This window comes from Mesorhizobium sp. M0715, from assembly GCF_040320355.1.
Taxonomy (GTDB): Bacteria; Pseudomonadota; Alphaproteobacteria; order Rhizobiales; family Rhizobiaceae; genus Mesorhizobium.
In genome coordinates this window covers 1-114,592 of record NZ_JAMYPL010000012.1, presented here as the reverse complement: position 1 = coordinate 114,592, position 114,592 = coordinate 1, and the positions used below count along the sequence as shown (strand labels likewise).

The window sequence follows — 114,592 nt, the reverse complement described above, 5'->3', positions numbered from 1 at the left end:
GCCAGCAGCGTGGAAGGCCTGCCGCTGCTCCTGCAGATGTTTCACACCAATCCGCTGGTGATGCTCAAGCCGCACTGGCACGCCCAGGTCGAGGTTAATTTCATCGTGCGCGGCAGCGTGCATTACCTCATGAACGACCACGAGATTTCGCTTTCGGCCGGCGAGATGTGCCTGTTCTGGGGTGGCCTGCCGCACCAGATGGACGATTTGTCCGACGACGCCATCTATGCCGGGGCGCATCTGCCACTGGTGCACTTCTTCCGGCTGCACCTGCCCACCGATATAAGGCACCGGCTGATGACCGGCGCGACACTGGTGACATCAGCCACCGACCAGTCCGACAACCATAATTTCGAGCGCTGGAACCGCTACGCCCGGTCCGGCGACCAGGCCAAGGCCGAACATGCCGTCAACGAATTGCTGCTGCGGCTGGAGCGGGTGCGGTTCGAGCCCTACCGGCTGGTATCCGCAACTCCGACCGACCAGGAAACAGGCAGCCCCTTCGACCAGCAATCGTCGCGCAATGTCGGACGCATGTGCGATTTCATCGCCGAAAACTTCCTCTACGACATCGATTGCGTGAACATCGCGGCGGCCGCCGACATCCATCCCAAATATGCCATGAGCCTGTTCAAGAAATCCACCGGCATGACGCTCAACGAGTATGTGAATCTGTTGCGGCTGAGCTATGCGCAGGCGCTTTTGATGCATCAGGACGCCAATGTGCTGCGCGTCGCCATGGATTCAGGCTTCGGCTCGCTCAGCGCCTTCAACAAGTCGTTCCGCAAGCTCGCCGGCATGTCGCCCTCCGATTTTCGCCGCGGCGTGACCGGCGTCAGATAGGCGGCGGCGACCAGTGGCGCGTCTGAGCCGCAAATGCATTGGTGCGCCTCGATCGCCGGCTAAAGGCAGTGCCACGGCATGTCAGCCGGCAATAGCGGCACGGACAGGGATGGCGAAGGCCGCATCGTGCCATGCCGTGCCCGATTCCGGCCTGCAAGCGGCATGGAAACCGGGGCACCGCACGGCATCGCTTTTCCTGCCCGAAATCGCCCACTAGGCGCTGGACAGGCCGAATTCCCGTGCTATAACCCACGCGCTTTCAAGGGGCGCCCACGGCGCCTCGATGAAATCCGGTCAACGCGTTTTCGTTTGCCGGAACAGGCCCAGATAGCTCAGTTGGTAGAGCAGCGGACTGAAAATCCGCGTGTCGGTGGTTCGAATCCGCCTCTGGGCACCATCCCCTCTTCTCCCGACACTCCGTTAAGCCGAACCTTCTACGCTGCAGCTTCTGCAAGCCACTGGGATTGTTGATCTTTTTCCGTCGCATTGCGCAATTAAGCGGGACAGAGAGCGCTTCGGGCGCATTTGGTCCAACGAGGCGGGGGGATGGTATTTCCGTTGGTATTCGACATCCTGATGGTATCGAAACAGCCAAGGGAGACCTGACGAATGGCGCTATCCGACGTGAAATGTCGAAACGCCCGCCCTGCTTCCAAACTCGTGAAATTGTCTGACGGGGGCGGGCTGCAGCTATGGGTACAGCCCACGGGCTCTCGCCTCTGGCGGCTCGCGTACCGCTTTGACGGCAAGCAGAAACTGCTCGCGCTGGGGAGCTATCCGCTTATCTCTCTCGCCGAGGCACGGGAGGCGCGCGATGATGCTAAAAGGCTCCTGCTAGCTGGCGTCGACCCTGGAAAGGAACGCAGCTTGCGGAAGGCCGATTCGGCAAAGGACTCCTTTCGCTCAATCGCGGACGAATATGTTGACAAGCTGAAGAAGGAGGGACGTGCCGTCCGGACGATCAGCAAGGTCAAATGGCTGCTCGACTTTGCCTATCCGATAATCGGCGATAAGTGCATTCGGAAGATCGATCCGGCTATCATCCTTACCGCCCTCCGTCGAGTCGAGGTTCGCGGTCGATACGAGTCGGCCAGGCGACTGCGCTCCACCATCGGCAGCGTGTTTCGATACGCAATCGCGACCGCACGCGCCGAGACAGATCCGACCTTCGCCCTCAGAGGCGCACTCATCAGTCCGAAGGTAACGTCTCGCGCCGCGATTACCGATCCGAAGGCCTTGGGCGGTTTGCTGAGGGGGATCGATGCATTTGATGGACAGCCTACAACCCGAGCCGGTCTAAAGCTGATAGCGCTGCTGTTTCCCCGCCCCGGCGAGCTTCGCGCCGCTGAATGGGAAGAGTTCGATTTTGAAAGCTCGGTGTGGACGATCCCTGAAGCACGCATGAAAATGCGACGGCCGCACCGCGTACCCCTATCAAAGCAAGCGATCAGCGTCCTGACTTCACTGAGAGAAATCTCTGGTGATGGATCGCTGCTGTTTCCTAGTGTTCGGTCGGCTTCGCGTCCGATTTCCGACAATACGCTTAACGCCTCACTGCGTCGTATGGGTTACAGCAAGGATGAAGCTACCGCGCATGGTTTTCGAGCAACGGCATCAACTCTGCTGAACGAATGCGGCAAGTGGCATCCGGACGCCATAGAGCGGCAGCTGGCCCACATTGAGAACAACGACGTTCGGCGCGCCTACGCCCGGGCAGAGCACTGGGAGGAGCGCGTCAAGATGATGCAGTGGTGGGCCGATTATCTGGATGAACTCAAGAGCAAAAACCTGCGGGTGATCTCAATCGAGGGACGCCGCAAGCGTGCTGTCCACACACCAACGCGACCATCCACTTTGAACCCAACAGCGGCCGTTCATCAAACGCCGAAACAGATCTCCAACCGCCGGAAATCATACTGACCGTCAAAAAAGCCACAACTCGACGCCAAATCGTAGGCCCGCATTGTCAGATTTCCTGGAGAGAAAGTTGATCACATTCGCCGGGAAGCTGCCGTTCTGCAACCGACCCCATTCCCGTCATTCAAGATGCCGATGGCCGGTTCCGAAACCGGGCACCTACCCGGCCCGGGCCTATCAGAGCGAGAATGCCATGGGCAGTGTGCGGTCCGTCCGTTTCGCCGACATTAGTCCGTGGATCCGCTATCCCCGCCCGACTTTCACCTCCACAACCTACACGGGCTCCGCGGCGGCTTCCTCTCCATAGATCCGGGACAAGCCCTTGATGCGCGTCGTGATCGCGTCGACGAGGCGACCAACGATCTCATGGATGATCCCCTCCTGGCGAAGCTCTTGCGCGCATTCCGATGACATGTCCGGTATCACCGCGAGCTGATGGCGGATCGTCCGCATTGTGTACTCGCCGCCAACCTTTGCTGAGGACGCACAGCGACGCCAGTGGCGCGGCATGATCTCCTCGATCGGGTAGACTCTGTCGATCTTCATCGCCAGTTTAAGGTCGCGCATCTCAGCCTGGATCTCTCCCTCGCCGAGGTGCGGCAGAATGGAGGAGATGTCGTAGAGCGGAGCTAGGCGGGCCTCGCCCTGGGCACCCAGCAGCATCGAATAGTTCTTTGCATGCGCGTCCGTGCCGGCGATGATCCAGTTGAAGACGTTCGCGGCCATGAAGGTCTGACGGTCTTGGACGGGTTCCATGGAGGCCGCCAGCACCTTTTTGGAGATCGCCGTGATACCTGGCCCACCCTGGTTCTCGTACTTTAGCGTCGGCATCACCGATAGGGCCTGGCACATGTCCTCCTGATGGATGCGGATGGTCTTGCCGTCGATGTTGCGGCGGTCGTAGCGCTCGAGAACGATCGCCTTTTCGCCTGCGAAGTCGAGAACCTGGCTGTGTGCAGCGTCCATGCCGAGCTTGCATGCAAGCTGCAGGCAGAAATGTTCGTTCTCGGTATGCCCGTGCAAGTGCGGCAAAGGCGGCTTGAAGATGTGTGTCGTGGGCGTGTCGCCTAGAGGGATCCCCCAGCGATTGCTGCCCTTGTCGAAATGGAACGCCGTCTTTGCCTGCGCACCAGCGAGACTGAACTGACCAGGATCGCCGATTCGCCGGGTCGCCGCACCATCCTTGCGGAGGTCGCGCAGGCGGTCGCCAATCTGCGCCTCCGTGAGCAACTCCACGTTCTCGCCGCGGGAAACCTGGTGGCCACGCGGAAGGAACTGGACGGCGCCGGCGCAGTCGCGGCCGACATTCTTGAGCAGGGCAAACGGGTTTCGGGCGGAGACCTGGAACCTCTGCGCCCATCTGGCGAGGGTCTGCTCATTATCCGGCAGCAGACCCCAGAGGAATGCCTCGACGACCTTGCCCTCGTAGGTCCTGGTGATCGTCGGCATGGACAGGGAAAGCGGGATCGCCACCCGGCCCTCCATCCATGCCTCTTGATAGGAGAACGAAAGCTTGCCGCCCTGCAGGTGGTGGAGCCACCCAACCGGTCTGCCAGCGATATGGACGTCGAGGGTGTCGATCGGGTTCACCATGATCATCGTCCCTAGAGCTTGTAGGGAATCTCGTCGTCGTCATCGTCGACATGCCGTTCATCGGCATTATGATGATGATCAGCAGCTGACGTCGGCGCCGGCGGGATTTGAAAGTCCAGCTCCACACCAAGCGTAGTCAGCGCCAGCAGCACGTTACCGATCTCGGCGCTGGGCTTGCCGTTCTCGATCCACGACACCCACGTCTGCGTGGTGTTGATTATCTTGGCCAAGGCAGCCTGGGACAGGCCGCGACGGGTGCGGGCCTCCTTGATCAGGATACCAATGTCCCGAGCTGTTCTGATCTTCATGGCGTATACGATCTCTGTATGAGCTAGCCTGATATAGGCTCCTATATGACGGGCTGTCAATATATGACCCTATATCAAACCTTACCTCATATAGGTTCCTATATCGGTGATCCTCATATATTAACCTATATTGAGATAGGCAAACTCCAGCCGCTTTCGCGCCCGTCGTACAAATCTCTAGCGTGACCGTTTCGAGTTTTGCGACTGCCAAATAGGAAGATCGGGTGTGAGCGGATTACCATGATCGCCCGGAGCATAGGCTCCCGTGAGAGGAAGGATAGATTGGCGCGGACCGTACTCGACCACCCGTTTCGAATTCCCTTGCACCGCGCGGCCGGTCCATAGACTGCGTGCATGATCACGGTCAACTTGACGCAGGCCTTGCAGTGGAATGAGCGTTCGGCGATCCCTGGCCCCAGCTTTTGACCTTGTCGGAGCCGTTGAAGCGCGTCATCAGGCCCAACGCCGTCTCGCAGAGCGCCCGCCGCACGTCCTCGTCGCCGGCCTTCGAGATGCCCCCCTGAACGTCGATGGAGGAGCCGGATTGGCAGCGCCGCGACGTCTGCCCGAAGTAGACCGCGCGACATCACGCGAACGGTGGAAGCGCGACGGATCGTCGATCACGGTCATGCAGGAGAGCCCTGTCACCGACTCCGGGGACACCTTCGACTGAGCGGGTTATTTCAGGTCGAGCTTCTTTTTGAGGTAGTCGCGCAGTTCGCCGACAGACGAGAAAATAGCGTCTGGTTTCGAGGCTTCCAAACCTGCCACGTCGAGGCAGCCCCATGCCGAGCCCAACGCGGCGACGTTGGCTCCACGCGAAGCCTCGGTATCCTGAGGCTGATCGCCGACATGATAAGTATTGTGAGGTTTTCCTCCCGCTTTTGACATCGCAAGCAAAAGACCCTCCGGGTGCGGCTTTCGGTTTTTCACGTGATGATAGCCGACCACAATATCTATCGGCCAGGCATGTGCCTTTATGAAGGCCTTCGGCACCATGTCGGGGCTTTTTGTCACGATAGCCAATGTGTGACCAGCCGCATGTAGCTCGATGAGCAACTCGGTAATTCCGCCGTAGACGGCCAGCTTCGGGGCTTGGGCCATAACCGCCTTCCAGTCCCGAGCGGCGCGAAGGTGCTCAACTGTGGAGGTGTCCACGAGAGTTTGATCGAAGTCGAAAATAATCATCTCAGAAACCCAACCGAGTTTGAGGATCGATGTCCAATGCGCGCTCCGGTCTTTTTGCTGGAGAGCGTTCGACCTGCTGGACGTGCAGCAAGAACTGCGTCAAGGCGACCCCATCGGATATGGCGCGGGCCCAGTGCTGAGCAATCATCATCTGATTGCCCTTCGTCTTGTCCTCGTGCTTCCACTTATCGGGATGATCAATGCACGCCAGCGAACGCTTCTGCTCTCGGCAGAACCGCACCGTGTGCATGGTCCCACCCTTCACATCCGTCTCCACCACTAGCACTGCGTCGGAGAGACCACTTTGGATGCGATCTCGCTCGGCAAAAGCTGTCCGCATAGGAGTGACACCAAGAGGATATTCGCTGACCAAACAGCCGCCGTTTTCAATTAAGCGAGTTGCCAGTCCCCGATTGGCGGCGGGATAAACTTTGTCCAAGCCGTGGGCCATCACTGCGACCCCCACACCGTGGGCATCCAAGCAGCCTTCGTGACCAAGAGTATCGCAGCCATGTGCTAAGCCACTGACGATAGTGAAGCCCTCGCTTGCTGCCGCCGCTGCCGACTTCCTAGCAACAGCTTCACCATAAGGAGTTGGCTCACGCGTCCCCACGACGGCAAGGCACTTCGTTGCGTGGAGTCCTGCCACGGCTCCCCTTACATACAAGACGGCAGGAGGATCTGGGATATTACGAAGGCGCTGAGGGTACCCTTCGTCATGAAATGAGAAAAACTTCGTAGCGCTATTTAGCGTTTTCTCCAACTCGTCCTGAGCTCGATCCCATGCCTCTAACAGTGCGCTTTCCGATACCTTCGCCCGCGCCGCCCTGTCCACCACAACGTCTTTCGCATCACGGTCAGGCACAGGCCCATTAACGATGCGCAAGGCCCCCCGCCGGCCGAGACCTTTGAGCTTCATCAAAGCGACTAGCGCTACTGATGTCGATGACACGGGCGATGAAGCCATTGCTCTAATCCTTCTTGAACTTCGCGTCGTGCTCCCGTTCGCCCAGACCCCATAGCGTATCCCACCTAGCAGGAACATGATCGTTCTCGGGATTCGGGCAGTAAGCAACACTCTCCGCTTTCGCGAGCGCAATCCCATACACCTTGCATTTCGGATTGGCGGCAAGCACCGCTAGCGCGATGCGAGACAGCGTATCACCTCGCGTGATGAAGTCATCGAAAACGAAGACATGGTCCGCATCTATTTTTGCCGACTGATACTTAGCCTTATCCAGCTCAGCGGAGCGACCCTCAGCGGAATAAATCGTATGAATCTTCTGATGGACATTCTTGGATAGGATGCTGTCGGAATATTGCGCCCCCACAGTTTTTGCGCATTCCTTGGTAATCCACGGTATTGAGCGGCTTGGGTCGGCTTTCGTTTCCTTGGACGAAAGCGCGGGGATAAATGAGGCGCGTTTGGGATCAATACCTAAGTGCTTGATGAGAGTCGGAGCAGCATCGTATAGAACCGTCGCCGCACCCCACTCGGCTTTATTATTCTTGTCTTTGAATCGAATAAACCAGGCGGTCCACTTCTCGTCAGGCCTGTCTTTCAATTTATAGGCAATTGTAAACGAATACGTCAGCCCGAGAGACACACTCAGGTGAGGAAAACCCATCCATCCGGCAATTTTGTTGAAATAAACCACGCCACCCCCCTTACTTCGCAGTGCACGATGTAAGCAGCACGAGGCCGACTATCAACTCGCTTGCTGGCCTTTTATTCTGCCAAAATTCGAAATTTCACCGGAGACCGCAGTGCACTCTTGGGAAACGGCCTCCGCCTGACGCGATTCGGGCCTAGGTGCCACTCTGAAAGGTCAGCCGAGTTGGATGCTCTACGGAAAGCGCGACCTATGAGAGCGGCCTCAAGGTCCCGGCCCAGACGTAGGTCTATGAGACTCGCATCTGCGCGGGCCCGAAGCGCGGCACGGGTTAACGACCGCCGGTCAGCCACGACCAGAAACCTCTAGATTTGGTTTTCGCGACCTCGGCCTTCGGCGAAGCGAGCGGCTCGACATGGCCACCGAAGTGACCTTCGCGCGCCGCCTTGTCGCGCATCCTGCCCCACGCAATCTCGTCCTCCGACATGTCGCCTGCCCAGACCACTGTGTCCATACGGATGAAATAGTGGGACCGGCAGGCGAATGACCAGTTCCCGACTGACGGCGAGAGACTGACGCTCTCGCCGTCAAAGGTGAGTTGCCAGCCTACCGGGCTAATCGGTGTCACCACCTTGGTGCCACAACCGCAGAAGCAATCATGGACTGCGGTTGCATACGGGATCGAAACATAGAGGACACCGGCCTCGCGGACCCTCGGGACGAACTCCACGAACTCGTGTCGGATCTTGTAGGGTCTCTTCATTCGCTGTCCTCGTTGATCGTCTCGGCGCCCGCGAGCACGAAGATGCTGAAATGTTCGTGGGTGTCGTCATCGTAGAAACCGAAAAGCTTCTTGAACTTGATGACTGCAAAGGCAGCATTCAGAGCGTTGAGTTCCACCACCTGAATGTTTTTGTCGTACTCGTTGACCTCTTCTGTCGTCATGAACGCGATGCGTTTCCCGTTGTGGACGTGCTCGCGCTTGGTAGGCGTGCTGGTCGTTGTACGTATCTGGCCCCGCAGGCTCTCGTTGTGCACCGTCAGGCCCATGCCCACATCTACGAACGGGATGTTTATTGCCTCCAGTTTTTGGACGATCGGCCGCTTCCCGGTCCCCTCCATGCACAGGAACACGAAGTCAAGGCCTTCCAGCAGGTGAAGGTTCTCAGGGGTAAGCTTGACCTTGTGCGGGACGATGCCGCGGCGCATTTTGCTATAGGTACGCGCGTGAAACTCGACCTTGGAGAGCTCCTCCTCCAGTTCTTCGCCTGAAGGCGCGCCCGGCGCCCGAAAGGCGTTGTGCTGGTTGAACCCGTCGTTGTCGAAGAGGTGGATTTCGCGGACGTGGGTCTTGGCGAGATAATCCAGGACGTAGGAGCCCGTGCCGCCCAGGCCGACGATGCCAACCTTCAGCGGCTTGAGCTTTAGCGCGATTGCCACGATGTCGGCGCGACTACTGGCCGTGTCCTCGTAAAGAAAGACGCTGTCGTCCTCGTCGGGCGCGTAAGGCTTGAAGGATTGCGCCGTCACACCCGGCTCGATCACCTGTGCCGGGCCCGAGATTTTCGCCACGTAGTGCGCCATCTTTTGATGGAAATCGTCGTAGCGGTCGGCGGGCTTGGGCTTACAGGAAAAGTTCCAGCGCACCGGCATCCCGTCGATCTTCAGGCCGTCACCCAAGTCGCTGTCGCCAAGCCCCTGGATCTTGCTGCCGTCCTCGTTGCAAGGGTGATCGCCGGACCACTTGGTCTGGTGATCCTTGGGCGGCTTCGCAACGTCGTTGGTCACCTCCAATGGGGCGAACAACACGCCGCGCTTTACCTGCCGGTTGCTGTCAACATAGGGTACGTCACGGATCACGAGATATCCCGTGACCACGTCGACGCTGTAGCCCTCGTCGCGAAGCCGCTTCAGCGGCGGGCTACGATCGATCGGTCGCCGTGACATCGAACTTCATCCTGTTTTTGATCTTCACGGAGTGGCCAGCCGTGAGCGTGCCTTTGGGGTTCGACGGGGGGCCATCACGGTAGGTCACTGTGAATTCGATGCACGTTCCCGTCGGCAGGATGGGGAACGCGATCTTCACCAGTTCCTCGAACGAGAGACGAGTTTCAGTGGTTTCGAAGGGCTCGCCATTGATGCCAACTGTCACAGCCTTTTGGCTGTAGAAGTGATCGTCCTTCTTCAGGTCGATCACAGTGTCGTCGCGCGGTACGAGTTTGTCCTCGTGATCACCCGGCACCTCCCGGAACAACTCACGGTGGTTCGGGATCTCGGCCAGCGCGTAGAGCGCTTTGCCCGTTGTGGGGTCGGGCGACTCGAAAATCTCCCGGTCGACATGGATACGCACCAGGTGCGCAGCGACATTGACTGACATTTTTACTACTTTCTCCGCTTCGCGGTGCTTGCGTTTCGCTCTGCCGGATGGCATCTTGCTGTCCGGACAGACAACACTTAGGCTCTGAAAAACGCCCTGTTCGGCACGAGACCAACCCAGAGCGCGTTGTCTGTCTGGACAACAGAATGGGAGATATTGTGGCGAATGTCAAGGAGGGCGGATGCCGGAGTCTGCGTTAGGAATTTGGCTGAAGGGGCTTCGCGGCGATCTTAGCCTGCGAGAGTTGGCTCAGCGGAGCGAAGTCGATCACGCCTACATCTACCGCCTCGAGACGGGTGCGAAGGAAGCGCCGTCCGACGAGGTGGTGAACAAGCTGCTCGGCGGTCTGGCGCCGTCCGAGCGGGAAGTCAAGATCCTGCGGTTTCTATCAAGTCACCCCAATGTCGACCCCGATCTTGCCGAGTTCGCGAGGGCCGATGATCGAGTTTCATTCGAAGAGTTCCATATGCTTACCACCGTCGTGAACCGTGGCGCCCGCCCCGACTACGCGACCTCCCTTGCCCGCATCCGCCGGTTCATGAGCGAGGACGAAGATGGATGAACTCTCCGTCGCGATGAAGGCACGCGACTTCATCGCCAAGAGCGGTCCATTGGCGCTTCCGGTCTCAGTAAACGCCTACGCGGCGCAAGTCGGAGGTACCGTGAAGCAGGAAGTGCTTCAGGAACATGAGGACGCATGGTCGGTGCGGTTGTCGAACGGCAAGTACCGCATTTGCGTGAACTGCGCCCACAACAGCCGTCGGCAGCGCTTTAGCATCTGTCACGAAGTGGCTCACGAGGCCCTCGGCATAGCGGCGGATCATAGGTCGCCGAGCTGGAGTTTCACGCGTAGGCCGCCCGGCGAGATCGCCTGCGACGTGTTCGCGGCCGAGCTATTGCTTCCATTCAAGCTGTTCAAGCCGAGAGTCGATGCGGCTGACATGAATTTCGCCGCGGTCAGCGACCTGGCCGACGAATTCGACGCTTCCTTGATGTCGACGGGCTCACGTTTCGCCACCTTCTCGCGCGAACTGTGCGCCTTCGTGCTCTCCGAGGGCGGCAAGGTTCGCTACTGCTCGCGTTCCACATCCCTGCGAGGCGCCAAGGCTTGGGTGCGCCTCGGAATGGATTTGCCAAGCGACTCCTACAGCGCCCGGGTGCGGGCGGGGGCAGCGGCGGCAGGCCCCGAGGAAGCCGAGCCGGATCAGTGGTTCGAGGGCTGGGAGCGTGAAGGTTCTCTCTACGAAGACGTCCGCCACCTCGCCGCCTGGGATCAGACCCTGACGCTGCTCTGGTTCGATGATGAAGATCTCCCGCCCCCGGCGGCTGAACGGAAGCGATGGGAGGAGGAGACCTACGGCCTCCGCGAGCTTGACGGCGAGCTGCCTTGGCCTGGCAGGTCGAAACGTAGGAAATAGGAAATGAGCTGGGCCGGCCGGCGCGCGGCGCGAAACATCCTTCCGTAGAGCCGAGAAAAATCTGACCCCTGTTTGCAGAACCTTACACTGACCGCTGTGGGCCGGGAAAAGACTGACCATACCGGCGATTTCTCGGCGCATACCCGTGCGGGAGCTGGCCGCAGCCCGTGGTGCGGTGGAAGCGCTTCCCATCGAACGGAAGAGATCGACGTATCCTTAGCAAGACCCCACCATTGGAGGTGCTGGCGGCATTTGCGAACTAGTGCCAGAGCCAAGCCACCAGCGCTTTGAGCGCTTGCTTATGGAGGGACCGCGAGGGCGCCAAGCCAGGAAGTCGTCGATCGTTATTCGCTCGGCTGGCCCGGGAGTAATGCCGTGGCGAGCAAGCTCGACATAAAGGTCAAGCTCACTGGAAAAAACCAATTTCCAAAGTTCATTGACGTTTTGGGTTAAAACCAGAGTTGGAACTGCCAGCGTGACCTCCTGACGCAACTCTATCGCAAATTCTCCGCCAAGAATTGGTATTGAATCTCACGCTCAACCGAGACTAGCAGAGACTAGATTCGGGCGGCCGCTTCATTTGCAATCAGAGGACTAGGAGCGTGATGACGTCTGAAGAAGCCGGCAGTAATCTATTCGCACTTACTGTGGATATCTTTTCGGCCTATCCAGAGGAACGCGGTTCCGGTCTCTGGATTGCCCGATTTGATCGCTAGTGTAAATTCGGCATTGACTAAGATCGGACAGGGCGCCAACTGAAGAAACGGCTCCGAAGCCGTCATCCTAAAAGGTCCGTCCTCCCAGACTACATAATCAGTCTTGAAGATGGAGCAGAAATACAAGTCACTCAAGCGCCATCTGGCAACCCGGCACGGGATGACGCCCGATGAATACCGGGCAAGGCGGGGACTGGCGAAGGACTATCCCATGGTCGCCCCGAACTATTCGGCCGCCCGATCAGCGCTGGCAAAATCGTTAGGCTTGGGGGAGGGAAGGCTGCTCCGGCCAAGAGACCTATCTCAAAGCGTAAAGCGAACGCCTGATATCAAATTTTGCGAAGCGCTTGCTGGGATCGGTGGCAACGCGGTCAGCATCAAGAACCTAGCGGTGCGACACCAAGCGTTACGCGTTGTCCGGTGTGGAAGATGATTGCCTTCGCGGTTTCTCCGACACGCCAGCGCCCGGCAGACCTTCCTTTCTGGCCTTGGCAAACGCCCGGTCGCCTTCCAGGAACCCGACCAGCATAAAGGGGATCAGGTCAGCCACGGTTTCGGACTCACCATAGGTCTGACGGTAAAGCGCCGCGTAGTTATTCAGCGCTTGGTTCAGTTCGGCATTAACGCTTATGGTGATCTTCGAAGATGTCCGGTCCGGAAGTTTTCCGAGTTTCAGGTTAGCCATGAAATCCTCCTGTTCACCCCATGTATGGCCGCAACACGAGGTCCTTGTGCACGATGACGCGCAACGGCCAACCAGGGCGGACGGTGATCGTGGGTTGGACGTTCAGGTTCTTTTCAGTGATCCGTTGGCCGGCTTGACTGACGTTCTGCTGGGTGGATTCACGAATCGCCTTGACCAAGTCGCTTTCGTTTTCCCCAAAGGTCAACTCGGTACCAACCCCCAGCAATGTGGCCACGGCGACGCCCTTGATCAGCTGCCAAGTATGGAAATCCACCTTGTCCTCGAGCCCGGCATAGCCGGCCGCGTCGGTCACGGGCAGATTGTCGATTTCGGTAGATGAGCCATCCGGCATCACAATGCGTTGCCACACCAACAGAGCGCGCCTTTGGCCAAAGGCTACAACACTATCGTAGGTGCCGATCAGCCGTGAGCCCTGCGGGATGAGCAGGGTGCTGCCGGTGACGCTGTCGCGCACATTCTCGGTAACCTGCGCGACGACGAGGCCGGGCAGATCGGAATTGATGCCGGTGATCAGGCTTGCCGCAATCACGCTGCCGGCCATGATCTGATACGGCGAGGCCGGCGTCTGCAGTGCATGCGGATTGTAGATCCCGCTGGTGTTCCGTTGATCGATAAAATCGAGCTTGCGCTGTTGGTTGTTCTGGTCGCCCTCGGCCGGGGCGACGGAAGCTCGCGCGCCTTCGGTATCTGGCTGCGGAGGCGCCGTCTCGAAAGGTGAACGTCCGCCCTGCCCATTGCTAAAAGCTTCCGTTTGCTGGAGTCGGTTTTCGATGCGGAACAGGACTTGCGACTCGCGCGCTTCAATCGCTTGTTGTGCAAGCCGCTGCGCCTCGGCGGAAACGTCTTGCCCGGGCGCGATGCCAAGCTGGCGCTGGTGCTCGAGAATAGGACGGCCGAGATCCCCGGGCAGCGGCGGTCCAAGCACCGGAGCCTTTGGCTTAATCCCGAAATAGTCCTTGGGCAGCGCTTCGAGTCCCTCGGCGGTCGGCTTGCGGTCGGTGCTGTAAAGCTCTTCGGCCTGCTGCTTCAGGCGCAATGCGGGCCCCTGCAGCGCTATCATCGTGACGCCAAAAACAGCGCCGGAACCAACAGCAGCGATGGCGACAATTATGCCGCGCCTGAACCGCACCGCTCGGCGGGGTGAGGCTCGCAGCTGCAACTGTTCGGGATTGAGCTTCGGCGGAGCATTCGGGTGGGAAGTATCGGTCATGAGCCTCCCCTTACCTGCCAGAGCGCGAAAACAGCGAAACCCGCCGCGGCGGTTGCCGACCGTCGGTTCTCGTAATGCGCACCACCTGCTGCTGTTTGGTGCCCAGCCTTAGCTCGGCGGCAGCAAAGAGGCGATCGACGACGTAGTAGTTGCCGCGCATCCGGTAGTTCACGAGTTGGTTATCGCCGTCGGCTCCGACGATGAAGAGCGGCGGCGCCTCACCTTGGTCGATGCGGCGCGGGAACTCGATGTAGACCTTGCTGCCATCATCGAAGGCGCGCGTCGGTCTCCACGGCGGCGTGTCGCCGGTGATCGAATAGCGGAAGCGGATGTTTTCTAGTGCTACGTTCGAGGCCGCGGGCATTTCAGCCTCTGCCTGAGCGTTGCGCCGCCGAAGCGCCACGAGTTGGTCTTCGCTGTAAATCCAGGAGAGCGCCGCCATGGCAGTTTTCTCAGTGCTTTGAAGCTGCAGGTGATAGGATCGCCTGTCGGTCGTGATGACCAGATTGGTGGCAAGCCCCGGCGCGAATGGCTTCACCAGCACATGAGTGCGCTGGTCATCGCCTGAGCCACTAACGGTGTCACCGATTACCCAACGGACCGTATCGCCGGCTGAGACCGAGGTCAGCTTCTCGCCCCGCTGCAATGAGATATCGGTGACGCGCTCCGGCGCGGCGTAGAGCTGGTAGAGCGCGCCGTCGGCAAAGGGGTAAACCTGCACCGCATTGACATAGCCAAACTTGGTGGGTTGTTGCGTCGCCGCCTTGTTGGCATCGGCGACCTGTTCTTCCGGCGAGCGCTTATCTGGGGCGAGCTTGCCGGGTGCGGGCATCAACTGACCAGGCAACGGTAACGGTTTCGGCACTTCCACGACCTTGACCGGCTTCTCCGGCGCCTTCTCGATCGCGGCTGGTTTGAAGTCCTCGTGGTCATAGGAAATCTGAGGCGGCGGCACTGGCTTCGAGGCACAGGCCGAAAGAACCGCAGCAGACGCCGACAGGATCAAGGCAGCACGAAGCAATGGGGCTCTATTTGTCATTGGCGGGCTCCTGAGGGGAAACGGGGGTTGGCGCGGCGCTGTCGAGCTCGCGCGACCAGTCGATGGCGTTGATGAAGACGCCGAGCGGGTTCTTGCGCAGCTGCTCGGTTGTCCTAGGCGGGCGGATGAGGATGGTGAGGATCCCGATCCAGCGCGTCGTGCTGGCGAGGCTGCCGCGCTCGAACACCTGCTCGGTCCATTTGACCTGGAACGAGCTGTCGGAAGCCCTGACCACGCTGGTCACCTGCACTGACACGCTGCGCGTGCCGATTTGGCCGAAAGGGTCGTTCGCCTTGGCATATTCGTTGAGGAAGAGCGCCGCTCGGTCGGTGGCAAAGTCGTAGGCCGACAGCCAATTCTGCCGCACCAGAACCGCATCGGTGGAAACCGAACGAACATTCTGGATGAAGCGGCTGAGATGCCAGGCGATCTGGGCATCGTCGGGCTGGTAGTTTTGGTCTGCCGGCGCGACTGCGTGCGCCTCGCCAAAGCGGTCGACCTCGACGACATAAGGCACGACGCGGCCCTGCATCGACTGCCACAGAAGCCCACCGGAAAGCCCCGTCGTCAGAGCCAGGCAGCCAAAGGCCATGAACCGCCAGTTCTTGGCCTGGACGCGCGCCGTGCCGATGCGCTCATCCCAGAGTTGGCTGGCCTTCTGGTAGGGTGTTACGGGTTCGGGCGTCTTTCCATAACGCTGAACGGGTCGCTTGAAGAGCATCTAGTCTTCCTTGTCATTGAGGGAGGGATTGGCGCCGCTTCCGCCCCGATCTCCATCGCGCACCGCCTGCGTGGCAGCATTGCGATGGGCGCGTGCGGTCTGTTCGGAACGCAGACGCCTTGCCCAGGCAGGCGCGGCCGCGGGAGCTACAACTGGAGAGCTTCCGCTCATCGAGCTGGTCGGCATGCCGCCGGTCATCCAGCCGGCATCGCGACCGGCGTCGGCACTACGGCGGAATGGTTCTGCTGCGGATCGCATTCCCCGCATCGCGGCGCCGCTGGCGGCACTCGCAACCCCCTGCAGCCCAGCAGCTACCCCGGACAGCCCGGACTCGGGCGTTGTCGCGCGCCCCGTTTGCCAAGCGACGGTGGCAGCGGACCCCATGGCGGCGCCGGCACGGACTGCGGCGAGGCCGCCGCCTGTTGCCATGCGCGCGCCGGCAAACGCAGCGCCTCCGGCAACGAGCGTTGATCCAGCTGCGGCCGCCGTTGTTCCAAGTGCCGCGCCGGCGCCAAGCTGCGGCGCGCCGGAAACAAGACCCGAGGCAATCCCGGGGCCGAAAATGCCGAGCCCAAGCAGCGCCAGCGCACCCAGTACCTGAGACATGGCCGCCGCCAGGTCCGGCTCCTGGCCCTGCAGGGCGGAAGCGAACTCGCCAAAGAGCGTGGAGCCGATGCCGACGATGACGGCAAGCACCATCACCTTGATGCCCGACGAAATCACATTGCCGAGCACGCGCTCGGCCAGAAACGCCGAGCGGTTCCAGAGCGCGAAGGGCACCAGGACGAAGCCGGCCAGCGTGGTGAGCTTGAACTCGAGGATGGTGATGAAGAGCTGGATGGAAAGAATGAAGAATGCGATGAGGACCAGGAACCAGGCCAGAAGCAGCACGAAGATGGTGAGCGCGTTACCGAAGATCTCGGGGAAGCCTACTAGCTGGCTCGCTTGATTGAGGAGCGGCCAGGCGCCCTCGAAGCCGGCCGCGGCAATGCGGCCTGGCCGCAGGAGACTGTCGGCGGACAGGTTGCCGGCCGATGCGTTGATGCCGAGACCGGCAAAGGAGCGGTAAATTATGTCGGCGAGGTTCTTGAATTTGTTCAGGACGAAGGCGAAGGCGCCGACATAGAGCACTTTGCGAACAAGCCGGCCAAGTATGTTGGGCTCGCCGCCGAACGCCCAGACCAAGCCCGCGAGCGTGATGTCAATGCCGATCAGAATGGTGGTGAGAAAGGCGACGTCGCCCGAAAGCAGACCGAACCCACTGTCAATGTAGCGGGTAAAGGTCTCCATGAAGCGATCGATGACTCCGAGGTCGTTCATGTCGCCGCCTTCCTCGTTGTCTTGAAGAACTGCCGCTCAGTTGCCGGGATAAGCCGTGCCGGTGCCCAGGAAACGCTTCGTCGTCTCGCGAGCGGCTTCCTCAGACTGCGCCTTGCGCGCCGCATCCTCGGCCTCGGCCCGGAACTGGGTCGCAAGCAGCGTCTGGATCTGCATCTGCTGCTTGGTCGAAAGCGCGATCAGCTGATTCGTAGCCTGGCTTGCCTCGAGGGCACCTGCCGCGCCCTGACTGCGATTGACGAGATCGGTAAGCAGGTCGCCATCGGCCTGCACGTTCTCGACGATCTGCGACTGCGCGCTCATGGTCTGGCGGAACGCCTGCATGGCGCTCTGCCAGCGCTCGCGCGCGGCGCTCGCCACATCGCTGACCTTGATGGTGGCGTCGTAGCTTTCCGGATATTGCTGGCGCCACTGGTCCTGCAGCTTGTCGAGATCGAAGCTCAGGCCGCTCGCCTGGGTCATCAGACCGTCAATCTGTTGGAGCGAGCCGGTAAGCTGGCCCACGGAAGAGAAATCCAGGCGCTGAAGGTTGCGCGCCATGTTCTGCAGCATGGTCGCCTGGTTCTGAAGCGACTGGATTTGGTTGTTGATCTGCTCCAATGCGCGTGCTGCCGACAGCACATTCTGCGTATAGTTGGACGGGTCAAACACGATGAGCGCATAGGCCGGCTGGACGTAGTCAGCCATCGGTTTGGCGATCAGGGAAACGGTGACCAGGCTAGTAAAAAGGCGGCGTCCGATCATGACGATTGCTCCTTGTTAGGTTGAGGAAATTGCTGGAGAAGCTCGGCAGCCCAATCCAGGCCGCGCGCACTGAAGAAACGGGCGGCAAAGCTGCCCTGCCCTTCTTCGGAAAGAATATTGTCGATCAGGGTCTGCGCGGCCGGGTCGGAGGCGCCGCAAAGCGCAAGAGCGATCGGGCCTAGCCCGAGCTCGAAGAGGCGATTGCCGCGGCGCGACTGCAGATAGTAGTGGCGCTTCGGCGTGGCGCGGGCGACCAATTCGATCTGTCGCTCATTAAGACCGAAGCGCTCATAGGCTGCCCGTGCCTGCGGCTCCACCGCACGATCATTGGGGAGAAAAATGCGCTGCGGGCAACTCTCGATGATTGCCGGTGCGATAGAAGAGCCGACGATGTCGGCAAGCGACTGCGTCGCGAAGATGACGGAGACGTTTTTCTTACGCAGTACCTTAAGCCATTCGCGGATGCGGGCGGCAAAGAGCGGGTTGTCGAGATAGACCCAGGCCTCGTCGAGCATGAGCAGCGTCGGCCGCCGGTCAAACCGGTCCTCAAGACGATGGAACAGATAGGTGAGCACAGGCAGCACAGCGCCTTGGCTGTGCATCAGCTCCTGGGTCTCGAAACACTGCACATCCGAGATGGCCAGCCGGTCGTCATCGGCATCGAGCAGCCGGCCGAATGGACCGTCGAGCGTGTAGGGCATCAACGCCGATTTGAGCGCATTGGACTGAAGCAGGACCGACAGGCCAGTCAGCGTGCGTTCCTGCGCCGGCGCGGTGGCGAGGCTGGTGAGCGCCGACCAGATTGCCTCCTTCACCTCCGGGGTGACGGTGACATTCTCGTGGGCAATGAGGCCGGCGATCCATTCGGCCGCCCAGCTCTGTGTGGCCGGGTCGTCGATGTGGCGCAGCGGCTGGAAAGCAAGCGCACCATTCGCACCCAACGCATGGTGGTCGCCGCCCATGGCAAGCGCGGCGGCGCGGGCCGAATTGCCTTTGTCGAAGACATAGATTTGCGCGCCAGCGTAGCGCCGGAACTGCAAAGCGATCAGGGCAAGCAGAACCGACTTGCCGGCACCGGTCGGCCCGACAATCAGCATGTGGCCGACATCGCCGATATGGGTCGAAAGCCGAAACGGCGTCGAGCCGCTGGTTTCGGCGAAAAGAAGCGGCGGAGCGTAATCGCCGGTGACCTCGGCAAGATGCTCGTTCTCCGCTGGACCTGCCCACACGGACGACAGCGGCATGAGATGGGCAAGGTTAAGCGTGTGAACGAGCGGCTGGCGAACGTTGGCGTAGACATGACCCGGCAATGAACCAAGCCACGCTTCGACGGTATTGATGCTTTCGCGAATGGTGGTGAAGCCGAGCCCGTTGACGATCCGCTCGACGGCGCGAAGCTTTTCCGCGGCGGCTTTACGGTTCTGATCCCACACCGTCACCGTTGTGGTGAGATAGCCGAAGCCGACATGATCGCCGCCCAATGCCTGCAGTGCTGCATCGGCATCGAGCGCCTTGTTGTCGGCGTCGCTGTCGACGAGAGGCACCGGTTCGTTGGTCACCACCTCGCGCAGAATAGCCGCGATCGATTTGCGCTTGGCAAACCACTGCCGGCGGAGCCGAGTCAGCGTCTTCGTGGCTTCCGCCTTATCGAGTGGAATGAAGCGCGTCACCCAGCGATAGGCGAAATCCTGGTTATTGAGCGCATCAAGGATTCCTGGCCGGGTGACGTTCGGAAAGCCGAGAACTGTCAGCGTGCGCAGATGCTGTTCGCCCAGCATCGGCTCTAGGCCGCCGGTCAGCGGCGCGTCAACCAGGACGCCGTCGAGATACATTGGCGTTTCAGGCACGGCAACGGGATGACGGCGGGTCGAGATCGTGCCGTGCAGGTACGTCAGGGTCTCGGCATCGTCGAGCGCGCGCACCTCGGGCACGAAGTCCGAAAGAAGATCGAGAACGCGGTCAGTCTCGTCTCGGAACCGGGCAAGCTCCTGGCGCCAGTCTCTTTCCCCTCCCAAGTGATGCGAGTCGACGAGAGCACTTTCCGCGCGCGCTTGGCCATCGGGCCCAGGCATGAAGACCAAGGTCAGATGATAGATGCTCTCGAAATGCGCGACCTTGCCCTCGAAGGCCGCGCGCCGTTCCTCATCGATCAGCCATGAGGCAGCATCGGGAAGGGCCGAGCTCGGATAGCCCAGCGCTTCGATGCGCTCGGCCTCGAAGAACAGCGCCCAGCCAGAGCCGAGCCTTCTCAGCGCATTGTTTGCCCGCGCGCATATGCCGATAAGTTCGGCATCCGTCGCGCTTTCAAGGTCGGGGCCACGAAACCGCAATGTCCGTTGGAAGCTGCCATCCTTGTTGAGCACGATGCCGGGCGCGACGAGTGCTGCCCAGGGAAGATGGTCGGCAAGCCGGTCGGCTTTGCCGCGGTATTCGGAAAGCTTCAGCATGCAAGCCAGCCCTTCTGACGAAGATGACGGACAAGTACGCTGGCAAAGTCCGGGTCGCGCCGTGCGGCAAAGACCGCGAGCGTGTGGCCGGCGATCCAGATCACCAGACCGCCAATCCACTGCTGCAGGCCAAGGCCGATTGCGGCGGCCGCGGTGCCGTTAAGGATCGCCACCGCCCGCGGCGCGCCACCGAGCAGGATCGGCTCAGTCAGCGCCCGATGAACGGGAACCTCGAAACCGTCGATATGCTGCTCTCCGGTTATCATCCGACCAGCGCTCCGCCGCCGAAGGAGAAGAAGGAAAGAAAGAAGCTCGAGGCCGCGAAGGCGATCGACAGGCCAAAGACGATCTGGATCAGCCGGCGGAAACCGCCGGCCGTGTCGCCGAACGCAAGGGTAAGGCCAGTGGTTATAATGATGATCACGGCAACGATCTTGGCCACCGGCCCCTGCACCGATTCCAGAATCTGCTGAAGCGGCTGTTCCCAGGGCATGCCGGAGCCGGCAGCGTGAGCCTGGGCCGTGAGAAGAAGCGCGACGGCGGCGGACGAAAGAAAGCAAATTTTCTTGCGCATGAGATGACCTTTCAAAGCTGCTGGAGTTGCGGAAGAGTGAGCTGGCCAACGGCGTAGTCGCCACTGCCGTCGAGGCCTGTGACCTCGGCAATCGCGTCTATGCGGCGCGACGATCCGCGTCCGGCGATGAAGACAATCAGGTGGACAGCATCGGCGATCAGCCGGCGGGGAACTGTGACGACCGCTTCCTGGGCGAGCTGCTCGATCCGGTAGAGGGCCGAGCGCGCCGAACTGGCGTGGACCGTGGTGATGCCGCCGGGGTGACCGGTGTTCCACGCCTTCAGCATGTCGAGCGCTTCCGCGCCTCTGACTTCGCCGACGATGATGCGGTCGGGCCTCAGCCGTAGGGTCGAGCGTACGAGATCGGCAAGTGTGACGGAGCCCCGCCTCGTCCTCAGCGCAACACAGTCCTTGGCCGCGCATTGCAGCTCGCGGGTGTCCTCAATGAGGATCACCCGCTCATCGCATTCGGCGACTTCTGCCAGAAGAGCATTGGCAAGGGTCGTTTTGCCCGATGATGTGCCGCCGGCGACCAGGATGTTGCGCCGCTCGCGTACCGCCTTCCTCAGGGCATCAGCCTGCAGCGGGAGCATGATGCGATCGGCGACATAGTTGGCCAGCGTGTAGAGTTTTGCTGCCGGCTTGCGGATGGCAAAGCATGGCGCCAAGACGATTGGCGGCAACAGGCCCTCGAAACGCTCGCCTGAGGGTAGTTCGGCACTGACGATTGGGTTGTCCGCATGCGCCTCGGCGCGCACGTGAGAGGCAACGAGGCGGACGATGCGTTCGGCCTCGGAAGGATGCATATACACGCCGGTATCGACCCGGCCTTCTCCCAACCGGTCGAGCCGCAGCGCGCCGTCGGGGTTGACCATCACCTCGATGACGGTCGGATCGGCAAGGGCCTCGGTGATCGCGTGGCCCATGGCTGTGCGCAGCATGGCGCGGCGGCGGTGGTCGGCTGCGGGATGAGAGCTCATCCTTCGCCTCCATTGCCATTGCCGTTGCCAAGCGAGCGCTTCCCGGAGGCGATCTGGCGACCGACCTGCTCGACGAATTTGTCAAAGCGCTCTTGGGCAATCGCCTGTGTCGCCCGATCCGGGACCGGCGTGTGGGAATGAAGCGTAATCGAAAAGCGTATGAAGAGTGCGAGGCTCTCCAGGATCACCTCGACATCGGTTCGGATATGGTCGAGGTCGCGGGAAAGACGGTCGAGACGCCTGCCATAACGATTGTCAAGTTCGTTCTCGCCACGCCGCTCGATGAAGGCCTCGACCGCTTTCGCAACGATCGCCGATTTTGTGGTCGACGGGTTGCGGCTGAGCGTTTCCAGCTTCTCGCTTAACGCGGGTTCGAGCAGAAACTGGTGGCGAATGCGATGGGGCTTCATGGGGCTCGTTCCGACTGGCCGGCGCTGAAGCGCCGGCGGCGGGAACGAACATCGCCGATATCTGAAAAATCGCTTATGGGCGTTATCTACGCTGAGATACGCCTGAGCTGCGAAAGCGCTTAGAAGCCGGGGATGATGTCCTTGTCGTCGCCCCTTCCCTCGTTGATACCGTAGGCGCTGGCTGCGGTGGAAACCCGGTCCATGACGCGCTTGTCTGCGAGTGCCTCGGCGTCATCGTCCGCCAGATTGAAGAGGTCGTCTTGATCAGGCTCCTGAGAGACGACGACGTGGTCTTCAGGCAGGCCGGGATGACGCTGCTGTTGCACGCCGCCGTCTTCTTCGATTGCCGCGCCGGCGTTTTCGTCATCTGCAGCGAGACGGCGGTCAACACTGCGGACTAGTCCGCTCCAATCGTCGGGGCGCGACGCAGGACAGTCCGCGTACAGACCGTCGCGCAACACCGGCGCCGGCAGCACCCGTTCGGTGAAATTCTGGTCCTCGTAGTAGCGGAGCTTGTTCGCACGGATCGGCGGCAATCCTGATATCAGCACCAGCTCGTCCGAAGGCGGCAATTGCATCACCTCGCCTGGTGTCAACAGCGGTCGCGCAGTTTCCTGGCGGCTCACCATGACGTGCGAAAGCCAGGGTGCCAGCCGATGGCCGGCATAGTTGCGCATGGATCTGAGTTCCGTCGCTGTACCGAGCGCGTCCGAGATGCGTTTGGCCGTGCGCTCGTCATTGGAAGAAAAGGAAATGCGCACATGGCAATTGTCGAGAATGGCGTTGTTCTCGCCATAGGCCTTGGAGATCTGGTTCAAGGATTGAGCGATCACATAGGCGCGGATGCCGTAGCCTGCCATGAAGGCAAGCGCGGTCTCGAAGAAATCGAGGCGTCCGAGCGCCGGGAATTCGTCGAGCATCATGAGGAGTTGATGCCTGCGGCTCTTCTTCGGGTCACCCTCCAGGCGCTCAGTCAGCCTGCGGCCGATTTGATTGAGCACCAGTCTCACCAGCGGCTTGGTGCGCGAGATGTCCGACGGCGGCACGACCAGATAGAGCGACATCGGCCGCTCGGCATCCATCAGGTCCGCAATGCGCCAGTCGCAGGTCGATGTTGCCGCGGCCACTGTCGGATCACGATAGAGCCCGAGAAACGACATCGCGGTCGAGAGCACGCCAGAACGCTCATTTTCCGACTTGTTCAGCACCTCGCGCGCTGCGGAGGCCACGACCGGATGGACCTGGGGCTTGTCCGCCGTGCCGAGGTGATTGGTCGTCATCATCCGCTGCAGCGTCGCGACAAAGGAGCGTTGCGGATCCGACAGGAAGGTGGCGACGCGGGCGAGCGTCTTTTCCTCTTCGGCATAGAGCACGTGCAAGATGGCGCCGACCAAGAGTGAGTGACTGGTCTTCTCCCAATGATTGCGCCGCTCGAGCGCACCTTCCGGATCCACCAAGACATCAGCGATGTTCTGGACATCGCGGACCTCGTTCACTTCTTTGCGCACCTCAAGTAGCGGATTATAGCGTGCTGACCTCGGATCGGTCGGATTGAACAAAAAACAGTACGAGAACTTCGACCGCCAGCCGGCGGTCAGCTGCCAGTTTTCGCCTTTGATGTCGTGAATGACGGCCGAGCCGGTCCAGGAAAGAAGCGTCGGAACAACCAGTCCAACACCCTTGCCCGAGCGCGTGGGAGCAAAGGCCATTACGTGCTCCGGCCCGTCATGGCGAAGATAGTGGTCCTTTAGCTTGCCAAGGAAAACACCGGCTGGCCGAAACAGCCCTGCCTTCTCGATCTCCCAAGACACGGCCCATCGCGACGAGCCATAAGTGGTGACTAGGCCGCGCTGCCGCGCACGCCAGAGGGAGCCAGCGATGGCGGCCGCGCAGCCCATGAAGCCTGTGGTGGCCGCAAGCATCCCGGCCGTGTCGAAGACCTCGGGCGCGTATGCGTCGAAATGGAACCACCACTCGAACAGTTGCCACGGCTTGTAGATCGGCCATCCGGCTGCGACAAACCATGGGGGTCCGAGTTGCGGCTGATAATCTAAAGTTTGGGCGCACCATTGAGTCGCTGTCCATACGCCGAGAATGACGATGGCGAACACAATGACTATCTGACCGACAAGGAGCTTCGTCGGTGTCATGGGCGCAGCCTCCGAGTTTTGTTAAACGGAAGCAGGATGGCGTGACGTTTCAGAATATTGAAGATACCCAATATACGCGCCCGTGCGATGCAGTGAACGTTGCAGGCTTGGAAGATTGGGGGCGCCAAGAAATGTCATCGCGAAGGCACGAGCGAATGACTTGTATGGGGCCGTCTGCCGACTGTCCGGTTCTGGCCGAGAAACTCAGAAAGCCGCCGTTCGGCACCCGACCCCAAGTCAGCCCTTCGGTTTGATCATGTCGTCGCCCGAAACTTGCCGTTCGTTCGATTCCAATAGTGGACTGAGTTAGGAGCACTTCGAGACCGATCTCGGCCGAGAATCGTATCGGCTGTTGGGAGTATATTTCGACTCTTGCAGCGGCCCAAAGCAATACCCATCCCCCAATTCAATGCAGAAGTATGGGGTCAATCAAGCAATCTCTAAGGCCAAGCGGAAACTGAGTTGAGGGTGTCAACTATCTCTGCAAAATGATCGGCCGAATCCCTAGCCTTCGCAAGATGAGCACCGCGAACGCCATCGCTAGAATTACAGTAGAAGATCGGCTTCTTGGCGTCCATAGAATATGGAACAAGGCTGTGAAGATTTGGGATCAAACCCAGTTTATAATCATCATCGTGCCAAACCTGTACTTGCTTCAGAGGAGTAAGCTTTTCGATAATGTTTGCGCGAATCGCAGGCTCGAGTTCGTTCCCGTAAATTTGCCAACCTTCCGTCATCCCAACAGCATTTGAACGTACGTTATGCTGTTGAACGACGTAGCCAAGGTAGCTCGGTCTCCCCTTGGGGATAGAGAGAGTGGGGTCCTTCCATGCGGTATTAGTTTGATCCCACTCTTTCCGCCATCCGACGAGCTTGTTGCCGAGGTTTTCCGTTCCTTGAATGGAAAACAGGTCGGGAGCCAGAGGCGTGATGAAGTAATCCGCCGAGGCTAGAACAGCTCGGTTCAGCGCGCCCAGGTTGGGACCGAGATCCAACAGCACCAAGTCTGCGCGGACTTTCTCGCTAGCCCATTGAATGTAGCGATGGATTGCAGATTGAGCTCGCACCGCAGGCTCGTTGCCACCTCGTGCAGCACTCCAGGTGTCGCCCAATGTGTCTTCAAAATCGCTGAGTCGAAGATCCCCCGGCACGAGATACAGCTTGCCCTGAGCGTGTGGAACCGGACTAGGCTGTCTCTGGCGAATGTCGCCGATGCCTCGTGCGACACGCTCAATGGCTCGGTAGATACTGTTTCCCTCCGTGCCCCACGATTGTCGAATAGCAGTGTCGCTCAAGCAATATGCACTCAGGTTACATTGACTGTCGCAATCGACCATCAGGACGGTGAGCCCGCGCGCCGCGAGAAGATGCCCAACATGATACATGTAGGTCGTTTTTCCGACACCGCCTTTGTTATTGAAAATCGCAATGCTCTTGGTCATTTGAAATTCCTTTTGTTCGTGATGACCATAAGCGGCCCACGGTCGGTTCGCCACAGATATGAAATTAATCTTCCTCGAATTGCGGTACAAATGTGGAATGTCCTCAGGCCTCCGCATAAGAGCAGTCAAGGTCGTGCATTTGGAATGCCAGCAATTCGTTGAATTTTACGGTTCTCCTCGATGTGCTTAAACGGCTGAAACGTCGCATGCCCAGCTCAAGAGCTGTCCGTCCGCTTCCCACCCCACAATTGTCGAAGCTACCCGGTATTCCACGTGTCGGCGCGAGTCCCTATCTCCGGTCGGGCGACCACATCGCGAATCCTGATCTTGACCAGGTCACAACCGCGAAGCTTGCTGTCGATTGCTAGATCGAATAGCGCACGGTCCCGAACGCGTCTCTTGCGATCGAGGAAAAAGCGAATTGCCCAGATCTGCTTCTGGTTGAGGGACGCTTGGTGACGACCTCTTTCCGGCATTCCAAGCTGCGCGCTCGCGACTGGCATCATCGAATTGAGAATGGCCCATGTGAGTTCTCCTCGGCCTTGATTGGCCGAGAGAGAACGTCGCACGACACTACCGCTCAGGGGCCGTAACCTGAATGGCAGCTTCGAGAGCAGATGCCGATAAAAGCTGCCATGGGACCTAAGATCGGAACAGGGCGGGCCCGATAGAGGGCCTTATCAGGACGAAGCGATCTCTTCGCCTAAAAACGCTGTGGACTTCTGTAGTCGTATCGCCGCCGAATGCTGCAACGTGATAGAAGAGCCAAATGTTCAATGTTTTTGCCAGACTAGTCTTCACAAGCACGGCCCTCGCCCCGGTCGGATTGACCTATGCTTGGGTTGCGTGGGTTGAATGTGCGCCCCAGACGGCAAAATTCATCCTGACAGGCTGCCTAATCCTTTGTGTCCTATGCGTCGGGATTCTCTGGAGCGCTAAACGCTCACTGCCCGCGTCTAAATTCAAAGCAGCGTCAATCGAGGCTGCGGACCATGAGAACACCGCGTTTCTCCTCCTCTATGTAATGCCGCTATTCACGTCGCAATTCAACACACTAGATTGGAAATTCTGGGTGCCAACTGTTGTAATCTTTGGCGTGATAACCGCCACTGGGTACAACTACCATTTCAACCCCTTGCTTGGCTTGCTTGGGTGGCACTTCTACAAAGTCCAATCTGCTGAAGGGGTGACTTTCGTGCTGATAACGAAGAAACATCTTCGCACTGCCGCCACGGAATTGCAGGTAGGCCAGCTCACAGAATACATTCTGCTCGATCTGGGGGGAAAATAAATGACTCAACTCTACGCCGTATGCCGTCCGGCCGAGATAGCCGAAGTCAGACACATTCAATTGGCCAATCCGCTGCAGGCCCAACTAAACGGGGTGTTCGAAAACCAAGAAGCTCAATTCATGGCCGGCATCGCCAACGAAATTGCATTCACGGGCGATTGGATTCCAGACAGCGAGGATGTGCTCTTCATCCAAAGCCTGCCAGAGGCACAAGCGCTGCTAGCTGCAGCGGACCAGAACGCGGTCGCACTTCCCGTACTCGATGTCGCCAATTTTCAAGATCAATCCGTCAAGGGCCTATTCGCCGTCCTCGGCAATGGCCCAAATCGGCGCCTCTTGATCCAGAACTTTGGCCCGCAACAGGTGCTATCTAATCGTTTCGCGTTTTTATATGAGGGCGATGTTTTTCGACGGCTCGTCGAACCGGCATTCTCACTGGATAACAAATTGGTAGCAACCGTCGACGCGATAGGACTGGTCCGGTTCAAGAGTTACTCCATGTTACGGCGCGTCCTCGATATGTCCCCTGTCTTCCGAGACGCAACCGATCCTGAGCTAGCTGCATTTTGCGGCCACGCTAGCCTCGCCATCGGGGATGCTGCGGCGTTCGTAGCCGGAGCTGATGAAGGTATCCGAAAGCACGTTCTTGCAATCACGAAGACCAACGTTCTTGGAAATCACTCGGTCGCAAATATTCGGGCGCAGGCAGTGGCTATAGGATTTCCAATCGCCGTAAATGCAGGCCGTATCGAGATACCAGCCGATCGAAAAGGCGCAAAGGCTCTATTCAGTTTCCTACTGAATAAGGTCTATCTCGGGCCTATCGACCAACAGCTCTTCATAACCAATTCAAACCGACCTCTGGCCTAGCCCAATGAGTTGGGAAACGAGGGCTGCGAATAACCTGCTCCCGCTCAGTTGGGACAAGGGCAGCCTTTCGCAAGCTCTTCGCGAGTGGCGCTACACTGGTGACTACCATGACCTCGAAGCGCCCTCCGCTAACTGTGAACTCTGTGATCATCCCGACATCCGCTACCAATTCGAAATCCGCAATTTGCATACGGCCGCAAGGCTGCTGATCGGATCTGAATGCATTCATCGCTTTGGTATAGCTGCGACCGACGAAGAAGGGCGCACCTTAGACGCGCTCGCCACTCGTAAGAAGGTCGGTCGAGATCGGCGACAACTTGTCGAGGACGCGCGCCGCAGGCGATTAGTAAGCGCGCTTGTGGCGCTGGCGAACGTTGAACCCAATTTCGATGTTCATTCCTTTATAGACTATTTGCAGACGCGGGGTGCATTCACCCCCAAACAACTGGCGACCGTTCTCTGGAGGTTAAGAAAGAAAGGCGTCGTGCACAGCCCTCAAGACTTCAAGCTCACGATCCGCCGAGGCCGGGAAAAAGCGCAACTTTTGTCCCTGAAGGACTGGGAAATGGCGCTTGTTAAGCCGTGCCTCACGACCGAACAGTCAGCCTACCTCGAGAAAGTTGCTCATCGAAGGAGTGGCCTCGACCATCTGCTTGACTAAGCCAAATTGCCGCTCCGGAAGCGTCTAGATTCGATCTCGCAAACACCGATCTCTGAGTTGTGCGCCTTCACTGGTATCGGTACGCGTCAAAGGAAAGCTAACATTACCGCAGTTCATGCGGCGTCTTGCGATTGGCTTGAATTCTGGCCACCACAATATGGTATTTTACCTTAGATCCATCCGGCACCTTTTGCTCCACACTGATCTGTTCGGAAATGTGCGGTTGATGGCCTTTCCGATCCGTGAGATCTAGCACCAGTAGGAAACCGAAACAGACACCGGTCGTCAGATAGCCCGTCGCCTGGCCGGCATACCGCTCCGCAAGTTCCGCATTGTTGAGCACGTTGTCGTCCCTCTTCACCTCCACGATCGACTTGACGCCACGATATTCGAGAGCGATGTCAGCGCGACCGCCACCGGAGTCACGGGCTTCGGCTCGGAACGACGGTGCGTCCGACATCGTGAGGAACTTCAGGAAATCTAGTTGAAGGTCGTGTTCGACCGGCAGATCGGCGCCGCGCCGAAACACGTACTCAGCAGACGGGTCGGTACTCCTGCCAACGTTGGCGCGAAAATCGAGAAAACGCACAATGAGCGTACACATGTGTTCCAGCAGCGCTCGGGGATGGTCGCGCTGGTAATCGGGATTGTCCGAGAGCTTCTCAATAACGGCGGCCCACAGCTCTGCCACTTGCCGATTGCGATCTATCCCCACGTCGAACTGCGCTGCGGTCATGGTGGCTGTAGCTGCGTCGAGGCCGGCTTTCTTGAGGATATCGACCAGCCAGCCTTCAGTCGATTCGTCAAAAGGGCTGCGATGGATAGCTCCGGCCAGTGAATGTTGCACCGTGTCGCGTAGTTGTCCGACATTCTGAGCGAGATCGCTATCAACGTTCTCGGCGAGCCATTGATTTAAGGTCTGCAGATAGTATCGCCGCTTCTGCAGCGATTGGACGAGTGCCTTTCGTCCGAGAATATCGGCGCCGTGGCCATCGGATCGAGAGAACACGCTCTCACTCGCAAAAAAGATCGATAGCAACTCGTCCTCGATCACAATGGCCGCTTGCAGCCAGGTGTCCTTTGTGAACGTGTGAGCAGCCATGGCTAACTTCGTGGCCATCGACAGCCAGTGAAAACGCTCGCGCGATGGCGCCCCGAGCCATGACTGGGCGGAGTGGCGATCGACGGCAAAGGCTGAGTACTCGATGGCTGCCCTGCGAAGTTTAGGCAAATCCAGCGCAAGATCGGAGTGCAGTCCTCTGTTCTGCACATCGATCAGAACAGACGTACAGATATCATACAGCGCAGCATCCGAACGTCCTTCGCTCGCCGCCAGGGAACGGCGAAACCAACCCTGCGCCGCCGTCAAGGCTGACATGAGCGCGTCCTGCGTTCTGGCCAGCAACCCGTCTTGCAAGCGATCAAGTCCGAGCTCAAGGGTAGCTTCGTCTGCTGCCTCGCCCACATGCGCCAGGTTGGAGAGAAGGTCTCGGAAGTCGTCATCGGGGTATCGACGCAGAATGGTGCCCGTGACCTTGGCGACGTGACGCAGATAGGCCCCGTCGTCGTCTGTCGTGACGTCCAGAAGATACGACTGCAGGCGCCTGACCAAACTGTGGTCGCCCTGCACTACGACAAGCGCGCCGCGCAACGCCTGCGATCGCATCCAGCTATGTTCAGACCGGGGCTCGAAACGGCGGCGGAAGATTTCCCACGCACTGCGCCCGAGAGCCTGCGGTATTGTGGGCAGTTCGTCGAGGCAGTCGACCATTTCCGCAACAGAGGTGGCGTCATCCTCTCGCTCGAGTATCCGCAGCAGCGCGCGCTGAACGGCGGCCGCGGTCACCCAGCGGGTCATCCAGCAGAACGCGTCTGCGCGCGCGGTTTCGGAAGGCAGGGCCTCAATCGCGGCCAGCAATTCGTTCTCTTGAGCCGTTCCCGGGTCTAGGATGGGCGTGCCTTCCGTCGTCAGGAGCTCGAATCTGTCTTCCATCGCCGACCACTCAGAAGAGGTACTTATCCCCCTTAGCGTGTAGCCGATGATCAATAGACACAACCGCCTCCACCGCGCTGCGAGCAATGGTGCCGAGAATGATCTGAACGCCTCCGATGTCCTTCGCAGCAGAGGCAACGCTGTCCAGCATCTGCTCGAAGTCCTCGTTCACGACCTCTTCCGACGCAGGCGAGTCGATAATCAGCAAGCCTGGATGCCGGCCATGCCCGCGACGCTTGGCCACCTCCACAGCCGCCAGCGAGGTCGCGATCTTAATGCGCAATTTCTCGCCCATCGTAAGGTTGCTGAAATAGATATCGGCGCCGCCTTGGTGGACCTTCAGCCTCCCACCGCCGTCGAGGTGCATGCTGGTGATGTGGGAAACACCGAACTTCTTCGTGAGGGACATCACCGAATCAGCGATCTCTGTCAGAACGTCCGACTGCATAGAGGTCATCAGCGTCTTACTGGCGTCAGTAGCGGCACGAAGGATCTTGAGTTCGCTCTGCGTCTCGGTGTCGTCGTTGGCAGGCGATTGCAGTGAGGCGACCAGTTCCCGAAGCTGCTCGGCCCGGGCCTCCAACTGCACAACGATGAGTTCGGGGTCGGTCGGCAACGTTGAGATGGCGTCCTGAAGGTTTCGCATCCTGTTCATTCCGGTGCGGAGGCGTTCGGTCGCCTCCCTTGCTGTCTTCTCGCTGGCTTTGAACTTGGCTTTGGCGATCTGGAGCGACGAAGCCAGTTCCTCAACCAGGGTCTGCGCGTACTGGATGCGATCGCTATCCAGATCGTTTTCGTGGACCGGCAAGTCGTTCTTGCACAAGGCGCAGGTGTTGTGGTCTGCGTGCTGAACCGCAGGCGCGGCCTCCTCGAACGCTGCCTCGCAGGCAGGGCAGCAAGTCGGGTTGAGCTGACGGAACGAGTATCCTGCCGACCGCTCGTCCTCGAGCTGCTTGAGCCTTCGCCGCGCGTCGTCGTAGCTGACTGTGACGGCCGCGACGGTCGCCGTGTCCGTCTCTAAGGCTATTCGAGCGGTCTCGACCACCTTCCTATCGGTCACGGTCTCCTCATCGAGGCGCGCCAGTTCCAGCCTTTTTGCGCCGCGGTCATCGGTGCCACGAGCCTCCTTCGCTTTGGCGAGTTGGCCCTCAACCTCGATAAGCCTGCTATCGAGCACTACGCTCACGCCAGAATGGTTCGGCCTATCGGCCAGTGCCTGCTCGAGCTGCTTCTGCGCGGTTAACGCAGCACTATAGGTAGAGACCCACGGCAACCCTATGAACAGTTGGAGCAGGCGAAGCGGGAGCCCGTCTATGGGCAGATCGCCGAACAGTGCCTTCGGCTCAGTAGAACTCGACAGGAAGAACGTCGAAGCTATCAGAGGCCAGCCATGGGGATGACCGCCGGTATTCTTGTTGTGGGCATAAATCACCGGGAAATCTAGTTCTTCCATCATCAGGTGCTCGGTCTGAGACTTCAGCCCGTCTCCAGCGTCACCTTCATAGAGCGTGATCCACTGACCGTCGCTGACACTCCGGCTCAGCGTGGCCTTGCCCTCCGCCGCCTTCTCCTCGCCGGCAGGCTTGCGCAGCTCCATGCGATGCAGGACTTCATCGACACAATACCGGACTTCGATGGTTTCCAGCCACTTCCAAACGTCGGGCTTCACCCGACCGGGAAAGTCGCCGCGGATAGCTGCGTTGAGTAGGTGCAGGATGGATGACTTTCCTCGCAGATTGCGCTCGGACATCACGGCCCAGATGCCGATCCCTAGGTCTGACCAGGACAGATGAAACGGTCCGTCGCGCTCGGATTCGGCTCGAACACCCGTCAACTTGATGCCGTCGAAGCGAAGGCTCTTGGCGCGCGGCGGAGTAGTCTGCGCGCGAATGCCATACTTGAGCAACGCGCTTCGAACATCCGACTCCGGACTGGTGCTATCCTCGGCTATGGCTCTTATCCAGCCGTACTCGGTCGACTCGATGATCCGTTCCTTGCTCATGGTTCCAATCCGGCGAATTTGGTCAGACGCTGTTCGACCTGCTCTTGGATAGTCGGTATCACGTCGCCCTGGATGGTGCTTCCATATTGCGGGTGCTCATACTGCCATTCCTTTAGGGCGGAGCCGCTCTTGCCGCTGGCGACTCGCATTACCAACGCTAATCGGTCGCGATACCACGCCAACTCCGGGTAATCCTGAACGCACTTTTCCAGAAACGAGATCGCCTTTGGTAATATAAGGTACTCGTACCGACGAATTCTGCCGTCGTCACCGGCGAGTTGCATCGGTCTCGCTAAGCCGTAGTAGCTCAGCATTGCAAGGGCGTCCTCGACGTTCTGATAGGCGCCGTGCCGCCAGCGGACCATCCGCACCAGTCTGATGGAAGGCTCGTCGTTGATGAAGATGCGCTGAACTGCCTCTAGCAGTTCGGGTTCGCGGGTCTCCTCATAGAGATCCAGCAGGGCGTCACCCAAATAGTCAGGATAACGGACGAGGAAGTCCATTGCCATCAAGCGCTTCTCAGCTCGAAAAACGCTCACGACCTCCTCTGTAGGCCTGTCGACATCTTCACTTCCCGCAACCAAGATGAAAAGCAGCCTGAGCGCGTCGCGATGTCTATAGCTCGGCTCAAGCGATATTCGGAAAGGCCTCCCAGCTTCACCCTCTGGCCCCTTTCCTTCGACGTAAACATCCATATCAGAAGTGCCCCCCAACGCAGGGACCACGATATCTCAAACGGTTTAATTCCGCTAATCTGGTCAGGCACTACTTCGGCGTATTCTGAAGTAGGTGAAGAAATGGTGGAAATAGCGAGGCTATCATGCCGGTTCGGCTACGGTTCTTTTAGACCTCTCGATTTGCGCTTCAATTTTCGCCCGGGTGGTTTTGGTGGCAAGGTACTCAACCAATTCTGCAGCGTGGTTTTCGCAGCCCTTTGCCTGCTTTCGAAGAAGCGAGACGTGGTCAGAAAGTTCTTCCGTTGTGCAGAGGCCTATTGGAACCAGAGACCGTTCGCCGTTCCGAAGCACAGGATACGATTTGACTAAGCGAGTATGGCCAGGAAGGACCATCTGAGGGGACGCAGGATCGTCGCTCATGCCCACGCGCTTCAACATACGTGTAACGACACCCACAAGTTCTTTCTTGGCAAATGCTCTGTAGAAGTCGGCATGCGGGCCTGTCAGAGGTTTACTTTTGAATATCTCCTCAACGATTTCGCTTGGCTGCGCGATCTGGCCAGCCTCCATCCGTTGCCCGATGAGTTTATGCAGCTCAGACAGAAGCGCAGAGTCTTTGGCCATGACTTCTATCCCATCAATTGTTGAATGGTGAAGCTGGTAAAGCCTAAACGGCCGTCAATCCGTTCGTAGGGCCACAGCATCCAAACTAGACGTGAATCACTGGTAAGTTGAGTGGGCATCATCCGCCGATTCTAAGATTTGTCAAAGTCGTTGTCCTGACTTTGTTCGAATTTGCAGGTGACACGACACAGGCGAACCTCAGGCGGCTGCCGGGACAATGCCGCAACTGATAGATCGCCAGCCACGAAGCTATCGAACTCTCAAACCTGCAGCGCTACGTGTTGGCAGGTCAGGCGGAGGTCGGCCTCTCTAAGGCGGCCCTTGCAACCAACGCCCTTCGGTCCACCGCCCTTGAAGTCGAGGCGACTATGAAGTGGGCAGAATATGTTGCGCGCCGGGGCGACTGGGTATTCGACCGAGTGGGTGTGGCGCTTGACACCGCCGCCGACCGTCTAGCTGTCCAAGGTGCTCTGCCCCGATGGATCGCGAACGCCTGGACTCAGGAGCAAGATCTAGGCATCTCGCGGCATGGTTTCGATGACGGCCAGGCTTGCCTTTGCTGCATGTACATGCCGACCGGGAAATCCAAGGACGAACACCAACTGGTCGCGGAGGAACTCGGAATGCCGGAAACACACGATGAGGTAAAAACGCTCCTGCAGACCAATACCGGAGTCCCCAATGAGTTCGTAGCTCGAGTGGCTACGGCGATGGCTGTGCCGTTTGGGCCGCTCGCCGCGTTTGTTGGCCAGCCCCTCCGTTCCTTTTATCAGCAGGCTATCTGCGGCGGTCTGGTGTTCCAGCTTAGCGATGGAAGTCGTCTCGTTCGAACCGTGGTTCCGATGGCCTTTCAATCAGCGCTTGCCGGGATCATGCTTGCCGCAGACCTGGTCAAGCATAGTGCGGGTTTTCCGATGAGTCCGACGACCAGCACTCGCGTGAATCTACTGCGCCCCCTTGGTTCTTACCTCCATGATCCGAAAGCCAAAGATTCCAGCGGCCGCTGCATCTGCAGCGATGAGGATTTCGTTGCCGCCTACAGGCTGAAATACGGCTGTGCCGTTGAACAGCTGAGCAACGGGTCCGCCTAAAAAGATCTGAAGTCTTCGTTACCGCGGACGGCGCGCTGTCAAGCGCTCACCGATGTTTTCGACCACGATCGAGTGCCTCATGAGAATGCGGGGCGGATACCATGACACCCTCGGCCCGCTGCTTGCCAATGTCAGGCCCAGAACCCACGACAGAGATCCTTGAGCGACGCCTCGTCGTTTAACTTTTTTTGTACTGTTATCTACGTTCGACCATATTCGTCGTCGAAGCGAACGATATCATCCTCGGCGAGATAATCGCCGCTCTGCACTTCAATGATCACCAGGTCAATTCTGCCTGGGTTCTCGAGCCGATGCTTATGGCCGCAGGGGATGTAAGTAGATTCGTTTGTCCTCAGGAACAACTCCTGCTCGCCATTGACGATCTTGGCGGAGCCGCTGACCACGACCCAGTGCTCCGAGCGATGATAGTGCATCTGCAGGCTCAACTGGCGACCGGGCTTCACCTCGATGCGTTTGATCTTGAAGCGCTCGCCTTCCTCCAAAACCGTATAGGAACCCCAGGGCCGGTGTACCGTGCTATGGACCAGATGAGCTTCATGTCCCGAAGCCTTGAGGCTCTCGAAGAGCTTCTTAACGTCCTGAACGCGGTCGCGGGATGTGACAAGCAAAGCGTCCGGGGAATCCACGATCACCAGATCGCTTACGCCCACCGTGCCGATGACGCGCTTGTCGGAGCTCACATAGGAGCCGGTCGTGTCGACCATGTGCACATCGCCGCGTATCCTGTTCCCGCTTTCGTCGGGGGCGATCAAATCGGCCATTGCGTTCCAAGACCCGATGTCGTTCCAATCCATGTCGCAGGGAATCACGGCAAGTTTGTTAGTCTTCTCCATGACAGCGTGGTCGAGCGAGATTCGCGGCGCGGAACCGAAATGCTCAGGCGCGAGTTCGATTTTGGCAAAGCCTTGGCATTGACTGGCGCGGCCGTTCTCATAGCTGTCGGCGACGGCCTGGAGCACCTCGGGACAATGCAAAACCATCTCGTCGAGCATGGTTTGCGCACTGAAGCAGAAGATGCCGGCGTTCCAGAAGAAGCGTTGAGACGCGACATAGGCTTTGGCTGTCTCCAGATCCGGTTTTTCAACGAAACGGACGACGTTCTCACCATCTGCTTCGATGTAGCCGAATGCGGTGTCCGGTCTGGTTGGGGTGACGCCCAATGTGGCGATCCGCCCGAGCTTCGCATGTTCCATGGCCAGGCCCATGACGTCTAGAAACGCAGGCAGGTTGCTAATCAGGTGATCGGCCGGGAAGACGCACAGGATCGCGTCAGGGCCTTGCGTTGCCCTCGCATGGATCGCGGCTGCAGCCACGGCGGCGGCCGTATCCCGAGCTTCGGGCTCGAGCAGAAAGGTGCGTGGCAGGACCACGGAATCCAGTTCGTCAAATTCGTCCTTGGTCAGGAAGAGGTGGTCCCCGGATGTCACAGCGACGAGTTCCACGACACCTTCTATCGAAGCGGCGCGCAGCACAGTCTGCTGAATGAGAGAATATCCATCCGCCACTTTGAGGAAAGGTTTGGGGTGCGATTGCCTTGAGGCGGGCCATAGCCGCGATCCGGCTCCGCCGCTGATGATCACGGGAATGACTTTCATAACCAACCTCAATTTCGTCTCTGGAGTGATCGCCCGCGTTCTTTCGAGCGTCAGCGTCACGATCGCCGTCGCTCTGGCTTGTCTGCGGCCCCCGCGTAACAGCGAAGTTCTGGCGCGTTGCAGGCGGCGTCAGATGACGACGCTATCGGTAATGTACGACGCCTCCACTGGCGTCGGTGAGAAATGCGCATTCAACTATGCCTTTGGTTGCGTCTGCCGAATTGCGCAGGTGGCGGGTCTTAACTGAGATCAGAGACTTGGCTGCCTTCTATCAAAGTCAAACGACTTGGCTCTTTCAGATCGAATTCAATTACCCGTGGTGCGAAAAGGCGTGCATATCGTGTAAAGGCGCTCGTCGGGGGAAACCGAATTACGGTATCGCAGCGCCCGAGAAGATACATCTCAACGAGGGCGGAAATTCCGCCGTCAATCCCGAGTGCTGCAGTGTGTAATGGGCCACCTTGATTGGATCCGAAGTGCTTCGGGACAGTGAGCAGATCGGGAAACCTGGCCGACAGAAGATCCAGTATCCGCGCGCTGTCCGTGCATAAGAACAGCCGCACAGGCCTGGGGTGCGGTAACGCCTTAGCCTTGTCAATTGCAGCGCACACTTGCCGAACGGCGAGCTCCGGATCGGCCCAGTAGGGCGCATGCTCCATGATGTCTTCACCGTTACCGTGCCGAACATGAATCCCGATGATGCTGTGCCCCTCAAAACATTCCTGATAAATGGCATCTATGCGGGCTTGAATTTCTGGCCGAGGCTTGACACTCTGGAACACCTGCCGCTCTGCATCCTCATCGCACCGCCACATCAGACAAGCGTCACACACTACTGTGTTCGCTTCGACATCGTGTTCGGCCTGAAAGAGCTCGCCCAACTCATCGCGCTCTTGGAAAATCTGCTCATCTGGCCGGTAAAGGCACTCGATCGCCGGCCTGTTCCACCACTCCGGGAAGAATGGACCAGGGAAGGAAACGTCGTTGATCCGGTCGTCGGAAATAGCCGGCACGCCAGCGATGTCATTGATCGGCTGGAAGAACACCGGAAACGCATTTGTGAAGGGTTGGTCGAGGTAGCAGGCCCCCCGCCAGTCGATGACTAGAGTTCGTCCCGACCGCTGCGCGTAGCGCCAAGCGGCCGCCAATGACCACAGACAATCACCGAACCCCGTACGCCTCCGAGAGACGACGAACCGGCGCTTTTCCAATCCACTAACATGCATTATCGGAAATCTCGTTCAGAGAGGAGGTTGCCCGGTTTGGTATCCTTAGTCGACACGTAGACCCTGACGCCGGGCGCTTGGCAGAGGCCGGGCCATAGGGCAGAAGAGCTCACTCAGCACTGCCCACTAATCCCGTGACGCTCGCACAGCTTGAAGCCGATGCCCTCGCTTCCCGTTCAGCCTTCTCTACTGGGCCTCCGCGGCATATGTAAAATCTATTGAGTGGATGCCGGCCATCCATGTGTTGGATGCATGAGAAGGGGCTCGGCTGACGCGGGCCCGCCAATAGAGCCGAAACAGCCGGGAAACGCTGCGACACTGCCTGCCGGAGCAAATCGTTCCGTCGACGCCATACGCCAAGGGTGCAAGGCTGCATACAGCAACCGGTCCGGGCGAGATGAGGTCGACAGCTCGACGCGCCTGGAACCAGCTGATCGACAGAAGCTGCAGTCTGCTCCCAAAGTTCTGCACGACCTGTGACGGATGCTGTGGTGAGGGCTCGCGGCCACGAACGTTGTCCTCGCCCCGAACGGAAGCTCGCGCCTACGACTCCGGGCCGGCGATGCGCCCCCGCTGCTCGGTCAGACCATCCATTCTGTGGATGCACTTTATCCAAACAATCGATTTCACTGATCCAAACAATTCCCATTAGAAGACGCTGAAGCAAGAAAGAAAGGCGTCCTCACTCACTGATGGATGAGCAAATCAGCTGCAAGGTGCTGGGAGTACATGTCGCTCACGGCGTGAGCTGAGCGGCACTCAGACCGCATGTACGAAGCCGACAGGTTAGCGGCGCAACTCTATTTTGCTGTGATCCAAGCAAGAGGTGTGCTCGGCTGGCGGACTGTCAATGACGAGCTTCGCGCCGCATCTGTCGAAGTGCTCCATAGCGCACGGGGCTGGCCGCACATTGTGTCGGCGTGGCGAGCCGGAGCCGAAACTTTAAACTTTAATAGAGCAGGAATAGAATGGGCGATAGCAGAAAAGTTGCTCTTATTACGGGCATAACTGGACAGGATGGTGCCTATCTTGCCCGTCTTCTTCTCAAAAAAGGCTACATCGTTCATGGGATTAAGCGACGTTCCTCTTCCTTCAACACGGGTCGTATCGAAGACCTCTACCAAGACCCGCACGAATCCGATCCGCGCCTGATCTTGCATTACGGTGACCTCACTGATTCGACTAACCTCATCCGCGTGGTTCAGGAATCTCAGCCAGACGAAATTTACAACTTGGCTGCTCAGAGCCATGTGCAGGTGTCGTTCGAAACACCTGAGTACACAGCAAACGCGGACGGTATCGGTACATTGCGACTTCTTGAGGCGATTCGCCTCCTCGGTCTGACGGACAAGACCCGCTTCTATCAAGCCTCGACTTCGGAGCTATACGGCCTCGTGCAGTCCGTACCGCAGAACGAAACGACGCCCTTTTATCCGCGCAGCCCTTACGCCGCCGCCAAGCTCTACGCCTACTGGATGGTCGTCAATTATCGCGAGGGCTATGGTATGCACGCTTCCAACGGCATTCTTTTTAATCACGAAAGCCCCCTTCGTGGCGAAACTTTTGTGACGCGCAAGATCAGCCGCGCTGCTGCTGCTATCTACCTGGGCAAGCAGGACAAGCTTTATCTCGGCAATCTCGATGCTCAACGCGATTGGGGCCATGCGCGTGAGTACGTGCGAGGTATGTGGATGATGATACAGCAGGATCAACCGGATGATTACGTGCTGGCTACGGGCAAAACGACTCCTGTCCGCCAATTCGTCGAGTGGGCTTTCGAAGATATCGGCGTCGAGATCGAATGGCGTGGCAAGGGTGTCGGCGAAAAGGGCTATGATGTAGCGAGCGGCAGATGCCTAGTCCAAGTGGACCCACGCTACTTCCGCCCCACGGAAGTCGATCTTCTCCTGGGTGACGCTACCAAGGCGAAGGAGAAGCTCGGCTGGGTGCATGAGACATCCGTGCGCGAGCTTGCTGCGGAAATGGTACGCGAAGACCTGAAGGTCATGCAGACATCTGTAGTCATGAAGGAAGCGTAATGTATGATCTGAACGGAAAAACCGTGTGGGTCGCTGGCCACAAAGGTATGGTGGGCAGCGCTGTTGTACGCCGACTCGCGTCTGAAGACTGCAAAGTTGTGGCCGCCCCTCGGGGAGAGCTAGACCTCAAGCGACAGACCGAGGTTGAAAACTTCGTGGCAGTGATGAAACCGGACGCTATCATTATGGCGGCGGCAAAGGTAGGTGGTATTCTCGCGAACGCCACCTATCCGGTCGACTTTCTTTACGACAATCTGATGATCGAGGCCAATATCTTCGCGGCAGCCCACGAAAACAATGTCGACCGCGTCCTCTTCCTCGGCTCGTCTTGCATCTATCCGAAGATGGCACCACAGCCCATTCCTGAAAGCGCGCTTTTGACCGGGCCACTAGAGCGCACCAACGAATGCTACGCCGTCGCCAAGATCACCGGCATCAAAATGGCTCAAGCCTATCGCCAGCAATATGGCCGCGACTACATCTCCGCTATGCCGACGAATCTCTACGGGCCAGGCGACAATTATGACTTGCAGTCAAGCCACGTCATCCCAGCGCTGATCCGGAAAGCGCATGAAGCTAAGCTCATAAGTGATAAGCAAATCACCATCTGGGGCACGGGCACACCACGTCGGGAATTCATGCACGTCGACGACTGCGCCGACGCATTAGTCTTCCTCCTGAAGAACTACTCTGACCATGATCACGTCAATCTCGGCTGCGGACAGGACATCACGATCCTAGAGCTGACTAGAATGATCTGCCGTGTAGTCGGATTTACTGGGGAGATCGCGCATGATCACTCTAGACCTGACGGTACACCGCGAAAGCTGATGAGCGTCGACAAGCTGCGCACTTTGGGATGGGCAGCAAAGATCACTCTCATGGAAGGCATCGAGAGTGTCTATCATGCATTTCTGAACGGGAGCTACACCGAACGGCGATAGATAAGAGGATTTGCTGCGTCTCAGGCCTGTACGCGCTTTCGGGACCCAGAGCTAATGTAGACTGAGACAATCACTCGATGGCGATAGCGCTCATGTGAGCCAGCCGCGAGGAGCCCTGCCGGACCCGGACCCCATCCGCTCCAACCTCGTCGCCGTGAAGGTCACGGTGCGCTGCCCACGCCGACGCCGACTGCGTCAATCCTCACAAGGGTAACCGTCGATAACCGAACGCGTCTACGGTAACCGAATGTACTTCTTGTTCTCGTCCGAGGGATCTGTCGATGGGCATTCCGGACGAGCCAAAGTTTGAGCATGTTACCTTCAAAACCCGCAACGTCGGATTTGGTATGAAATTCGGAACAAGTGGATTACGGGGCCTGGCGACAGAATTGGCAGGAGCCGCCTCTGCCCTATATGCAACGGCATTCGCGACATTCCTGCTGGAATCCGGCCTGGCCAGAATTGGCGACGAGATACTCATAGGGCGCGACTTTCGCGCCTCGAGTCCGGCCATCGCCGCCGTCTGTGCGGCGGCACTGTCCGCGCTCGGCTTCATCGTGGTCGATTGCGGCGCAGTCCCCACCCCTGCCCTGGCACTGTATGCTCAGGCGCGTAAGAGTGGTTGTTTGATGATCACAGGCTCGCACATTCCGGCCGACCGTAATGGAATAAAATTCTATCGACCCGACGGTGAGATCGACAAGGGTGATGAGCGGGAGATAACGCGCATCGCCTTGCAGTTGGAGAAGCGCGGATACGCCCTTGAAGGTGCTGTTGCAAGTCGGCAGCACCGGGAGGCCGAATGCAAGGCCTTTTTCATGGCGCGCAATCGAAAGCTTATGGAGATTAATGCTCTAAAGGGCTTAACGGTGGGCGTATATCAGCACAGCACAGTCGCGCGCGATCTCTTGGTTGACATTCTCTCATATCACTGTGCGACGGTCGTAACCCTGGGACGTTCGGAAGGTTTCATTCCTGTCGACACTGAAGCGGTCTCTGACGAGACTGCTCAACAGTTCAAGCTCTGGGCCAAAGAGCATCGGCTTGATGCGGTCGTCTCGGCAGATGGCGATGGTGACCGCCCACTGGTAGCTGACGACCACGGAGACCCCCTTCGCGGTGATTTGTTAGGCCTGATTACGGCGAACTTCCTGCAAGCGAAGGCAGTCGTCACGCCGGTCACATCAAACTCTGGCATCGAGACCGCAGGTTCTTTTAAAGTCGTGCGTACCAAGGTTGGATCGCCATTTGTTATTGCTGCCATGCTCGATTTGGTTGCGTCGGGTCACGAGCGCGTGGTTGGTTTCGAAGCAAACGGTGGTTTGTTGACCGGCACGGACTTTGACCCGAACGGAACTAAACTGCCAGCGCTACCTACACGCGACAGTTTTCTCCCCATCCTCGCGGCACTTTCCCTTGTTAGTACAAGTGGGCAGCCACTGTCGGAGATTGGCAGTTCCTTTCAATTGCCGGCGGCGGCGGCGGATCGCTTGGAAAATTTTTCCGTCGAAAGCAGCACTCGCCTCATGACATACCTTCGTACAGCGGAAACTAACATCGCCGCCTTCGTCGGGTCGATTGGAGTGGTAAGCAAGGTTAGCGATGTTGACGGACTTCGTATCACTCTCGCGGATAAGCGTGTCTTGCATTTGCGTCCATCCGGAAATGCCCCGGAAATGCGGTGCTACGTCGAAGCCGAAAATCGGGAGGACGCGGAGCTTTTGCTCCGGACTGGATTGGATCGAATTCGTAATTGGACGCAAGGCTAAATAAAAGCCGCCTCCCTGCGTATTCCCAGGTGACCCTGGGGGTCGCACAAGCTACTCAAGCGCGATCAGAACGTCCACAGTGTCCCGGCCCTGTCCGCTTTGAAGCGAACCGGAACGCCCGTGGAAACAGCCGATCCGTACCAGCCACGGAGCATCCGGTCGCTCAGGGTCAAGGCAGCGCCTTCCGGTAGCGAACAGCCGGTCCCGCACTGACCGCCTGCGCCGCATGTACGATGGCGTTGGTGTCCAGGCCGTGGTGACGGTATAGGTCCGCAATAGTCCCCGTCTGGCCGAACTGCTCGACCCCGAGCGCCTTCACGCGATGCCCGTTAACCCCACCGAGCCACGCGAGCGTCGCCGGGTGGCCGTCGATCACGGTGACGATGCCGCAGTCACGCGATAGCGGCGCGAGCAGCCGCTCGATATGACTCAGGGCGCCAATCGCGCCACGCTGCCGGGCACGTTCCGCCGCCTGCCAGCCCGCATTAAGCCGGTCCGCGGAGGTGATCGCGAGCAGCCCGACATCGCGCCGGTCCTCCGCCAGAAGACCCGTCGCGGCAATCGCCTCCGGCGCGACGACGCCTTGATAAGCAATGACGACACTCGCGTTGGGCCCAGGCGGACGCAGCCAATAGGCGCCATTGACGATGTCCCGCGCGAGCGCCGGGTTCATGTCGCGCGGCGGCTGCTCGAGCGGCCGGGTTGACAGGCGAAGATAGACCGATCCTCCGGTCTGATCACGCAGCCACGTCGTCTCATCCGGATCCCCCTCGCCATTACGTTGCATGTAATCGAAGGCAAAGCGCATGATCACGGACAGTTCGTCGACGAAGGCCGGTTCGAAGGCGCAAAGCCCATCCTGCGCCATGCCGATCAATGGGGTGCCGATCGACTGGTGTGCTCCGCCCTCGGGCGCTAGCGTCACGCCCGAGGGCGTTGCGACCAGCATGAAGCGCGCATCCTGATAGCAGGCGTAGTTTAGCTGGTCGGCCGATCGGTAGATGAAGGGATCATAGACTGTCCCGATCGGCAGCAGGCGCACGCCATTGATCGAGTGCGAGAGACCGAGCGCCCCGAGCATGATCATCAGGTTCGACTCGGCGATCCCGAGCTCGAGGTGCTGCCCCTTCGGCCCAAATTCCCAGGTAAAGGTCGACGGAATGCGTTCGGCCTTGAAGGTGTCCGCCATGGTCTCCCGGGCGAAAAGGCCGCGCCGGTTGACCCAGCCACCGAGATTGGTCGAGACCGTCACATCGGGCGAGGTGGTGACAATGCGGTCGGCAAGCAGACTGCGCTCGCGTGCGATGTCGTTCAGGATCTGGCCGAACCCCATCTGGGTCGAGAGCGGCTTGCCGGGCTGCCCCGGTGACGGAAGGGTTTCAGGCACCGGCACCGACGGCGCAGACAGCCTCCTACGCCCCTCACTGAAGAACGGCGCCTTTGCGAAGAAGGCGTCAAGTTCCGCTTCCGGCAAGGTGGCGGCCGCCCATTTGTCCCACTCCTCACCCCGCTTTACGCCCATTTGCAGGCGGTAGTCTTCCATCTGCGTGGGCGTCATCTGCCCCGCGTGGTTGTCCTTGTGTCCGGCAAGCGGCAGACCGTAGCCCTTGATGGTGTAACAGATGAAGCAGACGGGACGGTCATGCCTGGACGCCGCCTCGAAGGCTTCGAGGAGGCTCGGCATGTCATGCCCGCCAAGGTTCGTCATCAACGCCTGCAACTCGTCGTCGGAGCGGCGTTCGATCAGAGTGGTGACCGGCCCTTGGTCTCCGATCTCGTCGAGCAGCCGCTTGCGCCAGGCAGCAGCCCCTTGGAAGGTCAGCGCCGAATAGAGCTGGTTCGGACAGCGCTCTATCCACTCGAGCAGCTTCTCGCCCCCCGGCTCGGCAAAGGCAGCCTCTTGCAGAGCGCCGTGGCGCAGGACCATCACGTCCCAGCCGAAGTTGCGAAAAATCTGCTCGAAACGCTGCCAGAGGCCCTCCCGGATCACGGCGTCGAGCGACTGGCGATTGTAGTCGACCACCCACCAGCAGTTCCTGAGCCCGTGCTTCCAGCCTTCGATCAGGGCCTCGTAGATGTTGCCCTCATCCATCTCGGCGTCGCCGATCAGGCTGACCATTCGGCCCTCGGCACGCTCCTTCATCCAGCCGTGACCCGAGACGTAGTCCTGCACCAGCGACGAGAACAGCGTCTGAGCAACGCCGAGACCCACCGACCCGGTCGAGAAGTCGACATCGTCGACATCCTTCGTCCGCGAAGGGTAGCTCTGCGCGCCCTTGTAGCCGCGGAAGTTCATGAGCTTTTCGTGGGTCTGGTTGCCCGCCAGATACTGAAGTGCATGGAAGATCGGCGCCGCATGGGGTTTGACCGCCACCCGATCCTGCGGGCGCAGGACCGAACCGTAGAGCGCGGTCATGATGGTACTCAGCGACGCGGACGAGGCCTGATGCCCCCCGACCTTGATCTCATCGCCCTCGCGGACGTGGTTGGCGTGGTGGATCGTCCAGGCTGCGAGCCAGGAGACGCAGCGCTCGATCTCGTTCAGATATTCCAGTTTCCTCGTCATTCAGTTTCCCGCAAGTCAGCTGCCGGTCTCACAGGACCCCCGCCCAAATGGTCAAAGATCGAGTTTCAACACACCTGTCGCGCGCGATACGCAGGGGATGAAGCGGTGGCCGCGTGCCTCCTTGGACAGGACGGCATCCCGATGGATCGGCTGTCCCGCCAGCATTGCGCATTCGCAGGTCCCGCACACCCCGTTCTCACACGAGGCCATCAACGGCACACCGGCCGCACGCAAGGCGGCCAGTGCCGTGGTCTCAGCCGAAACCTCAACCACCCTGCCCTCAGCCAGTTCTATGACGAATGGTTCCGGTGGCGCGCCATCAAACTCGGGAGGCTGGAAAGTTTCGAAATGAACAGTACCCTCGGGCCAGTGTTGAGCCGCGCGCCCCACAACCGCCATGAAGCCAGGCGGTCCGCAGTAGTATGTCTGCGCGTCGTCCGAACGGTTCGCCAGCAGCGCGGCGATGTTCTGCCGGGTCTGAGGCTCGTCGTCGAAATGGATCCGCACATTGCCGCCAGGAAGATCGCTCCCGATCGCCGCCAAGAGTGGCGTGAGCGCCCGGCTGCGGGTGAAATAGTGCAACTCGAAGGGCTTGGCCTGCCGGGTCAGCGCGCGCGCCATGGCCAGAATCGGGGTGATCCCGATTCCCCCTGCCAGCAGCAAAGTCGGCCCCTCGCCTGGCTTGAGCGCAAAATGGTTGCGTGGCGCGGAGACAGGCAGTGTGGAGCCGACGGCAATGGTTTCGTGGATCCACGCCGAGCCGCCACGGCCGTCATTCTCGCGCTTCACCGCGATGGTGTAGCGGCCAAGCTCGGTCGGGTCGCCGCAAAGTGAATACTGACGCACCTTCCCTTCAGGCAGATGGACGTCGACGTGAGAACCCGCTTCGAACGCCGGCAGCACAGGTTTGCGTGGGTGTTTCAGGTCGATGACCAGCACGTCGCCCGGCTCCTTGCGGGCGGCGGTCACGGTCAGCTTCATGATGATGCGCGGCGAGGCCATGGCGTTTCACTCGTCGATGGGCAAGATCAGATCACCGGGGCGGATCACGCCCCCGACCTCGATTGTGCAGTTCAGGCCGGAGCGGTTCAGAAGCCCCTCGTAGAGACCCGGAAGCCCGAGCAACTCCTCGATATACTTGCACGGCACATTCATCCGGGCGGCCCTGAGAATCGTTTCCCCGACCCGGAAGCGTTTGCCGACAAGATGGCTAAGCGGAACGCCTCGTGTCGTCAGATTGCGCCGGTGATCTTCGGGTGCGAGTTTGGCCTTGAAGCCCGGAATTCTGGGTTCGCCCTGCGCGATGGCGTCCAAGACTTCAGCTTCGATCAGCGTCACTTCGCGAACGTCAGGACGCGCGGAATAGGTCCCCGTCCCCAGGTAGTAGCGGTCTCCGACAACGCCTTGGCCGGCAATAAGCTGCGCCTGCGCCAGCTCCTCCATTTCATAGGAGGCGGCAGGCGCGATATGGACGTGAAGCAGCTTTCCTCGCCAGGTCATCATCGCTCTCGGAAATTCGTCTCGTGGAAACCTGCTGCAAAACTGGCCTGATCAACAGCGCCAGTTGCATGGCATTTTCCCGGTCCAGTTGGCTGTTTGGAAAGAAATACGGGGGGCCCTCGGACCGTTTTCAGCGCCAGCTTTCGGCGTCGCCCCGTCTCAGTTGTTCCGCGCCGGCATCGCGTCTTGCACCTGCTTGACAACCTCTCGCAGGACCTCAACGCCCTTCCCGATCTGCCGAATGCTCAAGGCGGCATAGCCCATGACAAGTCCGACGCGATCGGTGCGGCCTTGGTCCGATGGCCGTTCGTAGAGCGGCGAGATCAGGTGTAGCCCCAGGCCAGCGTCGCGGGCGGATTCGACCAAGGTCGTTTCCCGCGATCGTGGCAGGTCATTGAACCAAACCGCGACGTGCAGTCCCGCATCTGCTCCCTGGACAGTGATGCGATCCCCGAAGCTGTGCTGCAGGGCGCCCAACAACGTTTCCCGACGCTCGCCGTTCAGCCTGCGCACACGGCGCACATGGCTTTCGTAGCCGCCGCTCTCGATCAACGATGCCAGCGCTTCCTGTTCAGCGACCGGCGAATGCCGGTCTGCGAATTGTTTGGCGGTTGCGAAGACCTCCTGCAATTCGGGCGGGACGACGAGGTAGCCGATGCGCAGCATCGGCGAGAGCGTTTTGGAGATCGTGCCGAGGTAGATGACAGCCCCGTGGTCCTCGAGACTGTGCAGCGGAGGGACCGGATTGATGTCGTAGCGATATTCGCTGTCGTAGTCGTCCTCGATCACATAGGCGTTGTTGTGCCGCGCCCATTTCAGAAGCTGATGGCGGCGCGCGATCGGCATGACGCCGCCCAGCGGAAACTGATGCGATGGCGTCACATAAGCCAGTCGTGCTCCGATCCCCGCCAGCAACTCGGTCCTCATCCCGTCTTCGTCGACGATGACCGGGATGGGTGAGGCACCCGTACTGGCAAAGACCTGACGCGCCATCCTGTAGCACGGATCCTCGATGACGAAGCGGTCGGCGGGATCGAGAAGCAGGCGCGCGCACAGATCAAGGCCCTGCTGCGAACCGTTCACAACTATGATCTGGTCGAGGTCGCAGCTCAGGGTCCGGGCGCGCCAGAGATAGCCCTGAAGCGCCTGGCGAAGCCGGCGCGAGCCGCGAGGATCGTCATAGGCAAGACGCAGCGGGCGCTGCCCCATCGCCTCGTTCATCGCGCGTTTCCAGACCAATAAAGGGAAATCCGACGGCGCGAGGTCGCCATAGCGGAACTCGACCTTCAGCCCAGTCGGCAGATAATCTGGCCAGGGTGACGTCGCGCGCAGCCGCTCGCCATATGCGGACAGGTGGATCGGGCCGACCCGTTGCGCGTGAGTGCGGCCCGTCTCATGGCCCATCAACGAAGACGCAACGCGAGGTCGTGCGCCTTGACGGACTTCGATGAAACCCTCCGCAGCCAGTTGCTCATAGGCGACCGTCACCGTGGTTCGCGAAACGCCGAGGTCATTTGCCAGGGCCCGGGAGGATGGCAACTGACTGCCGGTTTCGTAGACGCCGCCGAGGATTTGCTCGCGAAGGGCTTCGTATATCTGGCGTGCACCCATCGCGTGCGAGCGCGCTGCAGACCCGGCACTTGAAGACTGGACCATCTCTTTCATCGCCAACTGGATATTTCACATTGGCCAGGTTGCCGTCAATCTTTCGGAACCCCAAGAGAGATCGCAGAGGCCGAATGACCAGCTCCCATCAATCCGAAACCGATGCTCCCACGGGGTCGCTCAACCGCACCAGCCCCGGATTTGCCACCCGGGCGATCCATCATGGCTACGATCCGGCCGGCTTTTCCAATGCCGTCCAGCCGCCAGTGTTCCTGACGTCAACCTATGGGTTCGAAAGCGTGGCAGCAAACGATGCCGCCGCCGCCCTTGGTGGACGGCTCTATGCGCGCGAATACAATCCCACGACCGAGATCCTCGAGCAGCGGCTCGCGAATCTGGAAGGAGCCGATGCGGGGCTGGTTGTTGCCTCGGGGATGGCGGCCTTCGGCACTCTGATCCTGTCGCTCCTGTCCCAGGGCGATGAACTCATCGTCCACAAGACGCTTTATGCGAACACGCTTGCCATGGTCGAACAGGCGGTCCCCCGCTTCGGCATCAAGGTCGTCGCGGTCGACCTGTCAAATCCCCACAATCTCGATGCTGCGATCACCGAGCGGACGCGGCTGGTTTTCTTCGAGACGCCGGTGAATCCGCTGAGCCGCATCCTCGACATAGCGGCAATTGCCGAGCGCGCTCACGCGCGCGGTGTAAGGGTTGCAGTCGACAGCACCTTCGCCTCGCCCGCGCTCCAGCGACCGCTTGAGCACGGGGCGGACATCGTGCTCCATTCGCTGACCAAGTACATCAATGGTCATGGCGATGCCCTTGGCGGGGCGCTTCTCGGCGACGCCCAAACGCTCCGTACGCTGCATGAAACGGGCCTGCGCTACATCACCGGCGCAGCGCTCTCGCCCCTGTCAGCTTTCCTAATCCTGCGCGGTCTCAAGACGCTGACGCTGCGTATGGAACGGCACAGCGCCACAGCCCTTGCGGTGGCTCGGGCGCTGGAAGCGCACCCGGCGGTGGCATTTGTGAGTTATCCGTTCCTCGACTCGCACCCTGATCAGGTGACGGCGCGAAAACAGATGTCCAACGGATCGGGCATGTTGGCCTTTGGCCTCCACGCTGGATACGAAGGAGCGCGCCGGATGATGGACCGGCTCAACCTGATCATTCGCGCCGTCAGCCTCGGCGATGCCGACAGCCTCATCTATCATCCAGCAAGCCTCACCCGTGCTCGGCAGCCGATCCGCAAGGATGCCCATTTGGCCGATGGAGTCGGCGAGGATCTCATGCGTCTCTCGGTGGGGCTTGAAGACGCTGATGACCTGATCGCCGATCTGCGGCGGGCTTTGGACGTCTTGTAATGACCTGGCGTGCGGCCACCTCTGCGCTCACACATAGATCTGGAGCCTTGCCATGGCATTCCTGAGCGGTCTTTCCGCGTTCCCCATCACCCCGACCAATCGTGACGGCCGCGTCGATAGCGTTGCCCTGCGCAGGCTGATTGCTCGGCTTGGCATTGCTCAGGTCGATTCCATCGGTCTTCTCGGCAGCACCGGCACATACATCTATCTGTCGCGCGAGCAACGGCGGCGGGCGCTCTCCGAGACCTTGGACCAAACGGCGGGGCAAATGCCGGTCGTGGTGGGTGTGGGCGCGCTGCGCACCGATGAAGCCGTGGGGCTCGCGCAAGACGCCAAGGCCCTTGGAGCAGCTGCGGGTTTGCTTGCCGCCGCCTCCTACACCCCGCTTACTGATGACGAGGTGTTCGAACATTTCTCCACTGTGGCGCGCGAAAGTGGCCTGCCGATCGTCGTTTACGACAATCCAGGAACGACGCATTTCCATTTCAGTCCACCCCTTGTCAGCCGCCTGGCAAAGGTGGCTGGGATTGTCGCCATCAAGAATCCGACAGACAAAAGCGATGCGATCAAGAACCATCTGACCGCCCAGAGGCGCACACTGCCGGAAGGGTTCTCGATTGGCTACAGCGGCGACTGGAACGCCGCCGAGGCCATGATCGCCGGCGCCGACACATGGTACAGCGTCCTCGCGGGCATCCTGCCCGAGGTCTGCATGACGATCGTCACAGCGGCGCAACAGGGCGACGCGGCCGAAGCGCGACGGATCAATGCCGCGCTGGTCCCGATCTGGAGCGTCTTCAAGGAGTTCTCGAGCCTTCGCGTCGTCTATGCACTCGCTGAATTGCTCGACATTTGCAGTGCCGAACCCCCGCGTCCCATCCTGCCTCTGCCCCCAGCAGCGAAGCGCCAGATCGCCGCCGCGTTGAAAGGTTTGCCATCGGATGCCAGCCGGTGAACAGCAAACCCCGTTCGGCAAGTGAAAGGAAGTGCATGTATTTACCCGCTCATTTCGAGAATTGATCGAAAACAACGCACTCGGCGTGCTGATAGCCATGGCTGGAGCGGTCTCGACGCCAATCACACCCCCTTCGAACTCGACAATCGACTGCGGAGGTACAGACTGCGCAGGGCACTCCGCCCATGCCGCACCGTTCGCCTTCAAACTAGGAATCGGTGTTTACCCATTTGAATGGCATCGAGCCGGCGCTTTACTTCCGGCCCGGTGCGCGCATTGAAGCCGGTGCCAATGCCGCCGGCGAACACCAGATTTCCGTCCTCGACATTCGCCAGAGCACGCTTCCCGACCGCCGTAACTGTTGCCGGGTTCGCAGCCGATGACGATGAACTCATCACTCAGCACGCATTTTGTCTCACCCATTCTTGGCGCCGGCCGGATCGATATGGACTGACACGCAGCTTGGAGACGATGCCGTCGAGGCCGAACTGGCAGACTTGCGCGAGAATGTCGCTGCCGCCGCTGATCTCGTCGCTCAGAACGATGCCGTTTGGCGGCGTCTCAGCAGGTTAACTAGCGCTTTGCGCCGATCGACGAGTGGCCGATCGCGAAGACCCTCGCCGTCGATCTTGAGCAGGTCGAAGCCGGCAAGCATGGTCCTGACGTCTCCCGCCGCGGCCAAGAGCCCGCTGAAGACTGGGAATGCGCGACAAGCCTTCTGGTCAACGACGAACGCCTCACCGTCTATTATCGCGTCCGAGGCGCCGAGCTCGGCCACCGCCCGGGACGATAGCCGGAAACCTGAGGGTCCAGTCGTGGAGGTTGCGGGTCGAGGTAGGCCCCCATCGATAGTCGTCCCATTTCATTTCGTGTAGCCAATCAGGGCCCTGCCGGACGCGGCCGACCAGCGGTCGATGTTCGCGACGACCCGAATGTCCAGTCTCGTGTAACCCAGCCTAAAGCGGCCTGTCCGCCCAAAAAATGACATTCAGTTGCCTCCAGCCTTTCGACACGACCCACTTCACGATCTCGTAACTCGCCAACCTAGCGGCTTGTTGCTTGAGCTGCGCGTTCCTACGGTGTGGTCGCTAGGCCTCAGCAACAAGAGCTCGGTTGCCAGGCGGGCGGAGGCTCAACGAGATAGCCAGCTCAGGACAAGGAGAGCAAGCAATGGTCGCTTTTACCCTCAATGGCGAGGCGCGAACACTCGACGTCGATCCAGAGATGCCGCTGCTCTGGGCGGTCCGTGACGTCATCGGACTCACGGGAACGAAATTCGGTTGCGGGCTTGCCCAGTGCGGCGCTTGCACGGTTCACGTTAACGGCATGCCGACGCGCTCGTGCCAGACCGCAGTCGGCGACATCGAAGGAGCCTCGATCACCACCATTGAGGGTGTGTCGGGCAAGATAGGCGAAACGGTCCAGGCCGTGTGGGCCGAGTTCGACGTACCTCAATGCGGCTATTGCCAGTCTGGCCAGATCATGTCGGCCGTGGCCCTCCTTACAGAAACGCCTAAGCCGACGGACGATGATATTGATTCGGCGATGAGCGGCAACCTCTGCCGCTGCGCCACCTATCATCGCATCCGCGCGGCCATCCACGAGACCGCCAACCGGCTGGAGACTTGAGGCATGTCGCAGTTTCTCTCGAAGCATACTGCCGTGCGGCCCACGCGCCGCTGGTTCCTCGTCGGCGCGGGCGTCACCACCGGCGGCCTCGCAGTGGGCTACCGGCCAGTGCTGGCCGCGCCCGACATCGCACAAACGACCCCTGCAAAGGTTCAGGCGAACCCCTTCCAGACCTATGTCGAGATCACAAAGGAGAACCGAATCATCATCCACTCCTCGCAGTTCGAGATGGGACAAGGCTCCTATTTCGGCATCGCCACCCTGGTTATGGAAGAGCTCGACGGCGACTGGGCGCAGGTGGACGTGGTCGGCGGATATGGCAATACCGCGTTCTACGGCAATCTCGCCTGGGGCGGGGCCGCACAGGCAACTGGTGGCTCCACGTCGATGGGCTCGTCGTGGGAACGCTACCGCAAGGCGGGTGCTGCCGCACGGGCCTTGCTGGTGGCGGCCGCGGCGCAGCGGTGGGACGTGCCAGCCGGCGAGATCAAAGTCGCTTCCGGGGTCGTGTCGCACGCCTCAGGGATGCAGGCGCGCTACGGTGACCTGGCTGAAGCCGCAGCGGGAATGCCGGTTCCCGACGACGTGCCGCTAAAGCCGCGCGACAAGTGGGCCCAGATCGGATCGGACAGCCTCAAGCGCTACGATTCCGCCGGCAAGACCAACGGCGCGCAGACCTACACGATCGACCTCATGATGGAGGGACTCCAGACGGCCGTTATGATCCATCCGCCGAAGTTCGGCGCCGCGATCGAGAGCTTCGACGCAACCAAGGCCAAGGCACTCGACGGCATTGTCGATGTCGTCCAGACGCCGCGAGGCATTGCCGTGGTTGGCAGGGACACCTGGACGGCGCTGAAGGGCCGCGACCTCGTGGAGGTGACCTGGAACGAGGAGAAGGCCGAAGAGCGCGGCACGGCCGAGATCATGGCCGAATACAACAAGGCAGCAGACGATCTGGGCGCGGCCACCGCGCGCGACGACGGTAACACTCCCGCAGCGTTCGCCAGTGCTGAGAAAATCATCGAGGGGCACTACGAATTCCCCTATCTTGTCCATGCTTCGATCGAGCCACTCAACGCGGCCGCCCGAATCAACGAAGACGGCACCATCGACGTCTGGGGCGGACACCAGATGCCCGACCTTTATCAGGCGGCTGCCGCTCAGGTAGGCGGCACCACGCCGGACAAGGTGAGGCTGCACGTGATGAAGACCGGCGGCAGTTTCGGCCGCCGCGCGGTCTTGGATGCAGATGTCATTATCGAAGCTGTTTCCACAGCGCGTGCACTGGGACGCGGCAAGCCAGTGAAGGTGCAGTGGACCCGCGAGAATGACATGCGGGGTGGGCGGTACCGGCCGGCCTATGTGCACGCAGTCAAGGCGGGGCTCGACAAGAAAGGCAATGTCGTCGCTCTCCATGACCACATCGTGGGCCAATCGGTCTTGGGCGGTTCGACCTCTGCGGCGATGATCAAGAACGGCATCGATCCAACCTCCGTAGAGGGCGCCACCAACCTGCCCTATGCGATCCCGAACCTGAAGGTCGAGCTGACCACCACGGACGTGAACATCCCGGTGCTGTGGTGGCGTTCGGTAGGCTCCACCCACACCGCTTACGCGGTGGAAACCCTGATCGATGAGCTCGCCGCCGCTGCGAACCGTGATCCGGTCGACTTCCGCTTGTCAATGCTCGGTCACCATCCACGGCATGCCGCCGTGCTTAAAGTGGCTGCTGAGAAGGCAGGCTGGGACAAGCCTCTGCCGGAAGGCCGTTTCCGCGGCGTGGCCCTGCATGAAAGCCTCTCGACCTATGTCGCCGATGTGGTGGAGATCACCCTCAACGATGAAAATGGTTTCAAGGTCGACCGCGTCGTCTGCGCGGTAGATTGCGGCACCGCGATAAATCCTGACCAGATTCGCGCTCAGATGGAGGGCGGTATCGGCTTCGGGCTAGGCGCGATCCTCCAGGAGGAGCTGACCCTGAAGGGCGGTGTCGTAGACCAAGAGAACTACGATACCTATACACCGCTCAGGATCGAGCAGATGCCGCGAGTCGAGGTGCACATTGTGCCGTCCGAGGAGCCGCCCACGGGAGTTGGTGAGCCAGGTGTGCCGCCGATCGGCCCGGCCGTCGCCAACGCGCTACGGGCGGCGACGGGCAAGACTATCCGCAAGCTGCCGATTATAAAGAACATGTCAGGAATGACACCATGAAACAGCCGCGATGAAGATCGCGCCGTTTTCGAACGCCTCCTGACAGGCGCTCATTTCCATTGGTCAAATTCCGGCGGCTGCCCGCTCCAATATCCGGTTTGGAGACGGCACCCCGTGTTTTGAACGACCACAGACGGGCCTTGGCGCCGGTTCCACTGAAGAACCGCTTTCGAGACGCAAACGCGTCCACTCCATGAAGAGCACAACCGTATAGCACCAGGAAGGCTAGCTACCTCCATCGCTTCGGAGACCCAGGAACCCTCAGAAAACCGAACCTCCCGAGCTCAGAGGCGCTCGTGATCACAATCGCGCTGGTGCGTGGATCATTGTTCAAGGGTTTGCCGATAGGCAGGCGAGATGGCCGATCGACATGATCTTCGCCCGATGCCCTACAAACACAATGCCAGCCGCTGTCACGGAGTCGCGAAGACGAAGGCAATGAGGGTCGACGCCGATACTCATCGTTTGGTTGACAGAGCGCTTGGAATGCCATGCGCTTCACATCGGAGTAGCCATCCGGGAAGCCTGAAGCGCTTTGAAAACGCATGTGCTGCGGCTGTTATTCATAGCGTGGATGACTTTGATCAAAACAATCGATTTCATCACTCTTCCGGAATCGTGCATGGACAAAAAAGAGCCTCACGCACCAATCACACGCTGCTCTATCGCGTGACGAAAGCTGCCTTAGGAATAATCCAAAGGAGAAAATCTTCGATGCGCCCTGACGTGCAGTGGAGGTCGTGCCGAGAAAGTGAGTTGCAACTGGCCGACAATGTCGGGCGGTGCGACCATGGTCGCTTCGGAGAATGAAATCGGGCCAGTTCACGGGGGCGGTACTGTTATTCGTCGACGGCCGCCCTTCCCAAGACAGGCGGCATCGCAAGTTGGTTCTGCCGATGAAAACAACATCGCCGGATACATGTCAGCAGCCGCTCAGGATTGGATGATCCAGCCAAGCTCTCGGCGTGATGGCACTGTGGGCGTCACAGTCGAAGCATCTCATTGATCGTTTATGGGGCTTTCTTCGATGCCGCTGATGCCTGACGGGCGGTCGCAGCTGCAGGCGACAACACGGCCTATTTAGTTGGAAACAGTCGAGGTAAGCCAATTTGGCTTCCCGTTACTATCTGGAGAAAGAAATGCTGTGCCTAGGAATCAGCGGCGGACTTGACCAAGTCCATGAAAACCGATTCGAGCGTCAGAACGCCTTTATGCACGATGGCGCCGCGGTGCTCGTCCGAGACGGAAAGGTGATAGCCGCCGTAGAAGAGGAACGCCTCAATCGAATCAAGCACTCGAACAAGCTGCCAAGTGGTTCGATTCAATACTGTCTCTCGACGGCCGGGGTTCAGCTCAGCGACATTGATCGTGTCGCGGTCTACGCCAGCGAGCCCTATGCCAACGCCATGCTTGAAGGTATGTCCGCTTCCCAACCGGACATTCTCTCCACTCCGTTGGATGCTAAAATGTTGGTGCAGAACCTGTTAGCGCGTGAGTTCGGCACTAAGTTGGACAGTTCGCGTATTTCATTCGTAGGTCATCATCAGGCGCACGCCGTGAGCGCCTTTGCAATGTCGGGCTTCGAACAAAGTCTCATTCTAGCGATTGATGGCTGTGGTGATTTCCTGTCGGGCCTTGTGGCGGTAGGGTCTGGCACAGAAATTACGCAAATCGAGGCTTTCCCGGAGGACAATTCTCTTGGGCTGTTTTATCTCGAGACGATCCGCTGTCTCGGCTACGGCATGTTCGACGAGTATAAGGTAATGGGACTCGCGCCCTATGGCGACCCCGCTCCCTATCGCGAGCTCTTCGAGCAGTTCTACGAGCTCTCCGCCAACGGTGGCTACCGTGTTCACCTCGACCGCATCGGTCCGGCGTTGCTCCGCAACATCGAGATCAGGCGAAAGGGAATGCCTTTCACCCAGCAGCATCGAGATGTGAGTGCGTCACTGCAGGAAGCGCTTGAGCGGATCGTGTTCCACATTCTCCGGCACCACCGTGAGGCCACCGGCATGAAGCGGTTGTGTCTGGCGGGAGGGGTAGCCCACAACTGCACGATGAACGGCAAGCTGCTGTATTCAGGGCTTTTCGAAGACATCTTCGTGCAACCCGCGTCTCACGACGCTGGCTGCGCATTGGGAGCTGCGCTGATAGTCTCTAACGAGATGGGCCGCCCCGCGCCGCGTGAGCGACTGCAGGAGGTCTATTGGGGTCCTGATCTCGGGAGCGACCGCGCCGTGGAACAGGAACTGAATGCATGGTCCGGACATCTCGAGGTTGAACGCTCTTATGACATAGCGAGCAGTGCAGCCCACTGGATCACCAACGGCGCCGTGATCGGCTGGGTGCAGGGTCGTTCGGAGTTTGGGCCACGTGCGCTGGGCAACCGCAGCATTCTTGCCGACCCTCGGCCCGCTGCAAACAAGGACCGGATCAATGCCATGGTCAAGAAGCGCGAAGGCTATAGGCCTTTCGCACCATCTGTGCTGGAAGAGGATGCGAGCGAATTTTTCGACCTCCCGGACGGTAAACACGAATTTCCATTCATGAATTTCGTCGTTCGCGTGCGTGACTCAAAGCGCGCCTTGTTGGGTGCCATTACGCACGTCGACGGTACGGCTCGGCTGCAAACAGTATCGCGCGATGCCAACCCCGCTTACTGGGAGGTCATCAATGCGTTCAAGAAGCGGACAGGCACTCCAATTCTGCTCAATACGTCCTTTAACAACAATGCTGAACCGATCGTGGATACGGTTGCAGACGCGATTGCCACATTTTTGACGACAGAGCTGGATGGACTTGTGGTCGGGCCCTTCCTGGTAAAAAAACGGGCTGCAACGCTGCAGGATTGGACTGCGCTTTCGATTTCATTGCCTCCCTCAGTCTCCCTCCATCAAACCCGTGCTTACACAGCGCGAGATCATCAGGAGACTGTCTGCGAGATTATTCCGAACCACTCCAGCATTGACAGTGTGCGAATTTCAAATGACCTGTTTAATCTGCTGATGCGGATTGAGGGCGAAGCCGTGTTAAGCGATCACCTCAATATAATTGCGCCGGATCAAGCTGAGCATGAAGCTCTGATGGAGGACCTGCGAAGACTGTGGGAGCAGCGCCTGGTTCGGCTGCATCCCTCACAAGCTGCTCGGATGGATCATGGGTCCGATCAAACGCCGGACCAGCCTAATAGGCTATCAATGTGATAGAGATGCCGCTCAAGCTCGGCCAATCAATAGTGTTCATCGACCCCGCCTGCGAGCTCACCGCTGTGATTAGGGGGGTCGAGGTCGCCCTGGTCAGTATGCTTAGGAATGCTAGGGTCTGGCCTCGATATTGAGCGGACTTCTGTGTCGAGAGGTCCAGCCCGCAGAACTTTAGAAACTGGCGATGATGACCTAAGCGGCGAAGATCGCCGGCTTCGGCAATGACGGTCAATGCCTTGATCGGTCCGATGCCCGGGATTTGTCGCAGGAGCTGATAATCCTGGCTGTGCCGCAGCAGATCGTCGGCCTGTGCTTCGATCTCATTGCGGTGCCGGATCAGGCTGCGTGCTTCGTCAATGACCATCCGGAACATGCGAATGGCAGGCGCATCAAGTGGCAGCGGCAATCCGATCGATGGGCGCGCCGTCTCGAAAATATCCATCAGAATCTGTGTCTTGCTGACCTTGCGGCCGACGACATCCCAAGCTGCTGCCACAAACTCCTCCTTCGTCAGCGCCGTGATGCTTGCTGGGGTCGAAAAGGGCTCGCAGCGGATCATGGTAGACCTGCGTCGCCTGGATCCTGAGCATGTGTAGGATCACCTGGGCATCGATCTTCTTGCCGAATACGACGCCGAAGGCCTTAAGAAGCCCAGGCATCTGTTCTCGATTTTGCCTACTAGGCTGACGAGAAGGTCGCGTGCCGACAGCAGCACCCGCACGACACAGGTGCCGTGGCTCTTGGTGCGAACCTGCTTAAACCATCCGGTCCGTCCGATCTGGCAAGGCCCGCCGCTCGTCGGGGCCCGATTTGTTCGGCATCATCGAGAGGGCGGCGCTTGACACGATCGGAAGTCCGCGCTTCGTTAACTCGTTCCAGAGCCAGACCGCAAGCGGTCACGGCTCCATGCCGATCCGCTCCGTCTCCGCAGTTCACAGTCCCGCCCGCATCTCCCGGTCGGGCCCGGGTAGCCATTGCGCTGCAAGGCGGGTCTGATCGCTAGGGCGGCGCCCGCCACCATCCCCATCATCGGTTCGGCGACATAGCCAATCATCTCCCGTAAGAGAAGTGCTTTCAGGCAAGTTCCGCAGGTTCAAGGAGATCGTTGACGGCGCCGCCACTTGGGAGCTGCGTCGAGTGCATGGTCGAGCTTGCCGCCCAAGGTACGTGGCTTCGAAACGCGTGCGATTGCGCCTCATTCAAGACCGGTAGCGGGTGGTCGCCGACATACAACGGGGCGCAGGCGACTGAAACGAACCCGTCGGCCACTACGGAGCAATCCTGCCGCCTGACCAGGCGCGTGGGAAAGTATCACAACGGTGACCACAGCGTCGCTTCAGGCCGTCAAAAGCTATTGCCGTGCGTCAAGGCGGGCTAGGTGACCCGTCGGAGGCCGGCACCAGCGGCTTTGTCCGGACAAGACAAATGCTATTGGGATTTGGCCGCCGCAGCCGCGAGCATCGCTTCTCCCATCGCAATGGCCCCTTGGGCACGCAGCATTTCACCAGGGTTCTGAATGTCGCGCAAGTCTTTGTTCTGGCTGAGTTTTGATTTTCCAACCAGGCCGGTGATCTCGATCTCCAGGGCGACGATTGCCTTGACCATCGTGTCGATGAAGTCCCTCGGCGCGTCGCCCATCTTCCATGGGACCGGCTGCGAGGTTTCTTGCATATGAGTGAGCTTCGCCACGTTGCGGCGCACATACCGCTCATCATCCCGGACAGTGATGCGTCCGTGGGCATGGACGACGAGATAGTTCCACGTCGGCACCTGCTTGTGGAATTCATGCTTGCTTGGATACCAGTTCGGCGAGATGTAAGCGTCGGCCGCACGGAAGATTACGAGAACCTCATCGCCATTGGCGACTTCCTCCCAGACTGGGTTCTTGCGAGCGACATGGCAATTGAGAACGCCCTTGTCTCCCTTCGAGCGGTCAAGCTCGAAGGGGAGGTGGTTCGCGTCCAGTGTGCCTTTGCTTTGGGTGACGAGGATACCAAGCGGGTGTTTCTCGATAAGCTCGAACAGGGCGTTCTGATCAGGGACGGCAAAATGAGGCGGAACGTACAACGGTTTATCTCCTGTCGCGAATGTGCGGTTGCTAGTAATCGGCGGAGCCTTACCGAACGGGCTCCTGAATCTTCGCTGCCGTCGACGAGTGCCCCGGATCTCGGTGTCCACCGCGCTCAAGAACCGCCATCGAGAAATGGGCGGGCACATCAGATGCCGCCGCGTATGAGTGCGGTTGGTCAGTGACAAGCCGCGCACTCTCGCCTTCGCTTAAAATGACCACATGGGTACCTACCACAACGCTCAGGGCACCCTGACTGACCGAGATCAACTCGCGCGTATCCGGACTATGAGCATCCGCGGAAAACACGTCGCCCGGCATAATGACCCAGCTCCACAATTCGAACATCGTGCGTCCCGAGGTCGACGAATGCAGTTGTGCAGAGCTTCCCTTGGCGCTCGTCCAAAGCCTCCTGGTCTCTGTCCGCTCGATGGGAAGGCACACCGTGGAAGGGTGCTCGTTCAACAAATCGGCCACCGAGAGCGAAAACGCCGCCGCCAGCCGACACAGTATGCCGATACTGGGGTTCGCCCTACCCTGCTCCAGCGCGACCACGGTTCCCTTGGACAGGCCGCTTAGTTTAGCCAGTCGATCCAGGGTCAGGTTTTGGTCACGCCTCAAGTCTCGGATCCGGGCCGCTATCGCTTGCCCAAGGACCTGCTCGGCATCAAAGGCTGTCGTAACATCGGTCATTATATTGACTTAGGACCTCGGCTCACCTATTGCGGTCAGTATAATGACCGGGGCGAAATTGCAACTGCCCGTTAGGAAGGAAATAACCGATGCGTTTTGAGACGAAGGCGATCCACTGCGGCCGAGGGGTCGACGCGTCCACGGGGGCCGTATCCATGCCGCTGCACACCAGCACGACGTTCGAACGCGGCGTCAACGGGTCATTTCCGTCCGGCTTCGAATACACAAGGGATGGAAATCCTACACGCAATGCGTTCGAGGCGGCCATGGCGACGCTTGAGGGAGGGGAAGACGGCATCGCCTTCGCTTCGGGAATGGCCGCAATCGCTGCAGTATTCGAGAGCCATCCGTCGGCGGGTCGGATCGTTCTGCCGGATGACATGTATTTCGGCATTCGTTCGCTGATCGAAGAGACCGACATTGGGTCTCGCTTCGACTTTGCCCCAGTCGACATGCGCGATTTGGACGCTTTGCGCGCCGCGGTGACATCGAAGCGGACTGGCCTCGTCTGGATCGAGACGCCGTCAAACCCGATGATCCGCGTTGTCGACATTGCGGCCATCTGCGCAATCGCGCACGAGGCAAACGCCTTGGCGGTGGTGGACAATACGTGGGCCACCCCAGTGCTTCAACTGCCACTCGAAATCGGGGCAGACGCGGTGATGCACTCGGCGACAAAGTACATTGGCGGCCACTCGGATTTGATGGCCGGTGTCGTCATTGTCCCAAACGCGTCACCCCTCGGTCGCCCATTGCGGATGGTCCAGAAACACAAGGGCAGCGTCGCAGCGCCCTTCGACTGTTGGCTGGCGTTGCGGGGTCTGCAGACATTGCCGGTCCGCATGCGCGCCCATTGCGAAGGCGCCCAGAAAGTGGCCGAGGCCCTGGCGTCTCATCCCCGCGTCGAAAAAGTGCTCTTTCCTGGTCTGCAAACTGATCCGGGACACGATCTTGCTACGCGGCAAATGAGCCATTACGGAGCGATGCTATCTTTTATCGTCGAGGGCGGAGCCGATGCTGCAATGGCCGTGGCCGGCCGCCTGAAGATTGTTGTCCGGGCGACAAGCCTTGGCGGGACGCATTCTCTGATTGAGCATCGCGCATCCGTTGAAGGTGCGAAGTCCAAAGCGCCAGGTGGATTGCTGCGAATTTCTGTAGGGCTTGAACATCCTCAGGACATTATCGATGACCTGATGCAGGCCCTAGGCGAAACCTGCAAAGCGGGAGTCCAATGACGGGTGCAAGACTCTGGCGCCGCTTTATGTGGCGGCTGGCGCAGCCGACGATCGGCAGAACAATGTTCCTGCTGAGTAGAACGCACGTCCTCTGGTGAACCGCTACCGCCGTGTCGCATCGTCTCGGGCGCGTGGTCGCATGGGTGATGAACGTCTTCGGGTTTCTGGACGATGGCCACGCGCCCGACCGGAAGCGGAAATACCCGGATTTTGCCGTTGACCTGCTGATGCTCAACCTCGTCGGAGATCGCGGTCAACAGATGGGATGGATGTGCTGGCACTACGGCAGTTTGACAAGCCGGCCATCGGGGCGCTAGCACCGTCCAAAGCCAAGAGTCGCAGGGCAGAACTGACCGCACCAAGCGGGCTGCGGGACCCATCAGCTAACGGCCAGGTTGGTACCTCAACGCGCATCAGCACCGTGGATGCCACATTGTCCTTGTTGCGAGCGCGATCTCGGAACTTCGTTGTGACGCAGTCAGTGCACAGAGCCGCACCGCTGCAAGCAAATGAGCGGAAGAACGACACCCAGTGGAGGCGAGAAGTGATGCGGCGTCAAGATCCTCCGCGCTTTGCGGCAAACACACTGATCCCTCTTCACAACCCGGTCTTTCGTTCTATCTGGACAGCCACGCAGATATCCAGCCTTGGCTGGCTGGTGCAGAGCGTGGCTATAAGCTGGCTCATGGCCACGATTTCAGCCTCCGATCTGATGGTTGCGCTCGTACAGGCTGCATCGACACTGCCCGCGTTCTTCTTGTCGATCCTTGCTGGAGCCATTGCAGACAGCTTCAGCCGCCGTGGCGTGATGCTTGCCGGACACTGCCTGATCGCACTGGCATCCACGGCGCTGGCACTCTCTGTGGGACTGGGCTTTGCTAGTCCATGGCTGATCCTGGGACTGAGTTTCTTGGCCGGATGCGGCTTTGCCTTGAACGATCCAGCCTGGCACGCCTCGGTCGGCGATATCCTGGAAAAGCGCGACATACCCGCTGCAGTGACGCTGATGTCGGTGGGGTACAACGTGGTTCGGAGCATAGGACCGGCGCTGGGCGGTGTAATCTTAGCTTTGCTGGGCCCCCTTACGGCTTTCGCCCTCGCTGCGCTAAGTGACCTGGTCCCGTTGAGCGCTGTTTTGCGCTCACAGTGGCAAGTTCGCTCTTCGCCTCTTCCGCGCGAGCGGATGACTACGGCCATTCATGATGGCATGCGATTCACGGCGATATCCTCAGAGATCAGAGTGGCGATCGTGCGTGCAACCCTGTTCGGGCTATCAAGCATCTCGATCCTTGCTTTGCTCCCCCTCCTGGTTCGCGACCAACTGGCGGGAGGGCCAATTGTGTACGGCGTGCTATTGGCCGGCTTCGGCACAGGCGCCTTCATCGCCGGCATTGGCAGCAGCTACTTGAGACGCATCACGTCCCAGAACCGATTGATCACGCTCGCATCCGTTGCTTGCGCAACGTGCTGCCTTTTGATGGCCCTCACATCGTCGGTGGCTGTGGCGGCGATCGCGCTTGCAATCGGTGGCGCTGGCTGGGTTGTCACCTGGACCGGAACCGACGTGTGTGTGCAGTTGGCAAGCCCAAGGTGGGTCGTTGGTCGCACTCTGTCCATCTATTACGCCCTGACCTACGGCGGCATGGCAGCGGGTAGCTGGATCTGGGGTGCTGTCGCGCAGTACTATTCGCTGACGTGGGCTTTGGAAGGTGCTGCAGCGGCACTGTTGCTGGTCGCGGCTGTGGGAAAGCTATTGCCGGTGCGGCTATGGGAGGAATCGGATCAAGCGGCCGTCGACTTCAGGCCACCAGAACTGGCCCTCCCTTTGAAGCCCAGGAGCGGTCCGATCGTGATCAAGATGGAGTACTCGATACTCGAGGAGAGTATCGATGAATTTCTGAGCTGCATGCGCGAAAGGCGGCGCGTTCAGAGCCGCGCCGGTGCGCGGGACTGGACCCTCCAGCGCGACCTTCAGAAGTCGACGCTTTGGACCGAGACATTCCGCACGCCGACATGGACGGACTATCTTCGTCTAAACCATCGACTAACGGTGAATGACAGGGACATAGGCGAGCGCCTTGCCGCTCTGCACATGGGTGATTCTCCGCCTCGCATCTCACTTTCAATCGAGCGGTCGACAAGCCCCGCCCCCGGCAGCCAAGTCCAGCCTGTGCCTTTTGTATCGCGCCCGTGAGAAAATCAAGACTTGTCTGGGCTTGGACACGGAACGAGCTACTCCTTAATTTGTTGAGCCTGCCCGGATTGCAAATCGTTCCGGCCGGTTAGGCGAGCATGAGGATTCGCGTGGCAATTATGTCCATCACGGGTCCCATGTTCAGCCCGAGACCCCCCTCTCTGCCGCCAGATCGGCTTGAGCACGGATTCAGGTCGCCTGTCCTTTGCATAGCGGCGGGCAACGAATAGCAAGGGGGCGGAGGGTATCCCCGTCTGCGAAGCGGGCAGAGGAGGAATCCGCAAGGCGGGTTGCTGGGGAGACGAGCCGCGCGCCTCTTTCCGCCTAGTTTTCTCCCTTACAAAGTCCCCCCGGGACGGACTGCCAGTTCACGCCAGGGCCAACAGCATGCTCGCACGGGCGACCGCCGCGTCTGCCGGTCCTGCGAGTAGAATAAGATCGGGAAGTGCGGCTTCATCCTCGATGCCAGAACTCGCGTCGCCGTACCGCGGCCGCCAGAGCCCCTTGCGCTGTCACGAGTCAGCCCACCTTTCTAGCTGGCAGCCCATCGGGAGCCGATCCGCAGCACCTGTCGGCGCGCCTTCCGTGTCAACGCAGAACATGATGCATATTCCCAGCGCTTTTTGACAGAGCGAACTACAAAATGCAGAACACTGACTCTCCGCCAAATGAATGCTGCGAGCAAGCAGCAGGCGGAGGAACTCCGTCTGGGCTGAGTATGTGTTTCAACGCGGACAAATAAATTATAGCCAGTTCACGAAACGCCGGGCCCGCTCCTCTGGCGTCCGATCGTCCAGGAAATCCCCTCGGCGCGCACCACGCCAGACACCTCCTTGCCGATATGATGCTCAAGCACCGGCCGCCAAGGCACCAGCGTGAACTCGCGCGATTTCTCGATGACACCGTATTTTCCGCCGGCGAGCTCGACGCAGCAGCGCAGCGTTCCGTCTATTCGATTGCCATGCTGCGCTTCAGAATACGAGAGCCCGAGTTCGTCCGAGAGCTGACTGGCAACACGGTTCAGCTCTCGTTGGCGCAGCATTGAAAGCATGTTGGCGCGATAGATGACCCGATCCTGCGCATCATGGGCAAGACCTTGCGCGATCAGCCACTGCTGTCGGCGGGCCTGGACCTGACGTACTTCGCGACCGAAGCCAGAGTCGCGCAAGGACTCAGGGTGGGCTGATACCAGCTCCTGGTCGATCCAGGTGGCGCCGTCGAAGCCTACTTGGCTCTCCAGCGGCATTGATGAGAGCTTGTCGACGACAACAGGCTGGGCCCTCGCTCGCTGACGCTCATAATCCGCGACGCGGTTGAGATGGTCGGGCGCGACTGTCCATGTGCCGTCCGGCTCGCGCTCGACGCCACCGGTCGCACGGCGGATCGCCTCCAGTCGCCGCACGTGCGTTTCGGCAAAGCGTTCAGTGGCCGAGGGGTCATGCTTGAGATGGATATCGATGCTGTAGCGCCCGTCGTTGACCGTGGCGATGCCGGCAATTGTGCGGTCGACTTTTCTTGGCCCGGTGTCCCTCGGCTTGACCCGCACTATGCAGCCCTCTGGTGTCGGTTGGGTGGCCTCGCCTTTGCCGATATCAAAATAGTGGCTTTTGCCGTCCACGCCGTCGACGACGAGGTAATGGCGGTCAGTGATTTCGTCGGCCAGCCCGCGCCCGACGACACGTCCGACCACGGTTTGAGCCGACCCGTCGCATCGATCGTGAATAAGATGGTCGGCGGCACTGCGGACGAGCCCCTTGCCGGTCAGCTCGCGATGGATGGTCTTGACGATGTCGCCGCGCGCACCGATGCGGCGTAGCGTGGCTTCGAGCTCATCCTCCAGGCGCCAGCGACCGGCAGGCATCTCCTCGGCGAGGCCCATCCGCTCGAGCTTGCGCAGGCGGCCCTGGTGCAGCGTCTGGCGAAAGGTGTCTCGGCCGGCCGGTGAGACACACCCCTCATCGTCGCGCATGCGCATCAGCTGCCGGTCGATGCTGGTGAAGCGTTCCTGATCCATCTCCTGGCGCAAGCGCTGCTCGATCTCGCGGTCGGTGCGCGGGCCAAGGTCGAGGCTAACCAGTTCGGCTGCGCGCTCGCGCAAGCCAGAGGAGATGTAGTCCCGCGCTATGACGAGGTTTTCGCCGTGATCATCCCTGCCGCGCACGATGATGTGGGTGTGAGGATGGCCGGTGTTGAAATGGTCGACGGCCACCCAGTCTAGCCTGGTGCCGAGGTCTTCTTCCATTTGCGCCATGAGGCGCCGGGTGAGCGGCTTCAGGTCATCATACTCGATTCCGTCTTCAGGGGCGACGATGAAGCGGAACTGATGACGGTCACCGTTCGAGCGATCGAGAAAGGCCCTGCCGTCCGCGTGGTCATTGTCGGCAGCGTAGAGCTCGCCACGCTCGCCTTCCCGGGTGACGCCGTCGCGCTGGAGGTAGCGGAGGTGCGCACGAGCCCCGTCTACTCCCTTGCCGGCCAGCTTGACGATGCGTGCCTTGACGACTGCGCGCCGCTGCCGAAACGCCGCGTGGCGGTCGCGCGCTCTAAGAACGGCGGCAGCGGCCCCGCCGCGCCCCACCCGGCTTCCGATGAAGCGGCTGCCGCGTCCGCTCCTGCCGCCTGCTCGGTTGACCGCGGCCTGCACCTGGCCAGCGTAGCGTTTGCCCGCCTTCGAGCCGCGCCAGCCAATTTTGCCGAGCTTCGGCGTGAATTCGTCATCCTGCATGCGGCCTCCGATGAACCAGCAGCGAAATCAGAGGCTTGCCCGCCAGACCCTCCTGGACCCGGAGGCAACCTCCTGGGAAAACGATGTGCAGACAAACACTTGGCCGCCTCCAGGAGGCGCTGCCTTTATCTTGCCTTCCGCGCACATGCCCCCCTGGCCCCCGCCCGAACCACGCTAGCCGCTGCCCTCACCTGCGATCCGGCCGGCCTGATCTTGCTCGCTCCGATCCGAGCGGCACCAGGAGTTGGCCATTCGGGCCGGTCACGGAAACACCGTTTCGGAGAAAAAACAGCGACTGCCCGGACGGGATGCCCGGCGCGCTTTTGGAACGGGATTTGCCGGTGAGCGCGTCCATATCGGCGGCCGAAATGCCCGCCGCCTTGATCTCTTCCAGATACGAAACCGTCTCGCTAGGCAGCGGTCGCCCGCGCTGCAAATGCTGCTCGTAGCGCTCCGGCCCGGCGTTATAGGCTGCAAACAGGCCTGGAAATCCGAAGCGGTCATACATGGCGCGCAGATAGGCAGTGCCTGCCAGAATGTTGTCGCGAGGGTCGTGCGGGACGGCTCCCAGGCCAAGCTCTGCGCGCAACTCCTCGTAGGTGTCTGGCATCACCTGCATGAGGCCAATGGCGCCGGCGCTCGACGTGACCGGCCGCCCATTGAGCGTCGTCTGCCCCCGGCTTTCGGCATCCATGACGGCATAAATCCAGGTCTGTGGAATGCTGAAACGCCGGCTTGCTTCGGCTACGAAGGGCTGCCATCTTGCAAGCTGCGGACTATGGGAGATGACGACCGGCTTCGTGTTGGTCGCGGCGGAACAGGAGCATGGTGCGAGACACGCCATGCTCAGCATAAGGAGGGTCACTCGGTCCATAGCGGCACGAGCCTCCCGATGATGTTTTCGGTCGGCACCGGCCCGAAATAGCGGCTGTCGAACGAGCGATCTTTATCGCTGCCGAGCAGGAAAACCTCGTCGGCGGCGAGTTTTCGGCATGCATTCCACCAAGGCAGCGGACGGTGCTGCGTGTCGGTTGCAAGCCGGCGCGCGGCTATCTCGCCGCCGATGATGATGGCGTCGCCAAAGGTGCAGACATGCTCGCCGGGCAGCGCCGCAAGGCGCTTAACCAGCGGCACGTTGCTGGGCAGATAGAAGCGTTCGGCGGCGAGATCGGCAACCGGTCTTGGTGGGCGGACGAGTACGAGATCACCACGAGCGGGCGATCTGGATGCGACGCGATAGAGGCCGACCGGCGCACTCGCCGAGGCGTTCCAGACCAGCCAGGGCGATGGTTTGCCGAAGGCGGCGAAGCCGATCAGGCCAAGGCCGATTGTGGCAACGACGATCGTCTTGCGGGCTCGAATGCGCCGCAGATGGCTGCCGATCAGACGGATGGTGGGACGCCGGCTCATGAGCGGCCTCCCTCACCGGCCGAGCCGGATTCGTGCGCGCCATCCTCGGGCGCGGTCTCCTGCGCGTGCCCCTTCGACCAGTCGTCGAGTTCGTCGATGTGATAGCGGACATAGCGGCCGTGCTTGCGGAATTGTGGGCCACCGCCTTTGAGGCGCATCTTCTCCAGCGTGCGCTGGGACAGCCCGATATAGAAGGCCGCCTGCGCGGTGTTGAGAAACGGACTGCCCTTCTTGGCGCGGGCTGCGCGTTCGTTTTCGTCGTCCATGATGATCCTCGGTTCGTTACGGGCAAGCGAGGCGAGGATCGGCGAGCGAGATCGTTTTGGGGACGGGCGAAGAGTGGGGGGCGAGTTTTCGCCGCCCCTTCGGCGGCCTCACCGGTCCTGAGAGAGGCCCTGCGCCGGTTGGCGGCGCAGGGCTTTGCGGGTCGGCCGGTCAGTCGACCGGGTTCCAGATGATGGCGTAAGTGTCGTCGTCATCCTGGCCGGCGGCGCGGCCCAGATTGGCGTAGAGCTTGCGCGGGCCAAACTCGGGGGCCGCAATCGACAGGCTCACATAGTCCTTGCCGGAGGTCTCGCCGGTGCGGATCCAGGCCGCACCCACTTCGACCCCTTGCGTCAGCACCCGGAAGTCGGGATGGGTGTCGGCGCTCTTTGCCTGATTGGGCACGATGTCGATGTCGGCGCGGACGCTGAGCGTCTTGAGCTGGCCCTTGTAGCCGCCGTTTTCCTGTTTGGTGACGTATCCGATTGCGGTCATTTTCAGTCTCCTCTTGGTGCTCGCAGGGGACCATTCCCCTGCGATGGCGGACCGTGATGGGCGCGTCCGGACCGCCGGAACCGGCACGGCCGCAGCGATAGCGGAGGACCCGAGCGGGGAGCTTTTTTGAAGCGAAGCGGCGCGAGGAAGCCGCCGCAGGCGGCGGGGAAAAAAGCTGCCGGCGAGGGTTTCGGGCCGGCCGGATCCGCCCATAGGTCGTCAAGCCAGGCGCAGGGGAATGGTCCCTGAGACACAATGGAGACAGGTTGCGCGATCGGGGGCACAATAAGCAGGCGGCACTATGCAGGGGGCCGGCGGCGCAGGCTCTCTCGGCAACCGGATGTACAATTGGCCCCATGCGCCTGGCGCCTCAGCAAGCAATCCGGGGCGGTGCGGGGCTGCCGAAATGGGGGCGAATTGGCGTTGGAATTTATCGCACGCGGCACTGGCTCGGCAAGACGATCAATCGGAGCCGGCGCGGCCCGGAGCGGCGCGCGCGTCCTTAGCGGCAGTACTCGAGAAAACGCCGCTCGGGCCCTGATCGACTATTCGCCACGAACAGCGACTGCTTCCTTGCGCACAGATCGGCGAATAGGAAGGCCTCGCGGCTGGTGTAGCTTTCGGCCGGGAATTTCACCCAGCGCGGCAGCCAGGCCTCAAGCTGAGGCGGCTTCTCGATGTTCTTGCCGCCGATCTCGGTGAGCATCGAATCGGCGATTTCCTCGTCGCGCAAGCGATCGAAAGGCATCGTCCGGTTGCCACCATATGCCCACGACGCGCACGAGATTATCGTCGCCGAGCGCCCACCTTGCGCGCGAACATGCCGGCGGCAGCAAGGGGTCGCGATTGCCGCTGGCCACCACCGGGCAGGCCAACAGCTTGTGCCGCATTTGCCGAATGCGGCGTCAGCCTTGCAGCCGGCAAGGCTGGCAGTCACCGTCTCGTTGGCTGCGCGCTGCGACCCGGGGCGCACCTTGGCGATGCAGATCGGCATAATTCTGCATCGGGGCGGGTGAGTCCCGGGCGCCGTCGTGAATGGGCATCTCCTCGCTATCCGGCGTCGGCTCGGTCGTGGCCAGTTGAGCATCGGGCATCGTCATGCCGCAGTCCCTTCTTGCGCCTCGCCTTCGGCATCGGCCTGAAGGCCAAGCAGGAAATCGGCGGCCTTCGAAGCGAGGCTGGCGGCACGGAATATAGCGCGGTTGTCCTCGCGCAGCACCTTCAGCCATGAGCCGATGTAATCGGCGTGACGCACGGTCGGCTCGATGCCGAGATTGCTGCAGACGAAGGCGGCAGTGATTTCGGCGACCAATTCTTCACGCGCGTAAGCCTTGGAGCCGAAGGAGCCGGAGAGGTCGCGAGCAAGCCGCGTCGGGTGGCCGGTCCAGTGGCCAAGCTCGTGAAAGCAGGTCCGGTAATAGTCGATCTGCTGATGGAACGCCGGCTGCGGCGGCACCTGAATGTGGTCGCTGCCCGGCATGTAGAAAGCGCGATCGCCGCCGACCCTGAAATCCGCACCACTGGCGCGAATCAGCGTTTCGGCCTGCGGCGCGATCTCGCACTGAGGCAGCGGCTCGGCGGGGGCATGGAGGTGTTCCGGAAGATTGTCGCACTGCGCGACATTAAAGACGGTAAAGCGCTTCAGAAAAGGCACGGCCTGTGGTGCATCGCCCTCGTGGCGTGCGCGCTCCTTCTCGTCCTTGGGGACAAAGCGGTCGGCATGCACGATGGTCGTGCCGCGCTCGCCTTTCCTGACATTGCCGCCCAGGGCAAGCGCCTGCCGGAAGGTCAGCCAATTCTGGCTGGGATAGCTGCGCTCGATGACGGCGCCCCACAGGATGAGGATATTGATGCCGGAATAGCTGCGCCCCGTGGACGCATTCCTCGGCAGGCCGAGGCCTGCTTTTGCGCTGCCCCATGGCTTGACCCATGGCACGGTACCGCGCTCCAGCTCGGCAATGATGCGGTCGGTGATCTCCTGATAGAGGCTGGCGCCCGGGCGCCTGCCCTTGCCTGCGCCAGCCTCTCCGCTGGTGGTACGCTTGCTGTTTGCACGCATGTGTTATCCTCCGCTCACCAATCGCCGCGCCTTTCCCCGGAAGCGGGGTGGGCGGCGAGTCGCGACCGGAAGGGCCCGCCCAGTAGGCGGACCGCATCCGAAGGACCGGAACGAAGAGGAGGACCCTGAGCGGCACGCGAAGGGTTGCGGGCTGCCGCAGCGGGTCTAGAAGGGAGTGCCGCCCCCCCCCGCGCCACCGGGAAAGGCCAACAGACAAACCGCGCCGCCCGCAAGGGCGGCGGCCGTCACAGCCCGAAGGGCTGCCCACGCCAAGGGGCGAAGCCGAATGGCCGAGACCGCCTGAGCTTGCCGAAGAAAAGCGGGCTCGGTTCACGAGCACCTGGTGCGCGTCGTCAGGCGCGCGGGCGCGCGCCAAGTTTTTTCGCACATGGTCAGGCGGCGCAGTTACGTCGAGAACCCAAAGGCACCGCCGCCGTGCGCGCGGCTTCCTCCGAAAACCAGCGCTCGCCTTTCAACAAATTGAGGCATTGTCCTAGACAATATTCCTGTCCGGATCATGATAGATGCGGCGCGCCCGCTAGGACCGGAGGCTGGACAGAATCTCGCACGGATCAGCGTCAATGGCCGCAGTTATGTCGAGAAACTCGATGACGTCGAGACGCCGCTCTGCGCCCTCGTACTTGGCCACGAAGGATTGGGGACGACCAAGCTTGTCAGCCAGCTGCTCCTGGGTCAGGCCTTTGGCCTTGCGCAGCGAAACCAGCTGGGCCAGAAACCGCTGGTGGCGGGGCGATCGAAGGGATTTGGGCATGGAGGCGAACCGGTCGGGTAAAGACCGGATCAGCGACTAATCCCGGTTTCGGATTATCCCATTTTGGGATATACTGCGTGCGCTCACAGGCGAGGTTCGCAGGCATGAATGGACCAATGGGAACAGATGAGACTCGAAGCTCAACTTTGAGCGATGAAGTCCCCTGGTCGGAGAACCTCACGAGCTACGACAGGGAGCATTTCACAATCTACCTGCGGATCCTGGATGCCTGCGCCGACAATGCCAGCGAAAAGGAGATGGCCGAGCGCATTCTCGGCATCGACCCGTCCATTGACCCGGTCCGCGCCCGCAAAGCTCTTCGCAGCCATATCGACCGTGCGAACTGGATGGTGACGACCGGCTACAAGGAACTGTTCGCCGGCTGATGCACAACGCCCACTGCCACGTGTTTCGAGCAGGCAAGTCTCTGTAGCCAAATTCGGCAGCGCACGGCCGCGACGGCCGGCGCGGCGGGAGCGGTCACAACTGGTTCGCGTGCTGTTTGACTGCCACTTCCAGTGCTTGCATCAAAGGCACAGCCTTGGAGAAGAGGAAGCCTTGAGCGGTTCGGCAGCCAAGCTTGTGCAGGGTTTGCCGATCCGCCTCTGTTTCGACGCCCTCGGCCATGACCTCGATCCCGAGCATGTCACCGAGTTCGATGACCGATTTGACAAGCAGTCGGTCCTCTCGGGACTTGGCCAGGCCGCGAATGAAGCCCTGGTCTATTTTCACCTTGCGTATCCGACGGTCCTTGAGAGATGCCAAGGTAGAAAAGCCGGTGCCGAAGTCATCGAGCGCGATGGAAATACCGGCATGTGAAAGCCGTCCGAGCTTTTCATCCACTCTGTCCGGGTCCACCGGCGATTCTTCGGTAATCTCGATTTCGAACATCGTCGCAGGCAGGCCTCTTGCCGCCAGACCATCCAGAACCATGTCGTCGATATCGCCGGCTTCCAGTTCGCGAGGGGAAACATTCATCGCCACACGAATGTTACGACAGTCAGCTTTCACCAAGCCGTCGATAAAAGCACAACAGTCGGCGAATACGGTTTGCGTCAGCAGCTGAAGCATTCCGGTTTCGCGTGCGGCCGTGATGATTTCGGGTGGAGAGATGGCACCATGCGTCGGATGGGACCATCTCAGCAAGGCTTCAAAACCGACCACCGTCTCGGTTTCGAGTTTCACGATCGGCTGGAACCAAGGTTGCAATCTTCCCGTCTTTATCGCCGAATGAAGATCCCGTTCGATCGACTGGCGACGTTGCAGTTCCCTGTCGAGTTCGGCATCGAACAGGCAAAATTCGTTCCTGCCATGGCGCTTGGCCGTATACAGGGCGATATCCGCCCGCAACAACATTTCAGTCAGGCTCGGCGTCTGCGCCAAGTATATCCCTATCGATGCCCCGACCCGAACGGACGCGACCTCGATATAGGGGCGAGCAATTTTGGCTATGATATTGGAGGCGAGATCACTGGCAGAAAGCGAAGCTCTCGTTGAGGGAAAAACCAGCACGAATTCATCGCCGCCGATACGAGCGAGCGTTGAGCCTTCGGGTGCTTCCTGCTCTATGCGGCGGGCGATCATGACAAGCAGTTCATCACCGGTCCTGTGACCGTAGGTGTCGTTGACAGATTTGAAGCCGTCCAGATCAATCAGCATTGCCACGAAGGGGCCATCCGCGGTCTTGAACCGACCGATGGCGTGTTCAAGGCCCCGCCTGTTGAGAAGGGCGGTCAGATGGTCCTCCCTGGAGTTGCGCTCCATTTCCGACGCGAATCGCTCTGCCTCATGTCTCAGGCGGCTTGCTTCGCGGAAGCGCGCCTGCCCAACAAACGAAGCTCGGACCAAGCCGCCCATGAAGAGCAGAACGGTGAAAGCCAGAATGTAGCGTTCAAAATTGCCTTTCGCCAAAAGGCACGCCACCGTGATGAGGAGTGGAGGTGTGATGAAGCTGGTCGCCGCCGCGGCATACGAACTGCCATATGTAACCGCACCAGCTGAAATGCCCGCCAGTATGACCAGATGCATCGGTGCTTGTGGTGTTGTGTATCCAACAGTCAGCACGGCCGGGAAGGACCAGGCAAACCCTGCCAGAAGGGCAAGGACGCCAAACATGCGAAGGCGCGGCAAAACGCCAAGCAAATCCTGATGGCGCCCCGTTTCCTTTAGCTGAAAACGGGCGAGTGCAAGCCGGGCGGCATTTAGCGCATTGACGACCAGGAACCAGCTTGCAGCGGCAAAGCCGCCGCCAGAAAGGGCCTGCACCGCGCAAATCAGGCCTGACAGGATCGCGCTTATCGGCATCGACACGAAGAGCCCGGCCCTCAGGTCAGCAAGCTGATCCTGACGGATTTTGGCCTCCAGCGATTCTTCTTCCTTTAGGGGTGCCATGAATGGACCAGCTTGCTTGCGTCGTTGTTCGCGAGGACCAAATCTATGCAAGCCCACTGAAGGACGGGTTAACTACCCAGCGAGGGTAACCAGTGCGCTCACCATGCTTCGGGTCACACCTTTGGCTTGCATTGCCGAATCATCAAGGCTTCGCCCGCGCGCGTGCCTTGATCCGAATCATGCCATGATCGGCAACGTCACCAGGAGACAGCCTTGCCCCGCGACGACGCGCGCCAGCAAGACAAGGAAGCCTCGCCGAGACAGCGTTCCAGAGCGGCAGCGCTCTGTGCGATTCACCGCCTGAGCATGGCCGAAATGCCATGGCGGACAAAGGGAAGATGTTGGGCAAAGCGGAGCCCAGCATGTCTTGCAAGCCGTGCCGCCGGGTGCTCGCTTGAGTAGAGACCGACAAGCATGTTGGTGGCATGATAGAGCGGCCCCGCCGACAGCCGCAGCCGGCTTTCGTATCTGCCGAGCATGTCGGGATCGGCAATGTCGCGGCGGGCGCGACATGCTGTCAGTATTTTATGAGCGAGTTGCTTCTGGCCGCTGAGGCCGATGTTGAAGCCATGCGCGGTCACCGGGTGCATGCCGATGGCAGCATCGCCGATCAGTGCCGCACTCGGAGCCGAGAACTTGTGCGCCCAGGTCGTGACCAGCGGATAGGCATGGCGGGTGCTTGCCAGGGTCATCTGCCCGAGGCGTCCTCGACACCGGTTCATCAATTCCATGCGGAACAATTCGTCATCGAGAGCAGACAGTCTGTCGGCCTCGCTTGAGCGCAAAGTCAGAAGCAGCGACGACACGCCTTCCATGAGCGGCAACATCGCTATGGTCTGATGGTGGTCGAACCATTCGACCGCGATCTGGTGATGGACGCGCTCGTGCCTCACTCGGCAAATCAGCATGGAGTGGCCAAGCGGATGGATGTTGGCGCCAATGCCGAGCAGGTCGCGCATCGCGGACAAACGCGAATCCGCTGCTACGAGCAGCCGAGCGGCCAATTGCCTGCCATCAGAAAGCGTTATGACCGCCTCGTCTTCGCTATTTGTTGCATTGACGACCGAGTTGCCGCACAGCAGCCGGGCATGATCCTGGAAGTGGACAATTTTGAACAGGGCATCGCGGATCCGACAATTTGGGACCAGAAATCCGAGTGGTTCCCCAGATCCGCTGGGAGCATCGAAGCTCAGGGCGAAAGGGCTGGATCCGTTGAGCACGCGCGCGCCATGAAGCGGTGATTTGTCCGATGCGGGGATGGCATCCCAGGCGCCGAGCTCGCGAAGGATTCTCACTGATGCGTGGGTCAGCGCGATCTCGCGACCGTCGAAAGCCGGATTCGCCAGGCTGTCGAGCGACTGCCGTTCAACCACTGCCACCTTGAGTCGGCTCCAGGCGAGCGATGCTGCGAAGGCAAGTCCGACCGGCCCAGCTCCGACGACAATGATGTCGAATGTGTCGACATAGCCGGCCATCAGCGTGCCGCCAAAGCGGCTATCTTCGATACGAAGCGCTTTTGAAGCATCGCAATCACCCACGGTTTGCCGCTCATCTCCCCAACTCGATAGACATGCGTTCTCCGTTGGAAGCCTGGTCAATGAAACCATGCCGATGAAGAGATAACGCTGATCTGGATCAACCAGGCTCGACAAACCCGGCAGCGGCGGGTTCACGGTCGAGTGGTCGATTGCCGTGAAAACGTCTGCATGTCTGGGCATTCTGAATGGTCGGCTTCCCAATCGCGTGCCCCTCCTGGCCAAAGGTTCGGCAACGCATTGTGGCTGATCCGTTCTTCGCACGCGCGCCGATATCGTCATGACGCGGGCAATCGCCAGCAAAGATTCGGTCGACTGACGACCAGCATCCGCACAGTCGTTGGCGCCGCCAACCGGTTCAGCCTCGCGGCTCTTCCCGATCGATAAGGACCCGCTCGGCGGAGCCGTCGAGATCTTCGTATTGGCCGCTCTTCAAGATCCACAGGAAGCCCCGGTCCAAGCCCCACCAAAACAGGCAGCGGCCATCCCATTTCCGTCAGGACGGGCGTCTTGCTGCCGACAGCGTGCTCTCCGACCATAACGCGCTAGACGCCGAAGGAACTCGCCGACGGCCTCATGTCCAAATGATGTGGGAAGGGAGCAAACCAAAGGGACTCTGCTTGGCGTCCCCGCTTTTTTCGCAGCTATGAAACCATCACTGAGAACGGATCCGTTCTGAGGAGGAGGCGGTCCTTGACTTGCCCGACGCCGGCAACCTTCTCAGCCGCAACGATCGCTGCCTTCCGCTGACGCTCGTCGACAATCGCCCCCTTCAGTTCGACAAGGCCGTCGCTGACCCTCACATCGATCAAGTCCCACCGCTCAGGTTTGTGGCTGCAGTTCGGCAAGGATAGCCTTGCGGATCAGTTCGTCATCGGGTGGCGTGGTTCCCTGTTTCGGCATGGCGGATCAGGACAAGCAGCAAATCAGTTCGCGTGATGATGCCGACGACCCTTTCCCGATCGACAATCGGGACATTGTTGATGCGGTGTTGCATCATGAGGTCGACAGGAGGCGCCGAGATGAGGTGTGTGGTCATCACCTGATGGATGATCCGTCCATTCGAGCGCACACATAGTCATTGGCGGTTGTGCCCGGGCCAAGATCAAGCTCCAGCCATCGCGGACGCACACGCTGGGTTCCGAGTTCCTCTCGGCGCAAGAAGTCGCTTTTGCTTACAATGCCAACCAAGGTGCCGTCGCTGGTCGTTACTGGCAGGCAGCTGACTTTGCTTGAAAGCATGACCGCTTCGGCGATCGTCGCGTTCGCATGCGTCGTGATGACTGGCTTTGTCATTAAGGATTCGGCTTGCATCCTAACCCTCCTGATCTTTCGTCGGACGACGATAGGACATCCCGACCCGCGGCGCGTTGATCTGAGTCACTTGGAACGAGTGGCATTCTCCGCGCCGTCGTCGCTGTCGATGAGAATGCGCTCCGCCGCGCCATCGAGATCCTCGTACTGGCCGCTTCTCAACGCCCAAAGGAAGCCGGACAGGCCGAGTGCGCCAAGGAATAGCGCTACGGGGATGAGGTAGACGAGCGTCGTCATGACGATTGAGCCAAGGCGCCGGCCCGCGCGGGCCTGTCTTGCCGCGCAATCGCGGACGACGCACCCGTTGCGAAGCCTTGCAGACGCATGGCATTTCCAACCACGAGCAATGACGAGGCTGACATCGCGACCGCGGCGATAAGAGGCGTAACATGGCCCAGAATGGCGATCGGCACGGCAACAGCATTATAAACGATCGCAATTGTTATGTTCTGTCGGATCAGGCTTCCCGCCTTGCGCGAGACATCCAGCGCGAGAGGCACTGCCAGAAGGCTTTCGCGCAGGAATACGAAATCGGCCGCGTTGCGGCCAATGTCGGCGGCGGTGGCAGGAGCGATCGAGACATGCGCAGCGCTCAGCGCAGGCGTGTCGTTGAGACCGTCGCCAACCATCAGAACCCTGTGTCCGTCTTTCGCCGCCGTCTCAATGCGTTCGACCTTGCCGGACGGCAGCAGGCACGGAATAAAAATGTCGACACCCAGCATTTTTGCAACTTCGCCGCAGGCGCCCGCGGTATCGCCCGACAGCATTTCCACCGACACCCCAGCATGGCTCAATTGCCCAATCGCCGCCCTGGCGTCGGCGCGCAGCGCGTCCTCAAAATCGAAGGTCGCGACAATGAACCCGTCTTTTGTCAGCACCGTTCCGCCATAGCCATGTTTGCCTTCGCCGCCGGTGCGGGCCTTCCATGCAGCCCATCCGCGCCGGCCCAGCCGCCAGGTACTACCGGCGGCTGTGGCTTCGATCCCGAAACCCGGGTGCTCGGTGACGCCATCGAATTTGTGCTGCCCGCCAAGGCGGGCAAAACCGGCTATGGCCTTTGAAAACGGGTGACGCGAGTGCGCAGCCATGTCTCCCGCGATTGCCAGCATGGCCGGATCGATCGACGACGCATTGACGAGCCGGGGCTGTCCAAGCGTGAGCGTTCCGGTCTTGTCGAACACCGCTCTATCAATCGTCGCCAGGCGCTCCATGGCCGAACCGTCCTTGACCATGATGCCGCTCTCGAACAGGCGCCGCGCCGCGACCACCTGAACGATCGGTACGGCGAGGCCGAGCGCGCACGGGCATGTGATGATCAGAACGGCAATGGCGATGGTTATTGCCCGGTGCCAGTCGCCGGTCGCCGCCATCCAGCCAAGGAAGGTCACGAAGGCGGTGAGATGCACCACCGGAGCATAGAGCGCTGAAACGCGATCGGCGATCCGGCGGTAGCGTGCGCGACCACCTTCGGAGGCTTCCATCAGGCGTACCATTTCCGCCAGGAACGAATCCTTCGCGGCGGCTGTGGCCTCAATCGTCAGCGGGCCGGTTAGGTTGAGGACACCAGCCTGCACGGCTTCGCCTGGCGCCACGTTTCGGGGCGTGCTCTCGCCCGAGACAAGCGAACAGTCCAGATCCGATGCCCCTTGAAAGATTTTGCCGTCGACGGGGATTCTCTCGCCGGCAGCGATCAACAGCAGCATGCCAAGTTCGATCTCGCCAACCGGCAGATAGTCGCGTGCACCATCGCCGCGCAGCACCATGGCGCCACGTGCGGCCAACTGGGACAGGCCTTTCACGGCGGTCCGGGCACGCTCCCGCATGACGTGATCCAACGTGCGGCCGATCAACAGGAAGAACAGCAGCGACACCGATGCATCGAAATAAGCGTGGTCGCCATGGTTGATCGTCTCATAGAGGCTCATGGCGTAGGCCAGCGACACCCCGACCGCGATCGGCACGTCCATGTTCATGCGGCCGTGACGCAGCGCATTCCAGGCCGAGCGGAAGAAGATGCCGCCGGCGAAGGCCAGTGGCGGGATGGCGATAAGCGCCGAGACCCAGTGGAACAGGTCGCGGGTAGCGCCTTCAGCACCGGACCAGACAGAGACCGAAAGCAGCATGATGTTGCCCGCCGCAAAGCCGGCGACAGCAACGGCGCGGATCAGCTCCGAAAGCGTCTTGTCCTTGTTGTCGATCTCCGGGTCGAACAGATGCGCCTCGTAGCCCAGCCGTCCCAGCGCGGCGACGAATGGTGGTACCTGGTTTCCACGCCAGCGGACCGCGACCCGCTTCGTCGACAGGTTGACACGAGCGCTCTCCACTTGATCGAGCTTTCCCAGTGCTGTCTCGATCGCCTGGATGCAGGCCGCGCAATGAACCGTGGGGACCGAAAGATCGGTCTGACGAAGATCATCGCCAAGCGATCGGCTCGCCAGCCTGATTTCCTGGCTGGACGGCAGGACCGAGGTGGCGCTGACCAAATCCAGCGCCATTTCGGCGCCCGGCGCGCAGCAGCTCACTTCAGCGCTCCATGGGAAATCATGATCCTGCGCACGTCGCGATATGGTCTTGCCAGACCGGCATCGGCGTCGATTTCGACGATCCAGACACCGTCCTTCGGCATATGCTGGGCGGCGAATTCCTGACCCGAGGCGAGGACGAGCTTGATGGATTCATCCTCTTTTTCGTAAGCGGGATGGCGAAACAGCGCCTTCACGCCATGCAAGGGAACCGGTTTGCCGGCGGCGTCGATGAGGCCGTAGCGGACTTCACCCGATGCGATGGTCAGCTTGCCGGTCCAGCCGAGGGCTGCCTGCGCCCGCCCTTCCTCGGCCTTCCTGTTGAACTGCTGGCTCGCCACATAGGTGTTTTCGACGACCAGGCCGGTCCAGCTCGTGTTGGCAAGCGTCGCCATGGTCAGATTGACCGCGATGACCACACCGAAAAAGGCCAGGATGATGGCCAACATGTGCCTGCCGGTGAATTCGCGGGTTTTTTGTGTTCTGGCGCTCATCTGGCAGTCTCCGGCGCGTTGAAGGTGGCGGTGTACTCGTTCGACTCGAAGCTGGCTCTGTCCTCGACGCGGAACTTGAAGGTCTGTGCCGGAGCGCGGATCTGGTCCGCCGGCTGGCGAACGAAGACCCTCAGCATTTTCAGGCGATCGGGTTCGACCGGGATGGCGAAGGAGCGGCCTGCGGGGATGTCGTCGCCGACGACGACCATGTCAGCGCCTTCAAGGCCCTGCATGGTTACGACGATCGTCCTCGGCTCGGGGATCATGTTGAGCAGCTTGACGGTGTAGCCGTTGCGGATCGAGCCGTCGGAGAGCGTCACGAATTGTGGATTGCGGTCGTGCAGGACATTGATTTCGAGCCGGTCGCGCGTCAGCAGCGAGTAGAGGAGGCCCAGGCCGATCAGCGACCACAAGCCCATGTAGACGTAGGTGCGCGGCCGAAAGATCTTGCGGATGTGAAAATGCGCCACTTTGTCGGAGAAAGTGCCACCAGCGGTCCTGATCAGCGATGGATTGACCGAGCTGGACCCGCCTGCAGTCGCCAGCATCATGTTGGCGTTGTAGTCGGAGAGCGTCGCATAGGCGATCAGCCCACGCTCCTTGCCGAGCTTGTCCATGACGCCGTCACAGGCGTCGATGCAGAGCGCGCAGGTTATGCATTCGAGCTGCTGGCCATCGCGAATGTCGATCCCCATCGGACAGACGGCGACGCAGGCATTGCAGTCGACGCAATCGCCGACTGGCTGCCCTGCAGCTTGCACCTTCTTCGCATGACGCGAACGCGGTTCGCCGCGCCAGTCATTATAGGTGACGGTGAGCGAACTTTCGTCGAGCATCGCTGCCTGGATGCGCGGCCATGGGCACATATAGGTGCAGACCTGCTCGCGCATCAGCCCGCCGAACGTGTAGGTCGTTGCCGTCAGCACGGCGACGGTGATGTAGGCGACGGGGGCTGCCGTGCCGGTGAAGAGTTCGCCAAGCAGGCTGGGCGCGTCACCGAAATAAAAGATCCACGCGCCGCCCGTCAGCGCGCCTATGATCAGCCAGATGGCGTGTTTCGACACCCGCAGCACGAGCTTGCGCGCGGTCCAGGGACCTGCATCCAGCTTCATGCGGGCGTTGCGGTCGCCCTCTATCGCGCGCTCGACGACCAGAAACAGATCGACCCATACCGTCTGCGGACATATATAGCCGCACCAGGCGCGCCCGACAGTCGACGTGATCAGGAAAAGACCGACGCCGGCCATGACCAGAAGGCCTGCCACATAATAGAATTCCTGCGGCCAAATCTCGATGAAGAAGAAGTAGAAACGCCGGTTGGCGACATCGAGCAGCACGGCCTGGTCCGGCGCAAACGGGCCACGGTCCCAGCGCAGCCACGGCGTCAGATAGTAGATGCCGAGCGTGACGGCCATCACCAGCCATTTGAACTGACGAAAGCTGCCCGAGGCCCGCTTCGGGAAGATCTTCTTGCGCGCGGCGTACATTGGCTGACGCACCTTGGCGGAGTTGACCGGCGTGGGTTCGATCCTTTCTATTTGCGTGTTATCAAGCACGAGAAGCTCCAGTCACCAGCGACGATTTCGCCGGAAACCGACTCATCGGTTCTGGATGATGCCGAGGCCCGGCTTGCGCCGGGCCTCGTCGCTTGGCGGGAGGGGGAGGACGAGAATAGGCTTCTGCTCCTATTCTCCGCCGCCAAGCGAATGGATGTAGACCGCCAGTTCCTTGACCTTGGTCTCGCCGAGGCGCGCGCCCCAGGCCGGCATCACGCCCTGTTTCGGCGCGGTGACCTGGGCGGCGATGGCCGCTTCGCCTGACCCGTAGAGCCAGATGGCGTCGGTCAGATCTGGAGCGCCGAGTTCCTTGTTGCCTTTTGCATTGTCGCCGTGACAGGCCACGCAATTTTCGGCGAAGACCTTGGCGCCGGGCGCGACCAACGATTGATCGCCGACAGTGCCGGACAGGCTGGCAACGTAGGTGCTGACCTGTTTGATCTGATCGGCGGTGATGATGTCGCCAAAGGCCGGCATTTCCGACAGGCGCGTAGCCGGGTCGGAGGCGAAGCGGATGCCATGAGCGATCGTCTGCTGGATCTGGTCCACCTCGCCGCCCCACAGCCAGTCGTCGTCATTTAGGTTCGGAAAGCCCTTGGACCCCTGGGCGCCGGAACCGTGGCACTGCACGCAATTGACCTTGAACGCGGCGGCGCCGGCAGCGACGGCGAATTCGCGCAGCGTGTCATCCGCAGCAATCTCCGAAACACTTTTCGACTCTATTGCGGCGACATATTTGCCCTTTGCCGCTTCGGCCGCGGACAACTCGTTCTTGACTTCGTTGCGGCTGGAATAGCCAAGTACGCCCTTTGTCGCGGAGTGCAACAGCGGCCATGCCGGGTAGGCAATTGTGTAACCGATCGCCCAGACGATGGTGATGTAGAAGGTGATGACCCACCAGTGCGGGAGCGGGTTGTTGAGCTCGCGAATGCCGTCCCACTCATGACCGGTCGTCGAGATGCCGGAAACCTCGTCAATGTGATCGCTGCTCATGATCAGTCCTCCTTCAGAGGAATTTGAGCTGCTTCGCCGGCTTGCCCGCGGCTGCCGGGACGAAGTGCAAAGGCAACGGATCCGATGAAGAAAAGAGCCATGGCAAGCAGGCCCCAGCTGTCGGCAAACTCCCGCATGAAATTGTACGTCATCGCCATTGTCCTCAGCGGTAGCCCGCGGTCTCATCGTAGTTCTTGAAATCGACAAGCGTGCCGAGCATCTGGAGATAAGAAACCAGGGCGTCCATTTCGGTGACTTGCTGCGGATCACCGTCGAAATCGCCTATCCTGGCCTTGGGGTAGCGGGCCTCGAGGCCGGACGTGTCGGCGTTGGGATCGGCCTGCGCCATCAGATCGGCATTGGCGTTAGCGATCATGTCATCGGTGTAAGGGACACCGACGCGCCTGTTGGCAACCAGATGCGTCGAGAAATCCTTCACCGCGATCGGCGTATCCTTCAGAAAGCCATAGCTCGGCATGATGGATTCCGGCACCACGGAGCGAGGGTCCGTGAGGTGCTCGACATGCCAAAGATTTGAGTAGCGATCGCCAACCCGAGCGAGGTCCGGTCCGGTGCGCTTCGATCCCCACTGGAAGGGATGATCATACATCGACTCGGCCGCCAGGCTGTAATGCCCATAGCGCTCGACCTCGTCACGGAACGGGCGGATCATCTGGCTATGGCATAGATAGCATCCCTCACGCACATAGATGTTGCGCCCGACCAGTTCGAGCGGCGAGTAGGGCCGCATGCCTTCGACCTTCTCGATCGTGTTGTCGAGATAGAAGAGCGGCGCGATCTCGACGATGCCGCCGATTGTCACGACCAGCAGCGACCCGACGAGAAGAAGTGTAGCGTTCTTCTCGATGACCGCGTGTCTGTTCATCAACCTCATTTTCTGTCTCATCATCGCGCAAGCTGGAGGGCGGGAACGGAGCCGGGCATCGGATCCTCCTCGCGCCGGTAGCCAAGGATGGTCATGGCGATGTTCCAGGCCATGATCAGGGCGCCGGACAGGTACATGGCTCCGCCGATGGCGCGCATGATGTAGTAGGGGTGCATGGCGGCCACGGTTTCGGCGAAGGAGTAGACCAGGAAGCCCTGCTCGTCGTATTCGCGCCACATCAGGCCCTGCATGATGCCGGACACCCACATGACCGACGCGTAGACAACGATGCCGAGCGTCGCCAGCCAGAAGTGCCAGGTAACGAGGCGCAGCGAGTAGAGCCGTTCACGGTTCCACAGCTTCGGCACCATGTAATAAAGCGCGCCGAACGAGATCATGCCAACCCAGCCGAGTGCGCCCGAATGGACGTGTCCGATGGTCCAGTCGGTATAGTGCGACAGCGAGTTGACCGTCTTGATCGACATCATCGGGCCCTCGAAGGTGGACATGCCGTAGAAGGCGATGGCCATCACCATCATGCGGATGATCGGATCGGTGCGGAGCTTGTCCCAGGCGCCCGACAGCGTCATCAGGCCATTGATCATGCCGCCCCATGACGGCATCCACAGCATGATCGAGAACACCATGCCGAGCGTCTGCGCCCAATCGGGCAAGGCGGTGTAGTGCAAATGATGGGGTCCAGCCCAGATGTAGAGAAAGATGATTGCCCAGAAATGGACGATCGACAGCCGGTAGGAATAGACCGGCCGGTTCGCCTGCTTGGGTACGAAATAATACATCATGCCGAGAAAGCCGGCGGTCAGAAAGAAGCCCACGGCGTTGTGGCCATACCACCATTGCGTCAGAGCGTCCTGGACCCCGGAGAAAGCCGAATAGCTCTTCGAGCCCAGGAAGGAGGCGGGCATGGAGAGGTTGTTGACCACATGCAGCATCGCGATGGTGACGATGAAGGACAGGTAGAACCAGTTAGCGACGTAGATGTGGGGTTCCTTGCGCTTCAGGATCGTGCCGAGGAACAGGATGAGATAGGCGACCCAGACAATGGTCAGCCAGATGTCCACATACCATTCGGGCTCGGCGTATTCGCGGCTCTCGGTGATGCCGAGCAGGTAGCCAGTCGCTGCCATGACGATGAAGAGCTGGTAGCCCCAGAACACGAACCAGCCGAGATCGCCGCCGAACAGCCGGGCGCGGCAGGTGCGTTGCACGACATAGAGAGACGTGCAAAGCAGCGCGTTGCCGCCGAAGGCGAAGACGACTCCCGACGTATGCAGTGGCCGCAAACGGCCAAAGTTGAACCAGGGCTGGATGTTGAGATCGGGATAGGCAAGCTGCAGCGCGATGACCACGCCGACAAGCATGCCGATGACACCCCAGAACATGGTGGCGATGGCGCCAAAGCGGATTGGCCCGTCCATGTAAGCGGACGGGTCGATCGGCGCGGCAGGCTTGAACTCAGTGTTGCGCAACAGGATCGCAGTGAAGCCAGCCAAGGCGAAGAACAAGACCCACATATGCTGGCGAAAGGGTTCATCCACCCCAGCGCCAGCGGCCACCAAAGCCGCGAATGCGAACAGGCTTAGAAGCACGATTTCTTTGCCGAATTTCATCGCAAGCCCCGATTTCCAATTCCGGCGGATGCCAAACCGCGGTGCCTTATTGCGCAGCCGTCGCCTGCTCGCCCTGATCCATGTCAGAGCCGCACCATTTTGCTTCGAGCAGCATCGAGTTCGGTGCGATCAGACTGTGTGGGAATGTGGAAGTGCAGCAGCGGCCGCCGGTTTATGGACAGGCCCGGCGTCCCCAGTTGGGGCCCGGGTATGGAGGCGATCGCGGGCGTGTGGGGAAGCGCACCTTCTGTGACGCTGGTAAGCAGGCCGATGCCTTACCGAACGTCGATCGTTTCAATGCCTTGGAACAGCCAGCGCCAGCGTTGCGCTGCCTTCGTTACATTTATGGTTTGGACGCGATTTTCGCCTGCGTATGAGGCATATTGACTTCGGCCAAGTGTGGATGCTTCGCCGACGAGCCGAAACGCAACTGGCGCATACGATCGGAATTAGAACGGGCTGTCGCTGCGCGATGTCTTCTGAGCCCAACGCGAGCATGCCCTGCCCCGAATGAAGTAAGTGGCGTGGGCCATGCAGCTTCGTGTCATTCAAACGGCTGTTGCGCCTTGGCCGCCGCAGCGCCGTTCCAGCCGGCTCATGCTGTCCACGGTGACGCGGCGGTTGTTCTCGATCCGAATCACGCCGTCCATTCTCAGGCTGGTCAGCTGACGGCTCACGGTCTCGTTTGTGATTCCAAGGAAATCAGAGATGTCGGCACGCGTCATCGGCAGCTCGAAGCACGCCGACCTAGCCGCCGGGTCAACATTGGAGTCGATGTTCCGGGCAATCATGAGGAGAAAGCTCGCCACCTTCTCTGGTGCGGTCTTGCGCCCCAGAGTCACCATCCATTCGCGGGCCCCGTCAAGTTCGTTCAGCGCCTGCTTGAGCAGGCGATGCACAAATTCGGGTGACTGCTTCATCATCCGTTCGATGGCCGCTCTCGGAAACGAGCACAGCGAGACAGCTGTTGCCGCTTCCGCATTGATCGCACTTTTCATCTTGAAGGGCCGTCCCAGAAAATCCGGCGCGAACTGGAGACCGACGATCTGCTGGCGGCCGTCCGAAAGGCTCTTCGTGAGCTTCACCACGCCTGAAAGCACGTTTGAATAACAGTCCACCGCCTCGGCGTCGCCGATCAGTTCGACCCCCGGCTCGATATTGTGCCGCGACGACGTCTTGGCGAGCTGAGCCAAATCGTCTGGCTCGAGCGCGCCACAGACACCGCGGCGCCGTGCCTCGCAAGGCAGGCAAAGAACGGGAATGCCGGAACTGTGAATATCCTGCCGTAATGTCATTCGATCGCTCTACCGGTCCAGTGCGGGCAGGATAGCAATCCACGGTAGAAAAATCCTTGCGGCAGTTTGTCCGTGCTGAAGGTTGATCGAAATCAGGGCTTAGGCTCATCCAAGCATCCACAGTTCGGGCGACGCAAACACGGTGGACCACGACATGCGACAAAAGCTAGCTGCCAGATTTGGCGAGAACGTCCCGCGCTATACCAGTTATCCGACTGCGCCCCATTTCCATGCGGGCGTCGATGCCGTCGTTTACCGAGGCTGGTTGGAGGCGCTCGAAGGTGGTGACGAGATATCGCTTTACCTGCATATTCCCTATTGCGACAGGCTCTGCTGGTTCTGCGCGTGCCATACCAAACAGACCCGCCACTACGAGCCGGTGGCCGCTTATCTGCGCTCGCTGTATGCGGAGATCGCCACGGTTGGCGGCCTTGTTACCGGCAAGGGCCGAGTTCGCGCGGTTCATTTCGGCGGCGGTTCCCCGACGATGCTGGAACCTGAGGATATTGTGGCGCTGGGAAGCGTCCTGCGCAACAGCTTCGCCTTTCTTCCCGGCGCCAAGATCAGCGTTGAAATCGAACCCAATGATATGGACGATGCCCGCCTCGATGCGCTTGCCGAAATCGGCACGACCCGTGCGAGCCTCGGCGTCCAGGACTTCGATCCGAAGGTTCAGAAGGCAATCAACCGCGAGCAGAGCTTTTTGCAGACCAAAGCGGTAGTCGACGGTGTTCGTTCGCGCGGCGTCGAATCGGTCAATCTAGACCTGCTCTACGGCTTGCCGCACCAGACGAGGGAGAGCGTCTCCTCCACCGTCGCGCAGGCGCTGACCTTGGAACCCGACAGGATAGTGCTTTTTGGCTACGCCCATGTGCCGTGGTTCAAGAAACATCAGACCATGATAGACGAGGCATGGCTGCCCGGTCCCGCGGAGAGATTTGCTCAATTGCAACTGGCGGCGCGGGCGATCGTGGACCAGGGGTACGAAGCAATCGGCCTCGACCATTTCGCCAAACCCGGCGATGCCCTGGCCCTTGCCGCCCGCGCCGGAACACTGCACCGGAACTTTCAGGGTTACACCGACGATTGCTGCGAAACCTTGATTGGGCTAGGCCCATCGTCCATCAGCCAGTTTCGGCAGGGCTATGCGCAGAACATGCCTTCGACCAGCGAATATCGATGCACGGTTGATGACGGCGGGCTGGCCGCTGTTCGGGGTATCGCACTTTCCAACGACGACCGCGTTCGCGGCTGGATCATCGAACGTTTGATGTGCGACTTCGCCTTCTCGGCCATCGATCTGGTGGAACGCTTCGGCGAGGCCGGCCAGAGGCTCCTCCTTCAGTCAAGTTCCATGGCCCTCCACGATCCGGTTCGATTGCTTGAACTTGATGGCGACAGATTCGTTGTGCCGGCTGAAAGTCGCCCTTTCGTCCGAAGCATCGCGGCCAGGTTCGACAAATATTTCGAAACTGGAACGGCCAGGCACTCGGCGGCAGTCTGAGCACCGCAGAGGAACGGTCATGGCTCTCACTCGATCGTGAACCGATTGCGATCGTTTTCCACTGTTGACCGGCGACCGTCGGCCGAGACGGTTCGAAGCGGACCAGACGCGTCTTGGCATGGCGACGATGTCGCCCGCTCATGCCCTGCCTGTGAGATCATGGTTGTCGGCGACAGCTCCCTTCGACCTTGCAAGGAGAATGCAAGGTGCCGTGCAAGCGGCTGACAACACTTGGGCCGGTGGCAGAAGTCCGCAAGCACCCCGGCAGCGCGGTCAACGTTGAACCACCCGTTCACCCGAATATGCCGGTGCAGTTCCGGCGGAAAGGGCTTGGCCTAGACGGCTCTCTTGTTACCCCAGAGCATAACGTGCAGCTGCGGTAGCACGCGGGCTTCGAACCATTTGTCGCGGGTCACGCTGTCAACCAGCCACTCCATGCGCTTCAATATTCCGTCAAGGTCGACGGGCGCGTCATCATTTGCCGGGTGTGGCGGCGTGTGATTGCCGGGTTGCAGATAGATCGGAAGTTGCGGAAATTGCGCAGCGGCGTCTTTCGCGTAGGCGTAGTCCCTTTCGTCGAAAACAATGAGCTTGAGCACGATTTGGGGCTTGCCTTGTGCCGCCTGGAGGCACGCCTCGACAGCGGCCCAATCTGTCGTCATTTGGCTTGACGGCGGCTTTGGGCTGAGGATCAGCACGTCAAGGTGCGCAAACCAGTCCCTGGCAAGCGAACCTTGGGTTTCCAGCGCAAAACGGTAACCGTCACCATGGCCTCGGTCGATGAGCGCGCCGAGCGGCTGGATGGCCGGATTGCCGCCTGACAGTGACACCATAAGCGGGCGGCCACCGGAAAGCGCAAGCACATTTTTCCACACCGCGCCGACGGACATCATCTCCCATTCATGGCGGAATTGATTGTCCACAGCATGCAGGCTGTCGCACCAGGAACAGCGAAAGTCACACCCGCCGGTTCTGACGAAGATCGTCGGCAAACCTATGAGCACGCCCTCGCCCTGGATCGTCGGCCCGAAAATCTCGCTAACGCGGATTGCGGGATGCGTATTGGTCATGGCCGGTATTCCGCCCAGGTTTTCGGCGTTTCGCTCACCCGCACGGCCGCGGTTTCGCTCAGGCGTGCCTTGCACCAGTCGTAGAAATGTCTGGCCAGATATTCCGCCGTGACTTGCTCGTGTCCCAGCACGTCGTTGAGATGTCGGTGGTCGAAGCTCTCGTCTATGTAGCGTTTGAATGGCGCCAAATCGTGGTAGTCGCGCACGAAGCCGTGATCGTCCAGTCCATCCGCTGAAAGCTCCACTTCGACGATGTAGTTATGTCCGTGCAGGCGCGCGCATTGGTGATCGGGTGGCAATGAGGTGAGCTGATGCGAGGCTGAGAAGTGGAATTCCTTGGTGATGCGGAACATTACGCGGTGGTCCTTCGCAGCGCTCCGAGCCAGAAGTCGGAGTCCTCGTACTCGGTTGGGTCCGGGTGCCCAGCGATGTGGAACGCCTCACGCCGCTCGACGCAGGTCCCGCACCTCCCGCAATGACGCTCGGCGCCCTTGTAACAGGACCAGGTCTGCGCAAAGGGCGTGCCGTATGTGGCTCCATCCCTAACAATGTCCGCCTTCGTCAGGTTCACATAGGGTGCATAAAGGCGAATCTGCGCGTAGCCGTCGAGCGCGTGGTCCTGCATCATCTGGAAAGCATCGATGAAGGCCGGACGGCAATCGGGATAGACAATATGATCCCCACCATGCACGGCCGTCGCCACCGCGTCAGCGTCTTGCGCTGCGGCGAGGCCGAAGGCAATGGCCAACATGATGGCGTTCCGGTTGGGCACCACCGTTACCTTCATCGTATCTTCGGCATAGTGCCCATCGGGCACGTCCACATTGTCGGTCAGCGCGGAGCCGGAAAGGCCGCCGCCGATCTCGTGGATATCGATGATTCGCTGCGGGACGCCCAGGCGCTCCGCGCAAAGGGTGGCGAAGCCCAATTCCTTCCTATGCCGTTGGCCGTAATCGAACGATAGCAGGCCGGTAAGCTGGTGCTCCGCTGCCACCTTGTGAGCAAGAGTAACGGAATCCAATCCGCCGGAGCAGACGACGAGAGTCTTCATCGTTGGGTCCTTGTTTTAACCGGGTAGGCTGCGACCGGAGATTTCTCTGCGCTCCAGTACTTCAGGAAAACCATTTTGTGAAGTGAACGGAGACCAGTTTCGTGCGCTTGCGTGCGGTGCGCAAAACGCCCTCGCGGTGAGCTGCAAGGACACGGACTGATGAGACGTCACGCTTCAGCGGAATGCTCAAGCGGCCGCTGCTCGCGGACAAAGTTCTCGACGAGCAGAGCCTGGCGGTTCGGAGCGCCGAGGGACGCCACTGCAACGGTTGCAGGGTACAAGGAGCCCGGATGGCTTGCCGCAAAGATGACCGGCAAACCCTGAATAACCGGTGATGAGCCGACATCTGTGAACAAGCGGTGTGGTCGATTGCAATCACCCATGTCTTGCGCACAGGTACCTTATGTCAGTGGATGAACTGAACTTGATGGTTTTACAGATGGCAGTCGAAAGCGTCCGCTCGCTCTCGTTGAGCTTCGCTGAAAAAGCCGCCGAGATAGCCACCAGGAGCCGCGGCATCCTGCTTTTCGACGTGCGGATCGACGGTGACGCGCAGGTCCAGCGGGTCGCAGCCATCCGATATCACGGCGGCCAATTCGGCGTGCTGGCGTTGGATGTACACGGCCTAGTTACCCACTATTGCATCGTTAACGGTATGTTCTCACATTACATTGCGTCCTTGGAGAGCTGGCACAGGATGCCCCTGTCGATGCAGGCCAAGATGGATGCCAACGGCAATGCCCGTCTCTTCGTAGCCGCGTTGCGGGATGCCGGACATATGCTGGGCACCTAGCATTGGGCGAGAATGCATCTGTGAATTTTGCATGTGCGTCACTGCGATGGCGCCGGCATGATCGTCATGCTCCAAAACGGCTGCGGCCCCCGCGAAGCGGTCGCCGCGATGATGGTGATCAACGGCGTTGCATCGATGCGAGCGTAGACAGAGGTCTCCTCCTGGCATCGAGCGCATGCAAGGAGCTACGCAAGCGCAGCTGCATCAAGTATTTTGAAGGGACGACCTCATGCATGGAGCTTGCGCTGCATACGGGCGGCGCGAGCCGCGTTACCATCCAGCAGAGAGGGTGCTTGCGGTACTCTCAATGACCCGAGATCGCAAATGGACGTGGGTAAGCACCAGAACTGGCAACACCCATGGTGGTCCGCTGGACTCGCTGGAGGAAGCACAAGGTGTCGGCGGGCAGAGCGCAGCGAGTGCCTACCTCGATCTTTCTAGAAGCGCGCCGGCAGCCTGGGCGGGGGGGCTTGGGGTTAGACTGCCGGCGCACGCCACTCACGAAGAGCGGCCCCTTTTCGTGGTTCGAACACCCATAGTCAACCCGGAAACGTCAGGATGCCCGCCATGTTATTTTCAGAGCGGCGCGATGCCGGCCATGTTGGCCGATTCAGCCTAGGAGTAGCCACTCTCGTAGGCCGAGTTGATGCTCAAGCGCCAGCATCGCCTCGCCGAACTACCAAGAGTTCGCCGTTACAATCCTTCGTCGCGAGCCGATGCCCTCGTGCACGTTTCGTAGCACTCCGGGCGGCTACATCGCCTTGTTGTTCGCGAGCCCATGTGAAGGGTTCCTGCATCGGAAAGTTGACGAGATTCTCTTGGCGGTACTGCGCCAGAGGCATCCCAACGGAATCAGCGTCTACAATCAGCCGCAAGCTTCACATCACAAGAGCGGTAGTCCACCCATTGCGGATCATCCGACTGATCAGGCGGCGTCCGAAATGTGCGACTCTGCCTCAAGGATTCCCACAGGTATGGAAAGCGATCTCGCTATCCGATCCCGATATCCCTTGTTGTACCTCAGACCTCGCTCGATGTTTTGAATTTCCTCAGCGGCAAGCCCGCTCGCGACCGTCAGGTCCTCGATCGAATACCCAAGGTGCTCACGATAAGCGCGGACGATGTGGGTCCCCTGCGACATAGCCGTCAAGACTGGTTCGGGAATGCGCGAATCGTTCATAAACATCTCCAAGAACATGGGAGCTCCCTCGGGAGATACCCCCCCGGCGGCGCAGACCAAGCAAATCAAAAAATGGACGTCCATTCAGCCGGACCGGCCTCATCCATGGAATGGGCCGCCTGAATTAGGAGCTGGGTCGGAATATGGCGGCTCACCTCCTTCTAATCAAGAAAGCCAACGGCGAGAATTATTCGCGAAGGATCGCAGGTCGGATGCGCTACAGCCGATCAGGCCATCTCAGGAGGGGGCCCTGGAACTCTGAACACCAACTCGAACTCCCGGTACGGACACTGCTTCCTTCGGCCAATCTCCACCGGCGGGGGAGCGAAAGACCCACTCTTGAAAGCCCCCGGCTGCGTGCTGACGTCGGCTCTAGGAAGCTCGATCGCCCTGTGCCCCGATCGACCGGCCGAAAAAAGGGATTCCAAATTCCAGCAAACACTGGTCATCTGGTTTTCATCCGGATCCAGACAAAGGGTAGCTTTCCATCGAGAGCTTCGCCATCTGTACAGGTTCACAATCATTCGACCGTGACCGATTTTGCGAGATTGCGCGGCTGGTCTACATCTGTCCCCATGAAGAGCGCCGTGTGGTAGGCAAGAAGCTGTATCGGCAGCGAGAAGATCATTGGCGCGATAATCTCGTCGACTACCGGCAGCACGAGCGTGTGCATGGTGTCGAGTTTCGATGCGGCTGCCCCATTTTTATCGGTGATGAGGATAATCCGCCCTCCACGGGCAGCCACTTCCTGCATGTTGGAGACGGTCTTGTCGAAAAAGCGGTCATGGGGCGCGATGACGATCACCGGCATGTTCTCGTCTATCAATGCGATTGGCCCGTGCTTCAATTCACCCGCTGCATAGCCTTCGGCATGGATGTAGGAAATCTCCTTGAGCTTCAGCGCTCCTTCCATCGCTAGCGGGAAACTGGTGCCACGGCCGAGATACAGGACGTCACGACACTTTGACAGTTCGCGCGACAAGAACTCGATCTCCGGCTGGATGCTGTTGAGTACCTGGCCCAAGACGCGCGGCAATTCGGCGAGGCTCCTGACGAGTGCCTGCAGCTCGCCTTCGGGGACGGTCCGGCGGGCTCTGGCGGCGCTGATGGCGAGTGCGGCTAGAACGGCAAGCTGGCAGGTAAAAGCCTTGGTAGAGGCGACGCCGATCTCCGGTCCGGCAAGGATCGGGAAGACCGTATCGGCCTCCCGAGCGATGGTCGATTCGCAGGCATTGACGATAGCGCCAATTTTCAGTCCACGCTCCTTGCAGTACCTCAACGATGCAAGCGTATCGGCGGTTTCGCCGGATTGCGAAATGAAAAGAGCCGCGGACTGCGGCGGCAAAGGGATCTCGCGGTAACGGAATTCAGACGCAACGTCGATTTCAACCGTCAGGCGCGCATAGCGCTCGAACCAGTATTTTCCGATCAGTCCGGCGAGATAGGCGGTCCCGCAGGCAGAGATCGCCAAGCTCGGAACCTTGGCGAAATCGATGCCAGGAACCATGTCACGACCCTCTATGATTTTGATGTAATGACGAAGAGCATGGGCGATGACCTCGGGCTGCTCGTAAATTTCCTTCTCCATGAAGTGGCGATGGCTGCCCTTGTTGGCCAGATCGGCCGCGGCCGTGGAGATATGGCGCGGACGCTCGACGGGATGGCCGTCGATATCGAAGATATGGGCGCCCAAATTGCCGATAATGGCCCAGTCGCCGTCCATGAGATAGGTAATTTCATTGGTGAAGGGCGCAAGAGCGATCGCGTCGGAGCCCAGGAACATCTCGCCGTCGCCGTGACCGATCGCCAGCGGTGGTCCGTTGCGCGCCGCCGTGATGGTCGACGGTTCATCTTCGAAGAGGATGGCAAGCGCATAGGCGCCCCTGACGCGTTTCAGCATGGCACGCGTGGCCTCTTGCGGCCTCATGCCCTCGCGGCGGTATCTTGCCAAGAGATGCCCAACGACCTCGGTGTCGGTGTCGGTCTGGAACTCGGCGCCATCCGCCGCCAATTCGTCCTTCAGCTCGGTGAAATTCTCGATGATGCCGTTATGGACGACGGCGACACCGTCGGTAAAGTGCGGGTGCGCATTGCGTTCCGTCGAGGCCCCGTGGGTTGCCCAACGCGTGTGGCCGATGCCGACTTTGCCGCTCAGCGGCTCTTCCTTCAGTCGCCTCTCGAGATTGACAAGCTTGCCCTCGGCGCGCCGGCGGTGCAAGGCACCGTCGATGATCGTCGCAACGCCGGCGGAATCATAGCCGCGATATTCCAAACCCTTCAACGCGCCGATCAACCGATCCGACACCGGCTGTTGCCCAACGATGCCAACAATCCCGCACATGTTCGTCTCCGCATTTTTGCGAGCAGCATCAGCCCACGCGAGACGGATACCCATCCGGCCGCTTTAAGTGGCGGCCTTGTAGTAGTATTCCATGATATTGGTACAATTGATTGTAGTGATCACTACCATCCACCCCATGGATAGGTCGGCTGCTGTGGTGGCCTAAAGTTCTATTCGCGCCTGACGCTCTTATGAGAATCGCCAGACTCACCCGCGGCAGGATCACGGCCTCAGAAAGGCCAGCAGGCCTTGGACAGTGGACGGACGACCGGCCTGCGAGCCCTAGTCAGGCAGTCCGGCATGTAGAAGCATTGTGCCGCCGACTTCTGGATCGGCGATGGTCTGTCTCGGCGACAGCCTGAGTTCGCTTCGCGGGCCGCGCGGCTCGCCCAGGACCGTCGTCGTCTCGCGCGGCGCCGGTGTCAGTTGACGATGGCATAATGCCCGCCGGGGGCGAGCGCCTCGCGCACGGCACGTGCCAGCCGCGGTCGGTCCGGGACGCCATGGAAAGCGTTGGCCATGAAGACGAGGTCGGCGGGGCGTGACACCAGAGTAGCGAGTTCATAGGCGTCGCCGGCGACGAATTCGCAATTGGTCACGCCGGCGGTCGACCACCTCCATGCCCGGCTTCAGCCCGGTTGCCGCCAGCGCCATCTTCGCTGCGGTCCGGTTTGTCAGTGCTCGTTCCTGGCCTTGGCAAGAACACGAACTTCGGCTTCGGTCCGGAATGGCAATGTACCCCGATGGCGAAGGGCGGCCCGATCTGCGTCAAGCGCATCGCCGGGGAAGAGACGAAGTGATGGGCAACCCTCTCACAGTCAATTCGCGGTTGACTTATTTGTTCTCCGGCGAAGTGCGACAGCTGCTCGTATCCAGCAGCGTGAGCGATAGTTGATCAAATGCTGCCAATGAGTTTTGATACTGCAATCTTTAGACAGCCGCCTACCATGAATGTGCCATCGCGTTTCGGCGATCGAAGGAGCGAAGCCGGGTGTCCAGTCGTCACTACATATTCCCGGAGAACAGCGAACCTCTGCGGCTATCGCGGCGGCTTGTGGAGGGAATGATCTTCGGAAAGGACGCTCTCACGCAATACGCCGGCACACGCCAGCGGGTCGTCTCGGTGATAGTTGAGAACGAAGGCACCGCGCCGAATCGGATTCTAGATGCCCAAGGAGCCTATTGGGTTTTCGATGCTGCGGGCGATATCCGAAAAGGCCTCACACGGTCGACTAGCGACATTATGAGCGCCACCTTCAATGATTCCGACAACAAGGGAACGGTGGTGGCACTTCAGCCAAAGCTCTCCAAGAAGAGGGCTGAGGAGGAGCACCGCTGGGTAGTGGGCAAGGCCGAACTCGACAGGATTGCCGCAGACATCTGGCCGAAGGTGAAGTCGGACAAGATGAGATCCGCGCAGGGCGTTTCGGTGAAGCGACCGCCGCTTACCTATGATGCTCGGCTCGCACTCGACGAGGCTACCGCAAATCTGTGGAAGATTTCGCACGCAGTAGCTGAACTTAAGGAGCGTAGCCTGAAGGGCTTTGCCCATGAGGCTCGTTCGAGAGGTGCCGACCGCCCGGAGCACGAACTTCTCTATCAAGCCATCGCCCAGGTGGCAGATCAGCGACTCGAAATTCTGCGACGTCGCAGGACCGGGAAAGGCGTCTGGTATGCCATAGTGGGCGTAATAAAATGGAACGGCGACCACGTAGGCCAGAGCGTAGCCAGGTTCCACGAGAAGTGCGAAGGAAAGCGTTCAGCGGTCGTCGCGGCGAGAAAGCTTCTCGCCGAACATGCCAGTGAATTCGCGGAAAATATGACTGTGGAGGCCGAAGTGCTGACTGACCTTGAATGGCAGGGCAGGCTCCGTGAAGTGGAAGATTGAGGGTCGCGCCATGGCGGGCTACTTGATTTCGGTGTCGCAGATGCGTGGCCAAAGACCGACACATGCTGCCAGGCATATGCATCTGCGGACGGGTTTGACTTTTGATATTGGGATAGGCAGGAAGGAAGGTCGCTTGCTGTACAGACGAGCTTATCGGCGAGGTCGAGAATCCTAGTACCGGTCAATGGTAGTGCATCCACAGCAGTCTGATTTCGACAGCCGTCGTCGAGCCGGAGTGCGCACCGGGGCAAAATCAAATGCTTCGGGCAAAAGCAGATGGACATATTGGAGTGCAACACGGACGCGGCAAAGCTGCGCAGGTGATCATGGGCGGGCGATGGTAGCCTTCAAGGCCGACAAGCGGCAAACGCCCTGGGATCGTGTGCAGGGCAAGGTCGGCGGACCGGTTCCGAAGTGACGTAAGGAAGACAAGGCCGAGTGGCTGAAGCTCGACTGGTCGGCCGGGTCAAAACCTTGGGCTAAGCGAAGCTGCGACACGCAAGGCTGCTGGATTTCTGGGAGGATAACAAAGAGCGCGGCCAGTCTCGAGCATATTGTAGGATTGTTACCGAAGCGGCGGCCGGCATGGACTCTCATCATTGTGGAACTACGTTTGGGATGATGGCACAGCCCTTTGAATCCGCCCCGGTAGGCGCTTCATATCAGCTGGTCGTGGACCACTATGAGGCAGCGGTTTCACTCCAGGAGCGCATTGTGACTCGCGCTCGACCAGTCGGCTTGTCAACGAAAAGCAATGACGAATTCCTGGAGTATCTGAATGCCGTGTTAGCGCGGGCGCGCCAAACCTTGGCTCGCGCCGACCAACGCAGTTAATTAAAAAAATGGGACATCCGGGGTTCGCAGGCATACAGTGTGCCATCGACGGCAACTCTAAGGGCGTCCGTCGGCTGTGAGCGATCAACATGCTACCGCCCCAATAGGGAGAGGGAGCTATGACAGACTCCAGTTCACAAACTCACACTGCCGCGCAACGCGACACCCGCCAAAATTCCATCTATCGCAATTCGCTGCTGCTTCGAATGTGCTCGGCAGATTTGGCATTGCTGCAACCTCACTTGGAAAGCGTCTCCCTTGGACTGAAGACGCATCTCGAAGTGGCGGGGTCACCAATCAGAACCGTGTACTTCTTCGAGAGCGGTCTCGGGTCAGTGGTGGGCGAACTGCGGCCTGGTATTGAAGCTGAGATCGGAATCATTGGTTGTGAGGGCATGACCGGCTCAGCGCTTATCATGGGCGATGACCGATCAACGCACGATTGTTACGTGCAATTAGAAGCCCGCGCCTTTGTTATCGACGCGGGCCTCTTCACCAAGGCGCTTTTGACAAGCCCAACCCTGCGAACTTTTCTGCTCCGCTACGTTCACTACTTTCACCTCCAGGCAAGCTTCACCGCGCTCAGCAATGCCCGGATGAACATCGTCGATAGGCTCTCAAGATGGCTGGTGATGTGTGATGATCGCGTGGACGGAAACCGCTTGGCGATTACGCACGAGTTCTTATCAGTCATGCTCGGTGTCAGGCGGCCCGGCGTCACCATAGCGCTGCAAATATTAGAGGGGCAAGGTCTGATACGATCGATGCGAGGAGAGGTCGTTATCCTTGATCGCACGCGTCTGATTGCGCTGGCTGACGGGTCGTATGGCAGGGCTGAAGCCGAATACGCTCGGCTAATCAGCCAACTGCCTTGGCCGCAGGCGCCTGATCGCCAATGATGTGCTCGAACAGGGAGATGGCCGATCTCCTGCATTGAGGCCATGTCCGGGTAAGCCGCCTAAACAGAGCCTTCACCGCCGACGTTGCCGAGCATCAGATCCAAGACGAAGCTGTCATGCCGGCACCGTTGCATGCGCCGCCCGAGGAAAACCGCCCCTCGCATCCATTCAGGATTCCGAAGCACGATACGGCTGTGCACCACCTTCCGGGCACTGCAAAGGGGACCCGAGATGACTCGGTCCGTAGAGGAGGTTTTCGAAGAGCATCTGAGGCGATATCGAGGAGGATCTTGGGGCGCACTGCCATCTAACCTCGATTAAGCAGGCATTCATGCGCTGGTTGGAGCAAAGGCGAGACTCATTGCACCAGCCCAGTTCAAGGCATGTGCGGACAACCGCTTTGGGCGCCGAACAGATCGATTGGCGGCATACCCTTATCTTGCCTCACAAGACTTGTGGTCCGGGAAGGCTGTTTCGGGACTTTTCGAAATCAGCGGATCACAGGCTCGCCATGGAAGCGGCGGCGTGATGGAGGAGAAACCCCGAAGCCAACTTCCATCATCAGCCGTGGCCTGTGCGCCGGCACGGTGCCCATATGGAACCCGAACGGATCCTCGACGAAACCGAAACCGGCCTCGCCGGTCAGCGTGACCGGGCTCTGCTTGCCGTACACGTCCAGAATCTCTTGCGCGGGATGGCTGACGACAAGCGTAAGTTGGTGCTTGAGGGCGCGGCGATCATGGCTGCCGCGGACATAGACATGCGGGCCGGTCCCCTCGTCGACGGGCACCAGATAGAAAAAGAACTTCAGCATCCGCCAGTCGTCCAGATCGAAGTGGTATTTGCCGAGCGAAGCCAGGTTCTTGTCGGCGTCCGACGCCTGGCCGGTCGGGAAGCTCCACCAGACGCGCGTTGTGATCAGCGTCGCCTGGCCGCCGAGATAGTGCGCGGCAATATCCATGAGCAGCGGATCGTTTTGGATGGCAACGGCCGAGTTACAGCCCAGAATGCGCTCGAAATAATGACCGCTGAGCAACGGACGGCCAAACCGCGCCTCAGCCTCCGCATGCTCCGCCGGCATGAATTCGAGTCGGCGATCGAAATTGCCGAAACAAGGTGTGCACCTGGCGAATGCGGCTACATCTTCAGCCACCATTGTTGGCAGGACGAGGCCGGGAAAAAGCCCATCCATCCGCAGCGCGTCGACAACGTCCTGGCAATTGATACCGGCAAACATCGTGTCCTGGGCTCTTTGCGACCTTCGGACCGGCTTTGCACCACGCCAGTGCATTCTCCGTGCCGGCATGGTGCGCGCCAACATGAACATGGGCAGCCACGCCGGGTTCTCGCGAATATCCGACAGGTAGGTCGGAATGCGTACGGCTATGCGACGCAGCATGCTGCCGTTTCGCGCGATAGTCTCAAGGCTTGCCGCGCCGGCTTTGTCGGGGTTCATAACGGTCATCGGGATCCTCAAGGCATGAATGCACTCATCGACGAAGGTTGGGTCCCAGTGCTTCGCCGCGATTCGCCGCGGAAGAACTAGGCGCTTGCCACGTTTTGTGCAACGCACAATTGCACTCAGAAATGGAGGTTGCGCGTTCGAATAAGACAATCGCAACCACCCCAATTACCTCAGGAACTGTCTGTAGCCGCCGCCCATCAGGTAGCGGCCACGTTGGATGGCGCGACGTACCTGATCGCGAAGATGGCCACCTGGATGACGCCAATCTTCTTCGACGCGGCGTGTCCCGAACAAGGCAATGGCGACCTCCTGATGAGATGCTCCGGCAAGCGAGCCATCCAAAGCCTGGAGTACGATACGCAGACGCGCTCCGCGGTGTTCCGGCGGAAAGCAAGCAGCTGACAGGCGGGCGCAACCATTGACGTGGTTCAAGAACTGAAGGGCAGCAACATGGAACTTGAGGTGCTGCGGCTGAACGATCGCGTCAACATATAGCCGCAACGGGCGGAGGACGGACGCACCGGAAACGGCGATCTGCAGACTCCGGCAGTTCTCCCTCAGCAGCACGTGCTGCACGCCCGCAGCTGTCATCAGGATGTCCTTGCAGCATGAGAGCGAAGAAAGGTGAAGCGGTTCAAAATCGTGGTCGAGCCCAAGCGGCTCCGCGGCCGCTCGTAGAATACAGGCGCAATCGCGCGGATCCCAAAAGACCCTTGCCGATGTAGCGTCCGAAAGTGGCGCGTCGGCGAAAAAGAAGGCTCCATTGTCTTAGGAGAGCTGATCCTGTCGTCAACTCGATTATCTGCATGTCGCCTTGGGGTCCGACAATGCAGGCGGACGGTGCCATTTTGGCGTGGTCGCGCTGGAATTGTGGATTGCGCCGAAGAAACTCCCAGGCCCAGCCAGTGCGTGGCAATCGTCTAGCATAGTGGTAAGCGTCGTGGCGACGCCAGTCCGGCCAGCATACAAGGCCGACCGTCGCTTCCTTGGACAGACCAGCATCCTTCATGGCTCAGGTGTCCACTATGGCGCTATGCCGACGGGCCTAGAACCGGTTGCCACAGTACCGGTCCAATCAGACGTCCCCTGCAGCGGATGCGCAAAAGGCTCGCGTGGGAAATCTCGAGAAACCCAGCCACCGCCTCCGTTTTGCCGACGCATTTGGGTTCTCCGATGCGCGACAATGGCCACGTAGCCAGGCGGAGGATCCGCTCCATGCGCGTATCCGTCACCGTTACTATCCGGGTCAGATCCTTGGCCAAGCCGAACTCGATCATGCCCGCGAAGAGCTCGTAGGTCGCCTGGGCCAGCCCGCCCGCAGCCTTGGGCGCCGACGGAGGAAGATCGAGCGCGAAACGACTGCTCTCCCATATGTCGGTGGTCGAGGGCACGACGTCAGCACCCAGCAGCACCGGGAAGGTGTCGCGCAACATTGTGGGTCCGGTGCTGGGCAGAAGACGCACGCAACCGCGAATTCGCCAGTCGGATCCTTTGAGGAGCAGATAGACGGGCTTCAGAGCATCAAACGAATCGGATTCCATCTGGTCTTCGGTATCAACTTCCCAATCGAGCCTTTCCTTGAACACCCGAAACCTGAGCCCGTGCATCTCTTTGAGTTCGCCTGCAAACTCGTTGTAAAAGTCTGGTGTTATCAGTTGCATCATGGTCGCCTCCATGTGGGATGTGTTCCCGCCATCGAAAGGCAAAGCTGACAGCGATGCAGCCTGTAGAGGTTTACAGGTATCGTGGCTGAAGAATCAGGATCTCGTCTGGCCGGAGGCAGCCATGCGTGCAACGGCCTGGTTGATCGTTCGAACGCCAAACTTTGCCTTGGCGTTTTCCAAGTGAAAAGTCACGGTGCGCTTTGAGACGCCGAGAAGCTGGCTGATATCCCAAGCCGACTTGCCGCGCGCCGCCCATTTCAGGCACTCGAACTCCCGCGGGGTGAGCGTTACACCATCCACCACGCGATCATCGGCGAGCCTGCGCCGGACATGGATATGAAAGTTGATGGCCACCAGCTGCAATGCTTTTTCGTAACGTGCCAGTGACCGCAACAGAAGCGGACGGGACTCGTCGGAAGCAAAGGTCAGGGCAGCAAACCGGCCGAGATGATCATGCATGGACATCGTCAGGCCGCCGCAGATGCCAAACTCAGCCGCACTCTCCAGAATTTGTTGCTGCGAATTCGGCAGACAGTGTCGAGCGCGGTCCACACCCCAATCGAATGTATCCCAGCCTTGCAGCCCGCGCAGGATGACCGGATCAAGACTGTGGTACCGCTGTTGCAGATAACGTGATGTCCAGGATGAAGGATAGTTTGAAATCAATTGGGGGGCGTCGCCGGAGGCCGACGGGTAAGTGAAATAGGCGAATAGCGGGAAGTCGAAGCCGGCTGCAGCGGAGGCCATTGCCTCACAGAGATCGGCAGCATCAACACTTGCAGACAGTTGCTCGACGAAGTTCTCAAACACGCGATGCATTTGCCCTGTGCGTAACCTCCGTTCGCTCAATGCCAGGCAGAGACCTTGTTTTAAACGATCCCGGACGGATACAGCGCGTGCCGAGAACGTGGCTAATCTGTTGAACCAATCCGAAATAGTCTGACGTTGTCTATGAGACGTGTGCCGCCGAGCCAGGCCGCGGCAAGCAACCGTGCCGGTCGATCAAGGCTTGGCATCGGGTGCAGATCTGCCTCTTCGCGAAGTTCCAGGTATTCGACCTCGCGATAGCCTGCAGCCAGAATTGCTGCGCGAGATTCTGCAAGCGTTGGCAGGACGGGTGAGCCGCGCCCAAGCCGCTCAGCCGTCTTGAGCAGGACCGATGATAGCTTGGGAGCAACAGCGCGTTGCGCTGGCGAGAGCCGCACATTGCGCGATGATAGCGCAAGACCGTCGGCTTCACGGACTGTCGGACAGGCAACAATGGTGATTGGAATATCCAAATCCCGGGCCATGCGCCTGACCAGGTGAATTTGCTGAAAGTCCTTTTCGCCAAAGAAGCCGAAGTCAGCGCTGGTCTGCAGGAAGAGCTTGGTGACGACGGTCGCCACGCCATCGAAATGTCCCGGCCGGAAGGCACCGCACAGGCCCTCGCTGACACCGGACACCGAAACGGTGGTGGCGAAGCCCGCCGGATACATCTCCTCTGCATCTGGCGCATAAAGCAGGTGCGCGCCAAGCGGTGCCAGTTTGGCGGCATCCTCGTCCTCGGTGCGCGGATACGCGGCAAGATCGGCCTGGCTGTTGAATTGCTTCGGGTTTACGAAGAGCGTCACGATCACACGGTCTGCCTTCTCGAGTGCAGCGCGCACCAGGCTGAGATGGCCCTCATGCAGGACGCCCATCGTTGGCACCACGGCAATCCTCACGCCCTCGCGGCGCCATGCGGCGACGATTTCGCGAAGCTGGTCAGCGCTCCTGACGATCGGCACGCTCACGCTGCTTCTCCGCTTTTGGTGGCTTGCGTGTCGGCGGGCGTGGGCGCATCGGCAAACACGTGCTCGGCGGCCGGAAACTGGCGCTCCTTCACCTCGTGCGCATAGGAAGCGATCGCAGCCGCAGCCGCCTCCCCCAGTTCAGCATAGCGCTTGACGAATTTGGGTCGGAAGTCGCCGAAGAGGCCCAGCATGTCGTCGACGACGAGAATCTGGCCGTCACAGGCTGCCGAGGCACCGATGCCAATGGTCGGGGCCGCCACCTCCCCCGTGATCCGGCGGGCGAGCGCCTCAGGAACCTTCTCCAGGACGATCGCAAAGGCGCCCGCTTCGCTCACGGCAAGTGCGTCGCGCCTGATGCGCTCGGCATCCCCGCCCCTGCCCTGCACGCGGTAGCCACCGATGGTGTTGATGGCCTGCGGCGTCAAGCCGACATGAGCCATGACCGGCACGCCGCGTGCGGCGAGGAAGCCGATCGTCTCTGCCATCGTTTCGCCGCCTTCGAGCTTGACGGCCGTGCAGCCGGTCTCCGCCATGACGCGCGCAGCATTTCGGAAAGCCTGCTCTGGGCTTTCTTCGAAGGAACCGAACGGCAGGTCGACGACCATCAGCGCCTGCTTGATGCCACGGCGAACCGCCTGGCCATGCGTGATCATCATCTCCAGCGTGACACCGAGCGTCGAGGGCAGACCGTGGAGAACCATGCCGACGCTGTCGCCGACGAGCACCACATCACAATGGGGATCGACAAGCCGCGCGACTGGGGTGGTATAGGCGGTAAGGCAGACGAGCGGCGTCCCACCTTTGCGCGAACGAATATCCGGCGGTGTGATCGCCTTGGTATCACCAAACGCGCTCAATGGATCCTCCTTCCCCTACGTTACCAACCGCGGGTGTCGCCTTTCGCACATTTTTGTGCAGGTGCGAAGAGCAAAAAAATGGCCGTGCAGCTGTGGGGTGTTGACGTGCCGACAGGCGCGCTTACACTAAATCGATTAAGTGCCCCCCCGAGCTGGCAAACCAATTCGCGAACATGGACGATCAGGCAATACGACTCAGGAAAGACAGAGCCGCCGTGAATGCCGACGACGTCAAAGTGGACCTGATCGCCTTTGTGGTCGCCGTAAACGACAGTGAACCCTGTGTCCTCACCATCGGCCAGGCGGACACCTTGCCCTCCGGTCCCTTTGCGCTTGAGCACCGATCGCTGCAATCCGGCTTGAGGGGGTGGGTCGAGCAGCAGACCGGCCATCGGCTGGGGTACATTGAGCAACTCTACACGTTCGCTGATCGGGATCGCATCGGCGCCGAGCGCCAGCAGCGCGTCATCTCCATCAGCTATCTTGCATTGACCCGCAAGGAACAGGCAGCGGGCCCGCCCAAGTGCGGATGGCAGAGTTGGTATGAATATTTTCCATGGGAGGACCATCGCTCCGGCACGCCTCCGGTCGTGCTGGATGTTCTGCGACCACGCCTGATTGAATGGGCAAACGGCGTCCGCGATGCGGCCACGCGACGTGAACGCTGGCAGCGGGCGACGATAGCCTTTGGCTTCGACGACCGCCTTTGGAACGAGGAACTCACGCTGCAACGCTATGAGTTAGTTTACGAAGCAGGCTTGGTCCAAGAGGCCGTAAGAGGGCGGGACGGGGCGCCCCCTCCGCTGGTGCCCAGCAAGTCCATGGTCGCCGATCATCGCCGCATCGTGGCGACCGGCATTGCGCGGCTGCGCTCCAAGATCAAATACCGGCCGGTCGTCTTTGAGCTGATGCCGACGGTCTTCACGCTTTTGCAGCTGCAGCGAACCGTGGAGGCGCTCGCCGGCAGGCTCATCCACAAGCCGAACTTTCGCAGACTGATCGAACAGCAGGAACTGGTCGAGGAGACCGGAGAGGCCACTACTGAGACCGGCGGCCGGCCAGCGAAGCTTTTCCGTTTCCGCCACGCCGTTCTCGACGATAGGCTCATCGCCGGGACAAAATTGCCGCTGGCGCGGGGTTGACATCCCTTATACTCACAGCAAGTATATGCTGGTTATTTTCAATTAGAGTATAAGCGGGAGAGGGTTGATGAGCGCCATGCTGCCTGCGGCCGCGTTGCTCTACGAGCGCGTCCGGCGAGTGATCCCGCCGATCGAATGGCCGGCTTTCGTCGACGATATCGAGGCGATCCTTGCACTGAAGCGCGAGCGCAACGCCATCATCCTGGCGCACAACTATCAGACGCCCGAGATTTTCCATTGCGTGGCCGACATCGTCGGCGACAGCTTGGCATTAGCCCGCACGGCTGCGACGATCGAGGCACAAGTCATCGTGCTGGCCGGCGTCCATTTCATGGCCGAAACGGCCAAGCTCCTTAATCCGGACAAGACCGTGCTCATTCCGGATCTCAGCGCCGGTTGCTCGTTGGCGGAATCAATCACGGCAGAAGACGTGCGCTTGATGCGCCAACGTTATCCCGGCGTTCCGATCATTACTTATGTAAACACGTCGGCCGAAGTGAAAGCCGAGTCGGATATCTGCTGTACATCCGGCAACGCCAAGGCGGTCGTCGAATCCCTTGGGGTTCTCCGGGTGATCATGCTGCCGGACGAATATCTGGCCCAGAATATCGCCGCCCAGACCGATGTACAGATCATCGCCTGGAAAGGGCATTGCGAGGTGCATGAGCGCTTTACACCGGCCGACATCCGCGAGTTGCGCGAAAGCCATCCCGGCGTGGTCGTGCTCGCCCATCCCGAATGCCCGCCCGACGTCGTGGCTGAAGCAGATTTTTCCGGCTCGACGGCTGCCATGTCCGACTATGTCGAAGGGCAAAGGCCGCCACGTGTCGTGCTGATGACGGAATGCTCGATGAGCGACAACGTCGCGTTAGCGCACCCAGAGGTCGAGTTCATCCGGCCCTGCAATTTGTGCCCGCACATGAAGCGGATCACGCTTGCCAACATCCGCACGGCGCTCGAGCAGAACCAACATGTCGTAACCATCGAACCCGGGATCGCCGGGCGCGCGCGGCTTGCGGTCGAACGGATGCTGGCAGTTTGAGCGCCGACCTCCGCAGCTTCTTCGGGCGTCCCATCATCATCGGCGGCGGCATCGCCGGACTGATGACCGCGCTTCAACTGTCGCCGGAGCCGGTGCTTCTTCTGTCAAGGTCGCTGCTGGGAGCTGACAATTCGAGCACCTGGGCACAGGGGGGTCTGGCTGCAAGTTTCGGCGAAGACGACGATCCGGCAATGCACCTGGCCGATACGCTTGCTGCCGGGGATGGTCTCTGCGACAGAGACGTGGCGAGCCGCATCCTCCAAGCCGCGCCCAAGGCGATAGAGGGGCTTGCGGCCTTTGGGGTTCCCTTTGACCGCACGCCGAAAGGATCACTGTGCCTCGGATTGGAGGCCGCACACAGCCGACGTCGCATCGTTCATGCGCATGGGGACGGCACCGGGCGTGAGATCATGCGTGCCCTGATCGCGGCTGTGCGTTCCACTCCGTCGATAGTTGTCGTGGAGGGCGTGGAAGCGCGCCGGCTGGCCGTGCGAGAGAATGCGATCCGGGGCGTCTGGGCGAGCTGTTCGATCGGACCTTTCTTCTTCGGCTCACGGCGGGTCGTCCTCGCCACCGGTGGCATCGGGGGACTGTTTCTCGACACCACGAACCCTTGGGGAAGTTGCGGACAAGGCCTTGCACTTGCGGCCCGCGCTGGAGCTGTCCTAGCCGACCTCGAATTCATCCAGTTCCACCCGACCGCGCTTGACGGCCCGGAACGCCCTATGGCGCTGGTCAGCGAGGCTGTCCGAGGCGAAGGTGCTGCCCTGATCGATGAAACCGGCCAGGCTTTTCTCCAGAGCGTGCCAGGGGCGGAACTTGCGCCTCGCGATGTCTTGGCCCGGGCCGTGTGGAACCATCTTGCGGACGGCCACCGTGTTTTTCTCGACGCCCGACAACGGCCTGGCCCGGCATTCGCTCGACATTTCCCGACAATCGCATCAGCCTGTCGTGGAGCGGGCATCAATCCCGCCCGCGATCTCATCCCCATTCGGCCGGCCCAACACTACCACATGGGTGGCGTTGCAGTGGACAGCTCCGGCAGAACCTCCGTCAAGGGGCTGTGGGCCTGCGGCGAAGTCGCTTCGACAGGACTGCATGGCGCCAACAGGCTCGCCAGCAATTCCTTGACAGAAGCCATCGTGTGCGCCCGCTGGGTCGCTGAAAGTGTCGCCGGGACGCCTGCGCGCAGAACAAGGCCTGCGTTTGCCAACGTTTACCCACCGCCCGCTCCGATACCCGTGCGTGTTTTCCTGTCGCGCGCACTCGGCATCGTCCGGGACGGTGAAGGGTTGAAAGCAGCCGCGCGTGCCTTATTGCCGCTCGCCGAAAGCAAGGATGCGGTCTCGGATCCGGCGGCTGTCGGGCTAATGATCGCGGTTGCCGCCTTGTTGCGCGAAGAAAGCCGCGGCGCTCATTACCGGACAGATTTTCCTCATCATGCGACTGCCGCCCGACGGTCCGAAATCACCCTCGAAGCCGCCTTGGCTACAGCGCGGGGACTCGGACACTCGCCAAGTCTCGAAGGGCCGAAGTGATGACACTTTCACCGCTACCCACGGTCGTGCTTGAGCCGCTTGTACGGGCAGCTCTTCTTGAAGATCTTGGCAGAGCCGGCGACTTGACCACGCAGGCCATCGTCCCGAAGGAATACCAAGCGGGAACCGTGTTGGTGGCGCGACAGTCCGGAGTTGTCGCCGGCCTCGATCTGGCGATGCTCGCTTTCGGCTTGATTGATCCTGCTGTCGAAATCTCGGTGGAGCGCGCAGACGGCTGCAATGTCGTGGATGGAGAGATCATTGCATCAGTGGTTGGCCCGGCCCGGGCCATTCTCACAGCCGAAAGGACGGCACTCAATTTTTTGTGCCATCTGAGCGGCATCGCCACGGCAACGGCATCGATCGTCGCTGCGGTTCGTGGGTATGGCGCGAAGATCGTCTGCACCCGCAAGACGACGCCCGGATTGCGGGCAGTCGAAAAGTATGCCGTGCGCGCAGGTGGCGGGTCCAATCACCGCTTCGGTCTGGACGATGCAATTTTGATCAAGGACAACCACATCGCCATCGCAGGCGGCGTCCGCCCAGCGCTCGAGCGAGCACGAAGAGCGGCCGGTCATCTCGTCAAGATCGAAGTCGAGGTCGATACTCTGGCCCAGTTGGAGGAGGTACTTGGCTTCGCTCCCGATGCGGTTCTGCTCGACAACATGTCCCTCCCCGATCTTCGCCGCGCCGTCGCAATGGTCGGTGGCCGCGCTATCACCGAGGCTTCTGGCGGGATCACGTCCCATACAGCGCGGGCGGTTGCCGCGACCGGCGTTGATCTGATTTCGGTCGGCCGACTCATCCACAGCGCGCCGATCCTGGATATCGGCCTCGACCATCGGGGCTCATGATTGTCTGAGTCAGGATTGGGTCAACTGTCCTCTCCGATCGTCAACAGTCAGATAGCAAAGACCCCGCAAGACAGACCGGAGGAACAGCATGGACATGCAAACGGCAAGTTCAACGCAGACATCGCCACAGGCTCAATCCCCTGACCCCGGAGCGTGGACCCTGGAGAAGGCTCAGGCACTTTACCGTGCCCCCTTCAACAATCTCCTCTTCCTGGCGCAAACGGTGCACCGCCAGAATTTCGATCCAAACAAGGTCCAGCTCAGCCGGCTGCTCAGCATCAAGACGGGAGGATGCCCGGAGGATTGTGGCTATTGCAGCCAGTCGGCGCGTCACGAAACCGGCCTGAAGGCGTCGAAGCTGATGGAGGTCCGGCGCGTCATCGCCGAGGCGACCAAGGCGCGTGATGCCGGCGCCACGCGTTATTGCATGGGCGCGGCCTGGCGAAACCCCAAGGCGCGCGACATGGATGCGGTGGTGGCGATGGTCGAAGGCGTCAAGGCGCTGGGCATGGAGACCTGCATGACGCTCGGCATGCTCGATCTTGAGCAAGCCGCTCGACTGAAGCAGGCGGGCCTCGACTACTACAACCACAACATCGATACGTCGGAACGCTACTACAGCGAGATCATCAGCACGCGCGGCTATGCCGAGCGGCTCGACACGCTTGAGCAGGTTCGTCGATCCGGCATCAAGGTCTGCTGCGGCGGTATTGTCGGCATGGGCGAAGATCCGGTGGACCGGATCGACATGCTGGTTACGCTGGCGAACCTACCCGAGCCGCCGGAAAGCGTCCCGATCAACATGCTGATCCCGATCGCCGGCACCCCGCTTGCCGAAGCCAAGCCCATCGAGCCGATCGAATTCGTGCGCGTGATCGCCCTGGCGCGCATCATGATGCCGAAATCGCATGTGCGTCTTTCCGCCGGCCGCACCGCCATGACCGACGAGATGCAGGCGCTGTCCTTTTTTGCCGGTGCCAACTCGATTTTCGTCGGCGACACGCTGCTGACGGCGGACAATCCCGGTGAGGACAAGGATAGCCTTCTGTTCCGCCGTCTCGGCATTGAGCCGATGGAACTCGAGGCGCAATGAACGGGGCACCGCTTGCCCGCTATGACGCGACCTTGCAGGGACTGGCCCGCAAGGACCGGCTGCGGACGCTTGCGCCGCGCGCAGGTCTCGATTTCTCGTCGAACGACTATCTCGGGCTGGCCTCGTCCAGGAGACTTGGCGATGCTGTTGTGGCGGCGATTGCGCGGGGCACGCCGGTTGGCGCCACCGGGTCGCGGCTGTTGCGCGGCAATGCACCGGAACACGAGCAGCTCGAGGCAGACGCGGCGGCATTCTTTGGAGCCGACCGCGCGCTGTTCTTCGGCAGCGGCTACATCGCCAACTTCGCTCTGCTGAGCGCCCTGCCGCGGAAGGGCGATCTTTTGGTTCTCGATGAGCTCGCCCATGCCAGCATGCATGAGGGTGCGCAGGCCGGGCGCGCACAGTTCGTGCTGGCCGCGCACAACGATGCCACCGCTGTTGAGGATGCGATCACACGTTGGCGCGCCGCAGGCGGCATGGGATGCGTCTGGATCGCGGTGGAGAGCCTTTACAGCATGGATGGCGACTGCGCGCCTTTGGAGAGCCTGGTCGCGCTTGCCGATCGGCACGGCGCATTCATCGTCATTGACGAGGCGCATTCGACCGGCGTCTGGGGACCGGACGGCCGGGGGCTTGCCGCCGCTTTCGAGGGCCGCGACAACATCGTCGCGCTCCACACCTGCGGCAAGGCGCTCGGCGCATCTGGTGGGCTCGTGACCGGGCCGAGGGCACTGTGCGAGTATCTGATCAACCGTTGCCGGCCATTCATCTACGCCACCGCGCCATCGCCGCTGATGGCAGTGGCAGTGCGCGAAGCACTCGCAATGCTCGCCGACGAGCCTATGCGGCGTGTTCAGCTGCATGAACGCGTTGCCCTCGCCGGCCGCCAGCTGGCCGAGCGCTGCGGCGTGATACCCAGCGGCTCGCAGATCCAGCCCCTCGTAATCGGCGATATCAGGCGCACCATGGCAGTGGCGGCGCGCCTGCAGGCCCGCGGCTTCGACATACGCGGTATTCGTCCTCCGACCGTGCGCACGTCGCGGCTGCGCATCTCACTGACGCTCAATATCGGCGAAGCCGACATTTCCGCCATGGTCGAGGCGCTGGTCGAGGTGTTGGCCCAAACATCACCGGAGGCGGTATGACCCAACGCATCGTCATCACCGGAACCGACACGGGAGTTGGCAAGACCGTGTTTGCGGCTGGGCTCGCCGGTTTGCTCGACGGCTTTTACTGGAAACCGGTGCAATCGGGCCTCGACGGCGAGACCGACAGCGAAGTGGTCGCGCGGCTTGCCGGCTTGCCCTCAGAGCGCGTGCTGCCGGAAGCCTACCGCTTGCGGAGCCCGCTGTCGCCGCATCGTTCGGCCGAGATCGACGGCGTGGCGATCAAGGCTGCCGATCTTGCTTTTCCCGTCCTACCGACGCCGCTCGTCATCGAAGGCTCCGGCGGCCTGATGGTGCCGCTTAACCGGCGCACAAGGCTCATCGACATCTTCGCTGAATGGCGGCTGCCCGTTATTCTGTGCGCCCGCACCACGCTCGGCACCATCAACCACACCTTGCTCTCGATCGAGGCGCTCCGCGCCCGATCCATCCCGTTGGCCGGCATCGCTTTCATCGGCGATGAGATGGCCGATACGCAACGGACCATCGTGGAATTCAGCGGTGCGCCGCAGCTCGGCAGGCTGCCGCACCTCGATCTGCTGACCGGCAAGACACTGAGGGACGCAATGATTGCCGGCTTCGCCTTCGCCTCGATTACTGGAGGTGACTGATGTCGCAGTCTCATGTGTGGCATCCCTTCACCCAGCACGCGCTCGAGCCTGCGATCCCAGAAATCGTCCGGACTGAAGGCGCCTATCTCCGCAGGGCCGACGGCGCCCGCATCCTGGACGCCATCTCCTCCTGGTGGGTCGTCACACATGGCCACCGCCATCCCCGCATCATGAAGGCAATCGAGACAACCGCGTCGAGCCTCGACCAGATTATCTTTGCGGGCTTCACGCACGAGCCGGCAGAGCGCTTGGCCAAGGCGCTTGTCGGCCTCGCTCCCGCTGGACTCGACTGGGTGTTCTATTCCGACAGTGGCTCGACCTCGGTCGAAGTAGCGCTGAAGATGGCGCTCGGTTATTTCCGCAACATCGGCGCCCCACGCTCGCGCATCGTCGTCATGGATCACAGCTATCATGGCGACACGATCGGCACGATGAGCGTCGGTGCGCGTGGCGTGTTCAACGCCGCCTACGAACCCTTGCTGTTCGAGGTCGCCACCATCCCCTTTCCGGCAGCGGGGCGCGAGCAAGAGACGCTGGATCGTTTAGAGGCTGTGACCCGCGATCGACGAGCCGCAGCCTTAATCGTCGAGCCGCTGGTGCTGGGCGCCGGCGGCATGCTGATGTATCCGGCTTCAGTTCTGGCCGAATTGAAGAAGATCACTGAGGCCTCCGGCACGCTGCTGATCGCCGACGAAGTGATGACCGGCTGGGGGCGGACCGGAACCATGTTCGCCTGCGAGCAGGCATCGATCTCTCCAGATATCCTGTGCACCTCGAAAGGCCTGACCGGCGGCGCCATCCCGCTGGCCGTAACGCTTGCCACCGATGCCATCTTCCAGGCTCATTATTCCGAGGACCGGAAGAAGACATTTTTCCATTCGAGCTCCTACACTGCCAACCCGATTGCCTGCGCGGCAGCACTTGCCAATGTCGAGATCTGGCGGGACGAGCCGGTGGCCGAGCGCATTGCGGCCTTGAGCGCAATGCAGGCCACCGGGCTTCGACGCTTTCGCGACAACAGCTTCTTCACCGACTGCCGGGCGACCGGCACGATCGCGGCGCTCGACCTGCGAACCGGTTCCGCAGGTTATCTCGCCGAGATCGGACCGAAACTGCGCGCTTTCTTCCTCGAGCGAGGGCTACTTGTGCGCCCGCTCGGCAATGTCCTCTACCTTCTGCCACCCTATTGCATCACCGGCGACGAGCTCGAGCGACTCTATGACGCCATTGAGGAGGCGGGCGAACGCTTCGGGTCCAGGCCATGAGCAAGTCGTCGCGCATTCTCGGGTTTGGCCATCATGCGCCTGGGCGAAAGGTGGCGAATGCCGAAATCGAGAGCAATCTCGGTCTTGATCCAGGCTGGATCGAAAGGCGTACCGGGATACGGTCGCGCTTCTGGGCAACCGACGAAGACACGCTGTCTGGTCTTGCTGCGCAGGCCGGCGACATGGCGCTGGCGAACGCCGGTATTGCGCGCCACGACATCGGTCTGCTGTTGCTTGCCACCTCGACGCCCGACCATCTTCTGCCGCCGAGCGCGCCGCTGGTCGCACACAAGCTTGGCCTTGGCAGCGCAGGCGCGGTGGATCTGACAGGCGCCTGCGCCGGCTTCATCTATGCGCTGATGTTTGCGGACGGATTTACCCGCCTGCACGGCAAAGCGAGCCTTGTTATCGCCGCCAATATCCTCAGCCGCCGCATCAATCCAGCCGAGCGCGCAAGCTCGGTCCTGTTTGCCGATGCCGCCGGCGCCCTGGTGATCGGTCAGTGCGATGATGCTGATCGGGGCATTCTCGGTGCCTCGGTGGCTTCGGACGGCTCGCGATACGGGCTGATCCAGATTCCCGCAGGAGGAAGCAACAAGCCGTTCCACGGTGACCTCGATCTCGCGCAAACCCGAATGAGGATGACGGACGGCCGCGAAGTGTTCGCAAAGGCCGTCGAGATGATGACCAATTGCTCGATAAGCGCGCTAGCCGCTGCCGGAGTGCGGCCACACGATCTCGGCCGGTTCGTGCCCCATCAGGCCAATACTCGGATTTTCGACGCGGTCGGGAGGAACCTCGGCATCGCGGACCAAGCAATTGTCAAGACGATTGCCGAATACGGCAACTCTTCGGCCGCGACGATCCCGCTGTCGCTCTCGCTCGCCAACCAGACGGAGCCATTCCAGCCTGGAGAGAAAATCCTTCTGTCGGCGGCGGGTGCGGGTCTCAGCGGCGGCGCTCTCGTGGTTGGAATCTAGCCGGCCGGCTCACGCGCGCAGGACTGGTCATGAATGGGAATAGGGCAACAGAACCAATGCCAAAATGGCTTTCTGAAGCTCGACATGACCGAGCTGACGCAGCACGACCCCGTGCGAGCCTCTGGATGAGATCAAATGCATCACCTGTTGCATCATTCGTGCCATCTGAATAAAGCTCAAATACAAAGGGTGAGCCGCCCCATATATGTCTGATACCCGACATTGTTCACATAAAAGGCTCGATGCTTACACGCTCTTTGCTCTCTTCTCTTTGCTGTCTGCTCTTTTCTCTTTGCTCTTTGCTCTTTCGTCTTGACTAGCAGGAGCATGCGGCTTATCTCATTGCCGCGTTAGCACTCGCTTCCGCTGAGTGCTAAGCACGCTCCGGCAACGGAGAACCGTTCAACATCCGCACCAAGGACATCCAAAAATGGCAAAGTCGAATTTCCGGCCGCTGCATGACCGCGTGGTCGTTCGCCGGGTCGAATCCGAATCCAAGACCGCCGGCGGGATCATCATCCCGGATACGGCGAAGGAAAAGCCGCAGGAAGGCGAGATCATCGCCGTCGGCTCCGGCGCTCGTGACGAAGCAGGCAAGCTGGTCCCGCTGGACGTCAAGGCCGGCGACCGCATCCTGTTCGGCAAGTGGTCGGGTACCGAAGTCAAGCTCAATGGCGAAGACCTTCTGATCATGAAGGAATCCGACATTATGGGCATTATCGGCTGATATCAGGCCTTTCCTTCGCACCATCAAATCTGAATTTCGGGCGAGATGCCCAGGAGTAAAAAAATGGCTGCCAAAGACGTAAAATTCTCCCGCGATGCCCGTGAGCGCATGCTTCACGGCATCAACATCCTCGCCGACGCGGTGAAGGTCACCCTCGGCCCCAAGGGCCGCAACGTCGTCATCGACAAGTCGTTCGGCGCACCGCGCATCACCAAGGACGGGGTCACCGTCGCCAAGGAAATCGAACTTTCCGACAAGTTCGAAAACATGGGCGCGCAGATGATCCGCGAAGTTGCTTCGAAGACCAACGACATCGCCGGTGACGGCACCACAACCGCGACCGTTCTGGCGCAGTCGATCGTCCAGGAAGGCAACAAGGCCGTTGCCGCCGGCATGAACCCGATGGACCTGAAGCGCGGCATCGATCTGGCCGTGACCGAAGTCGTCGCGGCGCTCGGCAAGGCTGCCAAGAAGATCAAGACCTCCGAGGAAGTTGCCCAGGTCGGCACGATCGCCGGCAATGGCGACGAGTCGGTCGGCAAGATGATCGCCGAAGCGATGCAGAAGGTCGGCAACGAAGGCGTCATCACGGTTGAGGAAGCCAAGACCGCCGAGACTGAACTCGAGGTCGTCGAAGGCATGCAGTTCGACCGCGGCTATCTCTCGCCCTACTTCGTCACCAACGCCGACAAGATGGTTGCCGAGCTCGAGGACGTCTACATCCTCCTGCACGAGAAGAAGCTGT

Annotated in this window: 105 protein-coding genes, 1 tRNA gene and 3 pseudogenes (1 of these 109 cut by a window edge); 36 read left to right on the top strand and 73 right to left on the bottom strand. The window is 60.3% G+C overall.

What is annotated here, in order from left to right:
* The 3 genes from NKI21_RS16700 to NKI21_RS16690 all read left to right on the top strand — a co-directional run.
* Positions 1-843, top strand: the 3' portion of a protein-coding gene (locus NKI21_RS16700) for a helix-turn-helix domain-containing protein (protein WP_196815295.1). The gene continues 51 nt to the left of window position 1, outside the view; 843 of the gene's 894 nt are visible here — the last part of the coding sequence; the start codon falls outside the window, past its left edge; its stop codon occupies positions 841-843.
* A 321-nt stretch (positions 844-1,164) separates the two neighbouring features.
* Positions 1,165-1,240 (top strand) — tRNA-Phe (locus NKI21_RS16695).
* A gap of 212 nt (positions 1,241-1,452) precedes the next feature.
* A complete protein-coding gene (locus NKI21_RS16690) occupies positions 1,453-2,763 on the top strand; it encodes a tyrosine-type recombinase/integrase (protein ID WP_352866400.1) in 1,311 nt (436 codons plus the stop codon).
* 270 nt (positions 2,764-3,033) lie between these two features.
* On the opposite strand, the gene NKI21_RS16685 is transcribed toward NKI21_RS16690, so the two are convergent.
* The 9 genes and pseudogenes from NKI21_RS16685 to NKI21_RS16645 form a co-directional block, all read right to left on the bottom strand.
* Positions 3,034-4,353, bottom strand: a complete 1,320-nt coding sequence (locus tag NKI21_RS16685) for a type II toxin-antitoxin system HipA family toxin (RefSeq protein WP_352628451.1) — start codon at positions 4,351-4,353, stop codon at positions 3,034-3,036.
* Between the two features lie 11 nt (positions 4,354-4,364).
* Positions 4,365-4,661: a helix-turn-helix domain-containing protein gene (locus tag NKI21_RS16680; RefSeq protein ID WP_023669277.1), complete on the bottom strand. Its 297-nt coding sequence runs from the start codon at positions 4,659-4,661 to the stop codon at positions 4,365-4,367.
* Positions 4,662-5,002: 341 nt separating this feature from the next.
* Positions 5,003-5,309, bottom strand: a pseudogene (locus NKI21_RS16675) (transposase); the annotation flags it as partial.
* 30 nt (positions 5,310-5,339) lie between these two features.
* Entirely contained in the window at positions 5,340-5,849 is a 510-nt protein-coding gene (locus tag NKI21_RS16670; RefSeq protein ID WP_023669276.1) for an HAD family hydrolase, read from the bottom strand.
* 1 nt (position 5,850) lies between these two features.
* Positions 5,851-6,816, bottom strand: coding sequence for a DNA-processing protein DprA (locus tag NKI21_RS16665; protein ID WP_352866395.1), 966 nt, complete (start codon positions 6,814-6,816; stop codon positions 5,851-5,853).
* A 4-nt stretch (positions 6,817-6,820) separates the two neighbouring features.
* A complete protein-coding gene (locus NKI21_RS16660; RefSeq protein WP_352866392.1) occupies positions 6,821-7,507 on the bottom strand; it encodes a phosphoribosyltransferase in 687 nt (228 codons plus the stop codon).
* A 286-nt stretch (positions 7,508-7,793) separates the two neighbouring features.
* Positions 7,794-8,225, bottom strand: coding sequence for a ubiquitination-like system serine protease family protein (locus tag NKI21_RS16655; RefSeq protein ID WP_023669273.1), 432 nt, complete (start codon positions 8,223-8,225; stop codon positions 7,794-7,796).
* Positions 8,222-9,409: a ThiF family adenylyltransferase gene (locus tag NKI21_RS16650; protein WP_023746230.1), complete on the bottom strand. Its 1,188-nt coding sequence runs from the start codon at positions 9,407-9,409 to the stop codon at positions 8,222-8,224. The genes NKI21_RS16655 and NKI21_RS16650 overlap by 4 nt, the downstream gene beginning before the upstream one ends.
* A complete protein-coding gene (locus NKI21_RS16645; protein WP_352866388.1) occupies positions 9,384-9,893 on the bottom strand; it encodes a multiubiquitin domain-containing protein in 510 nt (169 codons plus the stop codon). Before NKI21_RS16645 ends, NKI21_RS16650 begins: the two co-directional genes overlap by 26 nt.
* A 127-nt stretch (positions 9,894-10,020) precedes the next feature.
* On the opposite strand from NKI21_RS16645, the gene NKI21_RS16640 reads away from it, so the two are divergent.
* The 3 genes and pseudogenes from NKI21_RS16640 (at position 10,021) to NKI21_RS32390 (ending at position 12,300) form a co-directional block, all read left to right on the top strand.
* Positions 10,021-10,401, top strand: coding sequence for a helix-turn-helix domain-containing protein (locus tag NKI21_RS16640; RefSeq protein WP_352628460.1), 381 nt, complete (start codon positions 10,021-10,023; stop codon positions 10,399-10,401).
* On the top strand, positions 10,394-11,257 hold the full coding sequence (locus tag NKI21_RS16635) for an ImmA/IrrE family metallo-endopeptidase (protein WP_031214820.1): 864 nt from the start codon (positions 10,394-10,396) through the stop codon (positions 11,255-11,257). Before NKI21_RS16640 ends, NKI21_RS16635 begins: the two co-directional genes overlap by 8 nt.
* Before the next feature lie 605 nt (positions 11,258-11,862).
* Positions 11,863-12,300, top strand: a pseudogene (locus NKI21_RS32390) (Ros/MucR family transcriptional regulator).
* A 79-nt stretch (positions 12,301-12,379) separates the two neighbouring features.
* Here the strand turns inward: NKI21_RS32390 and NKI21_RS16625 are convergent.
* The 13 genes from NKI21_RS16625 to NKI21_RS16565 form a co-directional block, all read right to left on the bottom strand.
* On the bottom strand, positions 12,380-12,658 hold the full coding sequence (locus tag NKI21_RS16625) for a DUF2274 domain-containing protein (protein WP_352866382.1): 279 nt from the start codon (positions 12,656-12,658) through the stop codon (positions 12,380-12,382).
* Between the two features lie 13 nt (positions 12,659-12,671).
* Positions 12,672-13,889, bottom strand: coding sequence for a TraB/TrbI/VirB10 family type IV secretion system protein (locus NKI21_RS16620; protein WP_352866379.1), 1,218 nt, complete (start codon positions 13,887-13,889; stop codon positions 12,672-12,674).
* A gap of 10 nt (positions 13,890-13,899) precedes the next feature.
* Positions 13,900-14,928: a P-type conjugative transfer protein TrbG gene (trbG, locus tag NKI21_RS16615; protein WP_352866377.1), complete on the bottom strand. Its 1,029-nt coding sequence runs from the start codon at positions 14,926-14,928 to the stop codon at positions 13,900-13,902.
* Complete coding sequence (gene trbF / locus NKI21_RS16610; RefSeq protein WP_352866374.1) at positions 14,918-15,649, bottom strand: conjugal transfer protein TrbF; 732 nt, start codon at positions 15,647-15,649, stop codon at positions 14,918-14,920. Before trbF ends, trbG begins: the two co-directional genes overlap by 11 nt.
* Complete coding sequence (trbL, locus tag NKI21_RS16605) at positions 15,650-16,969, bottom strand: P-type conjugative transfer protein TrbL (RefSeq protein WP_352866371.1); 1,320 nt, start codon at positions 16,967-16,969, stop codon at positions 15,650-15,652. It abuts the gene before it with no gap.
* A 36-nt stretch (positions 16,970-17,005) separates the two neighbouring features.
* A complete protein-coding gene (gene trbJ, locus NKI21_RS16600; protein WP_352866367.1) occupies positions 17,006-17,731 on the bottom strand; it encodes a P-type conjugative transfer protein TrbJ in 726 nt (241 codons plus the stop codon).
* Positions 17,728-20,178 (bottom strand): conjugal transfer protein TrbE, encoded by a 2,451-nt coding sequence (gene trbE, locus NKI21_RS16595; protein ID WP_352866364.1) that lies wholly within the window; start codon positions 20,176-20,178, stop codon positions 17,728-17,730. The genes trbJ and trbE overlap by 4 nt, the downstream gene beginning before the upstream one ends.
* Positions 20,172-20,444 (bottom strand): VirB3 family type IV secretion system protein, encoded by a 273-nt coding sequence (locus NKI21_RS16590; RefSeq protein WP_352673336.1) that lies wholly within the window; start codon positions 20,442-20,444, stop codon positions 20,172-20,174. Before NKI21_RS16590 ends, trbE begins: the two co-directional genes overlap by 7 nt.
* A complete protein-coding gene (locus tag NKI21_RS16585) occupies positions 20,441-20,752 on the bottom strand; it encodes a TrbC/VirB2 family type IV secretion system protein (RefSeq protein WP_352866361.1) in 312 nt (103 codons plus the stop codon). The genes NKI21_RS16590 and NKI21_RS16585 overlap by 4 nt, the downstream gene beginning before the upstream one ends.
* A gap of 11 nt (positions 20,753-20,763) precedes the next feature.
* Positions 20,764-21,732 (bottom strand): P-type conjugative transfer ATPase TrbB, encoded by a 969-nt coding sequence (trbB, locus tag NKI21_RS16580; RefSeq protein ID WP_352866359.1) that lies wholly within the window; start codon positions 21,730-21,732, stop codon positions 20,764-20,766.
* Positions 21,729-22,142, bottom strand: a complete 414-nt coding sequence (locus tag NKI21_RS16575; RefSeq protein WP_023711820.1) for a hypothetical protein — start codon at positions 22,140-22,142, stop codon at positions 21,729-21,731. Before NKI21_RS16575 ends, trbB begins: the two co-directional genes overlap by 4 nt.
* Before the next feature lie 119 nt (positions 22,143-22,261).
* Positions 22,262-24,292, bottom strand: a complete 2,031-nt coding sequence (locus NKI21_RS16570) for a conjugal transfer protein TraG (protein WP_352866356.1) — start codon at positions 24,290-24,292, stop codon at positions 22,262-22,264.
* A gap of 440 nt (positions 24,293-24,732) precedes the next feature.
* Positions 24,733-25,734, bottom strand: a complete 1,002-nt coding sequence (locus NKI21_RS16565) for a ParA family protein (protein WP_352866353.1) — start codon at positions 25,732-25,734, stop codon at positions 24,733-24,735.
* Between the two features lie 769 nt (positions 25,735-26,503).
* Here NKI21_RS16565 and NKI21_RS16560 point away from each other — a divergent pair.
* The 3 genes from NKI21_RS16560 to NKI21_RS16550 are packed head-to-tail and all read left to right on the top strand — an operon-like array spanning position 26,504 to position 28,556.
* Positions 26,504-27,025 carry a KwaA family protein gene (locus tag NKI21_RS16560; RefSeq protein WP_352866350.1) on the top strand — a complete coding sequence of 174 codons (522 nt, stop codon included), beginning with the start codon at positions 26,504-26,506 and terminating at the stop codon, positions 27,023-27,025.
* A complete protein-coding gene (locus NKI21_RS16555) occupies positions 27,026-27,895 on the top strand; it encodes a hypothetical protein (protein WP_352866347.1) in 870 nt (289 codons plus the stop codon).
* Positions 27,896-27,899: 4 nt separating this feature from the next.
* The gene (locus tag NKI21_RS16550) at positions 27,900-28,556 is read left to right on the top strand and encodes a hypothetical protein (RefSeq protein ID WP_352866344.1); all 657 of its coding nucleotides are present in this window, start codon (positions 27,900-27,902) and stop codon (positions 28,554-28,556) included.
* A 103-nt stretch (positions 28,557-28,659) separates the two neighbouring features.
* On the opposite strand, the gene NKI21_RS16545 is transcribed toward NKI21_RS16550, so the two are convergent.
* The 4 genes from NKI21_RS16545 to NKI21_RS16530 form a co-directional block, all read right to left on the bottom strand.
* Positions 28,660-30,549 carry a hypothetical protein gene (locus NKI21_RS16545; protein ID WP_352866341.1) on the bottom strand — a complete coding sequence of 630 codons (1,890 nt, stop codon included), beginning with the start codon at positions 30,547-30,549 and terminating at the stop codon, positions 28,660-28,662.
* Positions 30,550-30,559: 10 nt separating this feature from the next.
* On the bottom strand, positions 30,560-32,551 hold the full coding sequence (locus NKI21_RS16540) for a coiled-coil domain-containing protein (RefSeq protein ID WP_352866338.1): 1,992 nt from the start codon (positions 32,549-32,551) through the stop codon (positions 30,560-30,562).
* Positions 32,548-33,060, bottom strand: coding sequence for a hypothetical protein (locus tag NKI21_RS16535; RefSeq protein WP_352866336.1), 513 nt, complete (start codon positions 33,058-33,060; stop codon positions 32,548-32,550). The genes NKI21_RS16540 and NKI21_RS16535 overlap by 4 nt, the downstream gene beginning before the upstream one ends.
* Before the next feature lie 309 nt (positions 33,061-33,369).
* Entirely contained in the window at positions 33,370-33,852 is a 483-nt protein-coding gene (locus NKI21_RS16530; protein WP_352866333.1) for a hypothetical protein, read from the bottom strand.
* 368 nt (positions 33,853-34,220) lie between these two features.
* Here NKI21_RS16530 and NKI21_RS16525 point away from each other — a divergent pair, with 368 nt between their 5' ends.
* Complete coding sequence (locus NKI21_RS16525) at positions 34,221-34,943, top strand: hypothetical protein (protein ID WP_352866330.1); 723 nt, start codon at positions 34,221-34,223, stop codon at positions 34,941-34,943.
* A 200-nt stretch (positions 34,944-35,143) separates the two neighbouring features.
* Here NKI21_RS16525 and NKI21_RS16520 read toward each other — a convergent pair whose 3' ends face one another.
* Both NKI21_RS16520 and NKI21_RS16515 read right to left on the bottom strand, forming a co-directional pair.
* Entirely contained in the window at positions 35,144-36,559 is a 1,416-nt protein-coding gene (locus tag NKI21_RS16520) for a mannose-1-phosphate guanylyltransferase/mannose-6-phosphate isomerase (RefSeq protein ID WP_352866452.1), read from the bottom strand.
* 239 nt (positions 36,560-36,798) lie between these two features.
* The gene (locus tag NKI21_RS16515) at positions 36,799-37,785 is read right to left on the bottom strand and encodes a nodulation protein NodZ (protein WP_352553813.1); all 987 of its coding nucleotides are present in this window, start codon (positions 37,783-37,785) and stop codon (positions 36,799-36,801) included.
* A 968-nt stretch (positions 37,786-38,753) separates the two neighbouring features.
* On the opposite strand from NKI21_RS16515, the gene gmd reads away from it, so the two are divergent.
* The 3 genes from gmd to NKI21_RS16500 all read left to right on the top strand — a co-directional run bounded on the left by gmd (position 38,754) and on the right by NKI21_RS16500 (position 42,537).
* Positions 38,754-39,824 (top strand): GDP-mannose 4,6-dehydratase, encoded by a 1,071-nt coding sequence (gmd, locus tag NKI21_RS16510; RefSeq protein WP_023692482.1) that lies wholly within the window; start codon positions 38,754-38,756, stop codon positions 39,822-39,824.
* On the top strand, positions 39,824-40,768 hold the full coding sequence (gene fcl / locus NKI21_RS16505) for a GDP-L-fucose synthase (RefSeq protein ID WP_023689384.1): 945 nt from the start codon (positions 39,824-39,826) through the stop codon (positions 40,766-40,768). The genes gmd and fcl overlap by 1 nt, the downstream gene beginning before the upstream one ends.
* A 347-nt stretch (positions 40,769-41,115) precedes the next feature.
* A complete protein-coding gene (locus tag NKI21_RS16500) occupies positions 41,116-42,537 on the top strand; it encodes a phosphomannomutase (RefSeq protein WP_352866449.1) in 1,422 nt (473 codons plus the stop codon).
* Between the two features lie 169 nt (positions 42,538-42,706).
* On the opposite strand, the gene NKI21_RS16495 is transcribed toward NKI21_RS16500, so the two are convergent.
* From NKI21_RS16495 to pdxR, 4 genes are all read right to left on the bottom strand, one after another.
* Positions 42,707-45,103, bottom strand: a complete 2,397-nt coding sequence (locus tag NKI21_RS16495; protein WP_352866327.1) for a transketolase — start codon at positions 45,101-45,103, stop codon at positions 42,707-42,709.
* A 51-nt stretch (positions 45,104-45,154) separates the two neighbouring features.
* Positions 45,155-46,105: a PDR/VanB family oxidoreductase gene (locus NKI21_RS16490; RefSeq protein WP_023697831.1), complete on the bottom strand. Its 951-nt coding sequence runs from the start codon at positions 46,103-46,105 to the stop codon at positions 45,155-45,157.
* Positions 46,106-46,111: 6 nt separating this feature from the next.
* Entirely contained in the window at positions 46,112-46,603 is a 492-nt protein-coding gene (locus tag NKI21_RS16485) for an MOSC domain-containing protein (protein ID WP_023704114.1), read from the bottom strand.
* Positions 46,604-46,762: 159 nt separating this feature from the next.
* Positions 46,763-48,268 carry a MocR-like pyridoxine biosynthesis transcription factor PdxR gene (gene pdxR / locus NKI21_RS16480; protein ID WP_352866446.1) on the bottom strand — a complete coding sequence of 502 codons (1,506 nt, stop codon included), beginning with the start codon at positions 48,266-48,268 and terminating at the stop codon, positions 46,763-46,765.
* A 74-nt stretch (positions 48,269-48,342) separates the two neighbouring features.
* On the opposite strand from pdxR, the gene NKI21_RS16475 reads away from it, so the two are divergent.
* Together NKI21_RS16475 and NKI21_RS16470 are read left to right on the top strand one after the other, a co-directional pair.
* Positions 48,343-49,575 (top strand): trans-sulfuration enzyme family protein, encoded by a 1,233-nt coding sequence (locus NKI21_RS16475; RefSeq protein ID WP_352866324.1) that lies wholly within the window; start codon positions 48,343-48,345, stop codon positions 49,573-49,575.
* Positions 49,576-49,627: 52 nt separating this feature from the next.
* Complete coding sequence (locus NKI21_RS16470; protein ID WP_352752658.1) at positions 49,628-50,530, top strand: dihydrodipicolinate synthase family protein; 903 nt, start codon at positions 49,628-49,630, stop codon at positions 50,528-50,530.
* 203 nt (positions 50,531-50,733) lie between these two features.
* On the opposite strand, the gene NKI21_RS16465 is transcribed toward NKI21_RS16470, so the two are convergent.
* Both NKI21_RS16465 and NKI21_RS16460 read right to left on the bottom strand, forming a co-directional pair.
* A complete protein-coding gene (locus tag NKI21_RS16465) occupies positions 50,734-50,925 on the bottom strand; it encodes a hypothetical protein (RefSeq protein ID WP_352582421.1) in 192 nt (63 codons plus the stop codon).
* 140 nt (positions 50,926-51,065) lie between these two features.
* Positions 51,066-51,308: an ATP-dependent DNA ligase gene (locus tag NKI21_RS16460; protein ID WP_023766628.1), complete on the bottom strand. Its 243-nt coding sequence runs from the start codon at positions 51,306-51,308 to the stop codon at positions 51,066-51,068.
* A gap of 392 nt (positions 51,309-51,700) precedes the next feature.
* On the opposite strand from NKI21_RS16460, the gene NKI21_RS16455 reads away from it, so the two are divergent.
* The 3 genes from NKI21_RS16455 to NKI21_RS16445 all read left to right on the top strand — a co-directional run bounded on the left by NKI21_RS16455 (position 51,701) and on the right by NKI21_RS16445 (position 57,576).
* Positions 51,701-52,159 (top strand): (2Fe-2S)-binding protein, encoded by a 459-nt coding sequence (locus NKI21_RS16455; protein WP_023689394.1) that lies wholly within the window; start codon positions 51,701-51,703, stop codon positions 52,157-52,159.
* A 3-nt stretch (positions 52,160-52,162) separates the two neighbouring features.
* Positions 52,163-54,373 carry a xanthine dehydrogenase family protein molybdopterin-binding subunit gene (locus NKI21_RS16450; protein WP_352866320.1) on the top strand — a complete coding sequence of 737 codons (2,211 nt, stop codon included), beginning with the start codon at positions 52,163-52,165 and terminating at the stop codon, positions 54,371-54,373.
* A 1,139-nt stretch (positions 54,374-55,512) separates the two neighbouring features.
* Positions 55,513-57,576, top strand: coding sequence for a carbamoyltransferase family protein (locus NKI21_RS16445; protein WP_352866443.1), 2,064 nt, complete (start codon positions 55,513-55,515; stop codon positions 57,574-57,576).
* 115 nt (positions 57,577-57,691) lie between these two features.
* On the opposite strand, the pseudogene NKI21_RS16440 reads toward NKI21_RS16445, so the two are convergent.
* The 3 genes and pseudogenes from NKI21_RS16440 to NKI21_RS16430 all read right to left on the bottom strand — a co-directional run.
* Positions 57,692-58,187 (bottom strand): annotated as a pseudogene (locus NKI21_RS16440) (transposase); the annotation flags it as partial.
* An 817-nt stretch (positions 58,188-59,004) separates the two neighbouring features.
* Positions 59,005-59,643 (bottom strand): FMN-binding negative transcriptional regulator, encoded by a 639-nt coding sequence (locus NKI21_RS16435; RefSeq protein ID WP_352866318.1) that lies wholly within the window; start codon positions 59,641-59,643, stop codon positions 59,005-59,007.
* Positions 59,644-59,692: 49 nt separating this feature from the next.
* Positions 59,693-60,337: a helix-turn-helix domain-containing protein gene (locus NKI21_RS16430; RefSeq protein ID WP_352866316.1), complete on the bottom strand. Its 645-nt coding sequence runs from the start codon at positions 60,335-60,337 to the stop codon at positions 59,693-59,695.
* An 89-nt stretch (positions 60,338-60,426) separates the two neighbouring features.
* Here NKI21_RS16430 and NKI21_RS16425 point away from each other — a divergent pair, with 89 nt between their 5' ends.
* Positions 60,427-61,572 carry a trans-sulfuration enzyme family protein gene (locus NKI21_RS16425; RefSeq protein WP_023740430.1) on the top strand — a complete coding sequence of 382 codons (1,146 nt, stop codon included), beginning with the start codon at positions 60,427-60,429 and terminating at the stop codon, positions 61,570-61,572.
* Between the two features lie 547 nt (positions 61,573-62,119).
* On the top strand, positions 62,120-63,766 hold the full coding sequence (locus NKI21_RS16420; RefSeq protein ID WP_023809301.1) for an MFS transporter: 1,647 nt from the start codon (positions 62,120-62,122) through the stop codon (positions 63,764-63,766).
* Between the two features lie 754 nt (positions 63,767-64,520).
* Here NKI21_RS16420 and rlxS read toward each other — a convergent pair.
* From rlxS to NKI21_RS16380, 8 genes are all read right to left on the bottom strand, one after another.
* Complete coding sequence (gene rlxS, locus NKI21_RS16415) at positions 64,521-66,491, bottom strand: relaxase/mobilization nuclease RlxS (protein ID WP_352866314.1); 1,971 nt, start codon at positions 66,489-66,491, stop codon at positions 64,521-64,523.
* 187 nt (positions 66,492-66,678) lie between these two features.
* The gene (locus NKI21_RS16410) at positions 66,679-67,335 is read right to left on the bottom strand and encodes a lytic transglycosylase domain-containing protein (protein WP_502895917.1); all 657 of its coding nucleotides are present in this window, start codon (positions 67,333-67,335) and stop codon (positions 66,679-66,681) included.
* Between the two features lie 17 nt (positions 67,336-67,352).
* Positions 67,353-67,901 carry a signal peptidase I gene (gene lepB, locus NKI21_RS16405; RefSeq protein WP_023762781.1) on the bottom strand — a complete coding sequence of 183 codons (549 nt, stop codon included), beginning with the start codon at positions 67,899-67,901 and terminating at the stop codon, positions 67,353-67,355.
* A complete protein-coding gene (locus tag NKI21_RS16400) occupies positions 67,898-68,167 on the bottom strand; it encodes a helix-turn-helix transcriptional regulator (protein WP_023735797.1) in 270 nt (89 codons plus the stop codon). The genes lepB and NKI21_RS16400 overlap by 4 nt, the downstream gene beginning before the upstream one ends.
* 169 nt (positions 68,168-68,336) lie before the next feature.
* Entirely contained in the window at positions 68,337-68,660 is a 324-nt protein-coding gene (locus NKI21_RS16395) for a DUF736 domain-containing protein (protein WP_023762782.1), read from the bottom strand.
* Positions 68,661-69,162: 502 nt separating this feature from the next.
* Entirely contained in the window at positions 69,163-69,654 is a 492-nt protein-coding gene (locus NKI21_RS16390; protein WP_352866309.1) for a hypothetical protein, read from the bottom strand.
* 102 nt (positions 69,655-69,756) lie between these two features.
* Positions 69,757-70,719, bottom strand: coding sequence for an ArdC family protein (locus NKI21_RS16385; RefSeq protein WP_023766617.1), 963 nt, complete (start codon positions 70,717-70,719; stop codon positions 69,757-69,759).
* A gap of 538 nt (positions 70,720-71,257) precedes the next feature.
* Complete coding sequence (locus NKI21_RS16380) at positions 71,258-71,491, bottom strand: helix-turn-helix domain-containing protein (RefSeq protein ID WP_023735803.1); 234 nt, start codon at positions 71,489-71,491, stop codon at positions 71,258-71,260.
* A gap of 104 nt (positions 71,492-71,595) precedes the next feature.
* On the opposite strand from NKI21_RS16380, the gene NKI21_RS16375 reads away from it, so the two are divergent.
* A complete protein-coding gene (locus tag NKI21_RS16375; protein ID WP_081731037.1) occupies positions 71,596-71,877 on the top strand; it encodes a DNA -binding domain-containing protein in 282 nt (93 codons plus the stop codon).
* 94 nt (positions 71,878-71,971) lie between these two features.
* On the opposite strand, the gene NKI21_RS16370 is transcribed toward NKI21_RS16375, so the two are convergent.
* The 15 genes from NKI21_RS16370 to NKI21_RS16300 form a co-directional block, all read right to left on the bottom strand.
* Positions 71,972-73,882, bottom strand: a complete 1,911-nt coding sequence (locus NKI21_RS16370; protein WP_352866307.1) for a putative bifunctional diguanylate cyclase/phosphodiesterase — start codon at positions 73,880-73,882, stop codon at positions 71,972-71,974.
* 293 nt (positions 73,883-74,175) lie between these two features.
* Positions 74,176-75,357 carry a 5-demethoxyubiquinol-8 5-hydroxylase UbiM gene (gene ubiM / locus NKI21_RS16365; protein ID WP_352866440.1) on the bottom strand — a complete coding sequence of 394 codons (1,182 nt, stop codon included), beginning with the start codon at positions 75,355-75,357 and terminating at the stop codon, positions 74,176-74,178.
* A gap of 418 nt (positions 75,358-75,775) precedes the next feature.
* A complete protein-coding gene (ccoS, locus tag NKI21_RS16360; RefSeq protein ID WP_084025756.1) occupies positions 75,776-75,892 on the bottom strand; it encodes a cbb3-type cytochrome oxidase assembly protein CcoS in 117 nt (38 codons plus the stop codon).
* Between the two features lie 169 nt (positions 75,893-76,061).
* The gene (locus NKI21_RS16355) at positions 76,062-76,220 is read right to left on the bottom strand and encodes a BON domain-containing protein (RefSeq protein WP_352656962.1); all 159 of its coding nucleotides are present in this window, start codon (positions 76,218-76,220) and stop codon (positions 76,062-76,064) included.
* 68 nt (positions 76,221-76,288) lie between these two features.
* Positions 76,289-76,456, bottom strand: coding sequence for a CBS domain-containing protein (locus NKI21_RS16350; RefSeq protein WP_348625571.1), 168 nt, complete (start codon positions 76,454-76,456; stop codon positions 76,289-76,291).
* Positions 76,456-76,731, bottom strand: coding sequence for a CBS domain-containing protein (locus NKI21_RS16345; protein ID WP_245272648.1), 276 nt, complete (start codon positions 76,729-76,731; stop codon positions 76,456-76,458). The genes NKI21_RS16350 and NKI21_RS16345 overlap by 1 nt, the downstream gene beginning before the upstream one ends.
* Before the next feature lie 66 nt (positions 76,732-76,797).
* Positions 76,798-76,968: a cbb3-type cytochrome oxidase assembly protein CcoS gene (gene ccoS / locus NKI21_RS16340; RefSeq protein ID WP_023762793.1), complete on the bottom strand. Its 171-nt coding sequence runs from the start codon at positions 76,966-76,968 to the stop codon at positions 76,798-76,800.
* Complete coding sequence (locus NKI21_RS16335; RefSeq protein WP_352866303.1) at positions 76,965-79,253, bottom strand: heavy metal translocating P-type ATPase; 2,289 nt, start codon at positions 79,251-79,253, stop codon at positions 76,965-76,967. Before NKI21_RS16335 ends, ccoS (NKI21_RS16340) begins: the two co-directional genes overlap by 4 nt.
* A complete protein-coding gene (locus tag NKI21_RS16330) occupies positions 79,250-79,747 on the bottom strand; it encodes a FixH family protein (protein WP_352441137.1) in 498 nt (165 codons plus the stop codon). Before NKI21_RS16330 ends, NKI21_RS16335 begins: the two co-directional genes overlap by 4 nt.
* Complete coding sequence (gene ccoG, locus NKI21_RS16325) at positions 79,744-81,303, bottom strand: cytochrome c oxidase accessory protein CcoG (protein ID WP_352866300.1); 1,560 nt, start codon at positions 81,301-81,303, stop codon at positions 79,744-79,746. Before ccoG ends, NKI21_RS16330 begins: the two co-directional genes overlap by 4 nt.
* A gap of 129 nt (positions 81,304-81,432) precedes the next feature.
* Complete coding sequence (gene ccoP / locus NKI21_RS16320; RefSeq protein WP_352866298.1) at positions 81,433-82,296, bottom strand: cytochrome-c oxidase, cbb3-type subunit III; 864 nt, start codon at positions 82,294-82,296, stop codon at positions 81,433-81,435.
* Positions 82,297-82,298: 2 nt separating this feature from the next.
* A complete protein-coding gene (locus tag NKI21_RS16315; RefSeq protein WP_352555398.1) occupies positions 82,299-82,448 on the bottom strand; it encodes a cbb3-type cytochrome c oxidase subunit 3 in 150 nt (49 codons plus the stop codon).
* A gap of 11 nt (positions 82,449-82,459) precedes the next feature.
* Positions 82,460-83,191, bottom strand: a complete 732-nt coding sequence (gene ccoO / locus NKI21_RS16310; RefSeq protein ID WP_352866294.1) for a cytochrome-c oxidase, cbb3-type subunit II — start codon at positions 83,189-83,191, stop codon at positions 82,460-82,462.
* A gap of 11 nt (positions 83,192-83,202) precedes the next feature.
* On the bottom strand, positions 83,203-84,813 hold the full coding sequence (ccoN, locus tag NKI21_RS16305) for a cytochrome-c oxidase, cbb3-type subunit I (protein ID WP_352866291.1): 1,611 nt from the start codon (positions 84,811-84,813) through the stop codon (positions 83,203-83,205).
* 548 nt (positions 84,814-85,361) lie between these two features.
* Entirely contained in the window at positions 85,362-86,108 is a 747-nt protein-coding gene (locus NKI21_RS16300; RefSeq protein ID WP_352631725.1) for a Crp/Fnr family transcriptional regulator, read from the bottom strand.
* A 154-nt stretch (positions 86,109-86,262) separates the two neighbouring features.
* On the opposite strand from NKI21_RS16300, the gene hemN reads away from it, so the two are divergent.
* Positions 86,263-87,612, top strand: coding sequence for an oxygen-independent coproporphyrinogen III oxidase (gene hemN / locus NKI21_RS16295; protein WP_352441141.1), 1,350 nt, complete (start codon positions 86,263-86,265; stop codon positions 87,610-87,612).
* A 335-nt stretch (positions 87,613-87,947) separates the two neighbouring features.
* Here hemN and queE read toward each other — a convergent pair whose 3' ends face one another.
* Genes queE through queC form a run of 3 tightly spaced genes read right to left on the bottom strand, consistent with a single transcriptional unit; the run spans position 87,948 to position 89,733 of the window.
* Positions 87,948-88,682, bottom strand: coding sequence for a 7-carboxy-7-deazaguanine synthase QueE (gene queE / locus NKI21_RS16290; RefSeq protein ID WP_023735817.1), 735 nt, complete (start codon positions 88,680-88,682; stop codon positions 87,948-87,950).
* Positions 88,679-89,035 carry a 6-carboxytetrahydropterin synthase QueD gene (gene queD, locus NKI21_RS16285; protein WP_023673552.1) on the bottom strand — a complete coding sequence of 119 codons (357 nt, stop codon included), beginning with the start codon at positions 89,033-89,035 and terminating at the stop codon, positions 88,679-88,681. Before queD ends, queE begins: the two co-directional genes overlap by 4 nt.
* The gene (gene queC, locus NKI21_RS16280; RefSeq protein WP_023766604.1) at positions 89,035-89,733 is read right to left on the bottom strand and encodes a 7-cyano-7-deazaguanine synthase QueC; all 699 of its coding nucleotides are present in this window, start codon (positions 89,731-89,733) and stop codon (positions 89,035-89,037) included. Before queC ends, queD begins: the two co-directional genes overlap by 1 nt.
* A 403-nt stretch (positions 89,734-90,136) precedes the next feature.
* Here queC and NKI21_RS16275 point away from each other — a divergent pair, with 403 nt between their 5' ends.
* Positions 90,137-90,526: a hypothetical protein gene (locus NKI21_RS16275; protein WP_023735820.1), complete on the top strand. Its 390-nt coding sequence runs from the start codon at positions 90,137-90,139 to the stop codon at positions 90,524-90,526.
* A 925-nt stretch (positions 90,527-91,451) separates the two neighbouring features.
* On the opposite strand, the gene NKI21_RS16270 is transcribed toward NKI21_RS16275, so the two are convergent.
* From NKI21_RS16270 to NKI21_RS16260, 3 genes are all read right to left on the bottom strand, one after another.
* Positions 91,452-91,706 (bottom strand): helix-turn-helix domain-containing protein, encoded by a 255-nt coding sequence (locus tag NKI21_RS16270; protein ID WP_023735822.1) that lies wholly within the window; start codon positions 91,704-91,706, stop codon positions 91,452-91,454.
* A 520-nt stretch (positions 91,707-92,226) separates the two neighbouring features.
* The gene (glmS, locus tag NKI21_RS16265; RefSeq protein WP_352866286.1) at positions 92,227-94,047 is read right to left on the bottom strand and encodes a glutamine--fructose-6-phosphate transaminase (isomerizing); all 1,821 of its coding nucleotides are present in this window, start codon (positions 94,045-94,047) and stop codon (positions 92,227-92,229) included.
* 422 nt (positions 94,048-94,469) lie between these two features.
* Complete coding sequence (locus tag NKI21_RS16260; protein ID WP_352723293.1) at positions 94,470-94,646, bottom strand: class I SAM-dependent methyltransferase; 177 nt, start codon at positions 94,644-94,646, stop codon at positions 94,470-94,472.
* 464 nt (positions 94,647-95,110) lie between these two features.
* On the opposite strand from NKI21_RS16260, the gene NKI21_RS16255 reads away from it, so the two are divergent.
* Together NKI21_RS16255 and NKI21_RS16250 are read left to right on the top strand one after the other, a co-directional pair.
* A complete protein-coding gene (locus NKI21_RS16255) occupies positions 95,111-95,935 on the top strand; it encodes a hypothetical protein (RefSeq protein ID WP_352866283.1) in 825 nt (274 codons plus the stop codon).
* A 953-nt stretch (positions 95,936-96,888) separates the two neighbouring features.
* Positions 96,889-97,668, top strand: a complete 780-nt coding sequence (locus NKI21_RS16250; RefSeq protein ID WP_352723291.1) for a Crp/Fnr family transcriptional regulator — start codon at positions 96,889-96,891, stop codon at positions 97,666-97,668.
* Between the two features lie 490 nt (positions 97,669-98,158).
* Here the strand turns inward: NKI21_RS16250 and NKI21_RS16245 are convergent, their stop codons facing one another.
* The 7 genes from NKI21_RS16245 to panB all read right to left on the bottom strand — a co-directional run bounded on the left by NKI21_RS16245 (position 98,159) and on the right by panB (position 103,429).
* Positions 98,159-99,133 carry a hypothetical protein gene (locus tag NKI21_RS16245; RefSeq protein WP_352866437.1) on the bottom strand — a complete coding sequence of 325 codons (975 nt, stop codon included), beginning with the start codon at positions 99,131-99,133 and terminating at the stop codon, positions 98,159-98,161.
* Positions 99,134-99,298: 165 nt separating this feature from the next.
* Entirely contained in the window at positions 99,299-99,724 is a 426-nt protein-coding gene (locus NKI21_RS16240; RefSeq protein ID WP_352866280.1) for a DUF2285 domain-containing protein, read from the bottom strand.
* 43 nt (positions 99,725-99,767) lie between these two features.
* Complete coding sequence (locus tag NKI21_RS16235) at positions 99,768-100,142, bottom strand: transcriptional regulator domain-containing protein (protein ID WP_352487474.1); 375 nt, start codon at positions 100,140-100,142, stop codon at positions 99,768-99,770.
* A 22-nt stretch (positions 100,143-100,164) separates the two neighbouring features.
* On the bottom strand, positions 100,165-100,797 hold the full coding sequence (locus NKI21_RS16230) for an acyl-homoserine-lactone synthase (RefSeq protein ID WP_352809709.1): 633 nt from the start codon (positions 100,795-100,797) through the stop codon (positions 100,165-100,167).
* Positions 100,798-100,890: 93 nt separating this feature from the next.
* On the bottom strand, positions 100,891-101,616 hold the full coding sequence (locus tag NKI21_RS16225; RefSeq protein ID WP_023735835.1) for a LuxR family transcriptional regulator: 726 nt from the start codon (positions 101,614-101,616) through the stop codon (positions 100,891-100,893).
* A gap of 92 nt (positions 101,617-101,708) precedes the next feature.
* Positions 101,709-102,572 (bottom strand): pantoate--beta-alanine ligase, encoded by an 864-nt coding sequence (panC, locus tag NKI21_RS16220; protein WP_023814409.1) that lies wholly within the window; start codon positions 102,570-102,572, stop codon positions 101,709-101,711.
* Positions 102,569-103,429, bottom strand: coding sequence for a 3-methyl-2-oxobutanoate hydroxymethyltransferase (panB, locus tag NKI21_RS16215; RefSeq protein WP_023766592.1), 861 nt, complete (start codon positions 103,427-103,429; stop codon positions 102,569-102,571). Before panB ends, panC begins: the two co-directional genes overlap by 4 nt.
* 173 nt (positions 103,430-103,602) lie before the next feature.
* Between panB and NKI21_RS16210 the strand changes: the two genes are divergently transcribed.
* The 11 genes from NKI21_RS16210 to groEL form a co-directional block, all read left to right on the top strand.
* Positions 103,603-104,571: an NUDIX hydrolase gene (locus tag NKI21_RS16210; protein WP_023735838.1), complete on the top strand. Its 969-nt coding sequence runs from the start codon at positions 103,603-103,605 to the stop codon at positions 104,569-104,571.
* Positions 104,572-104,638: 67 nt separating this feature from the next.
* Positions 104,639-105,613: a quinolinate synthase NadA gene (nadA, locus tag NKI21_RS16205; RefSeq protein WP_023766591.1), complete on the top strand. Its 975-nt coding sequence runs from the start codon at positions 104,639-104,641 to the stop codon at positions 105,611-105,613.
* Positions 105,610-107,151: an L-aspartate oxidase gene (locus NKI21_RS16200; RefSeq protein ID WP_352752706.1), complete on the top strand. Its 1,542-nt coding sequence runs from the start codon at positions 105,610-105,612 to the stop codon at positions 107,149-107,151. The genes nadA and NKI21_RS16200 overlap by 4 nt, the downstream gene beginning before the upstream one ends.
* The gene (gene nadC / locus NKI21_RS16195) at positions 107,151-108,005 is read left to right on the top strand and encodes a carboxylating nicotinate-nucleotide diphosphorylase (protein WP_023766589.1); all 855 of its coding nucleotides are present in this window, start codon (positions 107,151-107,153) and stop codon (positions 108,003-108,005) included. Before NKI21_RS16200 ends, nadC begins: the two co-directional genes overlap by 1 nt.
* Before the next feature lie 94 nt (positions 108,006-108,099).
* Entirely contained in the window at positions 108,100-109,098 is a 999-nt protein-coding gene (bioB, locus tag NKI21_RS16190) for a biotin synthase BioB (RefSeq protein WP_352866434.1), read from the top strand.
* A complete protein-coding gene (locus tag NKI21_RS16185; RefSeq protein WP_023814406.1) occupies positions 109,095-110,243 on the top strand; it encodes an 8-amino-7-oxononanoate synthase in 1,149 nt (382 codons plus the stop codon). The genes bioB and NKI21_RS16185 overlap by 4 nt, the downstream gene beginning before the upstream one ends.
* A complete protein-coding gene (gene bioD / locus NKI21_RS16180) occupies positions 110,240-110,875 on the top strand; it encodes a dethiobiotin synthase (protein WP_023735844.1) in 636 nt (211 codons plus the stop codon). The genes NKI21_RS16185 and bioD overlap by 4 nt, the downstream gene beginning before the upstream one ends.
* On the top strand, positions 110,875-112,140 hold the full coding sequence (locus NKI21_RS16175; protein WP_023766586.1) for an adenosylmethionine--8-amino-7-oxononanoate transaminase: 1,266 nt from the start codon (positions 110,875-110,877) through the stop codon (positions 112,138-112,140). The genes bioD and NKI21_RS16175 overlap by 1 nt, the downstream gene beginning before the upstream one ends.
* Entirely contained in the window at positions 112,137-113,120 is a 984-nt protein-coding gene (bioZ, locus tag NKI21_RS16170; RefSeq protein ID WP_023766585.1) for a 3-oxopimeloyl-[acyl-carrier-protein] synthase BioZ, read from the top strand. Before NKI21_RS16175 ends, bioZ begins: the two co-directional genes overlap by 4 nt.
* Positions 113,121-113,550: 430 nt before the next feature.
* Positions 113,551-113,847: a co-chaperone GroES gene (gene groES / locus NKI21_RS16165; protein WP_019863563.1), complete on the top strand. Its 297-nt coding sequence runs from the start codon at positions 113,551-113,553 to the stop codon at positions 113,845-113,847.
* A gap of 63 nt (positions 113,848-113,910) precedes the next feature.
* On the top strand, positions 113,911-114,592 hold a 682-nt coding region (gene groEL, locus NKI21_RS16160), incomplete at its 3' end, for a chaperonin GroEL (protein ID WP_352631752.1).

Bases quoted from the DNA above. Each gene is read 5' to 3' on its own strand.
- NKI21_RS16690 (WP_352866400.1), top strand. From the start codon at position 1,453: ATGGCGCTATCCGACGTGAAATGTCGAAACGCCCGCCCTGCTTCCAAA.
- NKI21_RS16685 (WP_352628451.1), bottom strand. From the start codon at position 4,353: ATGGTGAACCCGATCGACACCCTCGACGTCCATATCGCTGGCAGACCG.
- NKI21_RS16680 (WP_023669277.1), bottom strand. From the start codon at position 4,661: ATGAAGATCAGAACAGCTCGGGACATTGGTATCCTGATCAAGGAGGCC.
- NKI21_RS16670 (WP_023669276.1), bottom strand. From the start codon at position 5,849: ATGATTATTTTCGACTTCGATCAAACTCTCGTGGACACCTCCACAGTT.
- NKI21_RS16665 (WP_352866395.1), bottom strand. From the start codon at position 6,816: ATGGCTTCATCGCCCGTGTCATCGACATCAGTAGCGCTAGTCGCTTTG.
- NKI21_RS16655 (WP_023669273.1), bottom strand. From the start codon at position 8,225: ATGAAGAGACCCTACAAGATCCGACACGAGTTCGTGGAGTTCGTCCCG.
- NKI21_RS16650 (WP_023746230.1), bottom strand. From the start codon at position 9,409: ATGTCACGGCGACCGATCGATCGTAGCCCGCCGCTGAAGCGGCTTCGC.
- NKI21_RS16645 (WP_352866388.1), bottom strand. From the start codon at position 9,893: ATGCCATCCGGCAGAGCGAAACGCAAGCACCGCGAAGCGGAGAAAGTA.
- NKI21_RS16640 (WP_352628460.1), top strand. From the start codon at position 10,021: ATGCCGGAGTCTGCGTTAGGAATTTGGCTGAAGGGGCTTCGCGGCGAT.
- NKI21_RS16635 (WP_031214820.1), top strand. From the start codon at position 10,394: ATGGATGAACTCTCCGTCGCGATGAAGGCACGCGACTTCATCGCCAAG.
- NKI21_RS16625 (WP_352866382.1), bottom strand. From the start codon at position 12,658: ATGGCTAACCTGAAACTCGGAAAACTTCCGGACCGGACATCTTCGAAG.
- NKI21_RS16620 (WP_352866379.1), bottom strand. From the start codon at position 13,889: ATGACCGATACTTCCCACCCGAATGCTCCGCCGAAGCTCAATCCCGAA.
- trbG (WP_352866377.1), bottom strand. From the start codon at position 14,928: ATGACAAATAGAGCCCCATTGCTTCGTGCTGCCTTGATCCTGTCGGCG.
- trbF (WP_352866374.1), bottom strand. From the start codon at position 15,649: ATGCTCTTCAAGCGACCCGTTCAGCGTTATGGAAAGACGCCCGAACCC.
- trbL (WP_352866371.1), bottom strand. From the start codon at position 16,969: ATGAACGACCTCGGAGTCATCGATCGCTTCATGGAGACCTTTACCCGC.
- trbJ (WP_352866367.1), bottom strand. From the start codon at position 17,731: ATGATCGGACGCCGCCTTTTTACTAGCCTGGTCACCGTTTCCCTGATC.
- trbE (WP_352866364.1), bottom strand. From the start codon at position 20,178: ATGCTGAAGCTTTCCGAATACCGCGGCAAAGCCGACCGGCTTGCCGAC.
- NKI21_RS16590 (WP_352673336.1), bottom strand. From the start codon at position 20,444: ATGATAACCGGAGAGCAGCATATCGACGGTTTCGAGGTTCCCGTTCAT.
- NKI21_RS16585 (WP_352866361.1), bottom strand. From the start codon at position 20,752: ATGCGCAAGAAAATTTGCTTTCTTTCGTCCGCCGCCGTCGCGCTTCTT.
- trbB (WP_352866359.1), bottom strand. From the start codon at position 21,732: ATGAGCTCTCATCCCGCAGCCGACCACCGCCGCCGCGCCATGCTGCGC.
- NKI21_RS16575 (WP_023711820.1), bottom strand. From the start codon at position 22,142: ATGAAGCCCCATCGCATTCGCCACCAGTTTCTGCTCGAACCCGCGTTA.
- NKI21_RS16570 (WP_352866356.1), bottom strand. From the start codon at position 24,292: ATGACACCGACGAAGCTCCTTGTCGGTCAGATAGTCATTGTGTTCGCC.
- NKI21_RS16565 (WP_352866353.1), bottom strand. From the start codon at position 25,734: ATGACCAAGAGCATTGCGATTTTCAATAACAAAGGCGGTGTCGGAAAA.
- NKI21_RS16560 (WP_352866350.1), top strand. From the start codon at position 26,504: ATGTTCAATGTTTTTGCCAGACTAGTCTTCACAAGCACGGCCCTCGCC.
- NKI21_RS16555 (WP_352866347.1), top strand. From the start codon at position 27,026: ATGACTCAACTCTACGCCGTATGCCGTCCGGCCGAGATAGCCGAAGTC.
- NKI21_RS16550 (WP_352866344.1), top strand. From the start codon at position 27,900: ATGAGTTGGGAAACGAGGGCTGCGAATAACCTGCTCCCGCTCAGTTGG.
- NKI21_RS16545 (WP_352866341.1), bottom strand. From the start codon at position 30,549: ATGGAAGACAGATTCGAGCTCCTGACGACGGAAGGCACGCCCATCCTA.
- NKI21_RS16540 (WP_352866338.1), bottom strand. From the start codon at position 32,551: ATGAGCAAGGAACGGATCATCGAGTCGACCGAGTACGGCTGGATAAGA.
- NKI21_RS16535 (WP_352866336.1), bottom strand. From the start codon at position 33,060: ATGGCAATGGACTTCCTCGTCCGTTATCCTGACTATTTGGGTGACGCC.
- NKI21_RS16530 (WP_352866333.1), bottom strand. From the start codon at position 33,852: ATGGCCAAAGACTCTGCGCTTCTGTCTGAGCTGCATAAACTCATCGGG.
- NKI21_RS16525 (WP_352866330.1), top strand. From the start codon at position 34,221: ATGAAGTGGGCAGAATATGTTGCGCGCCGGGGCGACTGGGTATTCGAC.
- NKI21_RS16520 (WP_352866452.1), bottom strand. From the start codon at position 36,559: ATGAAAGTCATTCCCGTGATCATCAGCGGCGGAGCCGGATCGCGGCTA.
- NKI21_RS16515 (WP_352553813.1), bottom strand. From the start codon at position 37,785: ATGCATGTTAGTGGATTGGAAAAGCGCCGGTTCGTCGTCTCTCGGAGG.
- gmd (WP_023692482.1), top strand. From the start codon at position 38,754: ATGGGCGATAGCAGAAAAGTTGCTCTTATTACGGGCATAACTGGACAG.
- fcl (WP_023689384.1), top strand. From the start codon at position 39,824: ATGTATGATCTGAACGGAAAAACCGTGTGGGTCGCTGGCCACAAAGGT.
- NKI21_RS16500 (WP_352866449.1), top strand. From the start codon at position 41,116: ATGAAATTCGGAACAAGTGGATTACGGGGCCTGGCGACAGAATTGGCA.
- NKI21_RS16495 (WP_352866327.1), bottom strand. From the start codon at position 45,103: ATGACGAGGAAACTGGAATATCTGAACGAGATCGAGCGCTGCGTCTCC.
- NKI21_RS16490 (WP_023697831.1), bottom strand. From the start codon at position 46,105: ATGGCCTCGCCGCGCATCATCATGAAGCTGACCGTGACCGCCGCCCGC.
- NKI21_RS16485 (WP_023704114.1), bottom strand. From the start codon at position 46,603: ATGACCTGGCGAGGAAAGCTGCTTCACGTCCATATCGCGCCTGCCGCC.
- pdxR (WP_352866446.1), bottom strand. From the start codon at position 48,268: ATGAAAGAGATGGTCCAGTCTTCAAGTGCCGGGTCTGCAGCGCGCTCG.
- NKI21_RS16475 (WP_352866324.1), top strand. From the start codon at position 48,343: ATGACCAGCTCCCATCAATCCGAAACCGATGCTCCCACGGGGTCGCTC.
- NKI21_RS16470 (WP_352752658.1), top strand. From the start codon at position 49,628: ATGGCATTCCTGAGCGGTCTTTCCGCGTTCCCCATCACCCCGACCAAT.
- NKI21_RS16465 (WP_352582421.1), bottom strand. From the start codon at position 50,925: ATGAGTTCATCGTCATCGGCTGCGAACCCGGCAACAGTTACGGCGGTC.
- NKI21_RS16455 (WP_023689394.1), top strand. From the start codon at position 51,701: ATGGTCGCTTTTACCCTCAATGGCGAGGCGCGAACACTCGACGTCGAT.
- NKI21_RS16450 (WP_352866320.1), top strand. From the start codon at position 52,163: ATGTCGCAGTTTCTCTCGAAGCATACTGCCGTGCGGCCCACGCGCCGC.
- NKI21_RS16445 (WP_352866443.1), top strand. From the start codon at position 55,513: ATGCTGTGCCTAGGAATCAGCGGCGGACTTGACCAAGTCCATGAAAAC.
- NKI21_RS16430 (WP_352866316.1), bottom strand. From the start codon at position 60,337: ATGACCGATGTTACGACAGCCTTTGATGCCGAGCAGGTCCTTGGGCAA.
- NKI21_RS16425 (WP_023740430.1), top strand. From the start codon at position 60,427: ATGCGTTTTGAGACGAAGGCGATCCACTGCGGCCGAGGGGTCGACGCG.
- NKI21_RS16420 (WP_023809301.1), top strand. From the start codon at position 62,120: ATGCGGCGTCAAGATCCTCCGCGCTTTGCGGCAAACACACTGATCCCT.
- rlxS (WP_352866314.1), bottom strand. From the start codon at position 66,491: ATGCAGGATGACGAATTCACGCCGAAGCTCGGCAAAATTGGCTGGCGC.
- NKI21_RS16410 (WP_502895917.1), bottom strand. From the start codon at position 67,335: ATGGCGTGTCTCGCACCATGCTCCTGTTCCGCCGCGACCAACACGAAG.
- lepB (WP_023762781.1), bottom strand. From the start codon at position 67,901: ATGAGCCGGCGTCCCACCATCCGTCTGATCGGCAGCCATCTGCGGCGC.
- NKI21_RS16400 (WP_023735797.1), bottom strand. From the start codon at position 68,167: ATGGACGACGAAAACGAACGCGCAGCCCGCGCCAAGAAGGGCAGTCCG.
- NKI21_RS16395 (WP_023762782.1), bottom strand. From the start codon at position 68,660: ATGACCGCAATCGGATACGTCACCAAACAGGAAAACGGCGGCTACAAG.
- NKI21_RS16390 (WP_352866309.1), bottom strand. From the start codon at position 69,654: ATGCCGATCTGCATCGCCAAGGTGCGCCCCGGGTCGCAGCGCGCAGCC.
- NKI21_RS16385 (WP_023766617.1), bottom strand. From the start codon at position 70,719: ATGCGTGCAAACAGCAAGCGTACCACCAGCGGAGAGGCTGGCGCAGGC.
- NKI21_RS16380 (WP_023735803.1), bottom strand. From the start codon at position 71,491: ATGCCCAAATCCCTTCGATCGCCCCGCCACCAGCGGTTTCTGGCCCAG.
- NKI21_RS16375 (WP_081731037.1), top strand. From the start codon at position 71,596: ATGAATGGACCAATGGGAACAGATGAGACTCGAAGCTCAACTTTGAGC.
- NKI21_RS16370 (WP_352866307.1), bottom strand. From the start codon at position 73,882: ATGGCACCCCTAAAGGAAGAAGAATCGCTGGAGGCCAAAATCCGTCAG.
- ubiM (WP_352866440.1), bottom strand. From the start codon at position 75,357: ATGGCCGGCTATGTCGACACATTCGACATCATTGTCGTCGGAGCTGGG.
- NKI21_RS16350 (WP_348625571.1), bottom strand. From the start codon at position 76,456: ATGACCACACACCTCATCTCGGCGCCTCCTGTCGACCTCATGATGCAA.
- NKI21_RS16345 (WP_245272648.1), bottom strand. From the start codon at position 76,731: ATGCAAGCCGAATCCTTAATGACAAAGCCAGTCATCACGACGCATGCG.
- ccoS (WP_023762793.1), bottom strand. From the start codon at position 76,968: ATGACGACGCTCGTCTACCTCATCCCCGTAGCGCTATTCCTTGGCGCA.
- NKI21_RS16330 (WP_352441137.1), bottom strand. From the start codon at position 79,747: ATGAGCGCCAGAACACAAAAAACCCGCGAATTCACCGGCAGGCACATG.
- ccoP (WP_352866298.1), bottom strand. From the start codon at position 82,296: ATGAGCAGCGATCACATTGACGAGGTTTCCGGCATCTCGACGACCGGT.
- NKI21_RS16315 (WP_352555398.1), bottom strand. From the start codon at position 82,448: ATGACGTACAATTTCATGCGGGAGTTTGCCGACAGCTGGGGCCTGCTT.
- ccoO (WP_352866294.1), bottom strand. From the start codon at position 83,191: ATGAGGTTGATGAACAGACACGCGGTCATCGAGAAGAACGCTACACTT.
- ccoN (WP_352866291.1), bottom strand. From the start codon at position 84,813: ATGAAATTCGGCAAAGAAATCGTGCTTCTAAGCCTGTTCGCATTCGCG.
- NKI21_RS16300 (WP_352631725.1), bottom strand. From the start codon at position 86,108: ATGACATTACGGCAGGATATTCACAGTTCCGGCATTCCCGTTCTTTGC.
- hemN (WP_352441141.1), top strand. From the start codon at position 86,263: ATGCGACAAAAGCTAGCTGCCAGATTTGGCGAGAACGTCCCGCGCTAT.
- queE (WP_023735817.1), bottom strand. From the start codon at position 88,682: ATGACCAATACGCATCCCGCAATCCGCGTTAGCGAGATTTTCGGGCCG.
- queD (WP_023673552.1), bottom strand. From the start codon at position 89,035: ATGTTCCGCATCACCAAGGAATTCCACTTCTCAGCCTCGCATCAGCTC.
- queC (WP_023766604.1), bottom strand. From the start codon at position 89,733: ATGAAGACTCTCGTCGTCTGCTCCGGCGGATTGGATTCCGTTACTCTT.
- NKI21_RS16275 (WP_023735820.1), top strand. From the start codon at position 90,137: ATGTCAGTGGATGAACTGAACTTGATGGTTTTACAGATGGCAGTCGAA.
- NKI21_RS16270 (WP_023735822.1), bottom strand. From the start codon at position 91,706: ATGAACGATTCGCGCATTCCCGAACCAGTCTTGACGGCTATGTCGCAG.
- glmS (WP_352866286.1), bottom strand. From the start codon at position 94,047: ATGTGCGGGATTGTTGGCATCGTTGGGCAACAGCCGGTGTCGGATCGG.
- NKI21_RS16255 (WP_352866283.1), top strand. From the start codon at position 95,111: ATGATCTTCGGAAAGGACGCTCTCACGCAATACGCCGGCACACGCCAG.
- NKI21_RS16250 (WP_352723291.1), top strand. From the start codon at position 96,889: ATGACAGACTCCAGTTCACAAACTCACACTGCCGCGCAACGCGACACC.
- NKI21_RS16245 (WP_352866437.1), bottom strand. From the start codon at position 99,133: ATGACCGTTATGAACCCCGACAAAGCCGGCGCGGCAAGCCTTGAGACT.
- NKI21_RS16240 (WP_352866280.1), bottom strand. From the start codon at position 99,724: ATGACAGCTGCGGGCGTGCAGCACGTGCTGCTGAGGGAGAACTGCCGG.
- NKI21_RS16235 (WP_352487474.1), bottom strand. From the start codon at position 100,142: ATGAAGGATGCTGGTCTGTCCAAGGAAGCGACGGTCGGCCTTGTATGC.
- NKI21_RS16230 (WP_352809709.1), bottom strand. From the start codon at position 100,797: ATGATGCAACTGATAACACCAGACTTTTACAACGAGTTTGCAGGCGAA.
- NKI21_RS16225 (WP_023735835.1), bottom strand. From the start codon at position 101,616: ATGCATCGCGTGTTTGAGAACTTCGTCGAGCAACTGTCTGCAAGTGTT.
- NKI21_RS16210 (WP_023735838.1), top strand. From the start codon at position 103,603: ATGGACGATCAGGCAATACGACTCAGGAAAGACAGAGCCGCCGTGAAT.
- nadA (WP_023766591.1), top strand. From the start codon at position 104,639: ATGAGCGCCATGCTGCCTGCGGCCGCGTTGCTCTACGAGCGCGTCCGG.
- nadC (WP_023766589.1), top strand. From the start codon at position 107,151: ATGACACTTTCACCGCTACCCACGGTCGTGCTTGAGCCGCTTGTACGG.
- bioB (WP_352866434.1), top strand. From the start codon at position 108,100: ATGCAAACGGCAAGTTCAACGCAGACATCGCCACAGGCTCAATCCCCT.
- NKI21_RS16185 (WP_023814406.1), top strand. From the start codon at position 109,095: ATGAACGGGGCACCGCTTGCCCGCTATGACGCGACCTTGCAGGGACTG.
- bioD (WP_023735844.1), top strand. From the start codon at position 110,240: ATGACCCAACGCATCGTCATCACCGGAACCGACACGGGAGTTGGCAAG.
- NKI21_RS16175 (WP_023766586.1), top strand. From the start codon at position 110,875: ATGTCGCAGTCTCATGTGTGGCATCCCTTCACCCAGCACGCGCTCGAG.
- bioZ (WP_023766585.1), top strand. From the start codon at position 112,137: ATGAGCAAGTCGTCGCGCATTCTCGGGTTTGGCCATCATGCGCCTGGG.
- groES (WP_019863563.1), top strand. From the start codon at position 113,551: ATGGCAAAGTCGAATTTCCGGCCGCTGCATGACCGCGTGGTCGTTCGC.